Origin of the sequence: Ignisphaera sp. (genome assembly GCA_038831005.1) — an archaeon.
GTDB lineage: Archaea > Thermoproteota > Thermoprotei_A > Sulfolobales > Ignisphaeraceae > Ignisphaera.
Window position 1 is genome coordinate 115,344 of record JAWBKZ010000003.1, and the last position, 115,343, is coordinate 230,686.

At 35.9% G+C, this 115,343-nt stretch carries 113 protein-coding genes, 5 tRNA genes and 1 other RNA gene (2 of these 119 cut by a window edge); 59 read left to right on the plus strand and 60 right to left on the minus strand.

Going from position 1 to position 115,343, the window contains the following annotated elements; translation table 11 throughout:
• Nucleotides 1–140, minus strand: partial view of a PadR family transcriptional regulator gene (locus QXK50_03990; GenBank protein ID MEM2008326.1) — the 5' end (the start) only. The gene continues 352 nt to the left of window position 1, outside the view; the window shows 140 of its 492 coding nt (coding positions 1–140); the start codon lies at nucleotides 138–140; the stop codon falls past the left edge of the window.
• A gap of 83 nt (nucleotides 141–223) precedes the next feature.
• Here QXK50_03990 and QXK50_03995 point away from each other — a divergent pair, with 83 nt between their 5' ends.
• The 6 genes from QXK50_03995 (at nucleotide 224) to QXK50_04020 (ending at nucleotide 11,106) form a co-directional block, all read left to right on the plus strand.
• Nucleotides 224–940 carry an ABC transporter ATP-binding protein gene (locus QXK50_03995; protein ID MEM2008327.1) on the plus strand — a complete coding sequence of 239 codons (717 nt, stop codon included), beginning with the start codon at nucleotides 224–226 and terminating at the stop codon, nucleotides 938–940.
• A 72-nt stretch (nucleotides 941–1,012) separates the two neighbouring features.
• Complete coding sequence (locus QXK50_04000; GenBank protein MEM2008328.1) at nucleotides 1,013–5,740, plus strand: hypothetical protein; 4,728 nt, start codon at nucleotides 1,013–1,015, stop codon at nucleotides 5,738–5,740.
• 4 nt (nucleotides 5,741–5,744) lie between these two features.
• Complete coding sequence (locus QXK50_04005; GenBank protein MEM2008329.1) at nucleotides 5,745–6,962, plus strand: FtsX-like permease family protein; 1,218 nt, start codon at nucleotides 5,745–5,747, stop codon at nucleotides 6,960–6,962.
• Nucleotides 6,963–7,028: 66 nt separating this feature from the next.
• A complete protein-coding gene (locus tag QXK50_04010; GenBank protein MEM2008330.1) occupies nucleotides 7,029–8,621 on the plus strand; it encodes a M28 family peptidase in 1,593 nt (530 codons plus the stop codon).
• On the plus strand, nucleotides 8,618–9,784 hold the full coding sequence (locus QXK50_04015; GenBank protein ID MEM2008331.1) for an AAA family ATPase: 1,167 nt from the start codon (nucleotides 8,618–8,620) through the stop codon (nucleotides 9,782–9,784). Before QXK50_04010 ends, QXK50_04015 begins: the two co-directional genes overlap by 4 nt.
• A complete protein-coding gene (locus QXK50_04020; GenBank protein MEM2008332.1) occupies nucleotides 9,784–11,106 on the plus strand; it encodes a VWA domain-containing protein in 1,323 nt (440 codons plus the stop codon). Before QXK50_04015 ends, QXK50_04020 begins: the two co-directional genes overlap by 1 nt.
• A gap of 12 nt (nucleotides 11,107–11,118) precedes the next feature.
• Here the strand turns inward: QXK50_04020 and pyk are convergent, their stop codons facing one another.
• Nucleotides 11,119–12,519 (minus strand): pyruvate kinase, encoded by a 1,401-nt coding sequence (gene pyk / locus QXK50_04025; GenBank protein ID MEM2008333.1) that lies wholly within the window; start codon nucleotides 12,517–12,519, stop codon nucleotides 11,119–11,121.
• Nucleotides 12,520–12,639: 120 nt separating this feature from the next.
• A complete protein-coding gene (locus QXK50_04030) occupies nucleotides 12,640–14,013 on the minus strand; it encodes an ATPase domain-containing protein (protein ID MEM2008334.1) in 1,374 nt (457 codons plus the stop codon).
• 441 nt (nucleotides 14,014–14,454) lie between these two features.
• Here QXK50_04030 and metG point away from each other — a divergent pair, with 441 nt between their 5' ends.
• A complete protein-coding gene (metG, locus tag QXK50_04035) occupies nucleotides 14,455–15,951 on the plus strand; it encodes a methionine--tRNA ligase (protein ID MEM2008335.1) in 1,497 nt (498 codons plus the stop codon).
• A 15-nt stretch (nucleotides 15,952–15,966) separates the two neighbouring features.
• On the opposite strand, the gene QXK50_04040 is transcribed toward metG, so the two are convergent.
• Complete coding sequence (locus QXK50_04040; protein MEM2008336.1) at nucleotides 15,967–16,308, minus strand: hypothetical protein; 342 nt, start codon at nucleotides 16,306–16,308, stop codon at nucleotides 15,967–15,969.
• A gap of 186 nt (nucleotides 16,309–16,494) precedes the next feature.
• The gene (locus tag QXK50_04045; GenBank protein MEM2008337.1) at nucleotides 16,495–17,427 is read right to left on the minus strand and encodes a hypothetical protein; all 933 of its coding nucleotides are present in this window, start codon (nucleotides 17,425–17,427) and stop codon (nucleotides 16,495–16,497) included.
• A 142-nt stretch (nucleotides 17,428–17,569) separates the two neighbouring features.
• On the opposite strand from QXK50_04045, the gene QXK50_04050 reads away from it, so the two are divergent.
• Entirely contained in the window at nucleotides 17,570–17,983 is a 414-nt protein-coding gene (locus tag QXK50_04050) for a hypothetical protein (protein MEM2008338.1), read from the plus strand.
• Nucleotides 17,984–18,125: 142 nt separating this feature from the next.
• On the opposite strand, the gene QXK50_04055 is transcribed toward QXK50_04050, so the two are convergent.
• Nucleotides 18,126–21,854 (minus strand): hypothetical protein, encoded by a 3,729-nt coding sequence (locus QXK50_04055; protein ID MEM2008339.1) that lies wholly within the window; start codon nucleotides 21,852–21,854, stop codon nucleotides 18,126–18,128.
• Between the two features lie 158 nt (nucleotides 21,855–22,012).
• Here QXK50_04055 and QXK50_04060 point away from each other — a divergent pair, with 158 nt between their 5' ends.
• From QXK50_04060 to QXK50_04085, 6 genes are all read left to right on the plus strand, one after another.
• Nucleotides 22,013–23,647, plus strand: coding sequence for a type II/IV secretion system ATPase subunit (locus QXK50_04060; protein ID MEM2008340.1), 1,635 nt, complete (start codon nucleotides 22,013–22,015; stop codon nucleotides 23,645–23,647).
• Nucleotides 23,647–25,491 (plus strand): type II secretion system F family protein, encoded by a 1,845-nt coding sequence (locus QXK50_04065; protein MEM2008341.1) that lies wholly within the window; start codon nucleotides 23,647–23,649, stop codon nucleotides 25,489–25,491. Before QXK50_04060 ends, QXK50_04065 begins: the two co-directional genes overlap by 1 nt.
• Before the next feature lie 10 nt (nucleotides 25,492–25,501).
• Nucleotides 25,502–25,903 (plus strand): hypothetical protein, encoded by a 402-nt coding sequence (locus QXK50_04070; protein ID MEM2008342.1) that lies wholly within the window; start codon nucleotides 25,502–25,504, stop codon nucleotides 25,901–25,903.
• 80 nt (nucleotides 25,904–25,983) lie between these two features.
• On the plus strand, nucleotides 25,984–26,391 hold the full coding sequence (locus QXK50_04075; GenBank protein ID MEM2008343.1) for an archaellin/type IV pilin N-terminal domain-containing protein: 408 nt from the start codon (nucleotides 25,984–25,986) through the stop codon (nucleotides 26,389–26,391).
• Nucleotides 26,392–26,444: 53 nt separating this feature from the next.
• Entirely contained in the window at nucleotides 26,445–27,614 is a 1,170-nt protein-coding gene (locus QXK50_04080; protein MEM2008344.1) for a glycosyltransferase family 39 protein, read from the plus strand.
• A gap of 64 nt (nucleotides 27,615–27,678) precedes the next feature.
• On the plus strand, nucleotides 27,679–28,725 hold the full coding sequence (locus tag QXK50_04085; protein MEM2008345.1) for a hypothetical protein: 1,047 nt from the start codon (nucleotides 27,679–27,681) through the stop codon (nucleotides 28,723–28,725).
• A 211-nt stretch (nucleotides 28,726–28,936) separates the two neighbouring features.
• Here the strand turns inward: QXK50_04085 and QXK50_04090 are convergent, their stop codons facing one another.
• The 9 genes from QXK50_04090 to secY all read right to left on the minus strand — a co-directional run bounded on the left by QXK50_04090 (nucleotide 28,937) and on the right by secY (nucleotide 38,796).
• A complete protein-coding gene (locus QXK50_04090; protein MEM2008346.1) occupies nucleotides 28,937–30,607 on the minus strand; it encodes a hypothetical protein in 1,671 nt (556 codons plus the stop codon).
• 11 nt (nucleotides 30,608–30,618) lie between these two features.
• Nucleotides 30,619–32,088, minus strand: coding sequence for a hypothetical protein (locus tag QXK50_04095; protein MEM2008347.1), 1,470 nt, complete (start codon nucleotides 32,086–32,088; stop codon nucleotides 30,619–30,621).
• A 16-nt stretch (nucleotides 32,089–32,104) separates the two neighbouring features.
• Complete coding sequence (locus tag QXK50_04100; protein MEM2008348.1) at nucleotides 32,105–33,688, minus strand: hypothetical protein; 1,584 nt, start codon at nucleotides 33,686–33,688, stop codon at nucleotides 32,105–32,107.
• A complete protein-coding gene (locus tag QXK50_04105) occupies nucleotides 33,685–34,341 on the minus strand; it encodes a hypothetical protein (GenBank protein ID MEM2008349.1) in 657 nt (218 codons plus the stop codon). Before QXK50_04105 ends, QXK50_04100 begins: the two co-directional genes overlap by 4 nt.
• 44 nt (nucleotides 34,342–34,385) lie before the next feature.
• Nucleotides 34,386–35,555, minus strand: a complete 1,170-nt coding sequence (locus QXK50_04110) for a hypothetical protein (GenBank protein ID MEM2008350.1) — start codon at nucleotides 35,553–35,555, stop codon at nucleotides 34,386–34,388.
• Between the two features lie 184 nt (nucleotides 35,556–35,739).
• Nucleotides 35,740–36,297: an AAA family ATPase gene (locus QXK50_04115; protein MEM2008351.1), complete on the minus strand. Its 558-nt coding sequence runs from the start codon at nucleotides 36,295–36,297 to the stop codon at nucleotides 35,740–35,742.
• A 90-nt stretch (nucleotides 36,298–36,387) separates the two neighbouring features.
• A complete protein-coding gene (locus tag QXK50_04120; GenBank protein MEM2008352.1) occupies nucleotides 36,388–36,675 on the minus strand; it encodes a 50S ribosomal protein L34e in 288 nt (95 codons plus the stop codon).
• A 273-nt stretch (nucleotides 36,676–36,948) separates the two neighbouring features.
• Complete coding sequence (locus QXK50_04125; protein ID MEM2008353.1) at nucleotides 36,949–37,416, minus strand: hypothetical protein; 468 nt, start codon at nucleotides 37,414–37,416, stop codon at nucleotides 36,949–36,951.
• A 3-nt stretch (nucleotides 37,417–37,419) separates the two neighbouring features.
• The gene (gene secY / locus QXK50_04130) at nucleotides 37,420–38,796 is read right to left on the minus strand and encodes a preprotein translocase subunit SecY (GenBank protein ID MEM2008354.1); all 1,377 of its coding nucleotides are present in this window, start codon (nucleotides 38,794–38,796) and stop codon (nucleotides 37,420–37,422) included.
• 135 nt (nucleotides 38,797–38,931) lie between these two features.
• On the opposite strand from secY, the gene QXK50_04135 reads away from it, so the two are divergent.
• Both QXK50_04135 and QXK50_04140 read left to right on the plus strand, forming a co-directional pair.
• Nucleotides 38,932–39,028: transfer RNA gene (locus tag QXK50_04135), tRNA-Gln, on the plus strand.
• A gap of 120 nt (nucleotides 39,029–39,148) precedes the next feature.
• Complete coding sequence (locus QXK50_04140) at nucleotides 39,149–40,567, plus strand: type II/IV secretion system ATPase subunit (protein ID MEM2008355.1); 1,419 nt, start codon at nucleotides 39,149–39,151, stop codon at nucleotides 40,565–40,567.
• On the opposite strand, the gene QXK50_04145 is transcribed toward QXK50_04140, so the two are convergent.
• Genes QXK50_04145 through QXK50_04165 form a run of 5 tightly spaced genes read right to left on the minus strand, consistent with a single transcriptional unit; the run spans nucleotide 40,564 to nucleotide 43,909 of the window.
• Nucleotides 40,564–41,286 carry a 50S ribosomal protein L2 gene (locus QXK50_04145; protein MEM2008356.1) on the minus strand — a complete coding sequence of 241 codons (723 nt, stop codon included), beginning with the start codon at nucleotides 41,284–41,286 and terminating at the stop codon, nucleotides 40,564–40,566. The genes QXK50_04140 and QXK50_04145 overlap by 4 nt on opposite strands.
• Before the next feature lie 13 nt (nucleotides 41,287–41,299).
• Entirely contained in the window at nucleotides 41,300–41,737 is a 438-nt protein-coding gene (locus QXK50_04150; protein MEM2008357.1) for a 30S ribosomal protein S19, read from the minus strand.
• Nucleotides 41,738–41,797: 60 nt separating this feature from the next.
• Complete coding sequence (locus QXK50_04155; protein ID MEM2008358.1) at nucleotides 41,798–42,061, minus strand: 50S ribosomal protein L23; 264 nt, start codon at nucleotides 42,059–42,061, stop codon at nucleotides 41,798–41,800.
• Nucleotides 42,058–42,873 (minus strand): 50S ribosomal protein L4, encoded by an 816-nt coding sequence (gene rpl4p, locus QXK50_04160; GenBank protein MEM2008359.1) that lies wholly within the window; start codon nucleotides 42,871–42,873, stop codon nucleotides 42,058–42,060. Before rpl4p ends, QXK50_04155 begins: the two co-directional genes overlap by 4 nt.
• 7 nt (nucleotides 42,874–42,880) lie before the next feature.
• Nucleotides 42,881–43,909, minus strand: a complete 1,029-nt coding sequence (locus tag QXK50_04165; protein ID MEM2008360.1) for a 50S ribosomal protein L3 — start codon at nucleotides 43,907–43,909, stop codon at nucleotides 42,881–42,883.
• Nucleotides 43,910–44,396: 487 nt separating this feature from the next.
• On the opposite strand from QXK50_04165, the gene QXK50_04170 reads away from it, so the two are divergent.
• Nucleotides 44,397–45,095: a flavodoxin family protein gene (locus QXK50_04170; protein MEM2008361.1), complete on the plus strand. Its 699-nt coding sequence runs from the start codon at nucleotides 44,397–44,399 to the stop codon at nucleotides 45,093–45,095.
• 94 nt (nucleotides 45,096–45,189) lie between these two features.
• Here the strand turns inward: QXK50_04170 and QXK50_04175 are convergent, their stop codons facing one another.
• From QXK50_04175 to QXK50_04190, 4 genes are all read right to left on the minus strand, one after another.
• Nucleotides 45,190–45,522, minus strand: a complete 333-nt coding sequence (locus tag QXK50_04175) for a ribosomal protein L13e (GenBank protein MEM2008362.1) — start codon at nucleotides 45,520–45,522, stop codon at nucleotides 45,190–45,192.
• 52 nt (nucleotides 45,523–45,574) lie between these two features.
• Nucleotides 45,575–46,582, minus strand: coding sequence for a hypothetical protein (locus tag QXK50_04180; protein MEM2008363.1), 1,008 nt, complete (start codon nucleotides 46,580–46,582; stop codon nucleotides 45,575–45,577).
• Between the two features lie 93 nt (nucleotides 46,583–46,675).
• Complete coding sequence (locus QXK50_04185) at nucleotides 46,676–47,644, minus strand: TIGR00269 family protein (protein MEM2008364.1); 969 nt, start codon at nucleotides 47,642–47,644, stop codon at nucleotides 46,676–46,678.
• Nucleotides 47,645–48,305: 661 nt separating this feature from the next.
• Entirely contained in the window at nucleotides 48,306–49,721 is a 1,416-nt protein-coding gene (locus QXK50_04190; protein ID MEM2008365.1) for a hypothetical protein, read from the minus strand.
• A 1,074-nt stretch (nucleotides 49,722–50,795) separates the two neighbouring features.
• Here QXK50_04190 and QXK50_04195 point away from each other — a divergent pair.
• The gene (locus QXK50_04195; GenBank protein MEM2008366.1) at nucleotides 50,796–51,479 is read left to right on the plus strand and encodes a hypothetical protein; all 684 of its coding nucleotides are present in this window, start codon (nucleotides 50,796–50,798) and stop codon (nucleotides 51,477–51,479) included.
• 62 nt (nucleotides 51,480–51,541) lie between these two features.
• On the opposite strand, the gene hjc is transcribed toward QXK50_04195, so the two are convergent.
• The 8 genes from hjc to QXK50_04235 all read right to left on the minus strand — a co-directional run bounded on the left by hjc (nucleotide 51,542) and on the right by QXK50_04235 (nucleotide 58,970).
• Complete coding sequence (gene hjc / locus QXK50_04200; GenBank protein MEM2008367.1) at nucleotides 51,542–52,042, minus strand: Holliday junction resolvase Hjc; 501 nt, start codon at nucleotides 52,040–52,042, stop codon at nucleotides 51,542–51,544.
• Nucleotides 52,043–52,063: 21 nt separating this feature from the next.
• Nucleotides 52,064–53,614, minus strand: coding sequence for an ATPase, T2SS/T4P/T4SS family (locus tag QXK50_04205; protein MEM2008368.1), 1,551 nt, complete (start codon nucleotides 53,612–53,614; stop codon nucleotides 52,064–52,066).
• A gap of 222 nt (nucleotides 53,615–53,836) precedes the next feature.
• Entirely contained in the window at nucleotides 53,837–54,529 is a 693-nt protein-coding gene (gene tpiA / locus QXK50_04210) for a triose-phosphate isomerase (GenBank protein MEM2008369.1), read from the minus strand.
• Between the two features lie 83 nt (nucleotides 54,530–54,612).
• On the minus strand, nucleotides 54,613–55,761 hold the full coding sequence (gene fbp / locus QXK50_04215; GenBank protein ID MEM2008370.1) for a fructose-1,6-bisphosphate aldolase/phosphatase: 1,149 nt from the start codon (nucleotides 55,759–55,761) through the stop codon (nucleotides 54,613–54,615).
• A gap of 118 nt (nucleotides 55,762–55,879) precedes the next feature.
• Nucleotides 55,880–57,688, minus strand: coding sequence for a ribosome biogenesis/translation initiation ATPase RLI (locus QXK50_04220; GenBank protein ID MEM2008371.1), 1,809 nt, complete (start codon nucleotides 57,686–57,688; stop codon nucleotides 55,880–55,882).
• Nucleotides 57,689–57,946: 258 nt separating this feature from the next.
• Nucleotides 57,947–58,372 carry a hypothetical protein gene (locus QXK50_04225; protein MEM2008372.1) on the minus strand — a complete coding sequence of 142 codons (426 nt, stop codon included), beginning with the start codon at nucleotides 58,370–58,372 and terminating at the stop codon, nucleotides 57,947–57,949.
• 89 nt (nucleotides 58,373–58,461) lie between these two features.
• A complete protein-coding gene (locus QXK50_04230) occupies nucleotides 58,462–58,734 on the minus strand; it encodes a MoaD/ThiS family protein (protein ID MEM2008373.1) in 273 nt (90 codons plus the stop codon).
• 32 nt (nucleotides 58,735–58,766) lie between these two features.
• Complete coding sequence (locus QXK50_04235) at nucleotides 58,767–58,970, minus strand: 30S ribosomal protein S17e (protein ID MEM2008374.1); 204 nt, start codon at nucleotides 58,968–58,970, stop codon at nucleotides 58,767–58,769.
• Nucleotides 58,971–59,142: 172 nt separating this feature from the next.
• On the opposite strand from QXK50_04235, the gene thsB reads away from it, so the two are divergent.
• Nucleotides 59,143–60,804, plus strand: coding sequence for a thermosome subunit beta (gene thsB / locus QXK50_04240; GenBank protein MEM2008375.1), 1,662 nt, complete (start codon nucleotides 59,143–59,145; stop codon nucleotides 60,802–60,804).
• A 4-nt stretch (nucleotides 60,805–60,808) separates the two neighbouring features.
• Here thsB and QXK50_04245 read toward each other — a convergent pair whose 3' ends face one another.
• A complete protein-coding gene (locus QXK50_04245; protein MEM2008376.1) occupies nucleotides 60,809–62,305 on the minus strand; it encodes an ATP-binding protein in 1,497 nt (498 codons plus the stop codon).
• Between the two features lie 151 nt (nucleotides 62,306–62,456).
• Here QXK50_04245 and QXK50_04250 point away from each other — a divergent pair, with 151 nt between their 5' ends.
• From QXK50_04250 to QXK50_04265, 4 genes are all read left to right on the plus strand, one after another.
• The gene (locus QXK50_04250) at nucleotides 62,457–62,807 is read left to right on the plus strand and encodes a DNA-directed RNA polymerase subunit G (GenBank protein ID MEM2008377.1); all 351 of its coding nucleotides are present in this window, start codon (nucleotides 62,457–62,459) and stop codon (nucleotides 62,805–62,807) included.
• Nucleotides 62,808–62,951: 144 nt separating this feature from the next.
• The gene (locus QXK50_04255) at nucleotides 62,952–63,392 is read left to right on the plus strand and encodes an Lsm family RNA-binding protein (GenBank protein MEM2008378.1); all 441 of its coding nucleotides are present in this window, start codon (nucleotides 62,952–62,954) and stop codon (nucleotides 63,390–63,392) included.
• Nucleotides 63,389–64,972: a tRNA guanosine(15) transglycosylase TgtA gene (gene tgtA / locus QXK50_04260; GenBank protein MEM2008379.1), complete on the plus strand. Its 1,584-nt coding sequence runs from the start codon at nucleotides 63,389–63,391 to the stop codon at nucleotides 64,970–64,972. Before QXK50_04255 ends, tgtA begins: the two co-directional genes overlap by 4 nt.
• A 752-nt stretch (nucleotides 64,973–65,724) precedes the next feature.
• Nucleotides 65,725–66,600 (plus strand): hypothetical protein, encoded by an 876-nt coding sequence (locus QXK50_04265; GenBank protein MEM2008380.1) that lies wholly within the window; start codon nucleotides 65,725–65,727, stop codon nucleotides 66,598–66,600.
• Here the strand turns inward: QXK50_04265 and QXK50_04270 are convergent.
• On the minus strand, nucleotides 66,595–67,224 hold the full coding sequence (locus QXK50_04270; GenBank protein ID MEM2008381.1) for a class II aldolase/adducin family protein: 630 nt from the start codon (nucleotides 67,222–67,224) through the stop codon (nucleotides 66,595–66,597). The genes QXK50_04265 and QXK50_04270 overlap by 6 nt on opposite strands.
• A 208-nt stretch (nucleotides 67,225–67,432) precedes the next feature.
• On the opposite strand from QXK50_04270, the gene QXK50_04275 reads away from it, so the two are divergent.
• From QXK50_04275 to QXK50_04325, 11 genes are all read left to right on the plus strand, one after another.
• The gene (locus tag QXK50_04275; GenBank protein ID MEM2008382.1) at nucleotides 67,433–68,689 is read left to right on the plus strand and encodes a SufS family cysteine desulfurase; all 1,257 of its coding nucleotides are present in this window, start codon (nucleotides 67,433–67,435) and stop codon (nucleotides 68,687–68,689) included.
• An 80-nt stretch (nucleotides 68,690–68,769) separates the two neighbouring features.
• Nucleotides 68,770–69,003, plus strand: coding sequence for a hypothetical protein (locus tag QXK50_04280; GenBank protein ID MEM2008383.1), 234 nt, complete (start codon nucleotides 68,770–68,772; stop codon nucleotides 69,001–69,003).
• Between the two features lie 335 nt (nucleotides 69,004–69,338).
• Nucleotides 69,339–69,911: a hypothetical protein gene (locus tag QXK50_04285; GenBank protein ID MEM2008384.1), complete on the plus strand. Its 573-nt coding sequence runs from the start codon at nucleotides 69,339–69,341 to the stop codon at nucleotides 69,909–69,911.
• Nucleotides 69,898–70,395, plus strand: a complete 498-nt coding sequence (locus QXK50_04290) for a CopG family transcriptional regulator (protein ID MEM2008385.1) — start codon at nucleotides 69,898–69,900, stop codon at nucleotides 70,393–70,395. The genes QXK50_04285 and QXK50_04290 overlap by 14 nt, the downstream gene beginning before the upstream one ends.
• 99 nt (nucleotides 70,396–70,494) lie before the next feature.
• On the plus strand, nucleotides 70,495–71,301 hold the full coding sequence (locus tag QXK50_04295) for an SPFH domain-containing protein (GenBank protein MEM2008386.1): 807 nt from the start codon (nucleotides 70,495–70,497) through the stop codon (nucleotides 71,299–71,301).
• Nucleotides 71,291–72,622 carry an NfeD family protein gene (locus QXK50_04300; protein ID MEM2008387.1) on the plus strand — a complete coding sequence of 444 codons (1,332 nt, stop codon included), beginning with the start codon at nucleotides 71,291–71,293 and terminating at the stop codon, nucleotides 72,620–72,622. Before QXK50_04295 ends, QXK50_04300 begins: the two co-directional genes overlap by 11 nt.
• Nucleotides 72,623–72,724: 102 nt before the next feature.
• A complete protein-coding gene (locus QXK50_04305) occupies nucleotides 72,725–74,071 on the plus strand; it encodes a glycerate kinase (GenBank protein ID MEM2008388.1) in 1,347 nt (448 codons plus the stop codon).
• Between the two features lie 85 nt (nucleotides 74,072–74,156).
• Nucleotides 74,157–74,555 carry a nascent polypeptide-associated complex protein gene (locus QXK50_04310; protein ID MEM2008389.1) on the plus strand — a complete coding sequence of 133 codons (399 nt, stop codon included), beginning with the start codon at nucleotides 74,157–74,159 and terminating at the stop codon, nucleotides 74,553–74,555.
• Between the two features lie 375 nt (nucleotides 74,556–74,930).
• Nucleotides 74,931–75,476, plus strand: coding sequence for a hypothetical protein (locus tag QXK50_04315; protein MEM2008390.1), 546 nt, complete (start codon nucleotides 74,931–74,933; stop codon nucleotides 75,474–75,476).
• 392 nt (nucleotides 75,477–75,868) lie between these two features.
• Entirely contained in the window at nucleotides 75,869–76,549 is a 681-nt protein-coding gene (locus QXK50_04320) for a phosphoribosyltransferase (GenBank protein MEM2008391.1), read from the plus strand.
• A gap of 29 nt (nucleotides 76,550–76,578) precedes the next feature.
• Nucleotides 76,579–77,208 carry a hypothetical protein gene (locus tag QXK50_04325; GenBank protein MEM2008392.1) on the plus strand — a complete coding sequence of 210 codons (630 nt, stop codon included), beginning with the start codon at nucleotides 76,579–76,581 and terminating at the stop codon, nucleotides 77,206–77,208.
• A gap of 25 nt (nucleotides 77,209–77,233) precedes the next feature.
• Here QXK50_04325 and QXK50_04330 read toward each other — a convergent pair whose 3' ends face one another.
• From QXK50_04330 to QXK50_04370, 9 genes are all read right to left on the minus strand, one after another.
• Nucleotides 77,234–77,419 carry an RNA-protein complex protein Nop10 gene (locus tag QXK50_04330; protein ID MEM2008393.1) on the minus strand — a complete coding sequence of 62 codons (186 nt, stop codon included), beginning with the start codon at nucleotides 77,417–77,419 and terminating at the stop codon, nucleotides 77,234–77,236.
• A 6-nt stretch (nucleotides 77,420–77,425) separates the two neighbouring features.
• Complete coding sequence (locus tag QXK50_04335; protein MEM2008394.1) at nucleotides 77,426–78,250, minus strand: translation initiation factor IF-2 subunit alpha; 825 nt, start codon at nucleotides 78,248–78,250, stop codon at nucleotides 77,426–77,428.
• Nucleotides 78,251–78,324: 74 nt separating this feature from the next.
• Nucleotides 78,325–78,528 (minus strand): 30S ribosomal protein S27e, encoded by a 204-nt coding sequence (locus QXK50_04340; protein ID MEM2008395.1) that lies wholly within the window; start codon nucleotides 78,526–78,528, stop codon nucleotides 78,325–78,327.
• 18 nt (nucleotides 78,529–78,546) lie between these two features.
• The gene (locus tag QXK50_04345; protein MEM2008396.1) at nucleotides 78,547–78,822 is read right to left on the minus strand and encodes a 50S ribosomal protein L44e; all 276 of its coding nucleotides are present in this window, start codon (nucleotides 78,820–78,822) and stop codon (nucleotides 78,547–78,549) included.
• Between the two features lie 148 nt (nucleotides 78,823–78,970).
• Nucleotides 78,971–79,477, minus strand: coding sequence for a hypothetical protein (locus QXK50_04350; protein ID MEM2008397.1), 507 nt, complete (start codon nucleotides 79,475–79,477; stop codon nucleotides 78,971–78,973).
• A 4-nt stretch (nucleotides 79,478–79,481) separates the two neighbouring features.
• Nucleotides 79,482–80,423 carry a DNA primase small subunit domain-containing protein gene (locus QXK50_04355; protein MEM2008398.1) on the minus strand — a complete coding sequence of 314 codons (942 nt, stop codon included), beginning with the start codon at nucleotides 80,421–80,423 and terminating at the stop codon, nucleotides 79,482–79,484.
• Between the two features lie 253 nt (nucleotides 80,424–80,676).
• Nucleotides 80,677–81,438: a hypothetical protein gene (locus QXK50_04360; protein MEM2008399.1), complete on the minus strand. Its 762-nt coding sequence runs from the start codon at nucleotides 81,436–81,438 to the stop codon at nucleotides 80,677–80,679.
• A gap of 75 nt (nucleotides 81,439–81,513) precedes the next feature.
• On the minus strand, nucleotides 81,514–81,867 hold the full coding sequence (locus QXK50_04365) for a hypothetical protein (GenBank protein MEM2008400.1): 354 nt from the start codon (nucleotides 81,865–81,867) through the stop codon (nucleotides 81,514–81,516).
• Nucleotides 81,868–81,918: 51 nt separating this feature from the next.
• Nucleotides 81,919–82,680 (minus strand): hypothetical protein, encoded by a 762-nt coding sequence (locus QXK50_04370; protein ID MEM2008401.1) that lies wholly within the window; start codon nucleotides 82,678–82,680, stop codon nucleotides 81,919–81,921.
• Between the two features lie 86 nt (nucleotides 82,681–82,766).
• On the opposite strand from QXK50_04370, the gene QXK50_04375 reads away from it, so the two are divergent.
• A complete protein-coding gene (locus tag QXK50_04375; GenBank protein ID MEM2008402.1) occupies nucleotides 82,767–83,141 on the plus strand; it encodes a hypothetical protein in 375 nt (124 codons plus the stop codon).
• Here the strand turns inward: QXK50_04375 and QXK50_04380 are convergent.
• Nucleotides 83,138–83,401, minus strand: coding sequence for a hypothetical protein (locus QXK50_04380; GenBank protein MEM2008403.1), 264 nt, complete (start codon nucleotides 83,399–83,401; stop codon nucleotides 83,138–83,140). The genes QXK50_04375 and QXK50_04380 overlap by 4 nt on opposite strands.
• A 979-nt stretch (nucleotides 83,402–84,380) precedes the next feature.
• On the opposite strand from QXK50_04380, the gene QXK50_04385 reads away from it, so the two are divergent.
• The 4 genes from QXK50_04385 to QXK50_04400 all read left to right on the plus strand — a co-directional run bounded on the left by QXK50_04385 (nucleotide 84,381) and on the right by QXK50_04400 (nucleotide 89,758).
• On the plus strand, nucleotides 84,381–87,266 hold the full coding sequence (locus QXK50_04385) for a DEAD/DEAH box helicase (GenBank protein ID MEM2008404.1): 2,886 nt from the start codon (nucleotides 84,381–84,383) through the stop codon (nucleotides 87,264–87,266).
• A gap of 87 nt (nucleotides 87,267–87,353) precedes the next feature.
• Nucleotides 87,354–87,626, plus strand: coding sequence for a DNA import protein CedA1 (cedA1, locus tag QXK50_04390; protein ID MEM2008405.1), 273 nt, complete (start codon nucleotides 87,354–87,356; stop codon nucleotides 87,624–87,626).
• A gap of 17 nt (nucleotides 87,627–87,643) precedes the next feature.
• Complete coding sequence (locus QXK50_04395; protein ID MEM2008406.1) at nucleotides 87,644–89,026, plus strand: hypothetical protein; 1,383 nt, start codon at nucleotides 87,644–87,646, stop codon at nucleotides 89,024–89,026.
• A 441-nt stretch (nucleotides 89,027–89,467) separates the two neighbouring features.
• The gene (locus tag QXK50_04400; GenBank protein MEM2008407.1) at nucleotides 89,468–89,758 is read left to right on the plus strand and encodes a hypothetical protein; all 291 of its coding nucleotides are present in this window, start codon (nucleotides 89,468–89,470) and stop codon (nucleotides 89,756–89,758) included.
• Nucleotides 89,759–90,064: 306 nt separating this feature from the next.
• On the opposite strand, the gene speD is transcribed toward QXK50_04400, so the two are convergent.
• Nucleotides 90,065–90,448: an adenosylmethionine decarboxylase gene (gene speD, locus QXK50_04405; protein MEM2008408.1), complete on the minus strand. Its 384-nt coding sequence runs from the start codon at nucleotides 90,446–90,448 to the stop codon at nucleotides 90,065–90,067.
• Between the two features lie 250 nt (nucleotides 90,449–90,698).
• Here speD and QXK50_04410 point away from each other — a divergent pair, with 250 nt between their 5' ends.
• Nucleotides 90,699–91,004: a hypothetical protein gene (locus QXK50_04410; protein MEM2008409.1), complete on the plus strand. Its 306-nt coding sequence runs from the start codon at nucleotides 90,699–90,701 to the stop codon at nucleotides 91,002–91,004.
• A 96-nt stretch (nucleotides 91,005–91,100) separates the two neighbouring features.
• Here QXK50_04410 and QXK50_04415 read toward each other — a convergent pair whose 3' ends face one another.
• Both QXK50_04415 and QXK50_04420 read right to left on the minus strand, forming a co-directional pair.
• Nucleotides 91,101–91,406 (minus strand): hypothetical protein, encoded by a 306-nt coding sequence (locus tag QXK50_04415; GenBank protein ID MEM2008410.1) that lies wholly within the window; start codon nucleotides 91,404–91,406, stop codon nucleotides 91,101–91,103.
• Nucleotides 91,407–91,620: 214 nt separating this feature from the next.
• The gene (locus QXK50_04420) at nucleotides 91,621–91,896 is read right to left on the minus strand and encodes a hypothetical protein (protein ID MEM2008411.1); all 276 of its coding nucleotides are present in this window, start codon (nucleotides 91,894–91,896) and stop codon (nucleotides 91,621–91,623) included.
• A gap of 146 nt (nucleotides 91,897–92,042) precedes the next feature.
• Here QXK50_04420 and QXK50_04425 point away from each other — a divergent pair, with 146 nt between their 5' ends.
• Together QXK50_04425 and QXK50_04430 are read left to right on the plus strand one after the other, a co-directional pair.
• Nucleotides 92,043–92,534, plus strand: a complete 492-nt coding sequence (locus QXK50_04425) for an adenosine-specific kinase (protein MEM2008412.1) — start codon at nucleotides 92,043–92,045, stop codon at nucleotides 92,532–92,534.
• Nucleotides 92,531–93,184, plus strand: coding sequence for a hypothetical protein (locus QXK50_04430; protein MEM2008413.1), 654 nt, complete (start codon nucleotides 92,531–92,533; stop codon nucleotides 93,182–93,184). Before QXK50_04425 ends, QXK50_04430 begins: the two co-directional genes overlap by 4 nt.
• Here QXK50_04430 and argF read toward each other — a convergent pair.
• Nucleotides 93,176–94,117 carry an ornithine carbamoyltransferase gene (argF, locus tag QXK50_04435; protein ID MEM2008414.1) on the minus strand — a complete coding sequence of 314 codons (942 nt, stop codon included), beginning with the start codon at nucleotides 94,115–94,117 and terminating at the stop codon, nucleotides 93,176–93,178. The genes QXK50_04430 and argF overlap by 9 nt on opposite strands.
• A gap of 350 nt (nucleotides 94,118–94,467) precedes the next feature.
• Between argF and aspS the strand changes: the two genes are divergently transcribed.
• A complete protein-coding gene (gene aspS / locus QXK50_04440; protein MEM2008415.1) occupies nucleotides 94,468–95,775 on the plus strand; it encodes an aspartate--tRNA(Asn) ligase in 1,308 nt (435 codons plus the stop codon).
• A gap of 9 nt (nucleotides 95,776–95,784) precedes the next feature.
• Here the strand turns inward: aspS and truD are convergent, their stop codons facing one another.
• From truD to QXK50_04460, 4 genes are all read right to left on the minus strand, one after another.
• Nucleotides 95,785–96,957, minus strand: a complete 1,173-nt coding sequence (gene truD / locus QXK50_04445) for a tRNA pseudouridine(13) synthase TruD (protein MEM2008416.1) — start codon at nucleotides 96,955–96,957, stop codon at nucleotides 95,785–95,787.
• A gap of 11 nt (nucleotides 96,958–96,968) precedes the next feature.
• The gene (gene pth2 / locus QXK50_04450) at nucleotides 96,969–97,343 is read right to left on the minus strand and encodes a peptidyl-tRNA hydrolase Pth2 (GenBank protein ID MEM2008417.1); all 375 of its coding nucleotides are present in this window, start codon (nucleotides 97,341–97,343) and stop codon (nucleotides 96,969–96,971) included.
• Between the two features lie 112 nt (nucleotides 97,344–97,455).
• Entirely contained in the window at nucleotides 97,456–98,763 is a 1,308-nt protein-coding gene (hisS, locus tag QXK50_04455; GenBank protein MEM2008418.1) for a histidine--tRNA ligase, read from the minus strand.
• Nucleotides 98,764–98,767: 4 nt separating this feature from the next.
• Nucleotides 98,768–99,259, minus strand: a complete 492-nt coding sequence (locus QXK50_04460) for a hypothetical protein (protein MEM2008419.1) — start codon at nucleotides 99,257–99,259, stop codon at nucleotides 98,768–98,770.
• Nucleotides 99,260–99,345: 86 nt separating this feature from the next.
• Here QXK50_04460 and mtnA point away from each other — a divergent pair, with 86 nt between their 5' ends.
• Nucleotides 99,346–100,401 (plus strand): S-methyl-5-thioribose-1-phosphate isomerase, encoded by a 1,056-nt coding sequence (mtnA, locus tag QXK50_04465; protein ID MEM2008420.1) that lies wholly within the window; start codon nucleotides 99,346–99,348, stop codon nucleotides 100,399–100,401.
• An 83-nt stretch (nucleotides 100,402–100,484) separates the two neighbouring features.
• Here mtnA and QXK50_04470 read toward each other — a convergent pair whose 3' ends face one another.
• Both QXK50_04470 and QXK50_04475 read right to left on the minus strand, forming a co-directional pair.
• A complete protein-coding gene (locus QXK50_04470) occupies nucleotides 100,485–101,237 on the minus strand; it encodes a geranylgeranylglyceryl/heptaprenylglyceryl phosphate synthase (protein MEM2008421.1) in 753 nt (250 codons plus the stop codon).
• A 21-nt stretch (nucleotides 101,238–101,258) separates the two neighbouring features.
• Nucleotides 101,259–101,630, minus strand: a complete 372-nt coding sequence (locus tag QXK50_04475; GenBank protein ID MEM2008422.1) for a hypothetical protein — start codon at nucleotides 101,628–101,630, stop codon at nucleotides 101,259–101,261.
• 76 nt (nucleotides 101,631–101,706) lie between these two features.
• Between QXK50_04475 and QXK50_04480 the strand changes: the two genes are divergently transcribed.
• Both QXK50_04480 and rnpB read left to right on the plus strand, forming a co-directional pair.
• Nucleotides 101,707–101,880: a preprotein translocase subunit Sec61beta gene (locus QXK50_04480; protein MEM2008423.1), complete on the plus strand. Its 174-nt coding sequence runs from the start codon at nucleotides 101,707–101,709 to the stop codon at nucleotides 101,878–101,880.
• A gap of 100 nt (nucleotides 101,881–101,980) precedes the next feature.
• Nucleotides 101,981–102,296: RNase P RNA component (gene rnpB, locus QXK50_04485), an RNA gene on the plus strand.
• A gap of 325 nt (nucleotides 102,297–102,621) precedes the next feature.
• Here the strand turns inward: rnpB and QXK50_04490 are convergent.
• Together QXK50_04490 and QXK50_04495 are read right to left on the minus strand one after the other, a co-directional pair.
• Nucleotides 102,622–104,040, minus strand: coding sequence for a tRNA(Ile)(2)-agmatinylcytidine synthase (locus QXK50_04490; protein MEM2008424.1), 1,419 nt, complete (start codon nucleotides 104,038–104,040; stop codon nucleotides 102,622–102,624).
• Between the two features lie 2 nt (nucleotides 104,041–104,042).
• Nucleotides 104,043–104,306 (minus strand): Lrp/AsnC ligand binding domain-containing protein, encoded by a 264-nt coding sequence (locus QXK50_04495; GenBank protein MEM2008425.1) that lies wholly within the window; start codon nucleotides 104,304–104,306, stop codon nucleotides 104,043–104,045.
• Nucleotides 104,307–104,429: 123 nt separating this feature from the next.
• On the opposite strand from QXK50_04495, the gene QXK50_04500 reads away from it, so the two are divergent.
• From QXK50_04500 to fen, 6 genes are all read left to right on the plus strand, one after another.
• A complete protein-coding gene (locus tag QXK50_04500; GenBank protein MEM2008426.1) occupies nucleotides 104,430–105,008 on the plus strand; it encodes a DUF367 family protein in 579 nt (192 codons plus the stop codon).
• Nucleotides 105,009–105,079: 71 nt separating this feature from the next.
• Nucleotides 105,080–105,153, plus strand: a tRNA-Val gene (locus QXK50_04505).
• A 203-nt stretch (nucleotides 105,154–105,356) separates the two neighbouring features.
• The gene (locus tag QXK50_04510; protein MEM2008427.1) at nucleotides 105,357–105,563 is read left to right on the plus strand and encodes a zinc finger domain-containing protein; all 207 of its coding nucleotides are present in this window, start codon (nucleotides 105,357–105,359) and stop codon (nucleotides 105,561–105,563) included.
• 10 nt (nucleotides 105,564–105,573) lie between these two features.
• The gene (locus tag QXK50_04515; protein MEM2008428.1) at nucleotides 105,574–105,855 is read left to right on the plus strand and encodes an elongation factor 1-beta; all 282 of its coding nucleotides are present in this window, start codon (nucleotides 105,574–105,576) and stop codon (nucleotides 105,853–105,855) included.
• 13 nt (nucleotides 105,856–105,868) lie between these two features.
• A complete protein-coding gene (locus QXK50_04520; protein MEM2008429.1) occupies nucleotides 105,869–106,090 on the plus strand; it encodes a winged helix-turn-helix domain-containing protein in 222 nt (73 codons plus the stop codon).
• Nucleotides 106,091–106,142: 52 nt separating this feature from the next.
• On the plus strand, nucleotides 106,143–107,207 hold the full coding sequence (fen, locus tag QXK50_04525; GenBank protein MEM2008430.1) for a flap endonuclease-1: 1,065 nt from the start codon (nucleotides 106,143–106,145) through the stop codon (nucleotides 107,205–107,207).
• Between the two features lie 31 nt (nucleotides 107,208–107,238).
• On the opposite strand, the gene QXK50_04530 is transcribed toward fen, so the two are convergent.
• Complete coding sequence (locus QXK50_04530; protein ID MEM2008431.1) at nucleotides 107,239–107,784, minus strand: transcription elongation factor; 546 nt, start codon at nucleotides 107,782–107,784, stop codon at nucleotides 107,239–107,241.
• A gap of 106 nt (nucleotides 107,785–107,890) precedes the next feature.
• Between QXK50_04530 and QXK50_04535 the strand changes: the two genes are divergently transcribed.
• The 7 genes from QXK50_04535 (at nucleotide 107,891) to QXK50_04565 (ending at nucleotide 113,017) form a co-directional block, all read left to right on the plus strand.
• Nucleotides 107,891–108,058 carry a 50S ribosomal protein L40e gene (locus tag QXK50_04535; protein MEM2008432.1) on the plus strand — a complete coding sequence of 56 codons (168 nt, stop codon included), beginning with the start codon at nucleotides 107,891–107,893 and terminating at the stop codon, nucleotides 108,056–108,058.
• Between the two features lie 29 nt (nucleotides 108,059–108,087).
• Nucleotides 108,088–108,642, plus strand: a complete 555-nt coding sequence (locus QXK50_04540) for a nucleotidyltransferase (GenBank protein MEM2008433.1) — start codon at nucleotides 108,088–108,090, stop codon at nucleotides 108,640–108,642.
• Between the two features lie 203 nt (nucleotides 108,643–108,845).
• Nucleotides 108,846–109,772: a deoxyhypusine synthase gene (locus QXK50_04545; protein MEM2008434.1), complete on the plus strand. Its 927-nt coding sequence runs from the start codon at nucleotides 108,846–108,848 to the stop codon at nucleotides 109,770–109,772.
• 129 nt (nucleotides 109,773–109,901) lie between these two features.
• Nucleotides 109,902–111,488, plus strand: coding sequence for a DNA topoisomerase VI subunit B (locus tag QXK50_04550; GenBank protein MEM2008435.1), 1,587 nt, complete (start codon nucleotides 109,902–109,904; stop codon nucleotides 111,486–111,488).
• A 13-nt stretch (nucleotides 111,489–111,501) separates the two neighbouring features.
• Complete coding sequence (locus tag QXK50_04555; protein ID MEM2008436.1) at nucleotides 111,502–112,668, plus strand: DNA topoisomerase IV subunit A; 1,167 nt, start codon at nucleotides 111,502–111,504, stop codon at nucleotides 112,666–112,668.
• A 79-nt stretch (nucleotides 112,669–112,747) separates the two neighbouring features.
• A tRNA-Phe gene (locus tag QXK50_04560) sits at nucleotides 112,748–112,836 on the plus strand.
• 70 nt (nucleotides 112,837–112,906) lie between these two features.
• Nucleotides 112,907–113,017 (plus strand) — tRNA-Cys (locus tag QXK50_04565).
• A gap of 232 nt (nucleotides 113,018–113,249) precedes the next feature.
• Here the strand turns inward: QXK50_04565 and QXK50_04570 are convergent.
• The 3 genes from QXK50_04570 to QXK50_04580 form a co-directional block, all read right to left on the minus strand.
• Nucleotides 113,250–113,323 (minus strand) — tRNA-Val (locus QXK50_04570).
• 758 nt (nucleotides 113,324–114,081) lie between these two features.
• Nucleotides 114,082–115,203 carry a hypothetical protein gene (locus QXK50_04575; protein MEM2008437.1) on the minus strand — a complete coding sequence of 374 codons (1,122 nt, stop codon included), beginning with the start codon at nucleotides 115,201–115,203 and terminating at the stop codon, nucleotides 114,082–114,084.
• Nucleotides 115,184–115,343: the 3' portion of a hypothetical protein gene (locus tag QXK50_04580; GenBank protein ID MEM2008438.1), read on the minus strand. 248 nt of this gene lie beyond the right edge of the window; 160 of the gene's 408 nt are visible here — the last part of the coding sequence; its start codon lies off the right edge, out of view; it ends in the stop codon at nucleotides 115,184–115,186. Before QXK50_04580 ends, QXK50_04575 begins: the two co-directional genes overlap by 20 nt.

Here is a 115,343-nt window from a genome sequence, read left to right on the forward strand (position 1 = left end):
GGAACATATTTTAAATTGAATAATTTAGCTATATACTGTCTCAATTCATAACCATGAGCTCTACCCAACTCAAAGATAGAATACAAAACAATATACTTAAGAGCTCCTCTGATCTTGACTAGGGTTATACTATCAAACATTTTTCTACGACCATAAAAATCATCTGTAGCGATAACTTAATTAATTTTTTGAGTGTTTCTATGTGCTATAGGTCTAGATTATTATGGATGAAGTAGTGATAACGAAAGATCTTGTTAAGGTCTACAAGGTAGGTAGCAATTATGTTTACGGACTTCGCGGCATAAATATGACGATACGAAGAGGAGAATTTATAGCAATAATGGGTCCATCGGGATCAGGTAAAACAACCCTATTGAATATGCTAGGGCTTCTTGATAAACCATCTTCAGGTAAGTTACTTATTGATGGAATAGACGTGGTTAAGCTTAATTCTCATGAGATAGCTAAGATAAGAAATACAAAGATAGGGTTCGTTTTCCAATTCTTTAACCTTGTAAATAGATTAACCGTGCTGGAGAACATAGAGTTGCCCCTGATTGCTAGAGGTATTCCTAGATCTAAGAGAATTGAAGTAGCTAAAGACGCTTTACTAAAAGTTGGAGGAGAACTCAGCTGGTTGTACAAAAAACCTCAGCAACTTTCTGGAGGACAGCAACAAAGAGTTGCTATAGCTAGAGCTATTGTTGGTAATCCAGAGATATTGTTAGCTGATGAACCTACAGGCAACCTAGATAGAGCTAGCGCTAAAGTTGTAATTAAAACATTTACAGAATTGAATAGCGAGGGAAAAACGATAGCTATTGTAACTCACGACCCTGAGGTGGCAAATTGCACTAATATAATCTACGTTATTAGGGATGGCGCTATTGTTGATGTTAAAGAACCTCAAAGAGATAAGTGTTTATTGTATGCTGTATAGTCATGATTCTTCACATAAATACTTATAAGCTCTCGCAATTAATGTGTCTTCAGACACATTATGGTGTCTGTGATGCATGCAATATCTACTAATAGAATAATAATCTTTTCAGCAACATTACTACTACTGATTTTACCAGTTATAGGAAGGATCTTCACACAGAATATCCAGGGAAACGATTTTATTCTCTACAGCTATAGTTACAAGTCATCTGCAAATGAGCCACACATATACCCAGGCAGCAAGTATGTTGAGTTATCAATAGATGTTATAAACATCAACAACATAAGGTTGTATGTTTATGGAGCATGCATAACCTTACCACAAGGATTTACTATCTCACGAGGATATACATCGTGTTCAGCAGCTCGTAACACAAATGGCTCAACCACCTATATAGTTGATCCAGGAGGTGTTGTATCCTTTCGATACTATGTAGATGTATCTAAAGATGTTGTACCTAGTGATTATTCATTATCCATAAGCATCAAGTATAGCGATGGTGTAAATGCCTATGAACAAACAATAGATAGAATAATTATAACGATCTCTAGTTATCCTTCGCCTAGTATAGAGGTTATTAACTGGTATTGGAGTCCTGATGCTTATCCTGGATCAGAAAGCGTATATTTGTATATAGTTTTAAGGAATAGCGGTAACGTGGATATCGTAGAAGGATATGGTAGTGTAGAACTACTGGCTCAAGTATTTAGACCCTCTAGAAGGACCATAACATTAAACAACTTAAACAGAGATATGTCTACATCTATAGCTGTAGGTCCTCTCTCCATCTACTCTTACGCCGATCAAGGTCCTTACATAGCTAGACTTAATCTAAATGCTACAATGAGAACTCCTGATGGTGTGTTCTATACAAGTACTATAATGATTGAATTTCAGGTTACTTTATCCCCTTCCCCATATATGTACATAACTGTTGTTGATTATGGTTTTACTGATACTAAGGTATTCCAGGGATCAACAAGAACCAGATTCTACGCAACTATACTTAATCAGGATTTCGCTACGATTAGAAGTATTGTAGCATACTTCATGCTTACTTCATGTGGAACATTCGTCAATAACTCAAGACAATCTATATACATACTGGAAACCCCTCTAAACTATGGTGCTACAGCTACACTTTATTCAGATTACATAAACATAGATTACAGATGTAGATACATTGAATTATCCCTTAGTCTGAATATTTTTGGCGATATAAATGGAGCTGAATTCTGGACTACTCAAAGATATACCTTCAGCATTCCTCTAGAGATCCCCACTATCAATATAACTGTTGTAGAGACCTATTGGAGCGGTAGCTATGCTTATCCTGGTACGAAAGACGCTAATCTCGTTATTGTTTTAGAGAACCACGATGTTGTTAATGTTAGAAATGCTATTGTGAAACTAGATCTAGATCCAAAAATATTTTATCCATCTACACTAGTTTTATCAAATATAGATATAGCTTCAGGTAGTAGATCTACACTAATCTTCAGATCCGTATCTGTATCTACTCGAGCTTCTCCAGGTCCATATGTTGCCTATGTAAGGTTGTCAGGTATAGCTACAACATCAACAGGCTCTTTCTTCAGAATTAATGTAACATTAAGGACTCTTGTCGAGATAAAGAAACCTGAATCAGAGAACATTACAGAGATTGTAAGATACAGTTGGTCTACAGGAAAAGCTTATGTATCTATGGTCAATACAGGGATACATGTAGATATAAGGGTGTGTAGCCCATTCTACATAGTAGAGAATCCTATTGTAGTACTTCATCTACCTCCAGGCTTTGTTTCTAGAGACGGTAGCAGAAAGGCAACAGTATCTCTTACTGGAAGATACGGCTATGGACAAGTCATACCAATTCAATTCCAAGGTATCGATATAACGGTTACAGAAGCTGGACTTTACCCAATAATTCTAGAACTCAACACATTAGCGATAGATAGCTCTGACTCTGAATTCTGGCTTAATAAAACCATGACCTTCATGATGTATGTACATAAATCCTCTCTCAATATCACCATAATAGATTCTGGATGGATTAGCAATATCGTTACAGGTTCAACCTATGGTGCTTCAGTCTACGTATCTCTACAATCATATTCTATAGATACCATAACAAGTATTACTGCTTCACTAGGCGTAAACCCTAGGATAGCTATAGCTTTGGGTAAGAACGGTGTAGTTTCATATACCTCCCGCATCATTAACTATGGCGATATCGTTACCTTAACCTTTGATGGAATTGACATAATTTGTAGAGACTGTGTTGATGTAGATATATATATAAACATATTCGTTGTTAAGTCTATAGGCTCTTCATACTATACAGCTAGAGATAGCTACAGATTTAAACTAAGATTAGTGAAAGAGCTAAGTTCTTTCAAAGTAGTATCCCTCAATACTTACTATAGCGGTAATCCAACACCTATACTACCTTCTGCACGAAACATCTACATTAGTATCGATATAGCTAATGTAAGACCTTACGATATATCATGGATAAAACCCGAAATAATACATATAACCAACAACATGATTAGAATCAATAGTATAGAGGGTTCATGCTTAAGTGGTGTAGCTCGTGGAGGTGTGTGCAATCTAGTGCTAAATGTAGATGTAGATGAACGCATACAGCCAGGGAAACACACCATAATCTTGAACCTTACATATGCGCTATACATAAGGAATACTGTTGCTGTCTCTAGCGAAATAATTGATATACCTCTAGCTGTAGCCGATTATAGCTACTATAGACCCTACATAAAACCTTCGACATGGTACTGGGGTATTCAAACACCAATACGTGCTTTACCAGGTCAACGAAATGCACCTCTAACAATTGTCTTTATTAATAATGGTAGATATAGAGTTGATGATGTAGAGGTACAAGTAACACCTTTAACTAACTTTGCCACAGCAATTACAAATAGAAGTTTATGTGCAGCTACTCTACTACCTACAGCCTACTGTTCAGTCACATTCTATATAGATTTAGCCGAATCTGCAAATGAATCTATACCCTTTGATGTAGTTATCCAGTACGTATTTAGTGAGTATGGAACACATATAGTTGATAGAGATTTGTACACAATATACATGAATGTAGATACATTTGCAGGAGGTAGAGGACTAAATCTTGTGGATCATTATTGGATTAACAACTGGCCTGTATATCCGGCCACAGAAAACACAACATATGTTGTAAGATTGTATAATAGTTGGCCTTATCGTGTCTCAGGTATTTCAGCTAAGCTATTACTGCCAAAAGGTTTCTCGTCACGTGGTTTACCCTATGCTTATAGCTATGTATCTGGACCTATACAGAGTTTTCAACAAGTAGATCTATCTTTCACCATATCTATAGACGAAGAAATTAAGCCGGGTAGATATTGGGCTAAACTAGCTGTAGAGTATATTGTTGAAAGTGGTTTACCTTATATGAGAGTTGAAGATGTTTTCGACATATATCTACAGGTGAATGATATATCTAGTTCTGTTTCATTACTTTCCATTCAATGGCTTGATTCAGTACCTGAACCTAGAACCTATGGAGCTATTCTAGGGATAGGGATCAGAAACAACTATGTACCTATAATGAGGGGACCTGTACTAGAGGTATACACACCATCGAATATCCTATGCTCAGATACTAATACCTCATACACTTCTATAGTAGCAACAAGAGTTTCACCAGATATGATACAGTCAATGACGTTGGCATCCACATTACGTCTTCAGTACGGATCTTTACAAGAATACATTAGTCGGATCATTAAAGAATACAGTAACGTAGAGCAGTATAGTTATGGCGATATACTGCACTTCTACTTGAAGCTTAACCTGCTAGTTGATGCTCCAGGAACCTATACAGCTAGAGCCTACATTAACTTTATAGATCAGTGGAATAATGTTAGAAAGATACCTATAGATATACCTATACATGTCATTGGATCGATTAGAGTTGTCGATGTAACTGTTTTTCAGCCTATAAAGATCGAGAACGGTACAGCAACAATGACTATAGGGCTTAAAAATATAGGTTCTGCACCTATATACAATGTATATGTCTATTTAATTCCACAAACACCTCTACTTATACCAAGTGGTGGTCTGAGGTACATAGATACTTTAAGACCGAATGTAACAAAGTATGTATCGTTTCAGCTAGTTTATAATCCTATGGCGCTTTTCTCAGGAACAGCTGTACAGGCTATAAGATATACAACAGCTGTGTTCATGTTGACAATACTCTATCGAGACGTCTCGGGATACATTAGGTATGTTAATATGTCAGTAGCATCACTTATAGAGCCTTTCATTGATCTCAAGGTAGCTAATTTAAAGGCTAGTGGTGTAGGTAATGTTTTGACTGTTTCAGGAACTATTGTTAACTATGGATTGGCTACTGCACGAAATGTTGAAGTAGCTGTACTGGAAGAGGATGGGATGTTGGGTGCAAGCTTTCTTGGTGATCTAGATCCTGCATCACAATACGCATTTAGGGTTGAAGCTTCAGCCGATAGACCAATATCATCACTGGTTCTAAAGATAAGTTATAGAGATGAGTATGGTGTGTCGAGATATGTAGAGCTACCTATAGCCATATCTTATGAACAGAGATCTGTAAGTCCTACGATAAGAGTGAACCGAGATCATATGCCCTTACTGACACATTCTGTTACAATAGCTCTTGTAGTTGTATTCCTAGTATTCATGGTATTGATATTGTATAGATATGTTAGAAAACACATGCATAAACTTAGCGAAAAAATTGAGGTATAAAGCTATGTTGCAGTTTCTTCTGGATATAGCTAAACTGTCGTTGAAGGTTTTATCTGAGAGAAAGCTCAGATCGATACTAACGATAATAGGTATAGCAATAGGTCCTTTAGCTCTTATAATGATATCGAGTGTAATAGATGGATATAGCGATTATGTTATATCTCAGATAGAACGCATAGGTCAGAACACTATAGTTCTATTCCCTAATTCAGGATATAGGTTTACAGAAAGCGATTTGAATACTATTAGGAATATCGATGGTGTGTCTCGAGCAGAACCATTCTATTCCATTCAAGCATATACTCGAATAGGTGGAGAAGATAAACTACTGTTTGTTTACGCTCTTCCCATAGATATAATATTTGATGCTTTCGGAGGACTAGAGGTAGAGAAAGGATCTCTACCAACTAGTGCTGAATTCGTAAATGCTGTAGTAGGTTACAAAATTGCCTACAAAGATGGTGAAAATATTTATGATGTAGGTGATGTTATTTCAATAACATATCTAAGAGTTGAAGGAGGAAAAAACACTATTAGAAGAGCATACATCATGGTTTCAGCTGTATTGAAGGAATTTGGAGGTGCCTTTATACTTAGTCCAGATACAACAATATTTATGCCTCTTGAAGCCGGTAGAAGAGTATTTGGTTTAAATGATTGGTCTGGATTAATAATTTTAGCTAGAAGCAGTAGTGATGTCCCTGTAATTGTTAGAGAGCTACAGTCATTGTTTAGGAATTCTGCTGAAGTTATCTCTTTCCAAGGTATAGCTAGTATCGTAAGTTCTATTACAGGTGCTATGAGTTTTATCTCCTTTGCATCTACTCTATCAGCATTTGCTGTAGCTGTAGCCGGGGTTTCTGCAACAATGATTACTTCAGTCGTAGAAAGAACAAGAGAAATAGGTGTGATGAAGGCTATAGGTTTTACTGATTGGCAGGTCCTCATAATGATACTCATGGAGAGTATAGTTATGAGCTTGATAGGAGGAGCTATAGGTATATCGATAGGTGTTGTAGGAGGACATATTCTAGCTTCTGTAGGATTTGAGGTAAGAGCCTCACAACAAGCTCTCATGGTCATAAAGGCTTCACCAAAATTTGCACCAAGTAGGATATTCATAACGATTGCTTTAACCATAGCTATAGGCATAGTGGGTGGTATATTTCCTGCATATAGAGCATCAAAAATACCTCCAGCTGTTGCATTAAGATACGAATAGATTGAATATACTTATCTGAATAATTTATTTAAATAGTGTTGTTTTAACCATAGTTGGGTACGGATAATGAGTTTCAATAATGTGAAACTTATTATAAATTATGTATCTAGCTTTTCTAGTATAGGAGAAGTCGTAGCGGGTAATTCAAGAGAATATCGACAAATAGAATCAATAAAGTCTGTTATAGAGGATTACGTAGATGAGGTTGTGATAGAACCTGTTGAAGTCTCTACTTGGGATGAAGAATTCTGTATCATATATCTAGATGACGAGACGTTCCGTTGCTCTATTCATCCACCCTACGAAGGTTATATCGATATAAATACGTCTAGAAACAACATCATCTATATACATGATCTAGGTTCTTTAAACAATACAAATAGTAGTCTAGAGGAAAAGGTAGTTGTTGTTAATGGTGTTGATGATCCGAACTATATAACTGTTTATACGTATATTCTTAGAAGATATCAACCTATGGCAATAATTTTTGTGGATATATATGAGGCTTTGCGACGAATAGTTGTACTAGATGATATTATCTCGAGCCAAAAACCTACTAAGCCCTCCAGTATACCTGTTATCCATATAGCTAAGAATGTTGGTAGAAAACTACTTAATTCAAAATTTATACACATTACTGCTAAATCTGTACTGAGATTCTCTTACGGATACAACGTTATAGCGAAATTGAATAATACATCAGACAAGTATATATACATTACTTCACACCATGATCACTGGTTTAATGGTGTAACTGATGATTCTGTAGGTGTGGCTTTAATGCTTGATATACCCAGAAACCCAATAATTAGGAAAGGTTTAAGAGAAGGGATTACCCTAGCTTTCTTTACAGCAGAAGAAGGTTTTCCCTATCCTTTATCGTCATTCTACTGGTTAGTTGGTTCAAGAAAACATGTGACTAGTAATGCCAATAGATTATTAGAGGACGTATTACTGGTCTTAAACCTTGATGTCCTTTATAAAGGTGAGTTAAGGTTCTCGACATCAAATCTTGTCGCTAGAGGTTTTCTAGTAAACATAGGGATAGACACTAATAATTTAGAGAATGATAGTATGCTTTTCGATTCATTTTCTTTTACATCTCTAGGTATTCCAAGTATAACCATACATAGCTATAATGAAGTATTACGTAATGGTCTGTATCATAGTACTTTAGACACAATAAATATGATAGATATTGACTTCATTAGTTACACACTTAATGTAATTTATGAATTAATTAGGAATTCATACATAATTAAGAGCAACATCAAGAAATTTTTAGAGCTAGGAGCAAAAACTATAGCCACAGAATTTATAGAAACAGTTAAACCTCTTGAAGTTATGCTGAACCTGTACAGAGTACTTAGATCGTTTCTAGACTGCCTAGACAGTAATGTTCTTATCAATTATATGTACAGTTTTCATAGAATAATAACAACTACATATATGAGTAGAGATGTATATAGAGGACTAAAGGTGTATGAAGAAACTTCGTATATCAATTGTAAAGATGAATACATATATCTACCTACAGACCCTTTGTTCAACGATGCAGATGATTGTTATGGAAACACACTGTTTAATTTAGAGTCATTAGCATATATACTACTTAAGCACTGTAAAGATATGGTTAGCAGAGGTAGTACAACAAAATGAATAGGTATGGAAACAATGGTTTATTACAAGCACCATCTAAGATTCTAGCTGAACTTACGAAGCCTTTTGTTGGTAGAGAAGAAGAGGCTAAGGTGATACTTTTAGCTCTACTGACAAAAGAGCATGCCGTTCTAATAGGTGAACCAGGTACAGCCAAAAGTGCATTAATACGAAGAACAGCAACTATCTTGAATATGAGGTGCTTCATCTATCTTTTAACACGATTCACGGAACCTGCAGAACTTTTCGGTCCATTGGATATAAATGCATTAAAGGAAGGTAAGTATGTTAGGATAACGACAAACAAGTTACCAGAAGCTGAAATCGTTTTCTTAGACGAGATATTTAAAGCGAATTCAGCTATACTAAACACGCTTTTGACTATAATGAATGAAAGAGTATTTTACGATGGATATACCGAGATGAAGGTTTCTCTATGGAGTCTGTTTGGCGCTAGTAATGAAGTTCCGGAAGACCCTGAACTTGAAGCTCTTTATGACAGGTTTTTGCTGAGACACTATGTTAAACCTGTATCTGATGATGTTTGGAAGGACTTACTCAGATATTCATGGAATATAGAGAAATACGGTTACGCGAAACCTGAAATAAGAGTTGATAAAGATGATTTAGAGAATATGCATAGGACGATATTTGAGGTAGATCTTACACCAATAGAAAGTAAGGTATTGAAACTTTTCTCGATATTTGAATCCAAAAACATACATCTAACCGATAGAAGAAAGGGTAAGGTGCTAAAGGTTATAGCAGCTCATGCTGTGCTTAATGGGAGATCTACTGCTATAGAGGAGGATCTATCGGTACTAAAATTTGTTGCTGCTCACGATATAGATGATTTTGAGCGTATAAACATAATTCTCTCTGAAGAACTTAAGACAGCTTACAGGTACCTTAAGGAACTTGAAGAAATACATAGAAATGTAAGAGAAGTGTACAACTACATATCTTCATTTCCCAGCGTAACATCTAGATTTGTTGAATATAGATTACTAGAGATATATCGAGATCTTGAATCAACTCGAGATAGAGTCATATCTATAGTTAGAGAAACAAGTGACGAGAAAGTACATAAGAAGGCTACAGAAGTCATAGAGTATCTAAATGAGGTGTTAAGCAAAATAAGACAGAAAATTGAGGGTAAGTAATGCCAGGTTCCCTAAAGAATATAGACTATCAAGACCCATTTGTTAGGTATAGAGGCCAGAAAATACTTGATAATTTAAAGAAGTTTAGCATGCATAATGATGTTCAACTAGAGTTAGCTGTAGATGCCTATTATTCGCTCTATCTACCTTTTCCAATTCTTGAGGATGTTGATAAAATTGCCGTAGGTAATAGAAATATTTACGAAATTATCAGGTCCGCTCTTGAAGACAGTGAATTCAGGAGACTTAGATACTATACTATTGCTGATGCTTTTGCTTCTGTAGCTATAGGGACACTATTTCTACTGAATCTTCAAGAAGAACTTAAAGCAGAAAACGAACAACAAGGTCACATGGGTAGAGGAAGAACAAGCACCAGAAACAAAGATACTGAAGTAGAAAATGGTAGCAAAGATAGCGATGGTTCGAAAAGTAGTGATTTGAAGAGCATAGTTAGAAATGCTGTAAAGAAAACGGTAGAACATTCAGAAACAATAAAAGAATTACAGCATTTTACCTACGGCTATAGAGCAGGTGTGGGACATACACTTGATCTAGATGAAGATGTAAATAAGGTTCTAAGGTTGGTTAGAAATACTGATATAAAGAAGATATTAATGTTCTTAACAAAAATGCCCAACATAAATACTATAGTTAAGAAAAAGAAGGTGGGCTATCAAAGAGGCGAAGTAGAAGGATACACGATAGGTTCGGATATAGAGAGAATTGTATCCACAGAACTAGCCTATCCATCCATATACATATATATTAAGATAGCTGAAAACAAGCTACTTCTATACAATAAGGTTCTGTACATGTCGCTAGGGCCTATATATGTGTTGATAGATAAGTCTGGAAGTATGGATGGAAACAAAATCTTGTGGGCAAAAGCTACAGCTCTTGCACTATTGATGAGAAGCAGGATTGAAAAGAGAGCATTCTATATAAGGTTTTTTGATTCTGAGCCCTACAAGCTTATGAGGATTAAACCTAATGCTAAACCATCAGAGGTGCTTAAAGTTGTTGAATATGTAGCTATGGTTAGAAATGGTGGAGGAACAGATATCTCTAAGTCGGTCATAACGGCTTGTAATGATATAATGAAGTTTCGATCTAGAGATTTTAGCGATATAATAATAATAACCGATGGAGAAGATAGAATAGCCAAAAGTTTGGTTAAAAAGTCTTTAGCCTATTCACGTTCTAGATTAATATCCGTTATGATTATGGGAGATAATAGCGATCTAAAAGAGATAAGCTATAAATATCTGAAAGTCGTAAAACTTTCCGAAAAAGAGATGCTTAATGTTATTGAGGCCTGATCTCGATTTATTTTAGCTACCTATTCTGAGTATTTCTACGCGTTGTTTTGGTTCTCTCAGACCATAAGTAAGTACAGCTAATTCTCCATAACTTACTAAACTGTTTTCTATAGCTTTTTTAAGCATTTTTTGCATTCCTTCTTCATAGCTTTTTGCTTCAACATGTAGTAGATTTAGCCCCCAGAGAATAGATAGTTTTCTAAGTACATGTATATCTGGCGATGCTACATATACCGGTATTCTAGGTCTTAGCGTTGATATTCTTTTAGCTGTATTCCCATACATACTGAACACAAAAAGTTTTGCCTCAATATCTTCTGCAAGCTCTAAAACACCTTTTGTAAACCTTAAGCGTAGGTCTTCAAGTCCTTCTCTAGCTTTTGAAGATGCTTCATTAATTGATTTATGTATATGTCTTTCCACAAAATCCACTATCTTTTTCAACCACTTTACAGCTTCTAGAGGATGTTTTCCAGCTGATGTTTCACCTGTAAGCATTAAGGCATCTACGCCCATCTCTATAGCTATACTTACATCAACAACCTCCGCTCTTGTGGGAACAGTATTCTCCATCATAGATTCTAGGAGTTGTGTAGCAACTATGACAGGTATTCTCTTCTTCAAACATTTATCTACCACAAGTTTCTGTAGATGATGTATTTCTTCAAGACCAAAGTTCATTCCTAGATCTCCACGAGCTACAAGAACTACATCACTTACTTCAATTATATCGTCAAGATTCTTTACGGCATTTTTAGTTTCTATCTTAGCTATAATCCCTATATCGCTTCTACCGTATCTTTTTAATATATCTCTGACATTCTCTATATCTTCTGCTTTCCTAACATAGCTTAAACCAATATAGTCAATATCGTTTTCTACAGTAAACTTTATACACATCAAATCTCTATCACTTAAGATAGGCATATCTATCTCTTTTGCTTGTATTGTTAGTGTTTTTCTAGACTTTATCACCGATTCTGTAAGTGCTACAACATCTACATAATTAGAGCCCCTATCTATAACGCGAAGTCTTGTTCTCCCATCATCCATAATGACTATATCTCCAACCTCAATTATATCAAAAAATTTCTTAGCAAGTATCGGTACAGTATTTGCATTACTAGGTGTAGAACCTAATATAAAACGTACAGTATCGCCTTTCTTCAAGACTATAGGGTTAGAAACTTCACCAATCCTAATCGAAGGTCCCTGTATATCGCCAATAATCGGTAAAGGCTTCCCTAACTCAGCTTCAGCTTTCCTAACATATTCTATACGCATTTTCCATTCGTTTGGATCTCCATGAGCAAAATTTATCCTAAACCCATCTACACCAAACTCAACCATAGATCTAATGATTTCGTAACTATTTGATGATGGTCCTAGAGACGCTATCTTTTTTACAAACATATCTGTAGACCTTAATACATTTTCGGTAAGACCATAAAGAGTTAAAAATATTGATGCTACATTGATAAATATAAACCAAGAAATAGCTACTCTTTAGAATGAAGAAGAATTACTATACGATTATATGCCTATAGAACTAATTACATCGTCTCTACATGTCTTCAAATCATTTTCTGAAAGCACTATAGGCTCTCTTTCTCTCCTCCATAGATATACAATCTTGCTGAGTTTATCTCCGGGGAACCTGTATTTGAATGCGATATTGATATCTGCCAATCTCGAGAATAACATGGTTATATCACTGTTTGCTCTAATAGACATTATTATGGTTAGTATTTTCCGGCTTTTCATATAGTTCACCATATTATAGATCGTAGACATGTGTTTAGGTTTATATGCTAACGCAAATATATCAAAGGCGTGGAGCAGAACTATATCTGGTTTCACAACATTTACTACCTCTATTATCTGTGTCATGAGTTCTGTACTTGAGTATGCAAATGGATTATAGCTTTTAAATACGAAATTGCTTTCTATAAATTTCTCTACCCTTATATCGCTGATACCGAAAGACTCGAGACTCTTAATTATTGTTTGCTTCATTGTTGCAGGTGAAATCCTAAAACTTATTACGAGCGCTCTAGCCTTGTTCGCTAATGTAAATCCATAGATTTGGAGAAATATTTCTGGTGGACGAGCTATTGATGGATAAGATATAAAGATTACATGACCTTTTTGGATATCACCTAAAGCGTTTGCTAGATGTCTACATGGTGGCTCTACTCTACCTCCTTCTGATGGAATATCCTCGAGAATTGGAGGTACATACACTTTGAGACCCTGTTTCTCTAGTATCGTAAAAGGTATTTCAGCAACTGTTATAGGTGATCCCCGAGCTTTTCTTATCTCAATTATTCGAACAAGTCTACCATCTTCAACTCTATGTTTAAGAATAAACACGGCGTCAGCTACAAACTCTATAGAACCCAAATCTACTGTTTCAGAACCGAAAGGTAGCTCTGCAACAAGTACTACGACGCCATCTATTTGTTTTGCAAGTTCGTAAAAGTAGTTCTGTAACCATGCACGTTTACTTTCATCTGATGTCGATAAAAGAAATGTATTTATCGAGTCAATTACTAATACTTTAGGTTTAAAGCTTTCTACTATTCTATGTATTTCAGCAACAATATCATTAACATTTAGAACTATGGGCAACCTAGTGAACAAGAAGTTCCCTAATTTTTCGACTTTTTCAAAATCTATACCTAACTTCACTAGATTCTTATATAGCTTTTCTTTATGTTCTTGAAAAGATATATAGAGACATTTATTATCATTTAACGCATTTCTATAGCAGATAGTTGAAGCTAGTATAGTTTTACCAGCTCCAGGGTGACCTGCTACTACTATTGTTGATGGGGATGTTAATGTACTTCCAAAAAGCTTATCTAAGACATCAATGCCAAAAACAATGCTATTCAATTTTATCATACCTGTGTCACCGTCTGTAGCCTGGTACAACTGTATCGGATTCCATATCTGTTCATATGAGTAAAACGCTTATAAGCATCCTATACAGCGATACGTGTGAAGATACCTCGAGGATGGATTGAGAGCCACTGAGATGCCCTGAACAGTGGCTCTTCCAAAACATCCAGGATGTGGGGTACCTGGAATCCACATAAACTCCTCTAAGCCCGATGAAAACCCGAGTGAAGTACAGAGGAAAAGAGATGAGGTGATAACCTCAACCGATATAGACCCATATAAGAGCTGAACAGCCCTTGATGGAGTATCAATGTTTCTAATCAAGATAGTAATTTTAATAATTCTTTAGGCTGGCTCTATGAATGCATTTAAATCCGCTAATATGCGTTATCCCAGGGTTTTGCAGGAGAGCTACCTCAACTAGGTGTATCGATATTGACAGATGTGTGTTCAGTCTATGTAACTACACCTATATATTATCCAAACGATAAACCTCATCTAGGCCATGCATATACCACCGTTTTAGCTGATATAGCATTTCGTTGGTATTCCTTAATTGGGTGTGAAGTTCTATTCTTAACCGGCACAGATGAACACGGTCTAAAGCTTCAACGTGAAGCCGAAAAACATGGTGTAGATCCTAAGCGATTTGTTGATAGTATGGTCAACATATATAAAGAATACTGGAAACTACTTAATATTAGGTATAGCAGGTTTATAAGAACAACTGATAGCGATCATGAGGAAACTGTTAGACATGTTCTTAATGAGCTCTATGGAAGAGGTTATGTGTATAAAAGCAGGTATAGTGGATGGTATTGTACAGGATGCGAGAAATTCTATAGCGAAAAAGAGTACTTCATCGAGAATGGTAAGCCTTTATGCCCTATACATAGAAGACCCCTCGAATTTATTGAAGAAGATGCATATTTCTTGAAGCTTTCAGCTTTCAAAGACTATGTGGTAAGGATATTGCGTGAGGGCGATACCGTCTATCCAAAACATTACGCTCTAGAGGTTCTAAGCAAAATAGAGATAGAGGGCTTACAGGATATAGCTATCTCTAGACTCAAAAACAGAGTTTATTGGGGTATAGAGCTCCCTTTCGATCCTCAGTATACAGCTTATGTATGGATTGACGCACTCCTCAACTATCTATCTGGATTAGGCTATCCTAGAAATACAGATAAGTTCAACAAGTTTTGGAGCAATTCTATACAATTCATAGGCAAGGATATCTTATGGTTCCACACAGCTATATGGTTCTCATTGCTAGCTATGATCGGTATACCACCGCCTAAGAAACTTGTTGTACATGCTTTTCTAACGTTTAAAGGACAGAAAATGGGTAAATCGTTAGGTAATGTTGTATCTATAGACGATATGGCTAAAAGATATGGTACAGCTGAAGCAATAAGATTCATTATTGCTAGAATATCGAATTTCGATAAAGATAGCGAAATCTCTTGGGATATCTATGACTCTATATATACCAATGACCTGGTTAATAACTATGGCAACTTGGTTAGACGTGTAACAACATTAGCTAAGAAAATTCTTGAAGGTATAGTCGAGAAAGATCTGGATACCGACTTCGGGCAAACAGTTTCTGAAATAAGAGATAAGGCTATTGAGAGCTACAATGAGTTAAAGATATCTGAAGCAGTTAAACACGTTCTAGATATTGCTCATGAAACTAATGCTTACCTCAATAAGAAGGAACCCTGGAAATCTAGCAACCCTAGACCAACGATATATACATCATTAGAAGCCGTAAGAATTTCATCTCTACTCCTCTATCCAGTTATACCTGAAACTATTGAAAAATTATTTGTGGCTATTGGTATTGAGATTAAGAAAGGATTAGAGCAATTCAATATGGGTTTTGTTTCTAGATACATTATCAAAGAGTCTCCGATACTTTTTAAGAAAATAGATTAAAATTTTAGGATCAAGTTACGATGGTATGGATACAGCTACCTCTCTTTGAGTCCAAAGAGATTGTAGGTATGTCCAAAGGGTTTCAAGCTCTTCATCAACTCTAACTCTATAGGTAGCTATATATACTGCTAATGTATATCCAAGTAGGTTGCTTAGCTCTATACATGTATCTTGATCTAGATACTGATAGCTACAGTAGGCGTTACTTAGCAAAAGTGCTGTCAGAATTGCTGTAGCGAATTCTTTATCAGCTTCTTTAGCAAAACCATTGCTCCTTAAGATCTGTACTCTATGATTCGCATGCTCTAGAACATCGACGATCTGTTGCTCTATAAGTAGCTTTGAGACTCCCTCCATATCTATGGACACCTAGGTATAGAGTTGATGTGTATTTACTTAAAAGAACTGAGAGAGGAAATACCTCAGAAATACTTACGGAATAAATAACTTTGTAATATAGAGAATTATGTTGTGGTTTGTGTACATAGCATAAATAACATAGATAAAATGCGACTTATGAATATCATATACTAGGAGAATTGGTTATGGTGATATCGTCCATATCCTTATATTCGATATTTGTTTATTTTCCAGAGTTTTTAAGGCATTATTACCACACGTTTGAGCACCATCTTTCTCTAACTCAATGTATATATTGGCTGTTTCAGTATCATGAACTAAACGTAGAAAAGCTTCTTCAATATTTCCACTAACATATACATACCTAGGTCTTTTTTCTTGAACAATTCTTTTTATTTTCTCGATAACCTCATCTAGCGACAATGATGTTGGTACTGATTCTACAATCTTTGAAGATCTAATAACACTGTAGAGAGTTAAAGGATCTATACATTCATTAGATATAGAAATCTCCTTAGCTACGGTAGGTGTTGGAGGAACAGAAGGCTGCGGAGGTACAATAGTCTCCGCCTGCTTCGGTATTGCTTTTTCTTCAGCGACACTTACAACTGAGGGTGGTGAAGGTTGTGGGGCCGACTCTACAGATTCTACTACAGATTCTACTGATGCTACAGGTGCTTCCTCCTTTGGTTTTGTTGCAGGAGGTAGTATAGCTTCTGTTGGTGTAGGAGCGGTTGGTGTCACAACTGCTTCAGAACCTAGGGATGTTATTAGAGCTGTCCTTTCCTCTAGTCTAGATAGCGGAAATATCACTAAATCAATTAAAACATTTCTCTTAGAGACATCTACAACTTCTATAACTCCATCAGGTTGATAGAGGTACCTCATTGCTGTATCGCTACATGTTGTACCCTCGTATACAACACCTCTATCTACAGCTCTACAACCAACTACATTCCCATCGACCATAGATATGGATATGTATACCCCTTGCACAACATTCCTGTAGTTTATATGTCCTGTAAACTTCTTCGTTATATATTCTCTTAATACACGACCTAATGACTTTAAATCTGCTTCAACTGTTTCTACAATGTTACCGCTACTTAAAAACATTAATTATTACACCTGAATACCTATGAATCACTCTATTTTTGAATATATAAAAGTATTTATGAAACTCTGATATCGATATCTTATCTAGTATACGAAATATTTTTATTCCAGTTCTGCAAGTGTGGTATTATGGTGGATCTCTTTGTCTACGGTTATAAGAGAATTTGGAAGTATAGCTGAATTCACTAAAAGCCTAGATGATGCTGTTTCTGAATATAGAAGAAGACTAGGTGAAATGCTTAGAAGACTTGAAGAACTGAGGGTTAGATCTGAGCAAGAGAAAAAGCTTAAGGGTGTACTCACTAAACTAGGTTTGCCAGAATCATCATCACCTAACGAGATAGCTCTACGTAATGTAAGAGTAGTAGTGAATCCATCGCCTTCACAAGAGTTATCAGCTATAGAATCAGCTGTAGAAGCATTAAACAACAAAATTACATTGCTTACGGCTGTTAGAAAGGAGCTTGAAATACTGAGCAATATAGATGTAGAAGCTAAATTAATTGTTGTCTACATAGATGATGTACCTAGAACCGTTGTACTGAAGTTCAGTTAGAGAGTGTAAATTTCATAATAACCTCCTTCTATGTATTATTTTAAAATATTTTCTATAGCTTAAGTCTAATGATCAAATAATACTTGTATATAGTAATAAAATGAAAATATAGTTGAATCCGGAACACATTATTTGTTATCTTCTAAAATAGTTCTTCTTCTGGCGCTAACCTTCTAGCAAGTATGGCTCTAATCTTCATTACTGCATAAACCGCTATACCAAGACATATTAACGTGGCTATTACCGGCATGTATCTCCAAATTAGTGCTATTGGTGTTGGAGATATCGATATTAATTCGCTTCTATCATTATCAAGCGTTATATAGGGTATTTCTCCGATGTTGTAATCAGGATGTGAGACCACTATTCTATAAGACCCATAGGGTATTTTCGTCTCAATAGCGCCCCTCTCGTCTGTTATCAGTTGTGTTACTGTTGTTAAGGTTTCCATACTATATATAGTTACAATGGCGTTTCTAACAGGATTTACACCTTCTACAACTACAACCTTTAACGCATAAGTTTTTCTATCTACAGGTATAGTGATAGAGGTATCGCCTACTACATTAACAACAATAGGCTTAGATGGTTCGTAACCTCTATCCCATGTGCCACTAGGTATGAGCTGAACCGAGTATACTCCATAGGGTATATCAAGAGATGTACTAATAGCCATGTTCTCAGCTTTCTTTGTTCCATTGATATATACATCGAATCTTCCAACAACAATACCTATATATCTATCTTCAGCTTTAATCTCGAGTCTATATTCAACTCTCTGAATGGGTATCTTTACATTTTGTGAAGATCTTACTTCTATAGCCATTGTATGAGACTTATAGATGGAAGTATTTGAAGGCTGTATATCAATACCGTAACTTCCATAGGGTAACATTAGATATATAGTTCTACCCGGAGGTTCAACAATACGTTCAGTAGATACAGGACCTCTCATGGCTATGGATAATGGTGATACAATTTTTCCATATACATCAACTAGATCTATTGTTATAGTGTAATTAACTCTGGGAACATTGACTTCTCGAACAGTATCTTCATAAACACCAAGCTCTATATCATGTGATTCGTACACGTAATCATAGCCTTTAGATGGCGCTACCTTGAGCGTCCAATTACCGTAGGATATGCTACGTACAATCCTAGGTTCTGTAATATTTGACACAATTAATGTACCATTTAAGTAGAGATCAATCGGAGCAACTAGTCCTTCACTATATATGTCACGTAACCTTATATCAACTCTATACATGTTTCTAGACATGTTGATCATGTAGACCTTGACCTTAGGAACGTTCATCTCTATTTCTTTCACACCATAGACTTTTTCATAACCTTTACAAGGTTTGACTGCGGCTTTATAAGCTCCGTAGGGCAATGTTACATTAATTACATAGTTTTCAGGTGATATCATATAGAAGGTCTTGAATATAGTCATGTTTATAGGAGCTATGGGGTACGAATTTGTAAGTTCATCCACCACCTTAATCATTATATTGTATGTTTTCCTTTTGATAACTATTTGAACTTCTGTATCTCTGTCTATAAAGACCTCAGTTAGATTAGTAATATAAGCATCTTCGAAATCTTTTGAAGGTCTTACCTCTAATCTATGTACACCATATAGCATTCTGACTGTATATGTCTCTTCATATGTGTTTTCTTTCAAAACCATATCATCTATATATATATCAATTGGCGCTACAGGTTGTTTACGTTCAAAATCATCCACTATCCTTAATACAACATTATATTCTCTATATCTTAACCCTAAATCAAGATTACAGCATCTGGGTTTCGTTGGCAGGTCTGTGTATTCTTTCCTAATGATGTCTATAGTCATATCTTCTCTAAGTATAAATCTTATAGAGCTATTGTATATGTATGGTCTACCAGTATATATGTTCAATTCGTACTCAACACCAATTAATATGTTCTTCAGCATTAGTGATGTATTTCCATTTAATCTATACTCTACAGTACCTTCCGGATACTTGAATACAGCTATAGTATCTACTGTAGTTTCATTTCCAGGCATATTGATGTTTACCATAATATTCCTAGCCATTATGTCGTCAACAGACAGTATCATCTGTCTCTCTACAGCCATGTCACTGTTTCTAACAATCACTACGCTACTTAAGTCTAGTAATGCAATTGTCGATACATCTAATAATGTGTCTCCATCTATATACCTTGGCGACGATAGACAAAGATCCAGCAATTTTCTGAATATGGGCTGCGGATAAGGAATGGTCCTTAGAACCTGAACACCACTTTCAGATACAACTACATAGGTATAGCCAGAAGCTGTAGGTATAGTGGTTATAGATCTTATTGATGGCAGTAATGTATATATATATTTTAATGTGAAACCTCCTCCTGCTTGAGGTAAGTATACCCTTAGCCTACCATCAGATAGACCAACCATGATGTAACTTCCATCGCTATAGGTACTCGCATCACTAATAATGGTTGTTCCTATACCTACGTAATCTTCTACTGTTACTATGTTTCTGATTCTATCCGTTTCAATAGCTACCGTTGATACATATATGTATCCTGGAGATCCATACACGAGCTTAGACATGGCTTCTTTTGATCCACGTATAAAGAATAGTCCGTGGAGCGGTGGATCTAGAAGGAATGTTGCAGACATGTTTCTTCCCATACTAATTGGTGCAGGTGTAGTATCTACGAGCATGAGGTTTACTCTAAGGAACCCAGGTATTCCGTATACTTTTTCTGCAGGTCTTGTATCTACATGTGATGTTGGTAGGATTGCTGGAGGTACAGGAATTTCTTCAGGAAGTATTCTGTATCTGTTAGGCTCATAAATGAATTTGTAGGTCCAAACAATTTCGCCAGCTATATTCCTTATCACAAAAGTTATGTACGTAGGTCTTTGGGAATCTACTTGTACAGGTATGTAGGCTACTCCTCTATCATTAGCGTTTACACCATAAACCATAGAGGTAAGTCCCCTTACTGTTGCGTTTACTTCTACAAGCGCCTTTGATATAGCTTCAACTTTTCCTTCGTACATGTATGTAACATTAAGGACAAATCTAACCACATCTTTTTGAGGTATATAGGCTAGTAATACTTTTGAAGCATCCCAATAGAATCCATCGTCACCATATATAGCTAGAGGAGCTACATCTTGGATATACACACCTTCATATGCTCTACCTAGAGCTGTAGCATTCCCTACCTTAGGACCTATTCTGAATACTCCTTGAGCTTCTTCATCGAGTATGTAGAGGTGACAATTCATACAAGGTGCTACACTAGCTCCTCCTTCACTTACTAACGCCAAGATCTTTACGTTTCCTACACTATCTTTTGCTAGAAATATTTTATTTACGTAAAAGTCTGCTCCAAGAACTATGTAGAGGTATTTGGTTATTCTACCTCCATCAACTCTGAATACAAGTATCTCTCCACGATCACTTCCAACAGCTATTCTTGTTGTTGGATAACCATCTTTGGCTGTACATGTGGGTGAGCCCGTTAATGGATAAATATCCTCTACTATAGGGTCTCTGTAGGGATTTGATACCTCAAGTACAGCAACACCATTAACATTACCTATATTACCTACAACCATAACTCTTGATCTATCTAGTAAGTTGATGTGTTTCGGTGTTATACCTATAGATGCTAAGTCAATTGAGTATGCGAAAACCATGTTCCTAGGCTCTATGAATTGTGTATGTACATAAAGTTCTCGATTAAGGCAACACGAAACGATGCATAGAGATATTAGTATGGCCACAACTGTAGATATCCTACTAATTCTCGATATGGGTTTCATTTTTGGTGTAAGCTTTAGGTTCATTTTTACACCCATACCTACAACCTATTGATTCCTACATTAATACACTAATAGACCTTCTATATATTTCTTAATGAATGTTTCTCGAATTCTGTAGTGGAATACATAAGATATTTATACTACTCTACAGTAGTTAGTTTTTGTGTACCTAGATTTAGTGTTGTGTGGAGACCATGTCTGGAGACACAAAGAGTACTAAATCTGTTTTTTTTAGCAAATTTAGAGGAAAGAAGGAACAACAAAAGAAGATCGAAGAAGAGAATATAGTTGAGGAAAGTAAATCTGAAGGAGAGGCCACTGAACTCATTAGGTATACACATAAGCTCTACAGCATTAGAAGAGGCTACAAAGTCCTCGAGAGTTACCCCATACACGAACCTTTCGTATATATAAATATTGTTGAGGATCCTGATGGTAAACTCGTATATGAGGTCTACGAGATTTCCCTTACACCAGAGGAGGAGAAGATATATAGAGAGGTTAAAGATCATATAGTGTGGGAGATAAAGCCTATAGCTACCCTTGATATAGATGTTGCTAAAGAGATCAAAAAGATTGCTAGAAAGGTTATCAGAGAGTTCCAGATAAGGTTCACAAAGACACCTGGTCTTTCTTGGAGCAAGATAGAGTACTATATAGAGAGAGACGTTATAGGCTACGGTATACTTGACCCTATATTCAGGGATAGACACATAGAGGATATATCATGTAATGGTCCTAGGAAACCCGTCTATATTTGGCATAGAAAATATGAGTCTATACCTACAAACATAGAGTTCATATCTGATGTAGAGCTAGATGAATACATTCTCAAACTTGCACATATGTCTGGAAAACATATCTCTGTAGCCTATCCCATATTAGACGCCATACTGCCCGGAGGACATAGATTAGCGGCAACGTTTAGGAAAGAGGTATCCACCTCTGGATCCACGTTCACGATAAGGAAGTTCAGCGAATCACCTATAACCATAGTTGACATGATTTCGTTCAAAACACTTTCACCAGAGATAGCTGCGTATTTCTGGCTAGCAATGGACTACAAGATGACTACACTAATAATGGGTGTAACAGGTGCAGGAAAAACATCAACATTGAATGCTCTTGCAACCCTTCTTAGACCTACGTACAAGATAGTCACTATAGAGGATACCCCTGAGATAAGGATACCCCATGAGAACTGGGTACAGCTTGTATCAAGACCTTCATATATAGGTAGTGGTGTTGGAGAGGTATCACTATTCCATCTAGTGAAACTCTCTCTGAGGTACAGGCCAGATGTCATTGTTGTCGGCGAGGTTAGAGGCGAAGAGGCTTACGTGCTCTTCCAGGCTATCGCTACAGGTCACAGCGGTATGACCACGCTTCACGCAGAGAATATAGATGCTGCCGTCAAGAGACTTACCTCCGAACCCATGAACATACCCTCATCCTATATACCTCTGGTCAATATAGCCATGGTTATAAGGAGAGTTCAGATAAGAGATGAAAAAGGTAAATCTAGACCAGGTAGAAGAATAACTAATATCTGGGAGGTCAGAGACTACGAAAATTATATAGAGATAGCCAGGTGGAATCCATCAGAAGACGTCTTTACCATGGATCTCAAAAACAGTATAGTTATCAAAAGGATAGGCGAATTGACGGGACAACCATACGATGCTCTTATAGATGAGCTTGAAAGACGTAAAAGAGTTCTAGAATGGCTCATTACTAAGAAAAAGAATGACTATCGGTCTGTAGCAACATACGTCTACAGATACTATGTGGATCCCAAATCTGTATTCAAAGAGGTGGAGATAAGCTAATGACAGCTAAACAAGAAGATTCTAAAGCTTCTAAAAAACTCTTCAAGAAAAAAGAAGAGCAGCAGACGAAAGCTAGCCGAAAACCTGCTAGACATGTTAGAATAACTACGAGAGATGTTTTCACGGCGTTCTCTCTAACATTCTTCGAATCTACTGGTAGAAAATTCGCTAGAGCTTTTGAGCTAGAAAAAGCATTTAATAGAGCTGGCCTCAATGTACATCCTGTTAAATATGGTGCTGAAACTCTATCTATATTGTTCTTCTCGATACTGTTTACAGTTGTCGGCTTCCTCATCATAGTTCTCACTACTCCTTTAACAGTTATTCAATTGATCATAGGCATAGTTGTAGCAATAACGATACCCCTCATGGTGCTTATGGTAAGGCTTCTCTATCCCTATATGCTCATCACTATGAGGAGAGTGGATGTCGAGAACGAGTTACCGTTCTTTATGGCCTATATAGCTACAATGGTTAGAGGTGGATATAGTCTAGAGAAAGTTATTGAGAGAATCTCCCAGCTAAAGGTGTTTAAAGCTATTAGGAGAGAAGCCCAGAGGGTTATGACTAGGATCAAGATATTTGGTGAAGATCCTGTAACAGCTCTTGAGAAAGTTGCTTCTAATCATCCAAGCTCAAAATTCAGAGACATTATGTTGGGATACACAACTACCCTTAGGAGTGGTGGTGATGTTCTTCACTATCTAGAGATAAGAACGAGAGAGCTTTTCGAGGCTAGAGCAACTGAGGTTAGAGGTATTCTAAATAGGCTTATGTCTTTTCTCGAAGTCTACATAATATTTGGTGTTATCGTTTCTGTCGTTATATTTGTGTTCTTTGTAGTTTCAGCTGCTATATCTGCTGCACAAGCTCTTAGAACCCCAGAACAGCTTGAAGGCTTCTCTATCGATATAACAACACCTTCTCTATACAACTTCTTTGTGCTACCAGTTATGGGTATAGCTATAGCTCTAGCTATACACATAAACCAGCCTAGAAATCCTGTAGGATTTGGAGAAACATATACCGTGTTACTCACATGGATCCCCATATCTATAGCCATATTCGTAATTGCTCTGGCAGTTACAGGAGGTATGGATATCTTCATGGGGAGACTAGGTACTCAGCAAGTTAAATCAGCTGTATATGCAACTTCATCAGCACTTATAGCTCTCTCTGTACCACCAGCACTAAAGTATAGATCTCTTCTCAAAGGTCATAGAGGGCTTGTGAAAGCTACAGCAGATCTTCTTAGAGATATAAGTGAGGTAAGGAAAACTGGTCTAAGTCCAGAGAAATGCATTATCCTTGTATCTTCTAGAAACTATAGATCTCTAACACCAGTAGTCGAAAGATCTGCAGCTGCTCTATCGATAGGGTTTAGTCTTGAAGAAGCTCTTAGAAAAGCTCTAAAAGGTGTGAAAGAATGGTTCACTATAGCTTCATTCAGATTTCTAACAGATTCTATAATTGTTGGTGGTGGTTCTCCAGAGGTTATAGATACTCTAGCTAGATTCACACAAGTTTTGAGTGAGTTAGAGGAAGAAACTAGGAGAAGGATGAGGAGCCAGATATTCCTGCCATACTTCGGAGCAATACTACTCTCATCTATACCGATAATAATTCTCTATATGCTTCTCTCTATAGCAAACATACCTATAGCCAAACTATCACCATTACTTCTAGTAATATCTCTAGGAAGTATAGTAAACTCATACATGATGGGCATAATAGCTGGTAAAGCATCACAAACAACAATAGCTGCAGGCTTTCTCCATGCAACAATTCTAACAACAGTATCCACTATAGCGACTCTAGCAACATTCATGTACATAGGTATATAGAGGTAACCAAATGAATACATTTTTTGCTGCAATAATAATACTTGGAGTAGCTATAGCGATAACAATAGCTGCTGTAGTATGGATAACAACAACATATCACTCAATGATTTGGAGACCAGAAATACTAAAAATAATAGAGATAGAGATATATAGAAACACTACAGACAACAACTGGTGGCTCTACATAAAAGCTGAAAACATGGGAGAAAACAAAGCAGAAATATACAAACTAGAGATATACGGAATAGAGATAAAAGAACTCAAACCACCAAAAACCATTGATCCAGGAAAAATCGACGAAATATACATAAAGCTAGATAAAGAATACGTATATGGAACAATGTATACAGTAAAACTATACCTAAAATCAGGAACAGTATACCCAGTACTAGAAAAAACAATAAGAGTATAACTCACAACAGCAACCAATATAGGTACCCAACCTCAACACTTATATACCGAGCTAACAACCAATATATAGTGGGAGAAAAAATGAAGAAACTATACAGAGGTATAGAGCCAATAATAGCTGTGGTAATACTTGTAGCAATAACACTAGTCATAGCAATAGGAGTAATAGGATGGATAATGGGTTGGTGGGGAACCTTTGGAGCAACAGAAAGCATAAAAATATTCCCAGACAGCTACATTAACTCAACTAATGGACGACTGATTCTGCATTTAAAGAATGAGGGATCAGCAACAGCTGTTATCTATAAAATAGAACTAACTGGAGGATTAACTGTTAATTTGGCTGGGGACCTTACTGTTTCTCCTGGTGTGGAATCAACAGAAACAATTAGTATAGCTGGTGGTAATCCTATTAGTGGTACTAATTATCAGGTCAAGATATATACTAGAGCTGGTAATGTTATCTCAGCTACTGTACAGGCTAGGTAAACATTTTAATGAAGTCGTCAAATCTGTTTTTTAAATATTATTTATATTTATTTATGTTTTTTCTTTTGGTTGTATCTGTTTTTTATTTTGTTTTAGATAGTTTTGGTAATAGACTTCCTAGGTATGGTGATGAGGTTTATTATATTGATTGTGGTTTGAGGTATGTTTCTGGTGTTCCTCCTTATCTATGTAATTTTGAGCATCCTCCTTTTGCTAAGTATTTTATAGGTTTTCTTCATGTTTTTGGTGTAGATCGTATTGTTTTTCGTTTGTTGTGTTTTTGTTGTTGTTTTCTTGTTTTTTTGATTGTTTATAGGTTTTGTGGTGATGTTTTTCTTGGTTTTTCTTGTTTTCTTCTTCTTGTTTTGGATTCTCTTTTTGTTAATGTTTTTCGTTTTCTTCTTCTTGATCCTGTTTCTCTTTTCTTTTCTTTTCTAGCTCTTTATCTTTTTTTGGAGAAACGTTATATTTTTTCAGCTGTTTTTCTTGGTCTAGGTATTGCTTCTAAGTTTAGTGCTATTCCTATTGCTTTAGGTATATTTATTCTGTTTATCTGTTTGAGAGATTATAGGAAGATGTTTCTTTATTTCTCTATAGTCTTTATTGTCTATATCTCTACCTATGTTGCTGATTTTTCTTTGGGGTGGGATGCTGTTGTTAGACATCATATAGATATGTTTAGGTATATGTCTTGGAGACATGGATTTTCTCTACCTATAGCTGCTAACGGTTTTCTAAAGCTTTTGGCTAAGGTTGAGGTCTGGAGATATGTTGGTGAACTTAGTATTGTTTTAGGTAATGTTTCTGGAACATATGTTGTTTTGAATCAGAGTTTTGTGTATCTAGATTCTATAGAGCTCTATACTGTAGTTGGTGTTGGTATGGGTTCTATAGTTTGGTATCTATTTATCCCTCTACTTCTCTATACAACATATCTGGTTCTAGTTGGTAGAGATCTTGGTTTATGTTCTGGTATATCTACAAGTTTTAGTGGTTTTGTTATGTTTTCATGGCTTTCTCTACTCAATATTGTTGCTGGCCCTATAGATTGGTACTATGTGTATGTTCTACCTTTTCTATACATAAATACTGTTGTAGCTTTAGAGAGAATAGCTAGAAAGAAGACTAGACTAGTTATAGCTCTAGTTATATCTATACAGTTCATAACATTTATTGCTACTATACTTGGCTACATACCCTTTAAATATGTGGCTATATGGTGATGCTCTCTATCTAGTTGTTAAAGCATATTAATCTCTACTACCCAGTTTATCTTGGTGATGCTTTTTGGAGATTATATGGAGCCATGTTTCGAGTCCTAGTGGCTATAGAGATGGTGTATATAGTGTATGTGTTTCTAGCGGTATTGTGTATGCTGTTGGTTTCGATGAGCTGATGGGCTACGGTAAACAGAGGTATCGTGTAGAAGGTGTAGATGCTAGAGATGGGCATATGATAGCTAAATGGGTTGACGATAAAGCACATTCCTTCGCATCTCTATACAGCTGTACAGCTGTTGGCGACCGTATCTATGTTTTTGGTGCAACAGATAGATTCTGGACCATTATGGTATTCGATAAACTTCTCAACCCCGTGAAGAGAGTAGATAGAGAGAAGCCATATATATTACCGTTTTCTGTAGTTAATGTGGGTAGATATATCTATGTAGCAGGTGTAGAGATAACTCCTACAGGTTCTACAGCTATCCATGTATCTAGGATATCTATAGACGATCTATCTATAGTCAATAGCTATACATCTAATCCAAAAGATAGAGGTGCAGGTGCATACTCTATAGCGTATAACAAGAAAATGAAGCAGATTATTGTTGGAGGATTCGATAAAATTGATGGTGTATCCAACTGGAGAATAGAGTATCTAACCGAAGACCTCAACCTGATCAAGATATCTAGACCCAGTGTAAAGGGATCGATAACTGGTTTAGCTCTTGATGCAGATGGATTCATATATACAGCAGGTAGAACACGTATAGCTAGAATCAGTAGAGAAGGAGAAACACTAAACACAGTTACATCACCACAAGCAGTCAAGATATATACATCACAAGAATCTCTACCAATACTAGGAACAAATATAGCTGTAGCAACAGACAACGAAGCATATATACTCACAAATGATACACTATCGATAGTAGAGGCAATAAGACTCTCTAGAGGACCACAAATACTATCAATGATGCTAGGATCTATGGATGCAGATAACGAGAGAATATATCTAGCATCAACACAAATAGCAACAAAAGATGATTGGAACTGGTCAATACTAGCTCTAAAACCAAGAGGAAGAGGATTCCTAAGACTCTTCAGAAGATAAACCTGGTACTAATATAACCATTCTAATAAACATTATACACCATCTAAAACACAGTAACTAAACCAATGAAGTGAAGAGATCAACAGAAATTCTAAAGTGATATAACTACATATACTTATATCTAGCGTAACAATAATGCATAAAAATTGTGTATAAAAACATATAACAATGTTCTCCGCATAGTGCAGTTGTATATATAGAGAAATAGACTCTATCTATAGAAAGGTACCACACCTATAAACTCTAACCCAACTGTAAAATCTGCATCATTTCTTAGCCCTGTTCCATAGCTGTCTTGAAATGCTACTGCTATCCAGTATCTACCTGTTGATGGAAGAGGTACATATATTGATTGAGATATTTTCGCAAAATAGTTATCTCTACCGAAATCTGTTACACGTGTTTTGTGATAATTGCATATCTCTTGGTATCTATACTCTCTAATTATATACTCGTTATTGTCTCTATCTATAAGCAGTATCCTTAAAACCCAATCAGTTCTATCAATATCATTAAGCTGATTTTCATCAGGATGAGAATTATCGTGAAAGAATATGTTCATGTATAGAGCTACACCAGAATATACACTTCCATCTATTGATCCATCATCTGAACCCAAGGCTCTACCTATCTGCAGAAGCTTTAAAGTAAGTGGAACAGTAGTCCAATCACTTAAATCATCATTTCCATACATATCATTGGTTCTAGAGCTATTACCGTAATACGCATCTTCTGTTATAAATATTATCTCGTTTAAACCATTTCCATCTATATCACCTATAAACAGATATGGATAATAAGATGACTCGCCAGTAACCGAATTCTCCGAGGCCATCCTCATGAATCTAGCTACATATGTAGCAAAACCATTCAAATATATCCTAATTGAGCTATCTGTAGTTCCATAGTACCAGGTACCTATTGCTGGTAGATCTATACCGCTACATCCGCTCGGTACTGTAGAAGAACAGGCAATAATAGTGTTATCTTTTTTTATCTGGATAACACCTGTATAGTTATTTATGACAATTCTATAGCCATTGCCAGTTAATGTATATTGTTTACCACCTATTGTTATCTTTTCTTGACCTGTAAATGCTGGACCAGATATCATTATCGTGAATCTCGGTGGTATATCTTCATTAGGTTTACTCATCTTTTCTCTAACCCAGCTAGGATCATAACCGATTACTGCAACACCAAAAGCTACACCACTACTCTCTGTTTCAACGGTTGCATTTATGAATTCTGCTTCTTGACCTGGTGGAAGCAGCAATAGTTTTGATGATTTTACTCCTCTGTATCTCTCTTGAGTCATACTTCTTGTGTATGGTTTTGCTATAAGACTTCTATTTACATCAAATATTTCTTGTAGATCTTCTGGAGAATTTATGTTGTCGAATGTTATAGATATCATGTAGGTTGTGTTAGCTCTAACAGCATAAGCTTTTATTAGAGGTTCATGTATATCTACAACTGTTCCACCAGGTGTTACAATAGCTATGTATTCGTAATCTCGTCTACACGTTATTGCTCTATATGTTGGTATTACACATGAACTACATATACCTTGGGAAACAATGTTTATTGCATCTACAACTTGTATAGAGCCTGTGTAGTCTTTTATTATCATTTTGTCTATAACTATATCGCTTGAACCTATATTCTTGATCTCAACACTATTCATGGTTTTATTTAACACAAGCTGATGTATTTCATGGGAATGTGAATATCTCACAATATTTCTGAATGCTATAGAACTGGTGTATGCAGAATGCATCATATTGAGTATAACATATGTGGATACTACCAAAACTACTAGAGAGATCATGAATGAAATAAATGCTGTTGAAATACCCTTACCTAGTCTAGATCTATCCATAGATTCACCACCTAGCGACTAGAGAGAGCTATACCTATATACTCTAACCCGATTATTAAATCTGTATCATTTCTATTAACTTCGCGACTATAGGGATCTAGAAACTCTATAGCTAGATAGTAAATGTTCCCTGTTTTCGGTATATGTATAGTGAAGTCCTTAGCTATATATGATATAGAGAATGGCTTTACATTTCTATATCTATTAAGCTCATAGTAGCTAAGCTGGGTACTGTATATAAACAATCTAGTAGAAGCATCATAGAGACCAACCCTCATTATAACCCTATTATCGTTATCACTTATATCATCTCCAGAACTATCCCAGAAAAACATCCTCATACTGAGTATAGCTGAAGAATACATATTGCTATCTATAGGTACACCAGTAAAAACAATTCTCATAGGATTAACCGTAGAGTCTATATAATAGAGATCACTCGTATCTTCTCTGATGTAGTCATTAACTCTCGTTCTACTACCTGTTGTGAAATCTTGTGTAACAAATATTATCTCTACATTACTGTTATTGTTTATATCGCCTACAAATATATATGGATCTAGACCAACAACACCTGATATACTTCTACTCGCATTATATAGTGTAATTCTATCTGCTCTACCATTTAGAACTAGATTGCAGAAACTAGATCTATTTATATAGCATGTATGTATACCCAAGCCCAGGTTTATAGATCCTGTGAAATTCTCTATCTTGAGCCTATATCTAGCAGGAGCTACCCCAGCTATACTCATTATCGAGTCACCAACTCTTATATAGGAATTAGATCTACCTCTCCCTATAGCAAGTATATTTAGTTTTTTGGTTACAGGATCTGCTACACCTATGAACACTAGTGAGGCATTGAGTTGTGCTTCTACATTTATGTTTATACCAGATGCATTTATTATGGGGGTTAATGACGTAGTAGTATTTATTGCACCTCTATACATAATTGACTTATTTTCTAAGAACTTCAGCAGTTCAGAAGTTGATTTAAGCATAACACCACCATATATAGTGGTCATAGGTATTCCTAGTGTTTTCTCAAGAGCTATAGCATAGAATTCGGGGCTTACAGAGAATACTCTACCGTTTTCAGTAATGATGGCTATAGGTATATAGCCTAGACAGCTAACCATAGATGTATCTTCAGGTCTGAGGATCGTTGATGATATATTGCATAGTTTATTAGATGATACATCAATAACTATTTTCGTGCCACCACTACTAACCGCAACTATATGTGTTATACGTGATACTGTAGAACCAACATTCTTTATATTTAATACATTCTCTATCAAAAATGGAACAAGCTTCTCATTAACATAGCTACTAGGTGTAGCTACAACTTGTTGCTGGATCAACAATACTGAATAGAAGTTTAGAATTAGATAAAATATAGAAATAGCTATAATAGAGAAAGCAATAACAACAGCAACACCTTCAGCAATACCTCTCCTCAATTTATTACATACCATATAACTTCACCTAAAATCAGCTTATCGGTAATATAGATAGAGACTCTATATAGAGAGTGAAATCAAGATCATCTAGATTACCGTTATAGTGATAAGGATCTTGGATAGCTATAAACACATAGAACTTCTTTTCACCAGTTTCTCTCGGTGGAAGAGGTATGAATACTAAGCTACTTTGTGCTTGTGCTGTTGGTGGAGAAGTATCTTCGTATCTCGTTAACTCTCTAAAAGTATAGCTTCTATAGCTATAGATAGCTCCATTCTCGTCAACAAGACCAACAAGCATTATAGGTCTATCGACAGATATTCCAGTAGCATCGCTACCCTCATTATCATGAAACCTATAGTTAACAGCAATAACAACAGCACTACTATCATAATTAGATACAACATAATCTCTATACACCAGGACAAGAGCTTGTGTAGAATAATCAAGTAAAGAATCAACATCTTCATTTCTAGTGTTGTAAGATCCCCCTGTTCTGTCTATTGATGTAAATAGTATTCCTGCTGAACCAGAGCTTTTGTCTGTGTTCATGAGCATTATGTATGGATTGTAGCTTGATTCTGAACCTGTTGAACGTACATATATCTCGATTCTATCAGCTCTACCACTCAAAACCAATGCACTATTGTTGAATGTATAATCAGCTATATCTTGGCTTGGTCGTGTAATGCTTTTCTCTCTAAGTCGTAGAATTTCTTGAGATGTTGATGGTGTAAAACCGTATATCTTTATCCTTGTATAAGTGTTTGTTGTTACCCCTCTGCCACCTATTGATAATACATTTGATGTAATGCTATCCGCTGTTATGAGTATGTTGTATCTTGATGTGTTTCTAGGATCATAACCTATCCATAGATTCCTTATGTTCAAATTATTTATTCTTATCTCTGTGTTTGTATATACATTTTGTAGGCTCCATATGTGTTTTGTTGTTGTTCCTCCACTCATACCTTTTCCTAGGTCTGTGAATTGTGATATTCTTGTTGGATTATCTCTATTGTCTAGAGTAGATATGTTGAATGATTTTCTGAAGATAGATATGTTCCATATCTCATCATTTGGTGCTAGTTTCATGGGTATGAGCTGTATTGCTGAAGATATTCCTATAGGTATTGTTGTATTGAAGAGTTGTGATTGTATTTTCTGTAGATCTTCTGGTGTTAATACTGTGCTACTTATTACTGATCCTTCTACTGTTATTAGGTGTAGAGCTACTGTTCTTTGGTTTTGACATAGCGATGGAATTGGTATGGATATCAGAACGGTTTGTCCTGACTTTATTGTTGTTTGTATATGTGTGTCTATATAGTGGTTTGTGTTTTCACAAGATATGTGTAGAATTGCTTTCTCTATCTCTATATCTGTTCCACCTATATTGGTTAAATATAGTTCTGAACTTGATGTATTAAGGAATGCCCTAATATCTCTACTCATCTCTTTCATAGCTATTGATACTCTTCTGGTTGTTGGGTTTTCATATAGTTGTTGATTATTTAGTAAAGCATAGTAGATGTGAACTGTTAGAGGTATTACTGATAGTATTAGAATTGAGAAGAATAGTATAGCTATTATTATGTTTCCCTGACCCTTCATCCTAGAGCCACCTCATGTACACCAACAATATAGGGTGTACCACCATGGATCGTAACTATAAATATTCTGGCTATAGATGTTTCTGGAAGCTGTATTCTGGCTATAGTGCTATCTCTACATAGACCTTGAGTAGATGTGTATCTACATACATTCTCAATTCTACAGATATGTATAGTATCTGAAAGTGTGAAGCCCATAGATCTTGCATATGAACGGAAATCAACTATAGATCCTTCCCAAGGCACATACACTCTCTCCATAGATCCAGAGTATATAGATGAAGAATATATACAGTCTCTCCCAACATCATTACATATAACTCCATCACTATCTTCACGAGGATTATAGAAAGAGATAGAGTTACAAGGCAGATAAGATGTACCTACATCAACAGCAACAAAAAAATCACTTAGAGATCCATCAATTCTCTTGAACAAGAGCCATAGAGTAGATGCTCTATCATCATAAGATATCTCGCTAACAAATATATTAACAGATTCTATCTGAAGATTATTCAATAAATCTAGCTGACTTCTATAGCCAGCAAGTACTGAAGAGAAGTAACTAAGCATAGCTACACCTACAACAACTGCAAGACCTATATACATGAATGTTGTAAGTAACTCACTCTGACCCTTTACAAACATAACCATAATCCCTTACACCATATATAATCTACTCTAGATAGATAAAAAACCTAACTAAACTTGTAATCATATTCCTCAACTAGATGTGGAACATTGTTTATATAAGTCACAACAAGTATTGATAATCTATCGACTTTAGCTTCATCTGGCATAGAACCTATATAAACAGCTCTAGCTATACCTTCGGCATGTAGATTGTTGCTATCAAGTTGTAGAACCATTTGGGTAGAGCTGTCTATCTTCCAGTCTACAACCTTTATATAGTCGCTATTGTTCCAGTAATCAACAAGTGTTGAACCTCCGTATGTTACTCTTACGAATCCTGGTGGTATAGGCATTATCTCTATAGCTAGTGTTGATCTTAGCGAATCTATGTCTATAGCTACCTCACTTTTTATCTCTACATTAACATTTCTCTCGAGTAGAGCATTATTTATATATACTCTTTCTGCAGAAACGTTAAACGATAGAATCCATGCACCTATCTGACCATTTGGAAGCTGTTGTGGTGTTAGATCTATCTTTCCTATCCTTGTATTTACATCAACTCTAACAATATCTCCTTCTTTAAGCTGGTACCAACTACCATTAACTGATATATGTGTTCCTCTAGGATTGCCCAGGTATGCAACTCTAAACTCTATAGATCCATATAATCTCCATACACGATTATTAGAATGAACCACTACTTTGTTATATCCTTTGGCTACTGGTTCTAGTTCTTTTGCTAGCTGTAGAACTAGAACAGCGTTTTTGTCTATCTCTAGCTCACATATCTCTATATAGCCTGTATCTGGATATCCTTTAGCTCTAGCATAGTATTTAAAGCTATAGATAGTGTCTCTAGATACTACAGTAACATCATCAACTCTATGCATATATCTATTGATTATCCTTCCACCAACAACATCTCTAACAACATCTGAACAATTGATATAGCTACTACCATTGAATAACGTAAGCCATATCTTGTTGCTGGTGTCAAGTCTTCTAAAAAGTAGAGCTATAGATCCTTTCGAAGAATTAATAAGTCTCACAATAGTGCTTAACCTCTCGTGCTCAATAACCCTCTGGATAACTAGTAGATTCTGCTGTATACTGTAATCACTCTGCATATAGCTAAGAAAAGATACAGATAGAGCCACAGCTACTCCAAGCAATATTGCTAGAGCTACTGTATCTGATAGACCTCTACGTAGATTCCTAATATGTGTAGACATATCCTCTACAACCATCTATACTAAGTATAAAGCGCTATATAAATCTTAAACATGATGCTACACAATGATACTGATAATATGGTGCATTATATGGTAACTAATCCCTACCTCATCGAAATATGTATAGGTAGTAGATTGTTGTTAGAGATCTTTAGAAAGAGTATTACCTGGCATAATGTTGTGTTTAACGATTTAGAGTTCTTTTTGCTAGAATCTCTAGAGTTTTTAGAATTATTTCTATTGCTTCTTGAGGAGAAAAACTCTCTGTGTTTATGATTATATCGAAGTCTGTATAATCGGTTATATCTATTCCATAATATCTTCTGTATCTATCTCTCTCTACTTCTTCCCTCATTTTTGTTTCTCTAACAACTTCTTCAAATGGTTTTCTATCTCTTTCCGATAATCTTCTGTATCGTATTTCTGGTTTCGCTATAACTGCTATCCTTAGATGCGCTAGTCCCTTTAATAGCCATGGAGCTGCATGACCATCTATAACTATACCCCCTTTTTTTGCTTCTTCTATAACCATATTGTCTAGGTAGAGATCTATTGATGGATCTTGTTGAGCTATTCTACTCAACTCTTCTATAGATACTCCTCTCTCTTGAGCTAGCTTTCTGAAGAAGAAACCCACGGATATGTGTCTAAGCCCTAGTCTTTCTGCCAAAAGCTTAGCTATAGTTGTTTTCCCACTTCCCGGTGGACCACCTATCGCTACAACTAGTCTAGATATATCCAAGACTCTCTACCCAAACAGTAGATAGCTATATTCCAGCTGTATCTACTAGATATGGTTTATAAGATATGTGAGGAATATAGAATGCGTTACTTACTGTACAACTTGAGATGAGAATGTAGTTCTGATGACTCTCTTCAATACTATTCTAAGACACCTAGAACACAACACTCCTCCAAACATTCTCTCAGGTCTTTTAGCTGTCTTAGGCAGTTTTCTTCTTTCACTATCCTTCATAGGTACACTAGGTAGCATGGCCCCACATCTACCACACCTCATAGGGGTATTCTTTCTTTTCTCGTAATGGATAACTGTTTCTCCACCAGGCGTTCTTCTATATACCCTCTTATACGATCTAGATCTATAGAGTGGTCTAACCAATTAAAGACACCTTCTTTAATCCTTCTTTAGTGTTTCTGAAGAGTTTCAGAAATAAAAGCTTTGATAAAAGATGGCTCTCTATTTCTGGTAATCAGTTCAGCTAAATAGATATCTATGTTCTTTCACATTCTGTAGAATCGATTATTTGTTATTCATAAAACATGAGCTTCGGTACAGCTTAACAAACATGCAGTTATTGGTGTAATCCATCTATAATCTATATCTAGCGCAGCTGAAATTATAGAGAGAAATAAGTATAGATATCAATTAATGTTACTCTAGATATTTCTTTGCGTAATATGTGTATAGTGGTAGATATAAGAGGAAGACTAGGAAGAATATCCACGACATCTGCATTGAGCAGGTACCTCTATTGTTATCTGGAAACTGTATTGGTATTGGAGCTATACATGTATTAGCTATCTCAAGTACAAGCGGATTTCCTTCGGTATAGACTATGGATGCTGCAAATATGTATATGAATATCGATGCTATGAATATTGACATAGGTATTAAGAATTGATAGAAGCTCAATCTAAATACTGTACTCTTTATTCTCTTGATCTGTGTAACTGCTATCTCTTTCTTCTTTCTACTGACATAAGCTTTCCTCATGCTTCTCTCTATCTTTGAGCCATCTTTAACCGAACTATACTTCCTTAATATCTTAATTATTGTGTAGAGAGCTAATGTGTTCATGGATATTGCTATAGCTAGTGCTAGAGCTAAGTATATACGCAAAGGTTATTCGCCTATAAATCTCTTCAGTAGTGGATACATCTCTAGTGTTCTTTCGTATACAAGTATCTGGTAATAGTTGTAAAGTATACCTACAGCTAACAGCAATCCTGTACCGGTACCGAAGCTTCCAAAGATATCGCCTACCAGAGCTATTACTGCTACAGCTATAGAACTGAATATAGTTAGCGGATATATGTATCTGGCTAGATACGAGCTTAGTATCTTTGTTGATCTCCTCATGCCTGGGATATTTAGTTCAGCTTTTATCAAGTTTTCTGCCTGTGCTTCAGGATTTAGACCCGCTATCTCTATCCAGAGTATACCGAAACCTATGCAGAGAACAAGGAATAAAGCTACATAGATCATAGACTGGAGCGGATATATAGAGAATCTGGCGAGAGTTGGTGATGATAGATAGGGGCCAGCTACATTAACTAGATCTATACCTAGATAGTTTCTTAAGAGATTGAGTATCAGTAGAACATTAGATATAAGGATACCTGTTAGAAGTACAGGAATATTCGTTACATACATCAATTGTAGCGGAACCTTGGTCCTTATACCTCCATAACGTGCAACAGTTATGGGTATATTTATTCGTGCAACACTTAGATAGGTTATAACAGCTATAAGAACTATAGTTACTATAAGCCCTGTGAGAGAAGGATATCCATAGAAAAGCCTACCTATAAACATATCGTAGAAACTAATATAACCGTTTCTAGCAGACTCAACAATATATGGTATGAGTCCGTAAGGCATAGCTATTTCTTCAGATATGCTGTGGGGAGCCAAAAGCTCGCTAAAGAACCTCTGAGCAACACCAATCAATATAAACAAGCTTATACCGCTACCAAGACCCCAGCCTTTCTGTATAGCTTCATCAAGCACAATTATTATTATTGAGCCCCATAGAAGCTGAAGGAGTACTGCAGCCCTAACCCATACAGATACTGTTTGAGGAATATGCCAGAATATACCGCTTACAACAAATCCTGCTGCCTCTACAATAGCCAAAATTATCGCTAGACCTTTGTTTGCTAAAGTAAACTTACGTCTATCTTCAGGATCATTTAGATCCATATCTATGATCTTTGCACCAACAAGTATCTGGAGAATTAATCCAGATGTAACTATAGGACCTATACCTAGTTGAGCCAAGGTACCTGAAGCCATAGCCAAAACTATAGAGATCATAGGAGATATAGGTGAAACACCTACACGTTGAATACCATAGAGAGGTGTTGCTGATAACAAAATAAATGCTACAGCCGCTAATCCCGTAAAGAGAAGCCTCTTACCGAGACTAGGTCTACGTACAGGTCTAGGTGCTGAGGGCACTACTAGACCTATCTTCGCTAATACATCCATAAAACCCATTCTCAACCCCAGCTAAATAGACACAGAAAAACAGGAAGCTTAAAAACGATAAAGATTCATGAACAGAGGAGAAGATGCTATCTTAAACATTGTACAAAAAGCTAATAAATTTGCAACAACTACATTACATCTTGAAGCCGGGTCGTCTAGCGGCCAAGGATGCGGGGCTCTGGAGCCTATAGCTAGGTGGAGTACCCCCGTGACCGGGGTTCGAATCCCCGCCCGGCTACCATACAATACTTGTAATACTTGTGTTTGTGATGAGCAGAGGGTCTTTTGATTGGTGAAGAGAGCCGGAAATGCTGAATCTTAAAATTACATTTTTAATATCAGTATACCTTTGGGGTGTAGATTGAGAAAAGATTCTGCAGATTTTTTGGATATCGAGCCTAGATTAAAGAAACTAGTTGTTGCTAATCTAGATGATGTATGTGGATATGTTTTGAGTAGATATAGGGTTGGTTTAGCTGAAGTTGTTATCTGTGTAGATAAACAGAATACAGCTAGATACCTAGTTCTAGAGCCTCATGTAGATGATGTATGCGGAAAGCTTTACCCCTTGATCATGGATTCACTCTATGTGTCGCTACTTGATGTCTCTTCTGAAGAAACTCTCGAAAATACTGTCGATACTATAGCATCTGGATTAGGTTTCAGAGATTCCTTTAGACAATGTAGAGAAACGCTCATGTATTACGTAAAGAGGGATTCCTTTGGCTATGGAGTTCTTGACGTCTTATTTAGGGATCCAGGGATAGAGGATATAGAACTTTGTGATTGGAGGAAACCTGTAACTGTTATTCATAGAGATTTCCTTATTTTTGAAGCACTTTTAACGAATATACAGTTCAGTAGTGAAGAAGAGGCTAGAGGCTATGTAGAGAGACTAGCACTCAAAGGTGGCAAAAGTATCTCATTAGCTAAACCAGAAATACATACAGTACTATCTGAAGGACACAGACTTTCAGTGACCCTGGGCAATCCTGTGAGTAGAGGCCCCACATTTAGTATTAGAAAGCTTCCCGATACCCCCATAGATATTGTTACCCTCATAAATCAGAAAGTTGTAGAACCTCATCTAGCAGCACTAATATGGCTCGTGAATGACGCGAAACTATTCTACGGCATTATAGGTGGTAGTGGAACAGGTAAAACAACTATTCTTAATGCCTTTCTTCAGCTTACAGACCCGAACTGGAAGATAATAGTTGTCCAAGATGTTATGGAGATAAGGATGCCGACAAGATCAAGGTTCATACAATTTTTTGGAGAATCATCAGAAGAGATACTTCAGAGATGCTTCACAGCATTAAGATATAGACCAGATATTCTTGTTGTTGGCGAAGTTAGAGGTAGAGAGATATCAGCGCTTGTAAGAGCTGTTGCCTCTGGTTCTGGCTCCACTACGACATTTCATGCATCTTCTCCCGAAGAATATGAAATGGCTGTAAGAAATCTATTGCCAAGAGATCTGTACACAATGTTGTCGCTAAATACAGCACTATTGATCTTCGTTTCACGTATACGTATAGAAAACAGTCTCGCTAGAAGGATTTGGAAAGTATATGAACGGGTTAATGATGAATGGAGAGAAATATATGGACCCGAGAACGACTCTATATACACTAGCTATATACTCAAGAGATTAAGCAGACGGCTACTTATAGACGATATTGAGGCAGATCTAGAGTATAGAACAAAAATACTGATGTCTACTCAACAAGGATTTGAATCCGTTGAAAAACTCCTAAAGAAGTTCTATAGAGTCTAATGGGCTCCCTTCTTCCTACCCGTCCTTCTAGCAGCTATATGGCCAACCTTACATCCAGAAGGTGCATTACGCGATATTGTTGTAGGTTTCGATTCACTCTGATGAGAACCTCCACCATGTGGATGATCTACAGCATTCATTGCTACACCTCTCACTCTAGGCCATTTACGTGCTCTTGCTCTCCACTTGTAGTAAGCATTACCAGCTTTCAATAGAGGTTTCTCAATCCTACCACCACCGGCAACCATACCTATTGTCGCTCTACAATCAAGTAGAAACTGTTTTTGTTTACCACTTGGTAGAACCAGTGTGACATGAGTAGATGATTTGCCTACAATAATAGCATAACCCCCACCTGTTCTCACGAGCTTACCACCATCACCAGGTCTAACCTCTATATTACATACCTTTGTTCCTTCCGGAATACTTCTCAACGGGAGGATATTGCCTATGGATATAGAGGCTCCGGGCCCTATCTCCACCATCTGACCCACAATAAGTCCTTCAACAGCTACATTATATATCTCTTCACCATTTTCAAGCTCTATCAAAGCAATGGGAGCACTTCGACCTGGTTCATGAACTATTTCCACTACCACACCTTTAAGCGTTTCATTTGATGATGTTGGATACCTTACTGGTGCAATCCTTAGATGTTTAGGGCTTCTGTAGGTAGATGTTCCTCTACCTAGTCTCTGAATCCGTATTCTTTTACCCATGGCTCTCACCACATTACTTAAGGGCAACAAACAAAGTGCTTCTAGTAGCCTTTAGACCTGGCTCACCATGTTTAACCTGTTTGGTTGTTGAAGTAAATTCTCCTAGATAATGACCTATCATCTCCGGCACTATTCTTACAGGCACAAACTCTTTACCATTGTGTATAGCTATCTTAAGTCCAACCATTATCGGAAGAACCACCATATCTCTTACGCTTGTCTTAATTACAACCTCTTTGCACTCTGTTATAAGCTTCTGTCTTGCTTCAATCACTTTTTCCAGAAGTTTTCTATGTGAAGGTGAGAACCCTCTAATTAAACTTCTTCTAGCTCTTGCTGGTAGAATTTTTGCTAATTCATCCATAGACATATCCAGTAGCTCTTTAAGAGATTTACCTCTATACCTAAACTTCTTCCATTCAGCCGGTATATCCCAGCATTGCGTACTCATTTGACAACCCTCTATGAATCCCGACGAACATAGTACCAGTTAAGCGCTTATAAATAGATATCATCTAGATAATCTATCGAGTATATCTAGGGCATTATACTCTGGTGCAAGCCTTACATAAGCTTTCTTATAGCCATCTCTATCAATTACAGTATTTACTTTAACAACAGTAATATTGTACAACTTCTCTATAGCCTCCTTTATCTGTTCCTTATCTGCTTCACGCCGAACCTTAAATAAGAGGTAGTTATGTTTTTCAGCTAATCTATAGGCTTTCTCAGTAGATATGACGTTAATTATTATGGATGAGGTATTCGGACTCAAGCTTTTTCCACCGGAAACAAGTGCGATATCATTTCCAGAGCCTTTACTGTGATTATACTCAACCTTCCTGGTAGACCTCCAGGAGCTAGCTTCAATATGTTCAGAGTCATTGGTGTAACGTAATCTGAACCAGGCAAGTTTCTTATAGCTCTCGTTAATGGAGCTTTACTACTTGAAATTATGAAGAGGAGACTTTTAGGCTCTACATAACGTCTTCCACGCATCTTACCTCTACCAGCTCTTATACGTGTCATCTCTTGTGCTCTCTCGATATTTCCCCATAGACCAAGCCTTACCAAGAACTTCTTGAGATCCTTTGTTGCTGATATATCTTCGATACTGTTGACAACTACTATAGGTATGTTCTCTACACTCTTTGGAACCACATAACTTCTCTTGAACACGAATTTAGGATCGGCTAGACCAGCTAGAGAAGACATTATTGCCAACTTCATTTCTTTACGATTTATTTCTTCATGTATTCTCTCCATAACTGTTGGCGCAAATTGTCTTCTACCTCCTCTCACGTTAGGTGCGAAAACAGCTCTACCATTATCTAATCTAGGTACTCTTGCAACACTATAGCCTATACCCCAAGACTCGCCAACACGCCTTTTACCCGCTAAAGGATCTCTACCTTTTGGTTGAAGTTTTGCTGTTAAAGCTGAATGAACTGCTCTACGAATAACATCTATTCTAACGGGTAAACTAAAGACTAGTGGAAGTTCAATTTTATCAACAATATTTCCATCTATATCGACAAGAGTTCCATACTTTTTCTCTGCAGGATATACAATCCACAATCTGTCCATATATACATCACCCAGCTATCTTGCTCTCTAAACTAATGTACTTTATGGTGGGAGGTCCCTGGGGTAACCACTTAGGTGGCCTAATAGGCCATCGGAGGATTATAGGCCTTTTAGGAGAGCCCATAATACTACCTTGCACTACTACGTAAGCTGATCTGACTATGCCATAGTGAGGAAAGCCGCCCGAAGGAGTAACACTGTAACCATCATTACCTATAGCAAGTATCCTCTTATTGTACTCAGTCCTTCTATGAAATCCCATCTGGCCTGGCTGGGGTACAGCAGACATAGCTCCTTCTGCAGGACTTCTGCTACCAACTCTTCTACTACCTTTTCTATGCTTATGCCATTTTGGTAACTCTTTTACGTGAAACCTCTTTATAACTCCTTGGAAACCTTTCCCTTTTGCAACACCTATTACGTCTATGAATTGACCTGGAGAAAACACTTGATCCACAGAAATCTTTTTACCTAGTATACTGACTGTGTAGTCTATTACTTCATCTACAGATTTTCCTCCACCAATTCTTATCTCAATTATATCGGGTTTCTTCTTACTTAATCCTCCAGTATATTTAGGCATTGATGCTGCTATAACGCTAACTTCAGCTATCTTGTCAATATTCTCCTTAATAATCTGCAACCTGCTATCTACATCTCTTGTTGGTCTGTATGTGGAGACTTTGCGCCATATCTCCAACTCTTCAGGGACCTCAACCCATATATCTGTAAATACAGATAGCCCGCCGATACCATTATACTTGTAAGTTCTTAGAGCTATAGGCATCATAGGAGGCGTTTCAATAATAGTTACAGGTACTATGATCTCTTTTCCTTCAGTAATACTACCAGGTCTATCATCTACGATAATTGCGTGAGTCATACCTACCTTATAACCTAGAAACCCCAGAGGTCTATATGATGATAGAGCTACATTAGGCCAGTTTCTGACTCTAGGCACAATTCTACTGGCTCTTTTACGTGGCCTCACTCCTAGACTACCGCGCTTAGGTGCACTAGTCTTTCTATGCGCCATGTATTACTCACACCATAACCTACTTACAATATTATTGTATCGGAACCTTAGACACGACACACTTGCTATTAGCTGGATTTTTTAGCTTTTTTCTTCTGTTGCTCACTAGGCTTTGAGGCACTTGATTGCGCCACAGTTTCTTTCACAATAAATAGGGTTGTTTTCTGGCGACCACCCATAAGCATCAACCTTTTGTAGCAAGTTTCTAGTAACAAGAACGATTTATAAGCTCTAGGTATTTTATAACTCAACCTCTACATTAATTCGTAGGAATCATAAAGTTGCTATTTTCGACTCCATTACATAATATCCTTATACGAATATCATGATACGACTTCGAAAGACCTTCAAGATCTTTGAGCCTATGCTAGCACTAACACTATATAACTGAGCAGTCTGTTAACAATACTTATAAACCCTTACTATATCTAGACAACAATCATAAACAAAGGCAAAGATCTTGCATAGATTCGTTAAGTGATGGATAATGGATAATGATATCAATATACTACTGGTTTCAGCTTCACCAAGAAGATACGGGGCTGTAGGTTTTGTCGAGAAATTCATTATTGAGTTAGGAAAAGAGGTGGAAAAAATAAATATTAATGCTATAAATGTTTACGAATACAACATACAGCCATGTTTAGGTTGCGTATCTGATGATATTAAATTCTGTGTACTTCCATGTATCATAGATGATGATATGAGGAACCTATACAATATCGTATTGAAGAGTGATGGATTTATATTTGTAACACCTATCTATTGGTACAATGTTCCGGGACCACTAAAAAACTTTATAGACAGACTAACGGTTCTAGAAAACGCTATATTCATTGAAGGACGCAGCAAAGTAGAGGGTAAGGTAGCGGGATTCATAGCCGTAGGTAATGATACTGGCGCCTTAGCCGTAATACAGAATCTTATGGCAATAATGAATAGTTTCGGTATCACAATACCACCCTGGGCTCTAGCTTACCATGAATCAGAAGAAGATCCTGTGTATAATGAAAAATTTGTACTTGATATAGCTAATGTCTTAAGATGTGTTGTCCTTATGGTGAAACTCCTAAAAGGAAAAATATATCATGTAGAATACTGGTATAGAGCTGACACTGATTACATCTCTACTACAATGAAAATAGCTAGAAGAGTTTATGATATGCTTCTAGATGAGATTAATTAATGAATTTCATTATGATAGATATCATCAATTGCATAAAGATAGTTGTAGAAATACTTCAGGAACTACATTTCTATACTAGAGATAAATGCTCAATTTAGCCTTTAGGCTCAGAGCCAGATCCCTTTACTTCTTGTTTGACTACCAATTTTGCAGGTTTAGTTTTCCTAGCATTAATTAGATCAGAAATTTGATTTACAATATTTCTAAGGTTTTCGACATTATTTTTGTGGATACTACGCCTCTTTGGATCTATAGGTATGTTGAGTTGTTTAGCTAGATATGGTGTAAGGCCTGCTTCTTTTATTTCACCAATACTATATCCTCTCCCTACTCTAAACACCGTAGCCATCCCCCTATATTTTGTTATCCTAGGCATCTTAGCCGTGGGAGGAGGTATTACAATTATTACTATATTTTCGTTAGTCATTATCTGCACCATAGATTACCAATGATTTCTAGCTTATAAGCTGTTCTTAAACTTATTCTTTTATCTTGATAGGTATGTCCTGTTCGAATAACTGGTATGCTTTAGACCAAACTATACGTAAAACGACACCGTTAGTCTTTACATTCGCTTGTTTAATACTCTCTATACCGATTTCGTAATCCAAATGTTCCTGGGGCTCTAAGGACTTCAACGATACTCTATATATAGGAATACCATGTCTAATTATTAGTAACTCTAGTTTATCACTTCTACTGTTACCTACATTTGTAAGCCTAAACTTTATTGCCGATTTTTCAATTCTCAGATCCTCAACAACTATTTTTGGAAACTCTGAGTACCTAAAGATAGTGCATGAGAATATGTGTCTTAGATTCTCATTATCACTGATTATGCGAAACGCTGTAACGTCATTTCTGTCCAGTTTCACTTCAAAAACATTGTATCCTTTAAACAACTTTATCTTTTTCTCGCCACCATATGTAGCTACATTTAGTAAGCTATTTGATGGAGATGTCACTCCCATATTCAAAAGAATTTCGTTGGCTTTGAAAGATGGAACAATAGTGAGTGGTTTTTGAACTGGATTAACTAATGTATACGGATCTACTTCACAGTACATATGTATATGAAAACCTTTATAACGTAAGAGCGCTACTAGTGTTGCACCATCTAGATATATGTAACCTTTTGCATTACATAATATCCTTAGCAAAACGTCATTACTGTTCACAATTTTCGAGACATCATATACGAAAACAGCCTGCGTATAGTCTTCATTCACCGTCTTCTCTATATGTGGTTTAAATTCTCGTGTTAGGATTACGTTGTTGAGAGCTATTTTCCACTTCATAACATCGATATTTACCGATCTAGTAATTGAAAGAATTAGATAAGCCGCCTCAATTTCAGGGGTAGGTAGACTTATTTTCGAGATAATGGATTCTTTATTTTTACTATTATTGCAAAGCACCTTATCCTCAACAAAGTTATGCACATAGTACACAGTATCAGTATGTTCTCTTTGAATTACTATTGCCACCTATATACACCGCATTAATGCTTTACCAGAAACCTTAGATATTTTTATAGACTTAAAAATTACCATAGTAATGCCATGCAAATCGATATAAGTTTAGTATAATTTATGCAATATTTTCTTGATATCTTCGACAAGTTCGCAGAACTTACATATCGATCTATTTGGTGATGTTGGTTCTCCACAAATTTTACAGGTAGGTAAAGCTATACGTGGTTTCACGAGTATGTTGGCTATTGTGTTGTCCAAGAATTCTAAAAGCTTTAGCTGAACACCTGGATAAAGCTTCTCTAGCTCAATCAATACATCTCTAACTTTTGTTCTGAGTGTAGGTCTTGTTACTATATAGGGACATTCATATTCTTGAAAAGTATATCCAAGTAGGTATGCATAATATGTAGATTCATATTCGTATATACTTCTTAATGGTTTAACTCTCTTAACCAGTTTGTCGCTATGTGTTTCACTTAATGGATGGAGTTGTGCAAGCCTCATTACATCACCACGTATAATGTTTATAATATATGTCTGAATCTCGTCATCAAGATTATGTCCAGTAACCACTTTGTTTGCTTTTAGTTCTCTTGCATACATGTTTAAAATTCTTCTCCTAGCTATTCCACAATAAGTACATGCAGATATAGAGTACACATTGTTTTCTTTAGCGTATTCTAGATAAAACTTCATAAACCTATCAACACTAAAGCCTAGGATTTTCTCCATAGATACATAAATACAGTCTACACCAATATCTGAACAGAATTTTCTTACCGCAATATACATATCTTCACGTGTATAGCCAGCTATACCTTCATCTATCATTACACCAATTATGTTGTTAGGATTAACTATTTCTGAAAGTATATGTAGTACAACATAACTATCTTTGCCACCAGAGACTCCTACAACTACCCTATCTCCAGAACTTATCATAGAATAACGTGATATCTGTTCTTTAACTCTATAACGTATATCATTAATGAAACATTCTCTACATAGCCTTCTTCCACTATGTTTCTGAAAAAATATGGCTTGATTTTTGCCACAGACGCTACATATGACCATATATTGATATCCCACTTAACCATAATCGATTAATACATGATACTAATTATCTCTATCACTATGACTAATCTACTGACCTCCTCCCAGTCCTAAAGGACGAGGGTTCTGGGGAGATTTGGAGCTACATTCCCGTTCTCGGGATTCAGCCCTGCGCCTGGTCTTAGCGCATTACCCCACACATAGGGGGCTCAGGGATATGGTTTCTCGATATGGTTTCTCGATACCTAAAGAATACAGAGCTTATAAACCTTACCACGTTATCCCCGCCCTAAAGTGATGATAGAGTACTACAATGCACTAAATGCGGATTCATAGGCAATAGAGACGTAATTGCATGTATAAACCTGTTCTACAGATACACAAGATGTGGGGTGCTAGGGGTGCTCCTGAACGCCTCCAAGCCCGATGAGAACCCGAGCGAGATGTAGGGAAACAGAGATGAGGCAAGGAAATCAACCAACATAAACCTGCATCAGAGCTGAACCAAGATAGCGTTGAAAAGTTCACCGAAAAAGAATGTGCTAGAGGAGCGCTTGGAATGATAGAACACGGGTGGATGCTCTTATCTAGCATCATCAGGAGAATTCAAGTGATGTGATAAAGCTCCGAGGAGGTCAGTGAACTTTATGAAAAAGTGTGTTTAAAAATTAAAAGGACCTTATTAAGACCTTATGTAGACAGAGTAGCTACTGTCCCGAAGATATGCCTGGAACGCAATGTTTACGCTGTCTCCAGTGTTTAGTTCCATGTAGAACGACTGGTATATTATCATCGGCATGACTCCGCCTGGTTTGTTTGGATCAAGGAAGCCAAATGAGCTTGGCTCTACAGTAAACACCATATTGTTTAAACGGCTTTCACTAAATCCGCCCCTCTCAACCCAGTGCCTTACTCTAACTCTACCCATATCAGGGTTCGTGTGATCCGTCACAGTGAAATATGGAGCGTAGGGCTCGGTAAAGCCTGTACTGTAGGATACAGAGACCTGCATATTTCTGGTACCAGCGCTAATACCAGCTGACATAGAGTATTGTATTGTACGAGCCGAACCTACATTCTTAGGTTGCCAGTCGTCTAGAACCTGACCAGGCCACGTATCAGTTCGCCAGTGTATAGTGGTTTCGAAGAGCCTAGGGTAGTGATTATAGGTTTGCCAGGTACACGTTGTTTTAAATCCTACACCAGCATGCATTGTGTACACGTACCATACGTGGTATGTAACTCCAGTAGCTGCTGTGACATTACCATAATAGTACCTAGTGTAAACATACTGCCTCCCGGTTTCTTCGCCGCAACCTCTTCCGTACGTTGAATTCGTGATCCACCCTATGTACCCCAGTAGTAGCATATTAGTGGGTCCTGAGACCATACTTTGATGCGGTATGCGTGCTTCAGGTGGAATCTCGCTCTGAGATAGTAGCTCACTCCACTCTAGTACAGCACCAAGTACTATGTGAAAGTCCTTAACGCTGAGGGTCTCAACAATTATTAATCCAGGGGGATCAGCTGTGAACACTATCATATCTGCACTCTCAAGCACCGGGTGAATGAGCCCTATTCCAAGCTTATCATTGTTTACAGGTTGATCAGGGCTTAGAGGGATAATGGGTTCAACTCCAATGGAGCCTAATGCTTTGAGAACAGCAGAGTATGAGTCTACAGCCTCAGCCTCTAACCCCCTTACCTTGGGATCTATGTTCAAGTATGCTACAGCACATTTTCTGCAAGTACTTAGAATCCTTGTTAGAAGCTCTGTGTACCAAGGTAAGTTCTTCGCAACCCTCTTTGAGTGAACAAACACTAGGGATCTCTCGAGCACAGCTTTATCACGGTCCAGTTGCTTCACGGCTTTATCAAGTCCTACATTATTCAAAAGACTCAGGAATTCGGGTGACAAGTACTCTACGTAGTAGAATGAGACTTCTTTCGCAAGATCTCCCAGGTCAGCCTTGAACACATAGCTATTCACATCATTAGTGTGGAAGATAGGAGAAGAAGGGAATATGGTGAACACAATTGTGATTGTTACAAGTATTACTGCTGAAAGTACATATAGGATTTTACCCCGCGGTTTCACAGTTCCACCTGGCTTATGAATTTTATTTTCCCTATTTATAAATTTTACTTTATGTAATTTTTACTTTTACAAATTCTCTCCCTCTTTTTCCATAGGGTTGCCTCCTCCTATGTTCAACTATGTGGAGAGTTCAAAGAGATATCATCAGAGGTCTGCTTAATGTTCGGCGAGAAAGCCTCCGAACAGGGTACTGAGCTTTCTTCGAGCCTCACTTTTGGCGATGTTTATCTAATTCTACACAACCTTCTCCGAGCTTACTTAGAGGTGGAAAAGAACGTTTGATCGCAGTGCATAAACTACATTCCATTATATGTACGATACGCTCCAAACCGCGGTGTACATGGTCTCCGAAACTTAAAAATAGGTTGAAGTGATCGGAGAAGCCTATTGTCAGCGACGATTTATTACAGAGGATACTTACGAGAAAGCCTGCATCGAATAGCGTTAAGCTATAAAAGAAGTGTAGAATCCTCCAAGAAGTTCCAGGTGCTCCTCCGCTATGTAGCGAAATGCGCTTTTTATAAAGTTCACCCACGTGGTTTCGAGCATCTTAAGAAAGTCTAAGAAAGGAGTTTGTTTGTCTGTAATTGAAGTTCTCTGGGAGTGAGAGAATTTCAAGCTAGTTAAGAGTTCCTAGAGCATGTGATGAACCTGCGTTAGGGGGTTTAAAGCAGAATGCACTAGATGTGAACAATGATTTACCCGAATACCTAGTACTTCCTGAGGGATGGAGGTTTGGTAAATGAAAATCGTGGTACCTCTGCACGTTTCCGAGATCTGGATAGCTAGATACTCAGCTAACCCCTTGAAACGGCAAGGCTTTTGGGATTGTAAAGCTTATGATTTTGTGTATAGATATGTATACCAATGATCATGAATTAGAATGTTTCTTAATAGCCATAGAATGCATTATGACAGGAGGTATATCTGAAGTGTTTATATTTACAGATAATGATAGTGTACTATTGAGGTATTACTCTACAAATTGAGTCTCACAATAAGACGTATCTATATTAACATATATATTATAGGAATATGTGTGAAGTGTATAGTAATGTGTAGGTATCAATAGTTATGACGATAAAGCCTATAGATATGATTATTCTTGATGCTTATCAAAGATATGGTCAGAAACTCTACATAGTTCTGTCTACGGCAATAAAAATAACAAAAATGAATAGATTGAAGGGAACTAACACTCTTGGCGACTTTGAGTATAGATCTCTCGTAGAAGAACTTGAGAAAACTAACTTTAGCTATAACCCTTCTATGATGTTAAGAGCTCTAGAAAAAGAATATGGAATTATAGAGACAACATACAAATCAGGTAATCAGCGATGGTATCGATTTAAAGATTTAGAAGAAATAGAAAGAGCGTTAAACTCGGTTGCTGGAATAGTTGCAGATGTTGATGAACCTGAGGTAGTGATGCTTAAGATACAGATGAAGAGTCTTCAGCTAGGTTACTGGCTTAAAAAACTAAAACACATGAGTATAAAGCAGAACATTAGTACAACTGATGTAGAGGTGTTTAGACGATTCGCATTTGATGTTTTACCAAAGCTTGTACATATATTAAAGAAAGCAGAAGAATACGAAGATCAACTCTATGTTGAAATAAATATGCTGAAAGAAATCTTAGGATTAGCCACTATTGTAGCAGATAGAGTTGATCTAAGTAAAACTATAAATGATACGGGAGTTGGTATCAGATTAAGAACAGAATATGCAGATATAACAGAATATTCACAAACTTAGTCTAGAAGCTTATCAGCTAAACAATACTTATGATATGATTACGGTACAATAGATATTGATTGTTATACGTCATCATAACCATCTTTAATATGAATAGAAGATTTAGAAGTGTATGCATCTAGACTTACATTTATCCTCTTTCTAAGATACTCTATAAGGTCTTCTGCATTCTTTATCATCTCTTTATCTATTCTTATTTTCTCACTAGATACTTCTACAGTATTGTTCATGATGATATCGAGAGGTATTATTTTCCATGAACGTAATTCTGCTACCTTTACAGCAATAACTGCTTCACCTTCAGCTCGTCTAGCAAATTCTTTTAGTTTTTCAATTTGTGTTCTATCTATATAGATGTGATCTAGTTTAGATCTCTTCTTAACTTCTATCACAAAGATGTGTCTATTTTTGATGGCTACAACATCTGGATATACACTTCTCCTGATTTTAGCACCACTAGCTGGACCTCTTACAACAGCAAAACCTAATTTCCACAGCTTCCTTACGAGCTCTCTTTCAGCACTTATTCCACGTTGTCGTCTCTTTGGAAGATTCTCTTGCAATACACCATCACTATAACGATTTTATGGTATTCTGATTTCGATTTCGTAGCCCATTTTATTTAACCTCTTTTTAATCCGTTTGATAGATTTTAGTACAGTTTCTGTATATAGTGACTTAGGTATGTTTAAGATTACGATTTTGTTGTTCACCTCTATATCTGCATATGGAATATATTTCTTCACAAGTTCAGCAACATGTTGTGATTTCTGTTCTTTCAAAACCTTTTTAACTGGTACAACAACTGTTTGTTCACCAAATACATATATCTCATACTCAAGTTCTCCTGATAAAAAGTCTTTAACCTCTACTACAGGTCTAGCCAAATCAGCTTCACGCAAACCTGTGGGAAGCTTTACAGTAAGTCCAACTTCGTATATTTTAGATGCCGAACCTTTCTCTATAAATATAACGGTATCTATAACACTAGGTATCATACCTATGTCAACTCTACCTATAAACCTTTGTATAGCATCTATCGGAGATGTAGCATGCACTACTCCTATCATACCTATACCTGCTAATCTTAAATCAACATATATCTTGAAATCTTCATCATCTCTCATTTCATCAAATACTGTATAGTCAGGTCTACTAAGGAGAAGAATGTCATGAAGCTCTCTTGATGATGCATAGAATTTCGAGTATTGAGACACAATTGGTGGTAGCTTCATATCTCTTGGAGACTCTATTGTTTTCACAATTTTTCCTTTACGGCTATAGTATTCTGCTAATGCCTGAGCAAATGTAGTCTTACCCATACCTGGTGCTCCTGCTATTAAGATACCTTCTGCCCTCTCATCTAATCTCTTCACAACCTTAGATGGCAAGCCGTAATCCTCTAACTTTAGCCTAATTATTGGTTTTGTTACCGTTATCTCATACCCTGTACCTATAGGTGGCATAACGATAATTATCCTATAATCTCTAAGCTGTAGCAACATTACTCCTTTACTTTCTATCTCTATAAATCCTTCACCAGCTTTTGTCCGTCTAACTATCTCTTCAATTAACAACTCAACAATATCTCTCGACTGAGGCTTTTCGTCTACTACAGCTAGAACCCATTCACCAGGACGTCCCTTCTTTGCAAGAATCGGGGATCCTTCCTTTATGTGGAGGCTTAGAGTATTGCGATCAAAATATTTCTCAAACCAGAGTTCTTCGTCAATAGATCGTTGAAGCAAAACAACATCTATGCCCATTATTTCACATAATGTTTTCTGCATTTCGCTATGTGTTAGGATCTTTGCACCAATCTTCTTAGCTAATTCTCTAGCTAATTGATCTAATAGAGAAACGTCATTTATGGTATCTACGCGGTACCCGGAATCTATAAACGATATCTCTATATCGTTCTCATTTCTAGCTATGCTTATAGTATTGTACACCTCTTGTATGCAGAGTAACCCTAAAGCACTTCCTTGTAGAGCTTTATTCTCGAAATAATTTATGAATTCTCTAGGTATGACTATCCTGCCTTTTATATGTTTTTCCTTCACGATTCTAGACAAACTTCTCTCTATTATTATAGTAGTATCAGGTACATAGAGATCCTCAAACGCTATCTTCATTTGGATACCCTATTCTTAGCTTATGTAGTGGATATGTTGAACAACTTAAAAATAGATTAGAAACGATTAACTCTGTGTAAGCCCATAAACCATAACATAATCCAATAATGGGTAAAGCATAAACCCATGACTAGTACAAAAGGATTTGAGTAACAATATGGAATCTCCAGCATCCTTAATAATGAAAAGGGTAAGATTATTTGTCAAAGATGGCGAAATGCTTTACCTACTAATTGAATATGATTTATAAGCTGATTCAGCCATATCTCTTATAACTTTTGAAGGATCTTTAGCTTTCATTATAGCTGACGCCACCAGAACACCTGCTGTTCCAAGCTTTATTGCGGCTTCTACATCTTCTGCAGAAGATATTCCCGCACCTGTGAGTATTATTACCTCTTTATTAACTTCTCTAACCTTTTCTACAGTATTTGTAACTACCTCTGGTTTAGCTTTAGAGACAGCTACGCCTGTCCCTATAAGCTCTGGAGGTTCTACAGCTATTGCTGTAGGTTCTAGTGTAGCTATAGCTGCAGCCGCTATAGGCGTATCTGCACATACAAGCGTTTCAAGGTTATACTTTCTCGCATTTTCAACTATTGCAACAATTTCATCAAGTCTAAGTCTATGTTCACTATGATTAACTAGTACACCTTTAACCCCTATATCTTTAAGAGCTGATATAGGAAGCCAACCAGTATATGCACCAAAATCGTATGGATCGGCATGTTGAGCATATACAGGAATAGAGATCTCTTTAATCATGCTCCTTAATTCTGTAGCCGGAGGTACAACTATAACCTCTATACCAAATTCTCTTGCTACTTTTTCAGCATATTTAGCTATATCTATTGCTTTAGACCCAAAAGATGTATTGTAAGCTTTATAATTTATTGCCAGTACGGGAGGCTTCATACACATTACCCCATACAAGAGGATTCCATTGTTTAGATTAAAATGACCTTCATTAATTAAATACGAAACATAAAAAAGATATATTACTCCAGTAGTTCTGTCTTAACCTTAGGTCCCTTAACTTGATATAGTTTAGCTTCTGTGAATCTATCCTGTAGTTTCTGTAGTACTTGTGGTAATGTAGTGTACTCCATTTCCTCAGGACCAAGTCTATGCGGCATAAATGGTCCATGTCTTCTCATGTATTCTGCTACTGTTTGGGCTAATCTTCTAGTCTCATCAAATGCGGGATCATCAAAGAGATCTGCCGGCCCTATAAGTCTTCCATTCTTTATCTGGAACCCTAATGCTACAACTCTTGGTGGACCATCAAATCTTGTGCACCTGGCATTACGTTGACCCACGGGCATTAATGGTCCAAAATGACTTCCTCTCATCCAACCTGCCACAAGATGTGGAAATGCAAAAGCCTCTATAACTTCTCCAACTGCTGGAAAACCTGACTGAGCTCTAACAATAGCCACGGGATCATCTTTACCTACATACTGACCCGCTATAAGATTCAGTCTCTCTACAGCAACAACTGCACCAATTTCATTATCACTCTTCCTAAATATCCTCCTTATAACAAATCTTCCTGGTGTACCTATAAGAGCTAGAAGATCGTACATCTCTTCAGGAGAATTAAGAACAACATACTTGCCAGCTATAACATCGTATACTTCAAACTTAAACCCATCATGAATCTTTGGATCTATGACTAGCCCTGCTGTATTGAATGGATCTGCAAATACTCTGAAGAGTGGAAGGTTAAAGGCACCGGGCTCAGTCTTATCGGCCATAAAGACTATTACCGGTTCCGAGGGTCTTTCCACAAACTCCATCTCAGCTGCCGATGGACCCAAACCTCTAACGTTTCCAGAGAACGCATCTGTAAGCAAATCTTGTCCTGCAGCATAAAGCCCTAGTTCTTTGGCAACTCTAGCTGCTTCCTTGAACGCATTCCAAGCTGTTTCATGAACCTCAGAAGCATCAACACCTTTTCTATGAGTCATTATCAGCTCTAGATCGTCTCCAACATGTGTTATGTAATAGTCTGTTAATATACCTTTACTTTTTGCTTCAGCAAGAACTTTAGCGGCTGCAGCCATGGTGTCTGGATGAACCATGTGGTGTCCTGCTAATGAACCTATATCAGCCTTAATAACTGAGATAGTTGTTTTTTCACTCATTTAATTTACACCGATTTCCGTACATGTACTATTAAAAATAAATTTTACTAATATATTGAGTTTAACCGTATATAAAGTATACACCATATGGGAACCGATTTCCACTAAGTTAATTAAGTTAATCTAGATAAAAGTATTGTCCTATAGATTTCTGATATCTATCTAGATAACTATTTGGTTTATTTATTCTAGGTCTACCTGATTGAGGATCTCTCCTCATAGTTATATTGAGTTCTTTCAAGAAGTTATTGAATGTTCTAGCAACAACATCCGGAGCATTTCCGTAACCCTTTGAGCCGGGGATTCCTGAAAAGAGCATAAGTCTATCTACAGCATAGTCTATGAACAACACATTGTGGTCAACAACAAATATTGATGCCTTTCTTATTCTTGCTACACGCTTTATTACTCTAGATACCGACAACTGGTCTTCTACATCTATATGTGATGACGGTTCATCTAGAAGATATATATCGGCTTCCTGTATTAGTGTACGAGCTATATGGAATTTTTGTAGCTCGCCTCCACTTAAGATGGATACCTCTTTAGACATTAACCTATCCAGATTAAGTCGCTTAATTATTTCACTATTCATCCAGTTGTCTTCATCTAGAGCATCCTTATTTGTATTCTTTAAGCATTCTTCAACAGTTGTACAACCTTCTATCTGTCTTGGAAGATATTGAGGTTTATAGCTTAACTTAAGGGCTACGGTTGTTGTATAACCATCATCAGGTTTAATTTCGCCTGCAAGAGTTCTTATGAATGTCGTCTTACCTATGCTGTTAGGACCTACAATACCTATAACTTCACCTCTATGTGCTTCTCCAGGCTCTACGTAGAGCTCGAAATTGTTTAGCCTCTTCTTAATTGCTCCCCAAGAGCATAATACCTCGCTATATTCTATTTCTTTCTCATTTCTAGATTCATGTAATCTAAATGTTATGCTCTCAGATCTTATTTTCATATTTTCAGAAGGTAAGAAACCCTTTAAATAGTAGTCTATACCAGCATTAGTTGGGTACAGATTTGAAAATATGCCATAGGTACCTGGCACACCATATGTTATAACAACATTGTCAGCTATATAGTCTAGGAATGTTAAATCATGATCTACGATGAATACGTACCTATTGCGGAGCACAAGTTCGTCTAATGCTTTAGCAAGTACTACCCTTTCTTTTATATCTAAATAGCTAGTAGGTTCGTCAAACAGATATACATCTCCCTCTCTCATTAATGCAACAGCTATAGCAAGCTTCTGTAGCTCCCCTCCACTTAAGATGCTAATATCCTTGTCAACAATGTTTTCCATATTTAATACTGATATAACGTCCCTAAATAATCCACGTTCATCAACCTTTGCCAGAATCGACTTTACGCTATCCTTTTTGACATATTTAGGTATGTACTCTATGTACTGGATCTTATGAACTATCTTTATATTTTGAGCATAAAGGTTAGCAAAGTATTCATAGAATTGTGTACCTTTAAATTTATCAAGTACAGAATCTATCTTTGCTTCATCTTCATATTTACCAAAGTTCGGGATAATGTTACCAGACAATATCCTTAAAGCTGTTGTCTTACCTGCACCATTGGGTCCTATGATTGCTATAAACTTTCCTCTTATGGGAACAGGTAGACCATATAATTTAAATGCATTAGGTCCATATCTATGGATAAGCTTTTCCTCTATTTCTTCTGGAAGATTCACTATCCTTATTGCAGCAAAAGGACATTTTTTAATGCATATACCACAAGCAATACATTTATCCTCATATATGAGTGGTTTTCCATTCTTACTCTCACTAAGATCTATTGCTTTATAAGGTCTTGTTCTATTTATTGGACAAAACCTAATGCACGGTATACCACATTTCTGTGGATTACAAAGTTCGTAATCTATTGAGGCAACCCTAACCATTAATTGTTAACCTCTCTAGAAACCTAACCTGGTAGTTAAAACAGCAAAAAAATGCTTTAGTCATATGCCCGAGGTTGTCACCATTCTTCTTCTTCCCACTCTTCCTCTTCTTCCCACCATTCTTCTTCTTCCCACTCTTCCTCAAACATCATTTATCCACACCTGCATTAGCTTCACAAAACCAGGATTTAAAAGTATTTTCTGTAGTTAATTCATTAATATGTTAAACATAACACAGAGAACATATATCCATAAACCCTAATCCTTAATCAATAGATTGCTACATCCGATAATCCCTAATACCATCTTATCATATTCAATACTATTAAATATATTAGTTCTGTCTTTACCAATCTTTGTCTTTAGGTAGTTAACGTAAAATTGATTTAGATATGAATCATAAGTCTCGTACAAAAAGCTGCATTTAGCATCCTTTAAAACATTCCTTAATACTTTTGAGGCACATTCATTAATTGAATAAACAAGTAAAAGTTTATGACCTTCTGAAAATCTTGGGAGATACTCATTCAGCACTGTATGTATCTGTCTTTCTGCGAAAAACCTTATATAGAATTCTAGCTCCGGTTTTCTTGCCACATTTTCCTTGGTCTCCATAGCTTTAACTGTATTGAAGAAAGCTAATACAATGCTTTGCCATGGTGCCTTAATTCCTTGGAGTAGCAAGCATAGTTTCACCCCATAGCATAATTCATTAACTTTTGTACAGATTTCTTCATCATGATCTGATTCACATTGAATAAACGCTAACGATATCAAATGGATCCTCCATGAGCTATAGGTATGATTGTTATAGTATCCTCGTTTTTTACTACAGCATTGTCTATTTCACCATAAACGTTAACATCAACATCGTTAACTAATATCAAGTATTCATTTTGAAGATCTCTACTATTAATTATACTTTTGAGCTCAGGTACTCTATTAGCAAGCCTAGTGAGAAAGTTATGTAAAGGTTCTTCATCATGGATCTCTACATCTACTTCAGGTAAACCTATTCTCGATTTTAAATGACCTAGGAATCTCACCTTGACTATTTATGTCACCCTTTAGCTCCAAATCATGATTCTGTTTGTCTCTGCCTTAGTTTTACTAAGTGCGTAATATATCCTGCAATCTGATTACGTAACTTTCTGGACTTTGTATTAACCAATTTAGATACCAACTCTTTGTTGTATTGAAATTCTGGCTTGAACATATCTGGATACAATGTTAGTAGTTTTCGTGCAGTTCTTTTCACTATGCCTATTCTAACTTTACCCATGGTATCACCATATTCAGTATGTTATTACATTACTCCATAGTGGTTGTGTACAGACGTACTCTGTAGACCTAAACCAGCTCTAAGCTTTTAAAGGTTTCATGGAAATAAATATGTTATTTTCATTAAAATTTATATAGAACCTCTGTAGATGAACGTTATTCGGTGTAGGTATATGGCTCAACAAGCTTTACCACCCTACGAACCCACAGGCATACCTGTAATAATATTGAAGGAGGGATCCAGTAGAACTACTGGACGTGATGCACTAAGAGCTAACATGATGGCCGCCATAACAGTGACTGAAATGATAAAAACTACATATGGACCTAGAGGAATGGATAAAATGCTTGTTGATGCATTAGGAGATGTGACAATAACAAATGATGGTGCTACTATATTAGACAAAATGGATGTGCAGCACCCGGCAGCAAAAATGCTAGTTCAGATAGCTAAGGGACAAGATGAAGAAGCTGGTGATGGTACTAAGACTGCTGTAATAATTGCAGGTGAATTACTGAAACGTGCTGAAGAACTTCTGGATAAGGGTCTACATCCTACAGTTATAGTTAGCGGATATAAGAAGGCTTTAGATTATGTATTAACGATAGCCCACAACATAGCTGAAGAGGTTGATGTAGAGAATTCTTCAGCTGATGAAACACTAAAGAGTGTTGCTATTTCATCCTTAACTAGCAAAGCAGTACATGGTGCGCGAGAGTACATAGCAGAACTAGTCGTTAAAGCTGTTAGACAGATAGCTGAAAAGAGGGGTGAGAGATGGTATGTCGATATAGATAACGTTCAAATAATAAAGAAGAAAGGTGGAGGTCTACTAGACTCACAATTAGTATATGGTGTTGTTCTAGATAAGGAGGTTGTTCATCCAGCTATGCCTAGAAGAGTAGAAAAAGCAAGAATAGCTTTACTCGATACACCTCTAGAAATAGAGAAACCAGAAATTGATGCAGAAATAAGAATAAGTGATCCTACTCAAATGCGTAGATTCTTGGAAGAAAAAGAAAACATACTCAACAGTTATGTTGAGAAGATTGCTTCTGTTGGTGCTAATGTTGTTATCTGCCAGAAGGGTATTGATGATGTTGCTCAGCATTATCTAGCTAAGAAAGGTATTATGGCTGTTAGAAGAGTCAAGAGAAGCGATATGGAGAAACTAGAAAGAGCTTCGGGAGGTAGAATAGTTAGTAATATTGAAGATTTAACAGAAAAAGATCTAGGTGAATGTGAATTAGTTGAAGAAAGAAAGGTTGGCGAAGATAAAATGGTATTCATAGAGAACTGTAAGAGTCCTAAATCAGTATCGATAGTTCTTAGAGCAGGTCTAGAGAGACTCGTTGATGAAGCAGAAAGATACACTAAAGACGCTTTAAGTGCTGTTGCAGACATCTTTAGGTTGCCTAAGATAGTGTATGGAGCTGGAGCCTTCGAAATTGAGCTTGCTAAACATGTAAGAGATTATGCTAATAAAGTTGGAGGTAAGGAGGGTTTAGCTGTAGAAGCATTTGCAAGAGCTATAGAAGGTATTGTTGAGACTTTAGCAACAAATGCTGGTCTAGATCCCGTTGAAATAATTATGAAGCTTAGAGCAGAACACATGAAGCCTGAGGGCAAGTACATAGGATTTAATGTATTTACTGGCGAACTAATAAATGCAAAGAAGTTAGGTATAATAGATCCTCTCTTAGTCAAGTTATCTGCACTAAAAGCAGGAACCGAAGCCGCTACTCTAATCCTCAGAATAGATGATGTAATAGCAGCCTCTAAGAGGAAAGAGGAAGAAAAGAAGAAGGAAGAAAAGAAGGAGGAAGAAAAGTAAACATCTACACCCTAACTATTTTTACAAGTATAGGTTCAGCTAGCTCTGGTAAAACAACTAATGCTTCACCAGGCTTTAGTGCAGAAATCATTTTTTTATGTTCTTTTCTAAGTGGTATGACAGATAAAACTGTCTTTACATCACTAGAGGACTTCAACGAATGAATAATCTTCGTATTGGTATTCTTAAGTACTACAGATGATAGCATTGAAGGAGCTTGAGTAATTGTGACGAAACCTATGTTCCATTTCCTCACTTCGGCAACCAAGTTAGACACAGGATTCCCCGAATATAGTACGTTGTGAGCTTCATCAACTATTATCAATATTGGCTTCACAATATTGTTGTATTGAGCCTTAATCACTATGGATCTAATCAAAAGAGATGATAAAACTCTCTTTACCCTGGTATTCGGTATATGTGATATATCAAATACATATATCTTTTCTCTATCGATAACTATTTTCTTAAGTTTGTTCCAATATATCTTTAGGTAATCACTTGAAAGTGGCTTTAGTTTTCTTAACAATGCTTCCCTTGACTCTGTAAACCATCGGGCAGATGCAGAACTGTTCTGTACAACATCTATTATCTCATCTATATAGTAACTACTGCTAGTAGTACGTCGAGAAATGATATTTATAGCATCTTCTAGTATATGGGCTTGAGGAGGTGTTAGTTCTAATGCACTTTCTAAAATCTCTAAAAATGATAGAGGTTCTTTCTTTATTAACTCTTCAAAACTTAGGGTCTCTAGGATTGTTCCACTCAATGGATTTGTGTAAACCATATTGTTTTTTGATTGTATGAGTTCTTTGTATTCTCCATGCCAATCCAGTACTACTACGGCATAACCATTCTCAGCAGATTTTTCCGCTATTATTGATGCCGTTGTCGATTTACCACTACCAGTAGAGCCAACAATAGCTATATGTCTAAATATGTGATCATTATTAAGTGTGACAATGATCTTTGAATTGGAATACAAATGACCTAACGATATAGTTCCGTGACTGAATATAGATGATAGATATTCGTATTCTTCAACACTATTAATATTATAAGAAGGATTCACAGATAAAGCATGTAGCTGTACTGAGGTTTCCTCTTTTCCTCTTTTTAAAATCTTAATCAAGTAATTAATTGGGCTCTGTAGACCAAGACATTCGTTAAGTAAAGTTAAAGGATCATCCCTAACTAAACACTTTATTTCACCTTGTCCAAGGGTTTCCACTAATGCACAAATAGTATCTAGTTCTTTAAGTACTTCATCATTTGAATTACACATTACAATAAGATTTGCCTCGACACTATATGGGTTAATACATGTTACAAACATATACTTTCTATTAATTGAGCTCCTATGATTCAGAACGGTAATAATATCTGAAACTCTATCCAGATACTGATCCCCTCTAGCTTTATCACCATCAACAAGCACAAGCTTTAGAGCACCTATGAGGAGATTTCTCCTGTAGGGCTCAATATGTAGTTGAACCATATTATCAGCTTTCTCAAAAAATATGCTAACATTTTTCCTCTTAATTATACTGATCCCAACATATGTAGAGATCTATTAAAGTGGTATTAGATAAAAATATAAACAGTACTTATTGTTCACAGGCTTTAGAATAACTCAGAAGGTAATGAGTATGGAGTTAAGCTGTAAGGTAGTAGATGTTGTGGATTCGTATCTACCAAACGTTAATATACTGAATATTGATTGTGGCATAGCGATAATAAAAATGGATATACATAAAGAACTCACCCTTGCTAAAAAAGGAGACTTAATCAACATAGGTATATACAAATCATTACCATCATATGCTGCAGGTAAGGACTTTTTAGCCCATGGTTACGTTATAACCAAGAAGAAAGATGAGAATCACATAAACATCTACATAAGTTTATGGGGCTATTTAATAGTCATTAAAACTAACGAAAACAGATTAAATGAGTACTTAAATACTATGGATAAAGTATACATAAAACTGTGGAAATAGTTATTAGCAAAAATAATGATAAACACAAAGATGTTAATACATCATAATTTAGGAAATAAAGTAATATTTATGGTATATCATACAGATTAATAATACTTATTATATCTTGTTAAAAATAGATATCGCAACCTAGGTGTGCCCACTATGAGCTATGTCACGAGAAGCGTCTCTGGTGAACTTTCACGTTTAATGGATAAAAAAGTTATAGTGAGGCTGGTAGACGGAAAGGTCTATGTAGGGAAAATGCTGTCGTTCGATCCTAGCACACTCCACATAGTGCTAGGCGATGCAGAAAGTAATGATGGAAAGAAGTTTTACCGCATAATTGTTAGTGGAACAAGAGTTTCTGAGATTCTTATAGAAGAACAACCGCTTTTTGATGCCGAAGAGTTTGCCGCAATTTTGGCATCAAAGTTGGGACTTAGACCCGATGTAATTAAGGTTCTACATGATGTTAATGTAGTAGTAGTATATGACAGGATAAAGGTTAGTGAATCTGGTGTTGAAGGTTCTGGAAGTTTTGCTCAGAGAATATACGAAGTGTATACAGAGTATATAGAAAATAAGAAGAGAGGTGCTAAATAGATTGTTTTGAGGTAAAAGATGTAGATCTCGCAGCTAGAATAGGTAAGATTAAGACAAAACGAGGTGTAATTGAGACACCATATATTTTTCCTGTTGTAGATCCAACTTTAAAGAATCAATTCGTATCTCTTAATGATGTTCGCACCATTGGATTTAACGCTATTATAACTAATGCATACTTGCTTAAGAAGCGATTACAAAAAGTTGAGGAAGTTCATAGTGTTCTGAACTTTGATGGTATAATTATGACCGATTCTGGGGCTTATCAGCTACTTAGATATGGTGATGTAGATGTAACCAATGTCGAGATAGTTGATTATCAGTGTGAAATTGGTAGCGATATAGGCGTGATACTCGATATTCCTACGTCTTATGATGTGTCATATGAAAAAGCGTTAGAAAGTGCCGAAACAACGTTTCAAAGAGCTATTGAAGTGCGGAACATCATTGAAAAATGCACAAACACTCTCTGGACATTACCGATACAGGGGGGTACCCACCTAGAGATTTTGCAAAAATATGCTATAAAATCTGACAGTATAGTTGGGTATGGATATAGTCTATTCGCACTAGGTAGTCCTACGACACTTCTAGAGAACTATATGTTTGATAAAGTTATAGAAATGATAGCCACAGTTAGACCACACATACGTCCCTCATATCCTCTTCACCTTTTTGGTGCAGGTCATCCACTCATTATGCCTTTCGTAATAGCTTTAGGTGTAGATCTTATGGATTCTGCAAGCTATATTCTATATGCTAAAGATGGGCGATACATGACCAGAAAAGGTACCTATGAAGTAGAGGAATTATCGTACTTCCCATGCACATGTCCTGTATGTTCTAAATATACAGTTGAAGAATTCAGTAAATTAGCTAGACAAGATAAATGGAAACTTTTAGCGCTACACAATCTTTACACATTGTTTAGAGAATTAAATGAAGTAAAGGAATGTATTAAAGAGGGAAGACTTTGGGAATATTTAGAGGAAAAAGCGAGATCCCATCCAGCAGCTAAAAGAGCATTTGATACAATTAAAAAGAATCTAGAGTACATTTACAGAAAAAGTCCGCGTGAAAAGCCTAAAGGAAAAGCTCTCTTCATCTTATCTGAAGATTCTATATACAACCCCAAGGTAATGCTAGCAAGAAGAGATATATTTTCCAGAATTCCAAGAATTCCATCAAAAAAGAAATGCATAGTATTTGTACCACTAATAGCCAGGTCATCACCTAAGAAATCACATAAAGCTACCGCAAAAAGATGCAATCTTTATTTCTATTACCCGATACTGGGTGTAATTCCTTACACTTTGATCAATACATATCCATTCTCTCAATTTGAGACGTATAACGAGTTTTCATATAGTGTCATAAAAGACCTAGCTTACATAGTGATGGAATACATAATGAATTTGCACAAAAACTTTATTCACACAATCGAGGTAACGCTATATGTACAGAACAATGTTGAATGGCAATATAAATTTATAGAAATAATTAAAGAATATCTACGAATACTGAATCAAAAAGAAATAGAAATCAAAATATTGAAACTAGACAATAACTCAATGTATTGAAAGTACTTATTCGATTCCAATATATCATTACATTACACAAACAAAATCCACTATAGCATATCTTAGCTAATTAGAACCTCTTACAATATGACTATCCTAATTTTGTATACAATTCAATTAAATTTATTAAAGCTAAAAACGCTACAAAACGGAATACTAGTGGTAGATGATGAAGAAGAGCCGATGTGAAGCCTAAATTTATGATCTTATTATCCTCAGCTGATGTTAGATTGTATGTTAAATGAATTATAAAGATAAATTGTCAATCAGACCTATCTACACTATGGTTTTTGTATAGCAAGGTATAGCAGTATTGCAAGGCTAGATGAGTGTAAGGAAATTTTATAGATTTAATGCAATTGTGTTAAATCTATATTTAAATCTTCGGATACATATCATTACTTAAATTAGATGATATGAGTAAATTATCTAAGACGAAAATCAGCTACTAATTCATCGATACCTCTACATACTCTGTATGTGCCCTCAACTATATTAAAATTGAAGATTCATAACCACTAAACATAACTCATCTAACTATAGTATTAGACATATCCTTACAGGAAAAGAATCAATCTACTTGTTACTTTGGCCATTTTTACCTGTTCTGAATAATTATGCTTTATTGATAAATACTTGAGATATACATAACATGAATCAATCTAATTGCGCTAAATAACGGTGGACCAAGAAAAATATACATAAGCTAGATATAAAATCTGTTAAGTAACATCATTTACTTGGTGACACGTATGAAGGTACTGATCACAGGACTTATGGTTTATGATTCGGGTAAAACATGGTTTACTGTAACTTTAGCTAGAAAACTTATTAGCAAAGGATTCAAAATATCTATATATAAACCTGTTTCAGGTCATAGTTTGTGGCATCAGTATTCAACTATTGTTGAAAGTATTGAAAAAGGTATGCTTTTTGGAGAAGATATTCTTAAATATGGAGAAGTTTTAGATATAAGGGACAGTAAGCGACTTGCATTAATGAATCCTATAGACATTCTATTTGCGCCTTTAGATATTGTTAAGTATATTGATGATAGAAATATAGAGAAAGCACTTGTAGATCTCGATAACCAGTTTCTACAGATGATTTTAGCTAGAGTAAGTTTCTGTCCAGATGGTATAACTAAACATTATGTGTTCGGAGAGAATACCTCTAGAACTACACAAACAGTAAGAGAAGTAATAGAATCATTAGCAAAGAAGTTTAATGCTATAGAAACTGATGTTATGAGTTTTAATAGATTACTACAGAGCAAAGAAGTTGATGACAAACTTAGTACATGTTTAGAGATGTTAACTAAAGGTAATGATGCTGTTTTAATTGAATCATTTAATAATTCATTAATACCATATATGGGGTTAATTAAGGAAGAAATAGATCTACTCTTTGTCGTGTATCCTAGCGTAGTGCTAATCTATAGGAGTAGCATCAAGGATTTAATGAGGTTTGTGACACAAAACATCCATATCTATGGTGGTAAGGCTCTTGTAACAGATGTACTGGTAAACAATTTTAAGTATGATAAGTACTATGTACTCAAGCCTAGGGTCTCAATATATGACAATGACGAAATATTTGACGATATCATTAAGTACATAGCTTTATAGGTTCTTTGATATATCAATCAATAATTTCACAAATAGCGTATTTAATTGTACTATTGCTAGATCTTCAATCGTTTCCGCTATAGTTTCAGCTTCATATATGTTTGTACCCAATGACACAACACCGTGTTTCTTCAATATCAATGCGTTAACATTTTTTGAAACCTTTTCCGCTACATTTTTTGCCAGCTCTTCACTTCCCGGCTCAGCTTCAGCCACATATTCTATGCCTTTTATATAAAACTTTGATTCTATCAGTAACTTAGGATCTAGCTTCATATCTAGTAGATCTAATATCAATACGTTTGGATTGTGTGTATGAACTACTGCAGCAATATCTGGCCTAGATTTGTATATAGCTACATGAAATCTCCATTCACTAGAAGGTTTATGATGCCCCTCTATTATATTTCCATTCAAATCCATCTTAATCATATCATCAGTCTTTATCTCAGCCTTATATATACTTGAAGGAGTAATCCATATATACTCCGTGCCAGGCACACGCACACTTATGTTGCCTGATAGGGCCGATATAAGCCCCCTTCGGTATAGGTTCCTCATAACAGTTACTATATCTTGTTTAATTAAATCTTCCACATCATAAAGCTCATAGAGACTTACCATTATAATTACCTAGAGCACTTGTGTCTTGATTAATGTATTCGACAAATTTACACGCTTAGAGATAATATGCATTAATGAAGCTATAGATTAAAATTGTTGATTATCAATATATAAAGCACTTAAGAACGCTGGAGATCATCTAGAGTTAATGCAGGGTTACAGGAGAAGATAATAGCTGAGCTGCCGGTTTCAGAAGGTGATAAATAAATTGAGTTTAAATGTTGAAAAGATTAGAGAGGATTTCCCTATATTCAAGAATAATCCTGATTTAGTGTATCTAGATAATGCTGCTACTACTCATAAGCCTATTCAAGTAATAGATGCCGTAAGAGAATTCTATACAATGTATAATGCCAATATACATAGAGGTGTATACAGACTTAGTGTAAAGGCTACAGAACTTTATGAGGAAGCTCATACAAAAATTGCAAAATTCATTGGTGCAAATAGTTGGGATGAAGTAGTATTCACTAAAAATGCCACAGATGCTATAAACATGATAGCTTACGCCTTAGGTTTCACATTCCTGGAACCTGGAGATGAGATAGTGATTACTATTATGGAGCACCATAGTAATATGCTTCCATGGATAAGGATAGCTGAAATAAGGAAAGCTATGGTAAAGTTCGTAGAGGTGAATAGTAACGGTATCCTCAATTATGAACAACTAACTGAATTTGTTAACAAAAAAACTAAGATTGTAAGCGTGACACATGTATCTAATGTATTAGGGACGATTAACAATTTACAGAGAGCATCAAAAATAGTTAGACAAAACTCGGAAGCAATGCTTATTGTTGATGGAGCACAATCAGTTCCGCATTTACCTATAAATGTAAGAGAATTAGATATAGATTTCCTAGTTTTTAGTGGACATAAAATGCTTGGGCCTACAGGTATAGGGGTTTTATGGGGTAAGAGAGATCTACTGGAAAAAATGCTCCCAGCAATCTATGGAGGAGACATGGTAGAGAAAGTGGAAATAATTGTGAAAAATGGTACTATTGTGTATAAACAAATAAACTATAACATACTGCCATGGAAATTTGAGGCAGGAACACCAAATATTGCAGCAGGCATAGGTTTGGCCAAAGCTGTAGAATATCTCGAGAACATAGGGATGCAGAACATTGAGACACATGAAAAAGAGCTAACAAAATACGCCATAAAACGCTTAAATGAAGAGCTAGAAGGATGTATAAAAATCTTAGGCCCTCAAGACCTAGATATCCGTGGAGGTATAGTTTCATTCACTATGAAGGGTCTAGATCCACATGTAATTGCAACACTTTTATCTATGAACAACGTAGCTATTAGAGCGGGATTTCATTGTGCTCAACCACTACACATGTTCTTAGGTCTTTCAAAAGGAAGTGCTCGAGCAAGTTTCTACATATATAATGACTATAGAGATATAGATGCATTCGTTAACGAACTCAAGAAGCTACGAAGTCTGGCTAAGTAAATTAGGAACATGAGTGATTATATGAACTAAGTATTTAAGCTAAATTAATGCAAAAATATTGTGGAAATAGGTGTAACACGATGACTATAACAATAGATCTAACAAAAGAGGATGTATCCTGTGTTGAACATCCTATAGTAAAGCTTGTAAGAACTCTTAGTGACCTTAATGAGAGTGAGGTTATAGTGATTGTTAGCAAAGATGATATTCCATCCGGTAAAATACTTGAAATGATAGCTGATAAAATAGGATACAAAATTATCGAGATGACTGAAAATGAGAAAACCATAAAAGCTAAGTTTATCAGGATTTAAATTAACGTCATAATCGGATTTTGGTCACGATTTTAAATTATTCATATTAGTTTCGATAATACTGGATTATCAATTTGTTGCTGACAATCTCTCACCATTAGGTGAATACCATGTTGTATGTTTCAAGCTTAGGGCTCAGTATATAATTCAATTCCATAAAATCATGAATGCATGTTTTAATCATTACTTGATTCTACATAAGAATTGAATTTCTAGATAAGATAGTGAGGTATAGATAAATTCAAATATTATCCACCAACATACATGACATAAACATTTTTATACTTCTGTATACATCTGTACCTTAGGCGTCATATACTGTATTGGGTGTTTTAATGCCTAGGAGGAGAATGATGCCTATTTCTGAAGAAATAATAGATGAAGCAATAAAAGTTGGAGAAAGGATAGGGATACCGTATCTAGTTCTTGTAGAGAAGATACTTTCATCTGTTCTTAGGATTATGCAGCATAAGGGTAATATTCTTGAAGTGCTATCTATGGTGGATGCACTAGATGATATTAAAAGACTTGGGGGAATTCTGTTTCCTGCTTCTATGGTTAACAGTTCTCTAATAAACTTTAAGAGTGATTCGTTTCAAACACTATGTAATGAATATATTAAAATGTGTACATGGTTTGGTGAACTAAGTAGAATTAAGAGGTCTGCAACAGTAAATGAATTTAAATCGGTTTTAACTTTATGGCTTCCCACGGCATCAATGGATGTTTCGCACAATGGTGACGATTATAAATTTGTTATAGGATTTCTAGGGTATAGCCCAGAAGTGGTGAGTTTAGCACGATGTATAATTGAAGGACTTATTAGAGGCTACGACTTAAATGCATCAGAGATGATAGTTAAAGACTTCTTTATAGTCGTTAGGGTGAGAGGCTTTGTCGAAGAGTAGAAGATGTATAGGTATCGATACAGAGTTAGCTGAAGAACTAAAGAACATATCTAAAGCTAGAGGTATGAGTATTGTTAACTATTTACGTAAACTTCTAGAGGAATTAATAGACCTAGAGAAACAGGGATATTACGTACCTGATCTACTTCATGAAAAAAAGATCGAGTTAGTTTTATCTAAACTAGGATTTGTTTATGTTCCTTCAGAAGTAGTATCAGAAACACTTAAGCCTGAGGATGTTGAGACAATAGGAGAAAAAATTGGTAAAGCACTGATTGAACTTGATTTAGATATTGAGGAAATTATAGAAAGAATAGCTATAAAAAACGATATAGCTATTGTTCAACGTAATTCAATAATATTGATCCCAACAGTTGGTGTGAAAGAAATGATAAAATATATTTTAATAGGTATAGCCAAAGCCGCAGGCATACCTGTATCCACATCAGGTAGTACTGTGATGATTAGAAGTAAACGATATTAAAATACGAATATTATATCACGATTCCCGAAACTTATTAGGTAGACATCTTTATATGAATTTATAATCTTTCCTACATATTTTCTCTAAAGGTGATAATATGTGATAGATCTAACTATACTGTTTGTAGCATTCTTAGTAACCATTATTATGGCTCTGATACTGTCAAGGTACATTAGAATCGTGAAAGAATGGGAACGCTTTATAGTTCTTCGGTTAGGCAGATATCAAGGTGTTAGAGGACCTGGACTTATTTTCTTAGTTCCATTTATAGATAGAGGTGTCACCGTTGATCTACGTATTACTACAGTTGATGTTCCTAAACAAGAGGTTATAACTAAGGACAACGTAACTGTGACGGTTGATGCTGTAGTTTATTATCGTATTGTCGATCCTGAAAGTGCTGTTCTAAAAATTAAGGATCCACATTATTCTGTAGCACTTCTTACACAAACAACAATAAGAGATGTTATAGGTCAAGTAGATCTAGATACTCTACTCACCCAAAGAGAAGAAATAGGCAAAACTATACAGTCTATTGTTGATAGAATTACAGAAGTTTGGGGTGTGAAAATATCTCTACTAACACTAAAGGCTATAGAACTTCCTCAAGGACTTATAAGAGCTATGGCTAAACAAGCAGAAGCAGAAAGACTTCGAAGAGCTAGAATTATTGAAGCAGAAGCAGAAAGAGAAGCCGCTAAGATACTATCTGAAGCCGCCATAGTGTATGAAACTCATCCGACTGCATTAAGGTTAAGAGAGCTTCAGACATATACAGATATAGCTAGAGAAAAGAATCTAATAATAATAACAGAAGCCTCATCTAAATCAGCATCAACTGCTGCCGCCATATCTACAGCATTATCCGGTAGATATCCTTCTCAGGCTGAGAAGAGTGAAGAATAGCATTTGTCTCATTATTATGTCTATAATGATATTATGTTTTGATATACAATTTCTTACATTAGTTACTACGGATAGCTCTAATAACATTATTGAAGAAGCATTTGTTATAAAAATAGAAGGTTATACCTCGTTAATAGATACTCCTGTGCAAGAATATGTGACTAACGCTCTAAACATTGCTAAGAACAGAAATAAACCCTTAATAATATATATTGACACCTATGGAGGATATTTAGATTCTGCCCTCACGATATCGAAAGTTTTGCTCGAAGTCGAAGTACCTGTCATAGTTTTCGTAAGAGATAAAGCATATAGTGCAGGAGCATTAATATCAATAGCGGCACACATTCTCGTTATGAGGCCTACAGCTGTCATAGGAGCAGCACAACCTATATCAATAAATCCCGTTACAGGAGAAATAATTTTTATAAATGAAAGCAAAATTTTGAATCCAATATTAAAAAATATGGAATTATGTGCTGAAGCAAGGAAAAGGAATACCACAATTATCAAGCGCTTTGTCTATGAGAACCTTGTCTTATCTGGTAAAGAAGCTCTTCAGTATAAAGTCATAGACTATGTTGCCGATAGCATTGAGGAACTTCTATCACATCTTCAAGGTATAGAGGTAAACATATCGGGAGTTATCTGGAGATTATATATAAATCGATACGAGGAACTTCCTCCAAGTCTAGACATATATGTCAAGATATTTCTTAGGAACTCTCTCGTAAATTCACTATTACTCTTTATAGGCATATTCGGAACACTAGGACTTCTATACACAGGTCGCATAGATCTTCTACCTATAACAATCATAGCGTTAATGTTGGCATTGTTTGGAAGCGATATAGAGGCTAAAGCTGTACCGGCGATACTTATAGCTTTAGGATCTATATTACTGTCAATAGAATTATTTGTAACTCCAGGTTTTGGTGTATTAGGAGTTTCAGGTATAATTGCTATTATTATAGGATTATTATTAACACCGCTACCCTCAACTTTGTATACTGTAGGCATTGTAACCCTTTGGAGAATAATAACGGTTTTTGCAATAGGTTTTGGAACACTATTTGTGTTCATACTTTATAAAGCTATACTGGTTATAAAGAAGCCTAGAAACATTAGATATGTACCAGAAGGTAAGGTAGTTGGAAAAGCTATAGACAGGCTAGAACCAGGTTTAAAAGGGTATGTATTAATCGATGGTGAATTATGGGAAGCAGAAAGCAATGAAGTAATAGAAGTTGGAGAAGAAGTAGAATTAATAGAAAGGAAGGGATTTATTGTAAGGGTTAAGAAGAGACCAAGAAATACATAATGGCATTACTACCTACATATACTATATAAGCTTATGCTATGTAAACTTACCTAGATGTACAAATATGTAATCATGAGAGTTCATCAATGAATAGGTGTCTCTATGAAACTTATAAAGAATAAACATGAATTGATTAGGGGAGATCTACATAGAATTGTTATTGAAACAGTTGAGGAATCTTTTGATCATGTAGACCCTTATACTGCAATAATCAATAACGTGAAGCTTACAGATAGAGGTATTAGTGTGAAGGGTGTCAACATAGATGTTGGTGGGAAAATTCATGTTGTAGGTTTTGGTAAAGCTTCAAAGAGAATGGCTATGACAATAAATGACATACTGGGTGATAAGATAGAAGGGGGGATAGTAATAACGCCCAACGAGGTTGGCAGAATAGGATCGATAATTTTAGTTAGGGGAGATCATCCTATTCCTGGAGAAAATACTGTAAAAGCATCCAAACAGCTTATAGAGTATCTCGAAAGAGTAGAAAATAATGATACATTACTTGTATTAGTTTCTGGTGGAGGTTCGGCTCTATTCGAAATTCCTGAAGATGATGTTTCACTTAACGATATAGGGTTTGTTACGAAAGAGCTTATGAACAGAGGAGCTGATATATATGAATTGAATATTGTTAGGAAAAGGTTATCTAAGGTTAAAGGAGGCAAAATGTTAAGATACGTAAGTGCTAAGAACATTGTATCATTAATAATAAGCGATGTAGTAGGTGACAAAATAGATACAATAGCTTCAGGACCCACAGCACCAGATGAGACAAGCTTTTTAGACGCTTACATGATATTAAAAAGATACGGTATTTGGGATAAAGTGCCAAACAGTATAAGAACTATAATTGATAAAGGAATTAAAGGAGAGATATCAGATACACCTAAGGCTTCTGAATCAATTTTCAGTAAAGTTATGAATATCATTGTGGCTAGTAATGAAATTCTTCTCGAAGCACTAGCAGAAAAGCTATCGAAACGAGGGTTTAAGCCAATGATTCTTACATCTATGCTCGAAGGTGAGGCAAGAGAAGTGGGAAAAGTGTTGGCATCAATAATAAAGAGTATAGATAAATACTCGAAACCTGTAGCTCGACCTGTAGCATTATTAGCTGGTGGAGAAACCGTCGTAACTGTACTTGGTAAAGGAGTAGGTGGAAGGAATCAAGAGCTATGTTTATCGCTTTCCATATCTTTGAAAACAATTGAAAATTATTTAGCTCTCTGTATGGGAAGCGATGGAATAGATGGAATAAGTCCTGCCGCAGGCGCCATAGTCGATGAGAATGTACTTAAAGAAGCTACCCAGATGGAATTAAATCCCATCGAGTTTCTTGAAAATAATGATAGCTTCACATTTTTCTCTAAACTAGGTAGAGCTATATTTACGGATTACACAGGAACTAATGTAAACGACATATTTGTGGCGATAATTGTTTAAACCTACGATTATGCTAATGTTTGCTAAACAATAGTAAAATATGATAATATAAATACCGGTATTGTTAAAAATCTAGGGAGAAAAAATGCTGCCCATGAATCCTCGAGAACTTCAAAAACAATTAAGACAGTTAAAGAAGTTAGGCATAAAGATAGATCAGCTTGTAGATGCTGAAGAAGTACATATAGTGTTAAGCGACAGAAAATTGATCTTAGAGAAACCCGATGTGTTTATAGTCGAGTTTAGTGGACAAAAAATGTTCTATTTAGCTGCTCAAAACATTCGTGAAGAGTTAAGGAAAGATCAACAAATTACTTCAATACCTACACAGGTAGAGATATCCAATGATGATATACAATTTGTAGCTGAATACACACATGTATCAGTTGAAAAAGCTAGAGATGCTATATTAAAAGCAGGTGGTGATATAGCTAAAGCTATAGAGCTTATAGAATCTGAAAAGAAATCATCTCACACAACATGAGTTTTCAAGATACTTACTAACACAAGGACATAAAATCTCTAAAACACTAAGAATGACGCTATTGTTTGCACAACTATACTCACCATGGAGGAAACGCACACCTAATTCAATTGACTTTCTCAAGATATCTTCTGGACAGATAATTCTTATATCATTATACTTGTTGATTGTTATAATTAGAATGGCTATAACAGTAAGTAAGTATCTGGATATGTAGTAGTTTACTCTATAATTAGTTACACCATTTATACTCGAGTTTATGATATCTTTACATAAATTCAAATACCATTTTAAACGTATGCAAATTTCTTCCATAGCGTAAAGATGCATAAATACTAAGTAGCTTAAATCTTTTATGTATCTCGAGGCTCCAATATGGTTAAAGACGGTATAAATTATATCATTCAAAGTATTTCAGTAGCGATATTCATGACTATCTTATTTGTAGCTTACATAAATGTTGTTGTAATTTGCGTACCTCCACCAGAAGGAATTAGAGAAGAGATCGTCGAATCTATCACCAGAATTAAAGAGATAGTATCTAATGCAACTATACCACAAGATATGTTTGTGTATATGATCAAAAACGGATTATATACAATGTTGTATGTCTTTATACCGATAATAGGACTTATTAACTACATAGAGATTGTGACTAGATACGCATGGTTAATAGCTATAAACAGTCACACGAACTCCGATGCTATAAACAGTCTACTCGTACTAATGTCTACACCAACATTGTATCTACACCTTTTATCGTATAGCTTGATTATGCTAGAGGGTAATAGAATACTCCTTGATATCGTTAAGAAAAGGTATTATTTTAGGGTATGGTTCTATCATCTGTTTACCATGACCATAGCTATATCGATAATGTTGCTTTCCATAGTTCTAGAAGTCTTATTAACATTCTTTTAACTTTCAACTCAAAATACTAAATAAATACTATTTCTATAACATATCCAATATTTGTAGCTTTTAACAAACAAATAGTTATCTATAGCATCTAGCTATAGCGCATTTTTATAAAGCAATACAATATACTTTTACTAAATGGAGGATTGCTTATACCATCTTAGAATAAATAATTCAGTAAGATTCGTACACATCATTCTTAGGTTCAGTAAGGATGCAGCTCATCATTTTAATAGATTTATGAACATGTATGTCACATTATGTGATAGTGCGCAATCTCATCTACTTACTATTTATAACCTCTCACATTTAAAATATTTATGTATATTGATCTTATAATGCATCCACACATAGAGCTATATACTAGGGATATTAATGCGTATAAGGTGAAATAAATGCCTCGTGTGCCGGTTAAATTAGTTAGTTGGGACGATATTGTTGAATGGAGCTGGGGTCTAGCTAAGAAAATAGAATCTGATGGATATATACCTGATGTAGTTATAGCTATTGCTAGAGGTGGTTATGTACCAGCAAGACTTTTATGCGATTTTCTAGGAATAGAAAATCTTATTTCAATACAATCACAGCACTGGACAGAAGCGGCTAAGAAAGGAGAGAGAGCGTTAATAAAATTCGAATATACAATAGATCTATCAGACTATGTAGCACTGCTCGTTGATGATATTATAGACACAGGAGAATCTGTTATATTAGCTAAAAGCTATATATTAAGTAATTGGAAACCGAAAGATCTTCGTGTAGCTGCACTCCAATGGATTTCACCTATAGCCAAAATAAAACCTGATTACTACTATATAGAAGTAAGAGATTGGGTGTGGTTCCAATATCCATGGACAAGACTTGAGGATATAGCACAATTCATAAAAAGGATATTAGTTGAGACAAAAAGAGATACAAGAAAAGACTCGTGGAACTTAGAGGAACTTCGTAATGCTTTTTACGAGTGGTATGGTATTAAAGTTAGTGAAAATTACTTTAGTGAAGCTATTCGACAACTACTGAAAAGGGGAGTACTAGTTCACGACATGGATAAGTATAGATATGTTGAAAAATAATACTGATGTATCTCAGGTTAGCCAAATTTATGAGATTCAGTACATGTAACGATTATCTAGACGAGCTGTTATTTTCAAAGCCTAAGAAAATCATAATATATGGTGAGGCAGCTACAGGTAAAACTAATATTCTTTTAAACACAATAAAATGTTCTTATAAATCTTTGGCTCAACATGAGGCTCTGTTCTTCATAAGTACAGAAGGATCCTCCTTTGCTACAAGAATGCATCTTTTAGACATAGACTCTAGAAATATCTTTTTTTCGATAGCTATAGATCAACAACATATCCTTAGCAATGTGTTAGAGATTTTGAAGAATCTTGTTTCACTTAGACCTGTATGTATAATTATTGATAGTATTAATTATCACTATCGGATAGAATCTCTAACACCAATAGGTATAAAGTTTTTTGCAGAACTATTATCACTTCTTGATATACTTAATGAAAATGGTGTTTTCATTATTTCTTCAGCTCAAGTAAGAGCTAGCGAAGATGATACATTTCCCGGTTATGTATATCTTCACTACTGGGCCGATATAATTATAGAACTAGAACGTATATCTAAATCAAGAAGAGTTCTAAGGATCCTTAAACCCAAAATTGATCGTATATTTCAATTCAATGTTTTAGTAGATGGTATTATATGGTTAAAATAGATAATCCATATTGTGATACAACATGTTATTTTATAGTTTCTTTCTTCTTAAGTATTTCAGGATACTTAGTCTTTATTCTGTACTCCACATACTTATCTTCAGGCGAAAACCTTGGTGGATGAGGTGTATATGTTTTTGCACCACATTTGGGGCACCAATCCTTAAGTGTATAAACTTTGCAGTTTAAACATTTTCTTATTTTCCATTTCATTAAATATTATCCTCCTTTTTCTATCTCTTCACGTTCTATTTCAAATTGATCTATTTCAAGCTCTTTTACTAAATTATGTAACATAATATTTACATGATTAAATATCTTTTCAGCATCTTTGTAGTGTGGTGCCATTATTTCTATTCTATATCGTGGTGAACCAATGGTATAGACGTATATCTTAGTATTTTGAGGAAGCTCAATATTGTATATACTGGTAAGTATTTTCTTTATTCTTTCAATACCGTCTGATTTATATGATGCAATCTTCATGATAGCTCTGATCTTTACCATTTTTATCGATATGTGTTTCTTAGCCTCTTCACATATAGCAGTAGACCAGTAACCTGGTATACCTTTTCTAATAAGTACTTCAGGACCTTCAAGTATGCATTGCTCAAGAATTGACAGGGGATCAATATCTTTTTCTAGTTTAGACCATACCTCACTATAAGTATCATTTAAATTCTTCTTTATGTTCTTGGCAGCAAGTTCTACTATCTTTTGAGCTCTCTGTAGTCTCTTCCATCTCAAAATTTTGATCCTCTTCTCTCCTTCTAAAACTCTCTTAATAGAAATATCTATTTGTACCTTAGGGACTTTTTTATCGACCCTTATAACCTTACCTACAACAACTCGTCCTTCTTTGAGTACATCTCTTATGTCTTTTACATACCTTGTACTTACTTCACTCCATGGAATAAATGCTTCCTGTGCCTCATATTCAAGAAGGGTAGCATAAGCTCCGTATTCGAAAACTTTATCGATTCTAGCTATAACTAACTCTCCAACTTCAGGTAGACCTTTTTTCCTAAATGGTATAACACTCATATCACGTCAACTTGAGTAAAGATTTCTTCTACTTAATTTTAGACTTACATCTATTTGATTAAGATAATGAAGCTCTAGTCTAGTGTCTTTACAACTTCAGCATTAATGAGTTTTACTTTGCCTCCGGTTGGTTGAACAATTTGAGTTCCACACACGAGACATCTCGAAGGAAATGTTGCGTGATCGAATACCACTTGTTCGTTTCCACATACTGTGCACTTAACTCTAATAAATCTCGATCTAGGTTCTGGTATCAATATTCTTTTCTTTTTAGCCATAACGTTCACCCACCGATTTTATGCTTGTTCAGCTTTCTTAATCCTTATTCCTGCTCTATGGTGTATAAATCCGCATTTTGAGCATTTAAGCTTCAGCACCACCTTTTTGGTTACTTTTGCGAATCTCTTTTGCTCTGGTTTACGTTTTGATCCATATCCTTCTTGTTTTCTTAAATATCTCCTTTGACCTTGGGCTAAGGTTCTACGTTTGCCGTGTTTATATATAGTTATACTATGCTGTGTATGTGAACGACATTTAGGACAATATGTGTTTATAGTCTTTGGTATCTTCAACTATCATCCCTTATGCAATCTTCTACTATGAGTACACTGATTTAGATCGATTTATAAGCCATAATGGTAAAACCAAGTATGTATATAGATAGAATAATATGAAGCTATGTCTAGTTGCTTTCCAACATAGATATCGATAACTTAGCTTTTATTTCCTGATTTGAACAGATATATAAACAGGTTCAACATAACCTAGTGCACTTAGAATTGTTGCTAGACTTATGTGGATAGGTGTTATGAATCCTTTTGCGATAACTATGTCGGATATCGATATAGGTTTCAATATCTTGCATAAAACTTTTTCACCATGTATTATAATTGAATTCTGAACAATGTTCTTTAAATTATTGTAAGTGCTTAAGAATAGATTGTAGAGCTTAGAAAGAACATCATTGCCTGATATTATTTTTCCTTCGATAAACCTTGTTTCTAAAAACTTTAGAACGCTATCTATAACTTCATCTATTAACTTAAGATTTTCATTACATATACTATAGTATATTGGGTCATGTACATTAGATAAACACCATCCATTGAATATTATAACCATATCATTTATCTCTACTAGTGATTTGTACACATTCTCGATATCAACATCTCTAAATAAGATATCCTCAATTAATTTATACAAGATGTTTATATCATGCTTAGACACATTATCACCTAACTACATTAACTATTGATGCTAGACCTTTATATACAAAGTATGATGCATATGGATACTCAAGAGAAGCTTCCTCACCTTTCTTAAAACTGAATTCTTCGTCTATTACCGTTACTCGCGGTATAGAGGTTAGGAATCTTATCTTAAGTTTAACGTCAGAGGCCGATAGGTTATGAGGTGATAGCTCAAAAGCATATACATCTGCGTTGTTAATTTGAATCACTCTCCAACCCGTTTTTCCATTTACACTATTTGAGACTCTAATTAAATGCGTAATATCTATTGTGACCTTAGCATCTATACAGACTGAAATAGCCTTAGCTACATCATTTAAATGTTGTATTAGATATTCATAAACTTTTTGTGCTACTTCAAAATTCAGTACGGATTTGGATCCCATTATGAATTCTCTAATCTCTTCGTCTACATAATTAGCTAGATATCTTGCTATTCGTCTTCTTATACCACCATCAGTAACTCTTGGTGGAAGCACCACGTACTTCTTTGACTTCTTAATTATTTGATCTATGAATGCTTTCAACTGATAATCATCGACTTTTATGTAAGATACTATTTCGCGCCTTTCATCTGGGGACATGTAACTATATGGTTCACCAAGTTCTACAATCACATGGAATCCTCTATGACCCGAAAACGTTGTGATTATCTTAGTAAAGCCTAAATCGTTTTCAAGTATATCGATAAGCTTTGCAACATGTTCTTTAGCTATATTGATACACTCTGGCTCGATATGTTCAAATTTGCTTAGTTCTTCTCCACATTGTGGACACGATTTAACGTCTAACTGTTGAATGTAGAAACCGCATTTCCTACAGAACTTCATCTGAACATACTTACCACTTTCTTGACATTCGGATATTTCATTAGCATCAATATCGAACACTAGATCGCTTCCTAACCACTTTTTTTCATCCATAATAGGATTTGCAGGTTCTCTATAACGAGCTGAAGAATAGTAAAGATGCCTTGGAATAACATCAATTATATGTTTCTTCAGTTCTGAAAGTGATGAGAAAGATAAGTGACGCAGATATGTTTCACTATTGAATGGTTGTAGGGCTATTTCCCTAAGATAGAAATCTTGAGGAAATACTAGATCATTTTTTATATAGAATTCCTTTACAAGATTCGTAATTATACCTAATGTTTTTGTGTCTATGGTTCGTCCCTTATTCTGATCTTGGTGCCACGTAGAGTTTCATTATGGAGCCTGAGATAAGATCTAAATCGAATTCACAAGGCATATCCCTACCTAACTTAATAGTGACGATTTCCGCTATCCTAGATATCGTTGATAATATCGATAAATACTCCATAGAATAAGCATTGATAAATTCTTCGATATCTTGTAGAGATTGATAATCTATTAACGTTCCTGCAGGTATTGTTAACGCTATCTCTGCTTCACCAAGCTCCGACGTAGATATAAGTGATATACCTTCTTTATAGACCTTTATCTTTAGAATTTCACCTACATCCTCTAGAATACTCAAAGATGATGCCAATGTAATTCCTGTAGTCTTTGCCTGGACATCGAATTCCAGTGATAGTTCCGGTATTTCTTCATAACTTCCTGAGAGAAGAGGTAATGTAAAGATCCTCTCTGTATTTCCTCTAGATACGAGACCTATAGTGAGTTTTAGACCGTCACTTGTAATCATTAGTTTATCGCCTCTTCCAGCTCTACGTAAAACCTTCGATACAGGTTCTAATGGTATTATTAGAGTGGACTCTTCATTTACGTTATATTCTTCAAATGCTGAAGAAGGTATAGATAGATCTACAAGCACAACATGACTAGGATCCATAGCTTTAAGACGTGCACCTTCAGAAGGATGGAACCTTATTCCGACCGACTCCACGAATTGTGAAAGCTCTCTTAATATATATCGCCACAGCCTTGCATCAAGGAATACAGTTCTCAAATTCATTAACCTCACCCACACTCTATAGTAGATCTGCACAGTACTAATACTATTTATAGTATTATGGTTATAAATTACCATCTAGATTTCAGTACAATTAACAGATTTAGTAGAGCTAAGCATGGTCTGTTCAACATTATCTGGATTCTTCAATAAAATGTTACACCTATATAGACTACAGTTTTGAATGTCTTCGCATACACATTTAACACTAATAAGATCTACTCCGCTAATCAGCCTCACCATATCGTCTCTAGTGATGATGCCTAAACATTCAATTACTTTATCTCGAAGCATTCTTATCTCTATAACTTTCCTATCTTCATCTACATTCATAATAACGTTACTTCCTTCACTAATATCCAGAATGAGTCTTGCATACGATGGTATAGTTATTCTTCCTTTGCCATCAATCTTAACTACTTCAATATACATGTCTATATCCTCAGATCCTACAACTTAGTTACCTACTTACCTGTCATTAATTCAACCTCTTGGGGCTATCCATGCAGTAATCTTTCCTCCACCAGCAACATTTAATGAAATCTTCAGAGGCTTCTCAGGACCAAAAGCTATTGTACAGTCATCAGCTAAATCCAGTAACTTTGACAATGATTTAAGATGCTCTACACCATACTTTACTATGACACTCCCTATAGATGATTCCAAATACGTTAATGGTTGAAACTGCCTTAATACTGTAGTGTATTCCGCTAGCTCACCGTGTCCCGACACCTTTAAAGCGTTCATATCTGACGAATACACAAACATTATCTCATCTCCAACTAACACTACATCCTTTATGACCTCCACCAGTTCTGATGTGGGTAACGATGCCTGGACTTCGTAAGATATATTAATTTCGCCTAATCTTTCGAAACCTATTTCTGATAGCGATACTGCATGCTCTCTCTCAATACCCGACCTTACATTTAGTATCTTAATCTTGAGTTCTCTAGAACCTTCAAGATACTCAAATACAACTCTATCCCGTTTTGATGCTCTTCTAAATGCTTTAATATATTCATCTCTATCAGCTACTATACTAACATTACCTGTAACAGTATATTCCTCAAAAGCTGTTGAAGGAAGCTCGAAAACAACCATTGTGACTTTATCTGGACTTAATGCCTCTATAATAAAACCCTCTAAACTAAAGAACATAGGCACTTGATCAACTACTCCTTTAAGCGCTACCATAATCTTTTTAAATACTACTCCACTTGGATAAACTGCTTTCACACTCATTGGGACACCACTACTTCTCTTTTTTTACAAACTTTAAAATTGTTACAATTTATTAAGTATATCATAAATCATTTGAGTGAAGATTCATGACTAAAAAAGTTAAAGTATATAAAACTATCGGTGACTACGTGGCATTAGTAATGTTTGCTGAAGATGTTGTTGAAATCCTCAATATATTGCAGAGAAGCTTGAATAAAGGTGAGGAAGATGTTGAAGATGCCATACGTATGATTAATTATTTTGATACATTCTATAACATCATGAAGAAGAAATTTAAGGAATACCTAACACCTAAAAAGAATGTAAGTGATATTATCAGAAAGAGGGTTCTTATAGACAAAATAAAATTGATTAAGATAGATGAAACAAGAATGGTTGAGGTTATTTTAGATAGATCTATATCGCTAGATGAAGTTTTAGAAATACTTGTTAGTAATAATATAGAAGTAGAAAAAGCTTAAGATTTTCTTTTACGCGATCTCTTTGATACCTTTTTTGTTGTCTCTTGCAATGATTTGGATGATGGAAACGAATCTAGGGCTTCATTAATAGTTATTCTATTCTGTAAAAGTCCATTCCATATTTCAGCTCTAGTTAGAAATAACTCGATCTCTGATACACTTATGTTTCCTATATCGATCTCCTCCTCTCCTAGGTAGTCTGCCTCTTCTCTTCTACTTTCTTCTTCGATTACCTCACTTGTAACCTCCTCATCAAACATGATTTCCACCAATTCACAAATTGCTCTAAATACGTGATTATAACGCTTGATAACATAAGACAAAATAGCAAACTTTTATATCTTTCGTTCTTAGCACACCTTAACGACTTTCTAGCCCAACCTTTTTAGAGTGTGACTGTTTTCACATTCTTTAGTGTACCGTGGAATGAGTATTCCAAAAGGTGGTATTGCAGACAATAGTATTTCAATGCCATAGTTTTTTGATATGCAACTTAATCGATAACATATTACCATAAGAGTTATGTAGATCGCTACTGTAGCAATGTTTACAGGTATTATGTAAGAGTACAGTATGTGAATACCTAGGCAAATCCCTGAAATAAATATGATTAATCCACGAGATTTAGGTTCTGAATCACATTCTCTACTTAACGATAAGCATATTTGGTTATCATTACTTGAGACACATTTGTCTGCAATCTTCAGCAGCGCATAGGATATCACAATGTGTATAAACACCACCTCTATACACCATAAATAAGGTATCAATAAAACGGATTCAAACAGCAATACTGATCTTGTATTTAGTATAGATATTCGAAGTGTTTCGACAAATATTAAGATAAACAGTAAAACTGTACACTTAATATTCATTGATAAGGACATCAATATATTGATAACTCTACTCCAGATACCCATTTTGAAGAATATATCTAGCGTAGTGTTAACGTAACCATTAACAATGTGGGAGAAGATACAGAGTAAACAAGGACCATATATAGCTGGATAGAGGAACAGAAAGCTATATTTAGCTTTTTCAAGGATCATATATTTGAACCCCAGGTCATCTCTATATAATGGTCACAAATACTATAAAATCATTCTGTACCTTAATAATCCGTACGGAAGATAATAAGGAAATTAGCTTATTATCTGTATATCATATCGTGTAAAGTAGGTAAATACAAATACATTAGCTACGATGTTTACACCATTTAAGTATAAGAGATGATAGAATATGATGGAAGTTCTGGGAGAAGATGGTATTAAACGATTGTTAAATATTGTGGGATTCGATTCTCCAACTCTTGTTCAAAAAATTGCGATACCGAGGATACTAGGTCACGATCTAGATGTAATAATAGTTGCTCCTACAGGTAGTGGTAAGACTGAAGCTGCTTTTTTGCCCCTTATGTATAAGTTAACATTAAAAGGTATGAATGATAGTAGTGGTATTAAAGTACTTTACATAACTCCTTTGAGAGCTCTAAATAGAGATATATATCGTAGAATTGAACGGATTGCATCGATTTTTAAGCTAAATGTAGGTATATGGCACGGTGATACTTCTCCAAGTGCTAGAAAAAGAGTTCTAAAGAATCCACCTAGTATATTGATTACTACTCCAGAAAGTCTCCAAATATTGTTAATTAAGGATAGAATAAGAGATAACTTCCGCAGACTGTATGCCGTTGTAGTAGACGAAGCTCAAGATATTTTACCGAACAAACGAGGAGCAGAACTTGCTGTAGCTCTTGAGAGACTCGATGAAATTGTCGGTAGACATGTGAGAAGATTGCTCATTTCTTCTCCATTAGGGAATGTGGATTCCATTGCTCATTACTTTTTCTCGGGCAGAAGATACGATATAGTGTACGTTAAAGGTGCTAAGAAATATGATATAGAGGTGATGGTTTCAGATAATTCATACAGTGATGGTGTATTTGATACTGATAATGTTGTATCATTCTTATGTAACAAAATCTTAGGTACTGAAGTCCCTGGACAAGTGCTTTTGTTTGCTAACACACGTGTCATGGCAGAAGAACTTGGTTATAGCCTATCTAAGTGTTTAGGTAAGAATGATATAGCCTTGCATCATAGTTCCTTATCTAGAGATATAAGAGAATTGGTTGAAGGGATGTTCAAAAGAGGAAACCTACATGTCGTCGTTGCTACCTCTAGTCTCGAATTAGGTATAGATGTAGGTGGTGTAGATATGGTTATACAGTACATGTCTCCTAGACAAGCATTAAAACTTATTCAAAGAGTTGGTAGATCTGGACATCGAGAACAAGCTATATCTAGAGGAATTATAGTGGTTCCACCACTTGTGACAGAGCTAATGGAATCCTTAATTATATCTCGTAGAGCCATGAGAGGTTTCCTAGAACGTTTAAACTATCACTTGGCACCACTTGACGTACTTGCTCATCAAATAGTAGGTATAATTCTAGAGAGAAGACATGCTAATATAGAGGAGATATGGAGAATAATTACAAAAGCTATGCCGTTCAACTCTATGACGTTATCACAGTTTGAAGCTGTAATAGATTTCCTCAACACAATTGGTATGATCAAGTGTAAAAGTAGAGAATGTGCATACACTAAGAGGGGACTTATATATTATGTATCAACAAACATGATTCCCGACACTAATCATTACGAAGCTAAATCTCTCCTAGATAGAAAAACTATGGGATTACTTGATGAAGAATTTGCATTAACGTGTAATGAAGATGATGTTATTGTTTTGGCGGGTAGGTTATGGAAGATAGTCAGAGTTGATACCGAGAAGAGAGAGGTGGTAGTTTTACCCATAGAATCATCTGATAAAGAGGTTCTACCTAAATGGATTGGCGAAACTATACCGGTTCATAGAAATGTTGCACGTGAAGTATGTGCCTTTGCCAGAAGATTCTGTACCTGTGATACCGATATTTGTGTAGATAAGTTAATGGATGAGTATAAAGCCAATGAGGTCATAAGAGAATTCTTTAAAAAGAATAGAGAAAAGATTTGCCGAATATACCCTAGGGATGACGCTATTATTGTAGAATTATTTCGTGTACAAAAAGAGAATACGTCATTACTTGCCTTCTATACATGCCTAGGTACGAAAGCCTCAGAAGCTTTTTCCCTATTGATAGAGTATCTAATAAAATATGAATTAGGTGTATCAGTAGCATATAAATCGCATCAGTTAGGTACGGTTCTCCTCATCAATAGTCTACTTGGCAAGGACGACTTAATCAAGATTTTTAAGAGGCTTCATCAAATAGCTAGAGCCCCTGATGAAGTAACAGAAATTATTAAGAACGTAGTTAAGAGCAGTTCTTTGTTTAAATGGAGGCTAGTAAATGTCGCTAAGAAACTAGGCATCATAGGTAAGGAAGTTGAAGCAACTAACGTGAAAAGAATTATTGAAGGTTTATCTAACATTGATATTGTTGTTTCAGAGGCTTTAAGAGAACTTTATGTAGAGAAAATCGATATAGATGAGCTTTTAAGATTTCTTCAAAATTTTGTTAATGGTAAAATCAAAGTCAAAATAATAGTCTCTTCAAAGGCATCACCATTTATTGAGGAAATTACTGCATTAGGCGTATTCAGAACCTTAGTCAAATATTCAATACTTCCTCGCGAAACTATAATCGAAATCGTCAAGAGAAGGCTCCTTGAAACCGAAATCAAATTGTTTTGCACCTCTTGCTACAATACATGGAATATAAACTTGAAAGAGAAGCTAAATTCGTGTAATTCGTTATTCTCTTGCTCTATAGTATGTCCCTACTGTGGATCCATGGCTATAACATTAGTTAATCAAGCTGATGAAACACGCTTACTCAAGAGAGTGTTTGAAAAACTTAAGAGAAGTAGCCACGAAAATATTAAGTTTCTACAAATCGAAAAAGAAGCTTTAGATAGACATCGGAAACTAGTAGATTTCATTATGAACCATGGAGTGGCAGGAATTATAGCTCTTCGAGGTATTGGTATAGGTACTGAGACCGCAAAACGTATTATAGCTAAGTCTTCAGATCTTAATACACTAATAATGAATATCATAGATCAGGAAAAGACATTCTTAAGGACTGCAAGATATTGGAGAAATACAGAATAATTATTAACATCATCACAATTCCTTATAGCATCCATCAAACTATAGCACAGCTACACTTTATATACTGAATCAGTATTGTGGGAGACAATGGATATAGTGGAACTAATTAGAGACCTAATAGGAAAAATAGTTGTAATTTCGTGGATGTTATTCCTATTAACGTGGATAATTGGATGGGCTATCAAGGGATCCCCCATACCTTCAGGCAAAATTAGAAGAGTAGGACAAGGTTTAATAGAAGACGCTATTTGGGGCGCCTTTTGGGTTGCTATTGGGACCTCTATCTTTTGGTTAATATCGTACATATCTTCAGCCATCGGAAATGTACTGCCAAAAGCCCCTGTACCTGAACTACCTTAACATCAATAGGTGTTATAATGCATCTACTTCTAACATCATTTTATTTATCAATTCTTACATTCTATCTAGGTGTTCTCATTTATGCTTTACCTATACCCATAACTGGGCTCAAGAGATGGGGCCCTAGATTGATAAATGATGCATTCTTTGTAGCCATTCTTTCTACAACCATAGATAGTATCATAAGTTTTGCTGACTACTTAAGACATACGCTAGGAGGTAATTGGACATATTATATACATACAGTTAGAGGTCTGATAATGTATAGAACAACCCTCATAACTGTTTTAAGTATATTGAAAGACTATATATTGAAAGTTATTCCGGGTCTATCTAGACTTCTGTCGATAGGTATAAACATCATTACGGCATCACTATATGCGTTACTGCTCATGTACTTCCTCGCCTTACTGGTTTATCATAATATTGGGGTACTTTCATCGTTAGGTATAACATTAATGGCTATACCATTCAGAATAGCTAGAAGTGCAGGTGCATTCCTTCTATCATTTACACTTGTGCTTTATTTAGCTTTACCCTTGTATCCGAATTTCGTATCAATTCTGTCTACACCGGTTTCACATTCATTTCTAGATGTCACCATAATATACGGTAATGTTGTTACTGATCTAGGCTATAGAGTTCTAGAAGGGTATGTGGGTCTTGAAGTAGAGGATAAATATGTGGGTCCAGCAAAACTTGCACCTAATGGACATATGCTTCTAATAGTCAGTAAAAAGTACTTAGAAAAACCATCAACATTATATTTTGATGCATCTAGTCATAGATTCTATACGAACTTAACAAACGTCATTCTATCAAATCTATGTTTAGATCGGTCTACATTAAGTATGTGCAGAATAGATGTATCAATTAGAGGATTACTCTACTATAGAAAAGGCATGACTATACATGCGGCGCCTCAACCACATTTCCTAGAGATATCAGAAATAGAAAGTAACTCCATCTCTTTTAAGGTTGAGCTTCCATCACATGGAAGTCTCTATCTCTCTATAGTAGATCAATACAAAATAGATCTAGTATCTATAAACAATACAATAAGTATAGATGATTTAACAAAATACAAAGCATATAGTTGGATATGGTACAATGTTCCAGGAAATACATACGTAATTCCACTATCGCCAGGGATCCACACCATATATTTAAGGTTTGAGGTACGTTCTTTAGAGGAACTAGAACCATCTACAGAACATTTGTATCCTATCAATATATATGAACTACATCCAAATACCGTAGGCGATATTATGGATATACTTACTTACACCTCATATGTAGAAATCATTTCATCTCTATTATATATCTCGTTACTCATGTCAGCATCTTATGGTTTATCGAAACTATTAGGTGGTGTTACAAAACTCAGGTTGATACCATGATATTAAACGAACTTCGCAACAAAATAATTCTATTTAACTTAGTAATGGTGATTTTATTCGCTATAATTATGATTAAACATAACGAAGGTTTCAATCTAGTTAATCTTCTTCTACTATTAGGAGTATCAATATCATCTTACGTACTTTTAGAAAAATATAGAAGATGATGATTCGATCTTTTCGTAATGAAGAATGTGCTTCTTAACCATGAACACTTAATAACTAATTTAATTTAAGATCTATGTAACGCATAATCGAACTAAAATCTGTAAATCCCCGTATGCACTTGTACTTAAATTAGAGTTGATGAATCTACCCGAAATCTGATAGGTGATGAATTTGCCAAGTTCTGAAACGTATTAGCTGATAACTGAAACAGTTATTATTCTTAGTATATAATAGTGCTACTTGCTGATCGTCAGACAACAAGGTGCATCATCTATGTCTACTCAAAATGTTAAGAATGTTAAGAAAGAGAAATATATCAACATATTTGTTTTACTTAAAGAGAGTGAACGTCTTAATGACTTGGTTAGGCTCATAGATAGTTTTTGTATACCTGAGTTATGTAAATACGATATAAAGAAGAGCTTTATAGACAACTTCATCTACATAAAGATATATAACGGTGATATACCATTGAAAGACTTCAAGCAAGATGTAGAGAAAGCTCTAGAGAGACTTAAGGACTATATATCATGGATGAAAGTAGAGGTCATTGAAGTCAGATAAGCTCTCTGCAGATTCTGTTTCATTACAAGAAAGATTGATGTTCATTTAATCCTTAGTAATTCCATAGAAATCCGTAAATCCTCTATATTCAACTACATATCTTGTGCTATCCTTTAGACAATTAAAGTACTAGACCTTAATTCCATAAAGCATACAATAATGTCTCAGGTTCACATCATTCTCTATACTAAATCGTATATATGATATTACTCTGAATACAATGATAACGAAAGAAACTGTATAGATCGACATGAAAACCCTATGGATATGAATACCTATTATCTAACATTAGGGTAGCAATTATACTCAATATTCCTCTAATTCATAGTTTCGTAAGACAATCCTTTTTTCTACACGCTTAGGCCTTAATGATGATGCTATAAAGTTGAATGCTTTTTCTGGATCTGTATGAGTACCACAACTATATACATCAACCGTGGCAAACGAGTATTCAGGCCAAGTATGTATAGATATGTGACTCTCCAACACAATACCAAACACGCTAACGCCAAACCCTATTTTCCAGGATTTTATATCAAGTAATGTCATGTTACCAACAATTGCTGCTTCTCTCACTAGATTTACGAGATACAATACATCATTTAGCTTATCTTCTTCACATTCATAGAGATCTCCTACAATATGTTTCCCATATACTAACACCTTTTTTTCTAGTAATGAGGCCTCCATTTTAGTTCCAGAGAGATTTGGTTATGTACTATTTATAAATATTTCTATAATTAATTAATTGACTAGACTAAAAAACCCTATATAAACCTACTAAACAGTTATGTGAGTGAAAAATCCTCTACCTTAAAAATCGTCATTCATATCTACACACTAGCGCATTGTGTTTAACAACTATTTATCGATTTTGATTGAGATTTAATAATTAGTTACTGTGTATTAAGTATTTTGATTAGGAAGGTTTGAATACACTATGAGTAAATACGAACTAATAGATAAGATATCTAAGTATCTTAGCAAAGACATTCTACAAATTGTCCAAGGTCTTGAAGAAGACGAGAAAAAAGTACTCGACTACTTTCTCCAAAATGTATCCGTAGGTACTATTATCTCTATAAGAGAGCTGAAGGCTCTGTATAAAGTAGACGATCCTAGATCAGTGATAAGGAAGCTTATAGATAAAGGTCTTATTGAACAAGGTTATGGATGTTATAATTTATCTAAACCATTGCGTGAAGCATTATTTATGCTTATTGTTTCACCGAGTAAAAAAGCTTAAAAGTATTAAGGTGTAGCAACATCTATCTAACAAATTATAGAGTTATTATATAATCTAATTTAGAGAAATCGCGTCGCATATAGATTACTGATAGAATCACTGAAACATTCTCGATATCGATCTAATGATGTTATTTAATTCATCCATAACACATCTATCGATACATTCTCCATAGCATTTTCTGATCCTCTTGCCATTACCATCTCTACAATTGAGATCACATTCCTTTTCGCATGCCTCGGAATCTATTCCAAGTATCGTATATCCGTTTAGTCTACGTATATGGAATAACTGCAATAGCCCAGAATTTTTTAACATATCTACTATATCTATGTTTTTAGAATCCAAGATAACAAATCCAAAGAGTTTTAATGTGTTCAAAAATCTGGTTAGTTTGTTCATAAATTTCACACCATGTACTATATGAGTTAAATTAGTGTGGACACCTTAAGCCTTCATGCTGTTTCATCTAGGTTCATAGATTAAATCCATACAGCATCAGTAATGACCTTGTAATCTAGACCACATAGTTACCGACATGATTTAATTTAGATCTTCGTGTTTATAGTTCTATAACTAATGTTATCCATGGATGTTCTATACGTGTTATCAATGTTCATATATTCAATGATTTCGCTATATTGCTATCAGATTCCACCCTCAAGATCGAACCTACTTGCACAATCCTTATGTCACTTGTTTCAACATTAATACACATCATTTGCGTAGCTATATCTTTCATAGGTATCCTTGTAATTCCTTCTATGTTAATTAATTCAATTCCACAGTACTTTTTGTCATGTGTGTTTCTTCCTTCATGATTATATATCTTTATATGAGCACACCTAGATTTATAATCAATACATATCTGAGTAGTGACCTCTATATCCATATCTATTACCGTGATATGATGATTTATGCTTATCTATTGAACTGATCTTGATTGTAGTCTAAACATGAACTACGCTAACAATATATAAGCGTTACAGTAGTAGTTAATAAAACTAGATCATAGGGAATATATAGGGTGTAAGCCAAATGACTCAAATCAAGCTAGAGGTAGTAGATGTTCCTATACCTTCTGGATGTAATGTGATTATAGGACAGAGCCACTTTATAAAGACTGTCGAAGATATCTACGAAGTTCTTGTAACATCTGTTCCTAACATGAGGTTTGGATTAGCTTTTAATGAAGCTAGTGGTAAGAGATTGGTGAGATATGAAGGTAATGAAGAAGAACTTGTTAAGCTTGCAATAGATGTAGCTAAGAAAATTGGTGCAGGACATGTATTTGTGCTCTACATAAAAAATGCGTGGCCTATAAATATATTGAATGCTCTTAAGAATGTGCAAGAGGTTGTGAGAATTTATGTTGCTACAGCTAATTCTCTTCAAGTAATTGTGGCTGAAACGAATCAAGGTAGAGGCATCATAGGTGTAGTAGATGGACATCCACCTTTAGGTATCGAAAATGAGGAAGATAAAAAAGAGCGATATCAATTCTTAAGAAAGATAGGGTACAAAAAATGAGTAAAAATAACAATGATACAATAGTAATCGAGTACTATAAGCCCTACGATATAGAGATACCGGATGTGTGTATTATAACACTATACAGAAGAGATAACGTAGAAACTGTAGTGCAGTCTAAGGACTTCATATCAAGTTTAGTAAGTGACGAAGATCTATTCCTATCATGGCTTACAAGCTTAAGTTCATCAAAACATTATCCCTTAGCAAGAGCTATTGTTAAGGTTAATGGTATTGGTTATGAAGCTATGTATACATCAATTAGATCTGATAATGTTCTGAATTTTCCATATATATCAAGAGTGAAACGCATACACCTATTTACACAACTGAAACCTCAAGAATTTCAATTAGAAATAGGTGAGATAATACTAAAACCTAATCAAAACAGTACATCTATTCTCTCACACGATCTTTCACATGATGAACTCTACATGTTCTATAGCCCAATAAGAATATTAAATCAATCAAAAGTAGCTGCATTAGCTATAGAGGTTGATGAAGGTATTTTCTATGTTAAAGTAGAAGAACTTATATCAAAAAGCATACCATCAAGAAGTAGAAGGAGGTCTACTAAAAGTAGTAAAAAAAGGAAGAGGAAAAGAAGGAAAAAGAAAAAGATACGTAGAGTGAAACGCTCTTCAACTTAAAATACAAGCTAGAACGGCTTTAGCCGTATGTAATCGATTCTCTGCCTGTAACCATACTACAGAATTCTTTGACTCTATAACATCATCAGTAACTTCTTCACCTCTATGTGCTGGTAAACAATGCATAAATATGTAATCTTTTTTAGCATGAGAAACAAGTTGTGTATTAACTTGATAAGGTTTTAGATCTTTAATTCTTTTGTCACGTTCTGATTCTTGACCCATACTAATCCACACATCAGTATATATGACATCAGCATCTTTTACCGCCTCTATAGGATCTCTAACTATATTTATTTCGGCACCTGTTTCAGTAGCTATTTCATAAGCCATACTCAATATTTCGCTACGTGGTTCATAACCTTTAGGAGAAGCTATATACAGTTTTCCACCGAGCATTGCTATAGCTAGCATAAAGCTGTGAAGAACGTTATCACTTCCATCTCCTATAAACACTATCTTGAGGTCTACTATCTTTCCTTTAGTTTCAATAATAGTCATTACATCAGCTATCGCTTGAAGAGGATGCTCAATATTGCTTAACGCATTTATTACCGGTTTACTAGAATATTCCGCTAGTTCAACTAGATTTTCATGTTTATAGACCCTAGCCACTATACCATCTACATAACGCTCTAAAACTCTAGCAGTATCTTTTATAGGTTCTCCTCTAGCTAGTTGAAGTTCTTGAGATGATAGATATAGAGATGTACCTCCAAGTTGATGCATAGCAACCTGCAAACTTACACGCGTACGCGTACTATGTTTCTCGAATATCAGTGCTAGTACTTTTCCAGATAGTATAGGGATTATTGCTTCACCTTTGTAGAACCTGTCCTTCAACTCGAAGCTGAGATTTACCAATTTTTCTAACTCTACTTTAGAACAATCTGCTATAGATAGAAGATCTCTACCCCTCAAACTATCAACAATGTTCATGATGTTTCACCAAATAGCATATTGATCCTTCTGGATACACAATATTTATACTTTATCACAAAGGCTTTCTACAATGCATATCAACTGTCCACGTTCTACTGAATACTGAGCATTTATCTCGCTCTATTAATCCATGAGTTTTTATCTTGAAGCTTTTAGTTACAATTTAAAATTAATAATGTGATTAACAGGCTTGAGTAACCATTATATCATAGAATGTTTTTAAATACTTGAACTGTTGTAGGATTGCGCTTGACTCATGAACAGTTATAACCTTGAGGATCAATCTTCTCAGTATATAGTGATTATTGCACATATTAAGTAAGGTCGTAGGTAATACTCTCATGACATCTCGGTATAAGACACACAGATGTGTAGATGTAACTAAAGAACTAGTAGGAAAGGAGATAATCTTAGCTGGATGGGTTCACCAGATTAGAGATTTGGGGGGCAAAAAGTTTATTGTACTTAGAGATGGTAGTGGCTATATACAGATAACTATATCGAAAGATTCAGTATCTAGTGATATCCTTGCATCAATACAAGATCTCACTTTTGAAACTGTGCTACAGGTGAAAGGTACCGTTAAAGAAGATCCTAGGGCTCCTAGAGGTGTAGAGGTAGTACCTATACAAATAAACATACTGAACAAAGCTATATCCCCTCTACCTCTAGATGTAAGTGGTAAGGTTAAAGCAGATCTAGACACTAGGCTAAGGGAACGTGTACTAGATCTCAGAAGAGCTGAGATGCGTGCAATAGTAATGATAATGAATACCGCTATCAGAACTATACGTAACGTACTAATATCTAAAGGTTTCGTAGAAGTATTTACACCGAAAATTATAGCTACAGCTACAGAAGGAGGTGCAAATCTGTTTCCAGTCATATACTTTGGGAAAGAAGCTTTTCTAGCTCAAAGTCCACAACTATATAAGGAACTACTGGCAGCATCACTTGAACGCGTATTCGAAATAGGGCATGCATGGAGGGCTGAAGAAAGTGATACACCATATCATTTATCAGAGTTCATAAGTGTTGATATAGAGGCAGCTTTTCTCGATTATAGAGATGTTATGTCAATACTTGAAGAATTAGTTTACACAGTATTCAAATCCGTTGAAAAAGAAAATGCAGAAGATTTGAAGATCCTTAGGCATAGCTTGCCTGAAGTATCTATTCCTTTCCCTAGAATACCCTACACAGAAGCTCTCGATATATTGAGAAGAAAAGGACTGGATATAAAGTTTGGCGACGATCTAGGAACTCCCGAACTAAGGATCCTGTCATCAGAAATAGCGTCTCCACTATACTTTGTAATAGAGTTTCCGACAAAAACAAGGGCATTCTATACCAAACCAAAAGATAGTGCTCCAGAATTGAGCGAAAGCTTTGACCTCATATGGCAACATCTAGAGCTTGCCTCCGGTAGTTCCAGAATCCATGTTAGAGAAATGCTTATAGAAGCTCTAAAAAGTAGGGGACTCAATCCCGATAACTTCCAGTACTTCATAAAGTGGTTTGACTATGGAATGCCTCCTCATGCCGGTTGGGGACTTGGATTAGCAAGATTCTTATTGTTACTTACAGGTAGAACCAATGTTAAAGAAGTAACGTTATTCCCGAGAGATAAGAAGAGATTATCTCCGTAGTACAACAATTTATGTAACTAGTAGAGGATTCGACCTAACTATTTCACGTATAAAAATCGAAGCATAACTTCCTCTATCTAGTATGAAACTAATTTTTATCTCATTTCTTTCAGAATCTACACAAATATCTCTAGCATACGCTATGCTTTCTCTAAAATCTCCTCTAGACTCTATTCCTAGCTCCTTCAATATAAAGTCCTTAGGTTCTATGCCCTCGACATCAAGAACTTCTTCAGCCACCTCCTTGATGCCTGGCTGCTGAATGTTAATCCTACTCCCAACTATAGGCATATATCTATAGGTACTATTCATAACACTTAATGTGTTTTCTATACTTCTATTACTTAACATCTCTATCCATAGCTTCGATAGTACCACATTGAATAGGTATGACTGATATGCCTCAATAAACAATCTGAGGTAGTCCCTAGGTATTGCCTTCTTTATGAATGTTAAAGGATCTTCATATCTGTACCGAAGATTACAGAAAGTATATCCTCTTTTGTTGGCAACTAGATATTGTGTAGAAAATGAATATTTACACAGTATCTCAATAAATAAATCCCAATTCTTTTTAACCAAAAGTTTGCCTAACATATGTGTTATAGGTCTTCTTGATCCGAACCGTTGGTAACCGAAGAAATTTAGAAACCTTCCCCCGTATTTCTTCACAACATCTAGTCTATCCATAATTACATTTACATTATCTGGATCCACTGACAACTTTATCATAAACTTGTTACCATTGTGTATAACTTCAGTATCGCATTGCCATAGAAATGCCTCGATATACCTTTCTTTCATTTCTAATCTCAGCTCTTTGACAGGAGCTCTACATCCATACAGTATCACAATTTGGTGTGCTACAGCTTCAGTATCTTTCAAACCTAGTATTTCAGAAGATCTGCATCTGAGTCTCTTCTTAAGTAATCTACATAGTGTATAGCTATCCACATTGATTTTCTTCACCACATATATGTATTTATTGTGACATAAATCAACAGATCCGTAATCTCTACTTAGAACATCTAGACCAATCCCATTAACTATCTCATACACCATAAATCCATATGATCTAGGTATCGAAACCTCTATTTCCATATCACTAGCTTCGGGATACGTATATGTGTACATACCTAAAGCTATATCAAGAAAGTGCTTCGACACAAGATGCTTAATCATGTGAATCTCCATTAAAGTAGAGGTAGAGATCCTGTAACTCTATCAATAGATTCTGAAGAAGCTGGACCTACACCGAGAGCTGTGACCGTTCCTGGTGGAAGTTCTGTCAATCCCGCATCAGCTATTAAAGCAGTTACAATACCGTGTTCTTCAGCAAGCTTTTTTATCTTAAGCAATTCATCAATAGAGTTAACCTTTACCACAATCTTCTTCTGGCCTTGTGATCTCCATAATTCAACATTTCTACGACATCGAATATCCTCAATACATTTAACAACAGCTTCTACAGCTGCATGTGCAACCTGTACTGCTAGCTTCCCTTTACTCATCTTTATATCGGTTCTCACAACAATTACTTGCTTAAATTCTCTATCTACACAACACATTTTGAGCACCCACAACAAAATAGAGGTATAAGTTCAATATTACCTCTAGTCGCCTCTGAAATATAGGGTCTCTTCAGTGAGATAGCGAAATATTACTACATAATTGGTAATCCTATTCTTTTTCGATAAGCTTTTCTAAGAGTCTATCTACCTCTATCTCCTCTTGACTCCACCTTTCCATATCCTTAACTGTTACCACATTTCTCTCAATTTCCCTCTTACCGATAATTATGACATGTTTAAATGAATATTTTGAAGCGTATTCTAACCATCTACTCAGCTTACTGACTGATGAAGACACCTCTAACTGAACAGTAAATCCTTTATTTCTAAGCTCTTTTGCAATACGATATATTTTTGCAAATGCTTTCATGTCATCTACAAGCAGTATAAGGAGAACTCGTTTGCCATGTAGTGGCACACTCTTTATCCCTCTGCTCATTAACGCCAACATAGTTCTTTCAACACCTATAGCAAAACCTGTTGTCGAGAGATTTTCACCACCATAGATTGTTGTCAAGTTGTTGTATCTACCTCCACCAGCTATACTTATACTCATTGATGGTACTACAACCTCGAATATAATGTCTGTATAGTATGCTATACCTCTAGCAAACAATGGTTCTACAATAACATCAGCACCTATACCTCTAACCATCTCGATGTATCTTTCTAGTAGTTCAACATGTCTCATGATCCTGCTGTTGTCTTTAGTGTTGCTCAATACTTCCCTTAATACATTCATAGCATCTTGCGATTCGCTCTTAGGTTTTGCCAGAATTTCTAATATTTTGGCTTCTTCATATGATCCTTTCGCAATGAACAGCTCTATTGCCTTATCATATACACCTTTATCCAGATAGTGAAGAAATCTATCTACATCACTATCCTCTATACCAGCTCTATTAGCTAATTCCCTGAATATACCCACATTATTAACCTTATACTTTCTGTCTCTGAGATCTATAGCGTCATAGAACTCCTCTAGGAGTTCGATAAGTTCTACATCATAATATACTTCATCTCCCCCTAAGATCTCTACACCTGCTTGAGTAAACTCTCTGTATCTACCGAACTGAGGTTCATCATATCTAAACACATTACCTATGTAGTAGATCCTTATGGGCTTTGACCAATGTCTCAATTCCTTTAAGTAAACCCTAACTATACTTGGGGTTATTTCTGGTCTAAGAGCTACTTCTCTTCCAGCCTTATCTTTGAATACAAACATTGATTCCCTTATCTCTTCACCAGATTTAAGCGCAAAAATTTGGAAACTCTCTACAGTAGGCGTTCTTACCTCTATATAACCAAAACGCTTAACTACTTCTGCAAAAGTCTGGCATACCCATGTCAAGAGCTCGCTCTCAGGTGGTATATAGTCTCTGAATCCGCGTACAGGTTCATAAGATATGTGCATAACTTCACCTCCTCTCTATTCTAGGAAAGTCTGTTTTATTAACTTCATAATATGTAACTTCACCATTAATATCAACTACAGCTACAACTAATCTGTAGCCCTGCTTAATAGCTCTATCAACAATTTTGTAAAGTTCTTCTGCAACTATGTATGAATCTTCATCAAGTACGTATATCTTGATCTTCTCATCAATAATCACAAGCTCGTTGTGGATCTCTCCAACACCGACCTTCCTTCCTCTCTTAACAAGGTCATAAAGTACTATGAACATAGAGAATGTATTAGCATTCTTTAATGATTTTACCAAGTCTCTAAACCCTATTCTCTCCCCTTTCTCATTAACTATCTCAGCAACACCTGTATACACTAGATACAAAAGAATGGGTAACGGAACCTCTTTCTCTTCTGATAATCCGAATCTCTCTTTAAGGTCAGATGATGCTCTAACTAGATATGCTTTACCCTCTACATATTTCACAAATGTGTTTACAACCATCTATATACCACAATGTGTGCATACTGTGATTAACAGGATATTAATTTATATCGAATTCTTCACATAGATGTTTAGGTAGAACAACCATGCATGTACCTTATCCAATAAAGGTAAAAGCTCTTGAATGGGTTAATGGGAAAGTTAGATGGCTAAATACGAAACTTTTACCAGAGATAGAAATATATGAAGAGAGTAATGATTACGAGAGAGTCGCAAGAGCTATAGAGGATATGGAGATAAGAGGAGCACCGGCAATAGGTGTAGCAGCAGCTTTAGCTGTAGCTTCTACGGCTTACAATACATCTACAGATAGTGTTGAAGATCTACAAAAGAGGTTGCTTAAGGCTATAGATAGGCTTAGAAAGACTAGACCAACTGCATATAATCTCTTTTGGTCATTAAATCAACTTGAAGAGATAGTAAACAGATTCTATACGAATGCTGAAGCACTTAGAAAAGCTGTTGTAGATAAAGCTCTAGAGCTATATGAAACAGATATAAAGGTTAATACAATTATAGGTGAGTATGGAGAGAAACTAATAGAAGATGGAGATACTATTCTAACTCACTGTAATGCAGGTGCTCTAGCTACTGTGGCTATGGGTACAGCTCTAGCTATTATAAGGATTGCATGGTATAAAGGTAAGAAGATAAAGGTTATAGCAACAGAGACAAGACCTGTACTTCAGGGAGCTCGATTAACTGTTTGGGAACTCATAAAGGAAGGTATACCTGTAACTCTTGTAACAGATAACATGGTTGGCTACATAATGTATAGAGGATTAGTGGATAAGGTCATAGTTGGTGCAGATAGAATTCTTCCTGATGGACACGTAATTAACAAAATAGGTACCTATACTGTAGCCATAGTCGCTAAGAAACATAACGTACCTTTCTACGTAGCTGCACCAACTTCAACAATAGATTCTTACGCTAAACTAAGTGATGTAGTTATAGAAGAACGTAACCCTGATGAAGTTAGGAAAATAATGAACAAACTAATAATAACAGTAGAAAATGTTCCTGTGTATAATCCTTCATTCGATATAACACCACCTGAACTAGTTACAGCCATTGTAACAGAAAAAGGTATTATAACGCCCCCATATATAGAAAACATCAGGAAACTGTTACAGGATTAACCTATATAGGTTCCTTTCAATAGGACTCTATATAGCATAATGTTGTACAAAATATAGAATACAATATTGTAACAGTTACAATATTATCTATGTTTTAGCATCGATATTATTTCTACAGCTTTTCGAAGATCTTTTTCTACAATAGTGCCTGTGACAATAATATCGGCACCTGCTTCAGCAAGATCTTTGGCTGCTTCTTTGTCTCGTATACCTCCACCAACAATAACCATAACATCTTCAACAACTTTCTTAACAATACTGACAGTTCTAGAGGGTACAGGTTGTTTTGCACCTGAACCTGCTTCGAGATACACAAACTTCATTCCCATATATTTGGCTGTCAAAGCATATGCTGCAACTATAGAGGGTTTATCTAATGGTATAGGTCTTGCTCTACCCATAAAACTTACAGAGGTATTAAAGGAACCTATAACTATGTATCCTGTAGGTAAGACCTCTAGTCCAAACCTCTTTATAAGTGGAGCAGCAGAGATCTGTGCACCAATAACATAATATATGTTATCTGAATTAAGTAGCGATATGAATAGAAGTGCATCAGCATAGGGAGAGAGACCTGCTATACTACCGGGAAAGAGTATTGAAGGTTTATCGAATTCTTCAACTATTTTAGCTATAGCTGTAACATCATCACTAAATACCTGGAGACTTCCACCCACTAGTATAGCATCAGTACCTGCATCTACAACCAATTTCAAGGTCTTTCTAATTTCGTTTGATTCTCTAACTTTCTCAGGATCGATAAGAGTAAAATGCACTTTTGTGTCATTCTTAACCATATCCTCTAGATATCTATAGACTCTACCTCTCCACTTCAATTCTGAACACCTACTAAGCTATTATTGGTGCACCTTTAATAGCTTTCTCAAAGTCGATGAAAATCCATCATATATTACTTCCTCAACAATTTTAGCTAAAATTTTTGGATCTACTTCTAGTTCCACAACCTTATTGACTGTTTCAGCTATCTTGAATCCTACAACATGATAACAAGGATTTTCTCTTTTTCTGGACAAATAATTTACTACAAAATCGTCACAGGTACAGAATCTGCAAGGTGCAACTATGTAGTCTTTCTTTAACCCCTTAAATACATAGAATTTGAATCCTCTACATTTTATCACAATGAAACGTCTGTTATTGAGAGCTTCCTCAATCTTATCGTAACCCGTAAACTTGTTGAGTATTTGTTCTCCACAGAGATACTCCATATATATCTGTGCTTCTATGTCTACTAAAATAGTTTAAATAGTCTCTACAAAATATCGGAGATCTGGTGAAGAGATTATGTCTAGATCGAGTAAGAAAGGTCGTAGAGCTGTTGGTGTCTCAAGTTACGTGGGACTTGTTAGATTCTATGAAGAAGTAGAAGAACAGATAAAGATTCCTCCACACATAATACTACTACTAGCGTATATAACATCGGTAGTCATTCTAGCACTTAGGATACTCTTACATTGAGTGTCAAGGTTCACTATATTCCACACTTTTATCAACCCTTATGGTCTGTATACTGGATATAGACATTTAATCGATAAAACAAAACAGTTACTTGCTAGGCCCGATTCACAGGTAGCTACGGAGCCTAGAGCTCCGAGGAAACACCGCCCTCTACATGGATCCGGAGCTCTGTAAGGAGCCGGGGTAAAACTCCGGGCTCTGGCACAGAAACGACATGTCCATAAACCAATGAAGATGATGCGGTGAGGATCCCCAGGTAACTGGGGGTCGGTCAACCCGTTGATGAGGTTTATGGGAGCAGTGAAACGGCCAACCTCCGGAGAGTAAGGTTCAATCTCTATGAGTTCCATGCGAGAGATTGAGAATCCGCTTAGCCAAATGCTACCGAATACAAAAGGCGGGTTACTGTGGATCGGGCCTAGCTTGATTTTGTTAACACTTTTCTATAGGAAACAGAGGGGTCAGTAATACCTAGTTCAAGCATAGAGTGTAATATTATTTGGTTCTTTTTTAATCATAAAGACCCCTTAGATGATGTACAACCATCGTATATAATAGTCTTAAAATAATATTAATTATATTATAAGTTTGTATAATTGTGCTATCACATTAATAATCAAGCTTAACATAACATCATTATCTGTTATCAACTTCTACCATCAACTGATATATCATGATCTACGATACAATTTCTTCACTAGAAACAGAGGGGTACCCAGATATGTGGGACAAATGTGTGCTCTATAGGAAATAGAGGGGTTCCGTAAGTGTGCTTACAGTAGCTACAGAAAGCGATATTTGTGGAGGATGAGTAGAACGCTCTCTCCCATATCTCTTTAATGGTTTAACAAGATGTTTTAGTTCGCTTGGTGGCGGTATATAAAGTCCTTCAACTATATCTCTTGTAATTATAGTGCATTCAAGAGACACGTTGTGAGCAATATATCGACATTTTTTGCAGCTGTAACCTTTACCGAATCCTTTCTTAGTCATTCTCTTTCTACAGATGGGGCATCTCGGAGCTTTACATACGTATAACGGAGCTAGTTTTTCTACAAATATTTTCTCTACATGTAGATAGGGTATATTGTACCAAGATTTTACATGTCCTTGTACTACAACAGTATCTCCAGGAATAAGTCTTCTAGCTACAGACACTAGTCCCGAAGGTTTGAAGAACACAATATCTATCGATCCAGAGTCATCAATTCCTTTAACAATAACATGTCCTCCTTGTATGATTTTAGGAAATCCAGAGATCCTCAACTTGATTTTTGCAGTCCTATAGATCCTTAGATCAGATATCCTTCTACTAACAGCATGTGCATCTGTTGCTTGATTTGTTCGAAATATTGTCCAAGCAGCTACAGGTTCGCATGGCTTTATTATGTCTAGAGCCTTTTTAATATCATAAACATCGTCACCTCTAACGCCATAGAGGACAGGATCATATCCATGGGACGTTATTAGAACTCTGTTCGTTTCGTAATCTATATTGTTAAACGTTGTAGTATTTGTTGTATTGTCAAAAAGTCTAACAGAATCTGTATCTATACATCGATCCATATTGTAGAATTGTTTAGAACGGTACACAATTAACTCATATGTGTAATCAGAATCTGTAGCAAGCCAGCCAATAGCTGCTACAGCACCAACAATTCCTCGACCACGGAATACATTACTCACATACACCTTCTCTTCTTCTGAAAACTTCAAAAGTTTTTCGAGCACCATAGATGGTAGAACAACATCCGTCAATGAATTCAGATATATTCTAGAGAATATGGGGGGTATAGAACCCAATACTATAATAGCGCCAGGCTCTTCATAGTAGAGATACATATCTATATCTAAGGCTTCGCCAAGCTTTTTATAATATTCTAGAAGAATATTGTCTATAACATCAGATACTTTGTCTACATATGAGCAAGGGATTTTGATATGTAAGGCTACAGCACCATTTCCCCGAGTCTTCCACGGAATTGAAGGATTTAATCTAACTAGATTTGGATAATCAATGAAGATGGGAGCTATGTAGCTGATGAGTTTGTGTATGAGAAATGTAGCAGTATGTGTTGTACATCCATAGCGATGCAGATCAAAATCATCTAAACCTATGTGTAGTGTACATAAATGATCTTTGTATTCTGCTTCTGGCATCACTATTGCACAAGCAGTGCTTCATTCTTTATATTACTTGATACAACGACCATGGTTATAGTCGATCTAACCTTTGGTGTTCTTCTTATTTTTGATGTCACTATATCCTTGAGTTTCTCAATAGTATCAGCCTCTATCTCTATGAATAAATCATATATGCCGTAAACAAGGCTAACGTTTTTAACACCTTCAATATTCTTTATACTGGCCAACACCTCTTCTTCAGCACCTACATCAGTATTCACTAGCACCAATGCTCTTGGCATAACCTTCATACACCTTAGCGTACTAGCATAAAAAGGGTATAAAAACACATTTGAATCTAAGATAATAGAGCTTTAGATGACCGAACCAAAATTACTGTTTAGTGTATTTATAGGTAACGATGTATGATTAAGATATATGTGGTAACGAGAGGAGAAGACAACCCAGATATGTGTACAGGTGAAAAGCTGATTAAGAGGGGGTTAGCTACACGATTAACAAACTTGAGACAACTACCGGATTGCGCAATTGTATTAAATCCCCTCGCTTATACGTATATTAAATACAGCGATAGAATTTTTGTAGAGAAATGTGGTTTAGTGGCTATAGATGTTTCATGGAAAAGAGGTATAGAGCTCTTGAGGATCATAAAGAGAGGAAACCATAGAGTTTTACCTGTACTCATAGCGGCCAATCCTACAAACTACGGTAAACCATTCAAACTTAGTACAGTAGAAGCTATTGCTGGAGCCCTATACATAACAGGTTATAGCAGTTATGCAGACACAATATTGAGGTATTTCAGATGGGGAGAACAGTTTATAGAGATTAACAGAGCTAAGCTAGAGAAATACTCGCAAGCCGAAAACGATGAAAAGATCGAGATTATACAGATGGAGCTATTAGGTATGAATAGAGACATGTTAAAAGGCTTAAAACTTATAGACATCCTACATAGAATTATTATGCAAGAAATCCCGTAGAAACCAATAGATGTGATTAACAGTAAGATCAAGTAAAGCTTAATTTCCGTCTTCTACTACTGAACATGATGGGGCCCGTCGTCTAGCCTGGTAGGACGCCGCCCTCACAAGGCGGAGGTCCGGGGTTCAAATCCCCGCGGGCCCATTATCTGCATGTATATTAAATTGCATATAAATTTTGTTAGAATAGCATAAACGCATTAAGGTTCATATGTCTCTAACCATATTGTGTATCATGATGTATGTGGAATAGGATGGAGTAGTCTAGTTGATTGTAGAGTAATCTTGTACGAGATCTATACAAGCTTATATTTTCAGTCTACATGGAAGTAGATGGTGCTAGAGAATATGAGTAGCTCGACAGTGCTATTACCTATATTTGAGCCAGCAGTTATGAGGTTGTGTTCAAGTTGCAAGAAGACTATAGAACCTCATGAGAAAGCTGTAAGCTTTAAGTGTCCTAACTGTGGTGCTGTAACTATCTGGAGATGCCAGAGGTGTAGAAGTCTTTCATTACCGTACAAGTGTCCTAATTGTGGATTTGAAGGCCCTTAGGTGAAGTAGCATGCCTGCAATGGTTTTAGCAGTTATTAGAGCATATCCGAAAGAACTTATGGATAATATGTCAGAACTTGTTGCAAAGGTTCAAGGTGTTCTAAAAGAGAAAGGATACGATTTATTGAGATGGGAGGCTGTAGATATAGCGTTTGGATACAAAGCTGTGGATCTCTATGTAATAATGCCTGAGGAACAGGAAAGAGGAACAGAGGATGCTGAAGAAGCTATTAAGTCTGTAGATGAGATAGATAATGTTGATGTAGTTTACGTAACAAGAATAAGTACATAAGGGCAATCCATACTTGTTCTTTAGAAGAAAAATAGATTTTAAGATTCTTGAATACTTGAAAGCAAAAGGTAAGGTTACGGATAGAGAGCTCTACGATGTTCTATCAAAAGAATTTAATATTTCGTATAACCAGTTGTTGTCCATAATAATGCAGTTAGAGATAGAGGGTTTTATTAGCGTTGCCTTTAGTAGAGACTACATGACTATAATGCTCAAAAAGATTTTAACTACTTAAGCACCATAAAAATGTAGAAACTCATGTTAGTTAATTATCAGTGGTTGTATTTATGGGTGTGAACCTAAAGGACATAATACCTTCTTCATGTCGTCAAGAAGTAGATGATTTGAAGGCACTAGCCCAAAGAGTTATAGCACTTGATGCATACAATGCTCTATACCAGTTTTTAGCTGCCATAAGACAACCTGATGGAACTCCACTTATGGATAGCAAAGGCAATGTAACAAGTCATTTAAGCGGTCTCTTCTATAGAACGATAAACCTTATGGAATGCGGTATAAAACCTATCTATGTATTCGATGGGAAACCTCCAGAACTTAAGAGAGAAGAACTTGAAAGACGACGTACAAGGAAAGAAAAAGCTTTAGAAATGGCTGTAAAAGCATATAGCGAAGGATTAAAGAAAGAAGCAGCTAAATATGCTGTTCAAGCATTATACCTTACAGAATCAATGGTACATGATTCGAAAAGGCTTCTAGAAGCTATGGGTGTACCGTACGTTGAAGCTATAGGTGAAGGTGAAGCTCAGGCAGCTTATATGGCTAAAAAAGGATTGGCATGGGGTACAGGTAGCCAGGATTATGATTCACTACTTTTTGGTGCACCTAGACTTGTGAGGAACCTCACTATCACGGGTAAGAGAAAGCTTCCAGGAAGAGATGTATATGTAGAGGTAAGAGCTGAGGTAATAGAGCTAGATAAGTTGTTGAAGGCTCTGGGCATTACTAGAGAACAGTTGATAGATGTAGCTATACTCATAGGTACAGACTATAATCCTGATGGTGTAGAAGGTATAGGTCCAAAAACAGCTCTTCAGTTGATTAAAAGCCACGGAACAATAGAAAAAGTCATTAAACTACTACAAAAATCACAGTTTCCTGAAGATCCTTTAAAGATAAGAGGGTATTTCCTTAACCCACCTGTAGTAGATGTACATAGTGTAGAGTGGAGGGAGTCTGATGAACAAGCCATCATAGAGATCTTGGTTAAGGAACATGATTTCTCTATAGATAGAGTTGAGAATGGGTTAAAGAGGTTAGAGAAAGCATATAGAGAATACGTTAGAGGTACTAAAGCCACCCTAGACCAATGGTTTACTACTTCAAAAAAGTAGAACAGAGATTAGTCAAAATTTTCTCTGAACATTAGTAGCTTATCTTTACTCTGTAAATCTCATTATATATTGTACTAAGAAGTGTTTCAATCTCATTTGTCTTAAGCGGCAATAGTTTTGCATCTGATTTAGGTATTCTAACTATATGTTGAACCGAGCCATCAGGAGTCCATACACTATCTATTCCCTGTATACGGGCAGGAGATATGAGTTGCGCTATAAATGTCTTAGGGTCAGCCGTTCTTTGAACAATTCTTACCCGCACACCAATTCTCTCACTTAATGTTTTTCCAAGCCTTATTATTGCAGATCTAGGTACATCTTCTTGAAATTCTAGAACTACTATAATTAATGAATCTATCTTATAGCTTTTTACATAACTCGAGTTCTTCATGAACCTAAAGTTACCTTCATTCTCGATATCGAGGAGGTGCTTCATAACCTCTACTTCAAATTCTGAATGTTCCCCACTTTCAACTATTCTTCTACATCTAGGACATAAAATCCCGCTTCTTATACAGATACTGTCCAATGGTATTCTCATACCATTGCTGTCCCTCAGCAAACCTGTGTCCATTTCTGGTTTACTTTTCATTTAAGCCTTTACAACCGTTCAGCTTATAAATTTAAGTATTCCTTTTATCATCCACTATGTATGGGTCTGTAGATATCTGGTGAAAAATATGCCTCTAGCTGATCCTGAACTAGTGAAAATCGTAGAAAAGAGGCTCCTAGACAAAAAAATATGTAGAAAATGTGGAGCATTAAATCCTCCAACAGCTACACGTTGCAGGAGATGTAGAAGCGATAACCTAAGGCCTAAGAAGAAAGCCGTCGCCATGAAGAAGTAAGGCTGTAAAGGTGTATCGTAACGTACACTATTAGACATGTTGCAAAAGTTCTAGCACAGCTGAAGGATATAGGTATAGACGGCATAATTATAGGAAGTACATGTCTGTCTATAGCTCTAGGCAATACCGATATCGAAGGAGATATAGATCTATTTACAACATCTGTAAGTCCCTTCTTCGATGGAGAAAGGATAAGACAGATAGCTTATCAGAAAGGATGGTCTACTGGCATAACAGAGCTTGGTACACCATCTATAACACTTAATGTTGATGAAGTAGACATAACTGTGGAGCTATATGAGAACATACTTGATTTCTATATACCTTCAGAATCTATAGACATTTGTCGACAGAATATAGAAGTAGATGGGACTGAAATTACGTATGTTGCAGTAGAGTGCTGGATCGTCCTTAAAGCTAGAAGAGGATCTGATAAAGATGTGGCATCGCTTTCAACGATTAAACAGCTTGTAGATGAAGGTACACTATCTATAGATAGAACGCTCTTAGAGAAAATGATCGAACTATATGAAGACGATAAAAGGTATATATATAACAGGTTAAAGAGCTTGAACTTGATTTAGCCTAGATTAATCAAGACTCAAGATTTAATCCTCATAATAATTCTGGCACAATAATTCTTTAAGCATTGTTCTGGAAACCAGAGATATCTTTCATTTTCTATGATACCTTAAGTACATAGTGAGATTGTGGCGAGTTATGCTGATGATGATATAGATATTTGTAAGCTACTTAAACATAGATGTTTATCGATAGGTGATTAGTGGTGAAGGAAAGAGTAAAGGATGTGAGATTATGGAAAGACATGAGTGTAGAGGATTTGGTTAAGATTTATGGTGATATACATGGATTTATGGCTGGTCATCTCTATGAAGCAGTAGAGGTTGTAAAAGAGATTGTCAGAAAATGTGATATAAGGTTTCTAAGTTTTACAGGTAATCTTGTTGCTACAGGTCTCAGAGGTATCTTGGCCCAAATTATAGAGAACAGATCATTTAATGTTATTGTAACTACTTGTGGAGCTATAGATCATGATATAGCCAGAAGTTTTGGTGGTACGTACGGTAAGGGATTTTTTGATGCTGATGATGTTCAACTCCGTCGTGGGGGTATACATAGACTGGGTAATGTGTTTATACCTGTGGAGAGTTATGGGCCACTCATAGAGAGTGTTGTTAGAGATGTACTTAATGAAATAAGCAGAAGTATTCCTAACAAAGTTTGGAGTATACGTGAAATCCTACAAGAATTGGGTAAAAGGATTCCTGATGAGAACTCTATAATTAGAGCATCATATAGAGCTAAGGCACCTATCTTCGTTCCGGGATTTCTTGATGGTGCCTTTGGCACAGCTTTGTTTATGTTTAAACAATTCAATGATCTTAAAGTGGATGTCTTCTTGGACGAGAAAGAGCTTGCAGATATAGTGTTTAGTGCTAAGTCTATTGGTGCTCTAATTGTTGGTGGAGGTATAAGTAAGCATCATACATTGTGGTGGGCTCAATTTAGAGAAGGTTTAGATTACGTAGTATATGTATCTACAGCTATAGAATGGGATGGCTCGCTTAGTGGTGCTAGACCTAAGGAGGCTATTACATGGGGTAAACTAAAGGATAGATCTAGACATGTATTTGTATACGGAGATGCATCTATAATTCTCCCTATAATGGTATACAGTATACTATTTACATAACAGTAGAGAAGTTATCTACGTGAAGCTTAATAACTGTAGTTATATATAGCGATATTTATAGGTAAGCGAAGAGCTACAGCTATATACATAGGATTAGTATAGCACTCTTTACGTGAGGAGTAACAGAAGATGAGCATAGGTACAGAGAAGTTCAGGAGTATAAGTCCGGCTGAATTCTTTTATAGAAACAAAGAGATAGCTGGTTTCGCGAATCCCGTTAGAGCTATGTATCAATCTGTTAGAGAGCTTGTAGAAAACGCTCTAGATGCTACAGATGGTCATGGTATACTACCTAATGTGGAGATATCGATAGAGGCTCATCCAGAGAAAGCGTTTGCCTATAGAATAACCGTGAAAGATAATGGTATAGGTATACCAGCTGAATACATACCTGACGCATTTGGTAGGGTTCTATTTAGCTCTAAATATGTTCTAAGACAGACTAGAGGTCTCTTTGGTTTAGGCGCAAAAATGGTTGTTCTCTATGGACAGATAACTGTTGGAGAGCCTACGGAAATTGTTTCAGCATCTATAGGGTCAAAGAAAGTGTATATGTATAGAGTGGCTATAGATGTAAAAGAGAATAGACCTATAGTTCTGTATAAAGCTGTATGGCCTAATAGTTCAGATTGGCATGGAACTATAGTTAAGGTTGCTATAGAGGGTGATTGGGGTAGAGCTAAACAGAGGGTCGTAGACTACGTGAGGAGAACAGCTATAGTTGCTCCCTATGCCAACATAATCATGAAGACACCGGATGGAGAGGTCTATATATATCCAAGAGTTGTGGAGATAGTTCCTCCTCCACCTAGAGAAGTTAGACCCCATCCGCATGGTGTTGATATAGAGATGTTTAAATCAATGATTGAGGATACTGGAGCGGAAACAATTATAGAATTTCTCTCGACAGAGTTTCAAGGAGTTGGGGAGATAACGGCTCAAAGGTTTCTGCAACTCTATGGTTTTGATCCTTTAAAGAAGGTTAAAGAGTTTACTCAAGAAGAAATTGAGCATCTAGTTAAAGCATTGAAAGAATTTACAGAGTTTAAGAAACCTAGAGCAGATCACCTATCGCCTATAGGTGCAGACTTGATAAAAATAGGTTTGAGAGAAACACTTAGACCAGAGTTTGTAGAAGCTATTACAAGAAAACCTGTAGTATATGAGGGCCACGCCATAATAGTTGAAGTAGGTATAGGATACGGAGGAGCTATACCTCAATCAGATCAACCTATTCTGCTTAGGTATGCCAACAAGATACCTTTGCTATATGACGAGAAAAGCGATGTAGCGTGGAAAGTTATTTCAGAGAACATAGATTGGAGCTACTATGAGTTAGAGTTTCCTGCACCAATGGCTATTCTTGTGCATATCTGTGGAACAAAGATACCCTACAAAGGTGTTGGAAAGGAGAGTATAGCTGATGTACCTGCTATAGAGCATGAGATAGAGGAAGGTGTGAGATATGTTGCTAGAACCTTGAAGCTTTATCTATCTCGAAAACAGAGAGAAGAGGAGGCTTTAAGGAAAGCCTTCACTATAATAAAGTACATACCTGAGGTAGTGTCCTCCTTAAGCGTTTTCAGTGCGGCAAATCCTGTTAAGGTTGATTCCTCTACTATCGAGAACAAGTTGTTTGAAATGGTTAAGTCTAGATATGGTGAAGCACTGAAATCTGTATCATCGGTTAAAGATGTGGTTCTGCATACGGAGTAGGTGTGTGGTGTTTATGCCGAGTCCTCACTACTCATCTAAGGTTGATCAAAAAGCGAGACTCTTAGCTGCTGAAAAACTTAAATCACATTTCGAGAAGCTCGTTAAGGATATAATTGATGGCGAAGAACCTAAGCTGATTATACCTAAAAGAACTTTATCGAATACCATATTTGATAGCAAGAGAAAGCTTCTGCTCCTGGGTTCGGAAGTTTTTGAGAGAAGGTTCCTTGACGTCCATGAAGCTAGAAAGTTTATGCAGACCCTGCTTATGGGCAAGATAATATACGAGGCTCTAATTAATAACGAGTATCCAACGATAAGAGATCTCTACTATAGAGGTAAGCATACGATACGTTTTAAATCGTATAAAGGTAAAATTGAAGAGGAGAACACATGGGATGAACAGAAAGAGAGTGACTCAGTTTTAAGGGATATAGAGGTTTACGCGGACCTACTTAGAGAAGATATGCTTATACTAAGCAAAGAGAAGGGTAAAGTTGTGGGGGATATGAGGATAAGGTCTGGTGATGATGTTATAGATCTCAGCAAGATGGGTCATGGTGCATACGCTATAGAGCCCACACCAGACTTGATAGAGTTTGTTGATGTAGATGCAGAACTTGTTATGGTTGTAGAGAAAGATGCTGTTTTCCAGCAGCTTCATAGAGCAGGTTTCTGGAGGAAGTATAGAGCTATACTGATAACGAGTGCAGGTCAACCAGATAGAGCTACAAGAAGATTTGTTCGTAGACTAAATGAAGAGTTAAAGCTACCTGTATTCATATTGACTGATGCAGATCCCTATGGATGGTACATATACAGTGTCTTCAGAATAGGCTCTATAACCTTGTCCTATGAATCTGAAAGATTAGCGACACCAGAAGCAAAGTTCTTGGGCGTGAGCATGACTGATATCTTTGGGGAAAAGGGTAAGAAGCCGTATCTAAATGAATCAGAGAGAAGAAACTTCATAATAAAGGCAAAGAAGACAGACATAAAGAGAGCACAAGAACTCCTGAATTACGAATGGTTTAAAACCGAGAAATGGGTAAAAGAGATAAATCTGTTCCTAGAGAAACAGAGCAAACTAGAAATAGAGGCACTCACAGGTAAAGGTCTATACTTCCTCATAGACACCTACATACCAACAAAAATACAGACAAAAGACTTCATAGAATAACACCCCATGAAGTTACACATTGCGTGCAAAGTACATAAAGTTATAAAACCAGCTATATTAAACAATCTGTTAGGGTAAAGCCGCCGTAGCTCAGCTGGGAGAGCGCCCGGCTGAAGAGAAAAGATCCCAGGTACCGGGAAGTCGGGGGTTCAAGTCCCCCCGGCGGCATATATTCTTAAACTTAAAAGCTTCTGATACACAAACTATCCACCTAGATAAAATAAACAAAAAATTTTGAGCCGGGGTGGCCGAGAGGTCTAAGGCGGCGGGCTGCAGTAACAAGATTCCGGCTTTAGACCGCCTGTCGAGACCCGTTAACTCCCGGGTTCGAATCCCGGCCCCGGCTCCAATTCTCTACACGAGTTAATAATGTCTGTATTCAGCTATATACTTTAGTATAGAGAAATACTTTAGTATAGAGAAAGAACCAAGTCAGAGCACGCAATTATAGTAATTATAGTAAGTGTGAATCTAGATATTTATAGGGATTGAACATCTAGACATAGCTATGATAATGATAAGTTGCGGTAGAACAAGGTGTATTATCCCTCTATTATTTATATCGACTATACCAGCTTTGATGGGCCCGCGGGGATTTGAACCCCGGACCTCCGCCTCGTAAGGGCGGCGTCCTACCAGGCTAGACGACGGGCCCGCTTAATAGCATCTATATAGGTATATCATAGAGTGTTTATTTGTTTATGATCTACATTATCCTACACCCAGTTTGAGGATTTAAGTTTATCTGATCGTTATAGCTAATGTGTTGAAATCGATAACTATTCTAGTCACAACCTCTAGGGCGCATCTAATCAATTAATTTACATCTTCTTCTGTATGTGGATCTGTGTGGATATTCGTGATGTTTATTTAGGTTTATCTAGCTGTTTTAAGTAGCATGGGTATTATATATGGATATTATCACTACATGTTTCCTCCTCAACATCTATTCACTTCGTCATAAGGTCATCGAGAGCTACATAGATCAGCACCACTAAGCCCTTGAGGAACAGATGTATATCTTCTCACTCCTGATTGCTATCCAGTTGTCATTGATATGAGGCACCTCCTCCAAGTACCTACAGTAGCTAAAACAGATTAAAACATCTACAGAGGATGCTATTTTCATCGATATTTTATGGTCTTGAGATCATCAATGTATACTGGATACAGTTATTGAACCCATCATATCCTTAGATAAACAATCTTTAGCTGGGGTTGTTAAGTTAACACAATATGTATTATTTATGGAATAATGCATCTAGTAGAGTTTGAGATAGATGCCTTTTACCACATATCTAAATTGTTTTTTGTCTATGGATATACAGTAAAGCTTAAAGCTATGACATGTTTATAGTATTGATTAATAGATGATGAGTTACGCAGGTCTTGAGATTGATGATGTAGACTCCTTTATCTGATGAAGGCTGTATTCAGTTTTATGAGTTCTACCATATGTAGATATGTATTGCTTGTTGCGAAAACTGTTATTGTTGAGTTTACTGGTTTGCTGTACCGTGTTGAAGGAAATCCTAATGATGTTTTCGTGGCATTATATGGATAGAATTCTATTGAATATATATCGTATATGAGTCTCTTTATGTATATCTTTATACTTCTGGCGTTGATTAGCCATACACCTTTTATGTTTCTTCCAGCTACATCACTATATAGTGTTGAATGAGTCTCGAAGTATCTACATGTATTGTTTGATATAGCTATATACATGTATCCTCCTTGTGCTCCACCTCTATTCACCATATATACATAGAACCATCCTCTAGTTATTTCATCAAAATTTATACATATTTCTAGTTCTGCAATAGTAGAGTACATTATTATACCGGCGGTAGAGTCATCGTGATCCATGAGTTTCGATAAATCAAGAATTGTATAATCATATAGTGTGATAGCTATGTAGTTTTTGTTCTCTATATCTGATGTATTATCATTCAGATATATAGAGAACTTATTGAGAATTTCTTCAGAATCTATAACTATTGTGGTATATCCTTCAGATGTAGTGTATATGTGGAAATATGTTTCAGGTGCTACAACTCTCTTCACTCTATAAGGTACATGATTTACAGTACTGAAACCTAGATATGTTGGTGGAATTCTTTCAAAATACATAAAGTCTCTATATGAATCGCTATCTGATGCTCTGTGGCTACAGAACGTGTTACCGTTTCTAGTCTCTATACAGACCTTCTCTACATCATTAACATCTAGAGCAATAGCTATCTCTCCTCCACCAGCTAGAGATACATTAGTATCTCTAATGATTATGGTTCTATTCACAAGCTCTATGTACATTAGATCAAGATAGCATTTCTTAATTCCTCTATTCACTATACGTATCGAGGAGCTCTCTAGATAGATGTCTAGAACTTCTCTAGTCTTCTCTATATTGTTAACAGCTTCTCTAGCAACACTACCTATAGTATACATCCACTCGGTAGATAGATACGTAATCAAAATGGTTAATAGGATCAAGAGAGTTGCTCCTATATACTCACTTTGACCACGGTTCATAGACCTTCACCTCAAAAACAACAAAAACATTGTTGCTAGAGCTATAGATGTAGAGAGGAAGTTTATCTAGAAAAACAATACATTTATCATCGATATAGAGATGATCTACATATTCATCAAATACTATAGTTAGGTTAATC

Bases quoted from the DNA above. Each gene is read 5' to 3' on its own strand.
- QXK50_04575 (MEM2008437.1), bottom strand. From the start codon at position 115,203: ATGAACCGTGGTCAAAGTGAGTATATAGGAGCAACTCTCTTGATCCTA.
- QXK50_04315 (MEM2008390.1), top strand. From the start codon at position 74,931: ATGGTTAAAGACGGTATAAATTATATCATTCAAAGTATTTCAGTAGCG.
- speD (MEM2008408.1), bottom strand. From the start codon at position 90,448: ATGGAGGCCTCATTACTAGAAAAAAAGGTGTTAGTATATGGGAAACAT.
- QXK50_04395 (MEM2008406.1), top strand. From the start codon at position 87,644: ATGCATCTACTTCTAACATCATTTTATTTATCAATTCTTACATTCTAT.
- QXK50_04065 (MEM2008341.1), top strand. From the start codon at position 23,647: ATGACAGCTAAACAAGAAGATTCTAAAGCTTCTAAAAAACTCTTCAAG.
- QXK50_04535 (MEM2008432.1), top strand. From the start codon at position 107,891: ATGCCTCTAGCTGATCCTGAACTAGTGAAAATCGTAGAAAAGAGGCTC.
- QXK50_04360 (MEM2008399.1), bottom strand. From the start codon at position 81,438: ATGAATTTGAGAACTGTATTCCTTGATGCAAGGCTGTGGCGATATATA.
- QXK50_04105 (MEM2008349.1), bottom strand. From the start codon at position 34,341: ATGGTTATGTTTGTAAAGGGTCAGAGTGAGTTACTTACAACATTCATG.
- QXK50_04355 (MEM2008398.1), bottom strand. From the start codon at position 80,423: ATGGATGAAAAAAAGTGGTTAGGAAGCGATCTAGTGTTCGATATTGAT.
- rpl4p (MEM2008359.1), bottom strand. From the start codon at position 42,873: ATGGACAGATTGTGGATTGTATATCCTGCAGAGAAAAAGTATGGAACT.
- QXK50_04335 (MEM2008394.1), bottom strand. From the start codon at position 78,250: ATGAGTGTTATACCATTTAGGAAAAAAGGTCTACCTGAAGTTGGAGAG.
- QXK50_04255 (MEM2008378.1), top strand. From the start codon at position 62,952: ATGAGCTATGTCACGAGAAGCGTCTCTGGTGAACTTTCACGTTTAATG.
- QXK50_04375 (MEM2008402.1), top strand. From the start codon at position 82,767: ATGACTAAAAAAGTTAAAGTATATAAAACTATCGGTGACTACGTGGCA.
- QXK50_04080 (MEM2008344.1), top strand. From the start codon at position 26,445: ATGTTTTTTCTTTTGGTTGTATCTGTTTTTTATTTTGTTTTAGATAGT.
- QXK50_04000 (MEM2008328.1), top strand. From the start codon at position 1,013: ATGCATGCAATATCTACTAATAGAATAATAATCTTTTCAGCAACATTA.
- pth2 (MEM2008417.1), bottom strand. From the start codon at position 97,343: ATGTGTTGTGTAGATAGAGAATTTAAGCAAGTAATTGTTGTGAGAACC.
- QXK50_04480 (MEM2008423.1), top strand. From the start codon at position 101,707: ATGTCTAGATCGAGTAAGAAAGGTCGTAGAGCTGTTGGTGTCTCAAGT.
- secY (MEM2008354.1), bottom strand. From the start codon at position 38,796: ATGGGTTTTATGGATGTATTAGCGAAGATAGGTCTAGTAGTGCCCTCA.
- QXK50_04460 (MEM2008419.1), bottom strand. From the start codon at position 99,259: ATGGTTGTAAACACATTTGTGAAATATGTAGAGGGTAAAGCATATCTA.
- QXK50_04280 (MEM2008383.1), top strand. From the start codon at position 68,770: ATGACTATAACAATAGATCTAACAAAAGAGGATGTATCCTGTGTTGAA.
- QXK50_04365 (MEM2008400.1), bottom strand. From the start codon at position 81,867: ATGTATATTGAAGTAGTTAAGATTGATGGCAAAGGAAGAATAACTATA.
- QXK50_04070 (MEM2008342.1), top strand. From the start codon at position 25,502: ATGAATACATTTTTTGCTGCAATAATAATACTTGGAGTAGCTATAGCG.
- QXK50_04320 (MEM2008391.1), top strand. From the start codon at position 75,869: ATGCCTCGTGTGCCGGTTAAATTAGTTAGTTGGGACGATATTGTTGAA.
- QXK50_04165 (MEM2008360.1), bottom strand. From the start codon at position 43,909: ATGGCGCATAGAAAGACTAGTGCACCTAAGCGCGGTAGTCTAGGAGTG.
- QXK50_04145 (MEM2008356.1), bottom strand. From the start codon at position 41,286: ATGGGTAAAAGAATACGGATTCAGAGACTAGGTAGAGGAACATCTACC.
- QXK50_04075 (MEM2008343.1), top strand. From the start codon at position 25,984: ATGAAGAAACTATACAGAGGTATAGAGCCAATAATAGCTGTGGTAATA.
- aspS (MEM2008415.1), top strand. From the start codon at position 94,468: ATGACATCTCGGTATAAGACACACAGATGTGTAGATGTAACTAAAGAA.
- QXK50_04325 (MEM2008392.1), top strand. From the start codon at position 76,579: ATGAGATTCAGTACATGTAACGATTATCTAGACGAGCTGTTATTTTCA.
- QXK50_04005 (MEM2008329.1), top strand. From the start codon at position 5,745: ATGTTGCAGTTTCTTCTGGATATAGCTAAACTGTCGTTGAAGGTTTTA.
- mtnA (MEM2008420.1), top strand. From the start codon at position 99,346: ATGCATGTACCTTATCCAATAAAGGTAAAAGCTCTTGAATGGGTTAAT.
- pyk (MEM2008333.1), bottom strand. From the start codon at position 12,519: ATGTTTGTAAAAAAGATAGCGTCTCTAGGACCATCATCAAATAGTTAC.
- truD (MEM2008416.1), bottom strand. From the start codon at position 96,957: ATGATTAAGCATCTTGTGTCGAAGCACTTTCTTGATATAGCTTTAGGT.
- QXK50_04400 (MEM2008407.1), top strand. From the start codon at position 89,468: ATGTCTACTCAAAATGTTAAGAATGTTAAGAAAGAGAAATATATCAAC.
- QXK50_04430 (MEM2008413.1), top strand. From the start codon at position 92,531: ATGAGTAAAAATAACAATGATACAATAGTAATCGAGTACTATAAGCCC.
- QXK50_04150 (MEM2008357.1), bottom strand. From the start codon at position 41,737: ATGAGTACGCAATGCTGGGATATACCGGCTGAATGGAAGAAGTTTAGG.
- QXK50_04305 (MEM2008388.1), top strand. From the start codon at position 72,725: ATGAAACTTATAAAGAATAAACATGAATTGATTAGGGGAGATCTACAT.
- QXK50_04340 (MEM2008395.1), bottom strand. From the start codon at position 78,528: ATGGCTAAAAAGAAAAGAATATTGATACCAGAACCTAGATCGAGATTT.
- QXK50_04420 (MEM2008411.1), bottom strand. From the start codon at position 91,896: ATGGATATAGAGGTCACTACTCAGATATGTATTGATTATAAATCTAGG.
- QXK50_04380 (MEM2008403.1), bottom strand. From the start codon at position 83,401: ATGTTTGATGAGGAGGTTACAAGTGAGGTAATCGAAGAAGAAAGTAGA.
- QXK50_03995 (MEM2008327.1), top strand. From the start codon at position 224: ATGGATGAAGTAGTGATAACGAAAGATCTTGTTAAGGTCTACAAGGTA.
- QXK50_04220 (MEM2008371.1), bottom strand. From the start codon at position 57,688: ATGGTTAGGGTTGCCTCAATAGATTACGAACTTTGTAATCCACAGAAA.
- QXK50_04030 (MEM2008334.1), bottom strand. From the start codon at position 14,013: ATGATAAAATTGAATAGCATTGTTTTTGGCATTGATGTCTTAGATAAG.
- QXK50_04095 (MEM2008347.1), bottom strand. From the start codon at position 32,088: ATGGTATGTAATAAATTGAGGAGAGGTATTGCTGAAGGTGTTGCTGTT.
- QXK50_04020 (MEM2008332.1), top strand. From the start codon at position 9,784: ATGCCAGGTTCCCTAAAGAATATAGACTATCAAGACCCATTTGTTAGG.
- QXK50_04425 (MEM2008412.1), top strand. From the start codon at position 92,043: ATGACTCAAATCAAGCTAGAGGTAGTAGATGTTCCTATACCTTCTGGA.
- QXK50_04310 (MEM2008389.1), top strand. From the start codon at position 74,157: ATGCTGCCCATGAATCCTCGAGAACTTCAAAAACAATTAAGACAGTTA.
- QXK50_04195 (MEM2008366.1), top strand. From the start codon at position 50,796: ATGACGATAAAGCCTATAGATATGATTATTCTTGATGCTTATCAAAGA.
- QXK50_04205 (MEM2008368.1), bottom strand. From the start codon at position 53,614: ATGAAGATAGCGTTTGAGGATCTCTATGTACCTGATACTACTATAATA.
- QXK50_04045 (MEM2008337.1), bottom strand. From the start codon at position 17,427: ATGTTTTTAAGTAGCGGTAACATTGTAGAAACAGTTGAAGCAGATTTA.
- cedA1 (MEM2008405.1), top strand. From the start codon at position 87,354: ATGGATATAGTGGAACTAATTAGAGACCTAATAGGAAAAATAGTTGTA.
- QXK50_04270 (MEM2008381.1), bottom strand. From the start codon at position 67,224: ATGGTAAGTCTCTATGAGCTTTATGATGTGGAAGATTTAATTAAACAA.
- QXK50_04370 (MEM2008401.1), bottom strand. From the start codon at position 82,680: ATGAGTGTGAAAGCAGTTTATCCAAGTGGAGTAGTATTTAAAAAGATT.
- QXK50_04010 (MEM2008330.1), top strand. From the start codon at position 7,029: ATGAGTTTCAATAATGTGAAACTTATTATAAATTATGTATCTAGCTTT.
- QXK50_04530 (MEM2008431.1), bottom strand. From the start codon at position 107,784: ATGGACACAGGTTTGCTGAGGGACAGCAATGGTATGAGAATACCATTG.
- QXK50_04500 (MEM2008426.1), top strand. From the start codon at position 104,430: ATGATTAAGATATATGTGGTAACGAGAGGAGAAGACAACCCAGATATG.
- QXK50_04235 (MEM2008374.1), bottom strand. From the start codon at position 58,970: ATGGGTAAAGTTAGAATAGGCATAGTGAAAAGAACTGCACGAAAACTA.
- QXK50_04090 (MEM2008346.1), bottom strand. From the start codon at position 30,607: ATGGATAGATCTAGACTAGGTAAGGGTATTTCAACAGCATTTATTTCA.
- QXK50_04040 (MEM2008336.1), bottom strand. From the start codon at position 16,308: ATGGAGGGAGTCTCAAAGCTACTTATAGAGCAACAGATCGTCGATGTT.
- QXK50_04265 (MEM2008380.1), top strand. From the start codon at position 65,725: ATGAAGGTACTGATCACAGGACTTATGGTTTATGATTCGGGTAAAACA.
- QXK50_04410 (MEM2008409.1), top strand. From the start codon at position 90,699: ATGAGTAAATACGAACTAATAGATAAGATATCTAAGTATCTTAGCAAA.
- QXK50_04550 (MEM2008435.1), top strand. From the start codon at position 109,902: ATGAGCATAGGTACAGAGAAGTTCAGGAGTATAAGTCCGGCTGAATTC.
- QXK50_04185 (MEM2008364.1), bottom strand. From the start codon at position 47,644: ATGGTCATATGTAGCGTCTGTGGCAAAAATCAAGCCATATTTTTTCAG.
- hisS (MEM2008418.1), bottom strand. From the start codon at position 98,763: ATGCACATATCTTATGAACCTGTACGCGGATTCAGAGACTATATACCA.
- QXK50_04510 (MEM2008427.1), top strand. From the start codon at position 105,357: ATGAGTAGCTCGACAGTGCTATTACCTATATTTGAGCCAGCAGTTATG.
- QXK50_04330 (MEM2008393.1), bottom strand. From the start codon at position 77,419: ATGAAATGGAAAATAAGAAAATGTTTAAACTGCAAAGTTTATACACTT.
- QXK50_04495 (MEM2008425.1), bottom strand. From the start codon at position 104,306: ATGCCAAGAGCATTGGTGCTAGTGAATACTGATGTAGGTGCTGAAGAA.
- QXK50_04385 (MEM2008404.1), top strand. From the start codon at position 84,381: ATGATGGAAGTTCTGGGAGAAGATGGTATTAAACGATTGTTAAATATT.
- thsB (MEM2008375.1), top strand. From the start codon at position 59,143: ATGGCTCAACAAGCTTTACCACCCTACGAACCCACAGGCATACCTGTA.
- fen (MEM2008430.1), top strand. From the start codon at position 106,143: ATGGGTGTGAACCTAAAGGACATAATACCTTCTTCATGTCGTCAAGAA.
- fbp (MEM2008370.1), bottom strand. From the start codon at position 55,761: ATGAGTGAAAAAACAACTATCTCAGTTATTAAGGCTGATATAGGTTCA.
- QXK50_04100 (MEM2008348.1), bottom strand. From the start codon at position 33,688: ATGAAGGGTCAGGGAAACATAATAATAGCTATACTATTCTTCTCAATT.
- QXK50_04110 (MEM2008350.1), bottom strand. From the start codon at position 35,555: ATGTCTACACATATTAGGAATCTACGTAGAGGTCTATCAGATACAGTA.
- QXK50_04015 (MEM2008331.1), top strand. From the start codon at position 8,618: ATGAATAGGTATGGAAACAATGGTTTATTACAAGCACCATCTAAGATT.
- QXK50_04415 (MEM2008410.1), bottom strand. From the start codon at position 91,406: ATGAACAAACTAACCAGATTTTTGAACACATTAAAACTCTTTGGATTT.
- QXK50_04285 (MEM2008384.1), top strand. From the start codon at position 69,339: ATGCCTAGGAGGAGAATGATGCCTATTTCTGAAGAAATAATAGATGAA.
- QXK50_04475 (MEM2008422.1), bottom strand. From the start codon at position 101,630: ATGGAGTATCTCTGTGGAGAACAAATACTCAACAAGTTTACGGGTTAC.
- QXK50_04250 (MEM2008377.1), top strand. From the start codon at position 62,457: ATGGAGTTAAGCTGTAAGGTAGTAGATGTTGTGGATTCGTATCTACCA.
- QXK50_04555 (MEM2008436.1), top strand. From the start codon at position 111,502: ATGCCGAGTCCTCACTACTCATCTAAGGTTGATCAAAAAGCGAGACTC.
- tpiA (MEM2008369.1), bottom strand. From the start codon at position 54,529: ATGAAGCCTCCCGTACTGGCAATAAATTATAAAGCTTACAATACATCT.
- QXK50_04245 (MEM2008376.1), bottom strand. From the start codon at position 62,305: ATGGTTCAACTACATATTGAGCCCTACAGGAGAAATCTCCTCATAGGT.
- QXK50_04490 (MEM2008424.1), bottom strand. From the start codon at position 104,040: ATGCCAGAAGCAGAATACAAAGATCATTTATGTACACTACACATAGGT.
- QXK50_04175 (MEM2008362.1), bottom strand. From the start codon at position 45,522: ATGACTAACGAAAATATAGTAATAATTGTAATACCTCCTCCCACGGCT.
- QXK50_04170 (MEM2008361.1), top strand. From the start codon at position 44,397: ATGGATAATGATATCAATATACTACTGGTTTCAGCTTCACCAAGAAGA.
- QXK50_04060 (MEM2008340.1), top strand. From the start codon at position 22,013: ATGTCTGGAGACACAAAGAGTACTAAATCTGTTTTTTTTAGCAAATTT.
- QXK50_04055 (MEM2008339.1), bottom strand. From the start codon at position 21,854: ATGGGTGTAAAAATGAACCTAAAGCTTACACCAAAAATGAAACCCATA.
- QXK50_04515 (MEM2008428.1), top strand. From the start codon at position 105,574: ATGCCTGCAATGGTTTTAGCAGTTATTAGAGCATATCCGAAAGAACTT.